Origin of the sequence: Pseudomonas sp. UBA4617 (genome assembly GCF_002386445.1) — a bacterium.
Lineage (GTDB): Bacteria > Pseudomonadota > Gammaproteobacteria > Pseudomonadales > Pseudomonadaceae > Aquipseudomonas.
In genome coordinates this window covers 1-114,331 of sequence record NZ_DGIR01000046.1, presented here as the reverse complement: position 1 = coordinate 114,331, position 114,331 = coordinate 1, and the positions used below count along the sequence as shown (strand labels likewise).

At 60.6% G+C, this 114,331-nt stretch carries 110 protein-coding genes (1 of these 110 cut by a window edge); 49 read left to right on the top strand and 61 right to left on the bottom strand.

The window, feature by feature from the left end:
• On the bottom strand, positions 1-199 hold the start of the coding sequence (gene rph / locus B4L76_RS20670; RefSeq protein WP_296235004.1) for a ribonuclease PH. Its footprint begins 524 nt before the window's first position; only the first 199 of its 723 coding nucleotides appear in the window; the start codon lies at positions 197-199; the stop codon falls past the left edge of the window.
• Between the two features lie 226 nt (positions 200-425).
• Here rph and B4L76_RS20665 point away from each other — a divergent pair, with 226 nt between their 5' ends.
• Together B4L76_RS20665 and gmk are read left to right on the top strand one after the other, a co-directional pair.
• Positions 426-1,289: a YicC/YloC family endoribonuclease gene (locus B4L76_RS20665; RefSeq protein ID WP_296235003.1), complete on the top strand. Its 864-nt coding sequence runs from the start codon at positions 426-428 to the stop codon at positions 1,287-1,289.
• 13 nt (positions 1,290-1,302) lie between these two features.
• Positions 1,303-1,923: a guanylate kinase gene (gene gmk, locus B4L76_RS20660; protein WP_296235002.1), complete on the top strand. Its 621-nt coding sequence runs from the start codon at positions 1,303-1,305 to the stop codon at positions 1,921-1,923.
• Between the two features lie 72 nt (positions 1,924-1,995).
• Here the strand turns inward: gmk and B4L76_RS20655 are convergent, their stop codons facing one another.
• The 3 genes from B4L76_RS20655 to B4L76_RS20645 all read right to left on the bottom strand — a co-directional run bounded on the left by B4L76_RS20655 (position 1,996) and on the right by B4L76_RS20645 (position 5,772).
• The gene (locus B4L76_RS20655; RefSeq protein ID WP_296235001.1) at positions 1,996-3,537 is read right to left on the bottom strand and encodes an APC family permease; all 1,542 of its coding nucleotides are present in this window, start codon (positions 3,535-3,537) and stop codon (positions 1,996-1,998) included.
• Positions 3,538-3,650: 113 nt separating this feature from the next.
• Entirely contained in the window at positions 3,651-4,424 is a 774-nt protein-coding gene (locus B4L76_RS20650) for a gamma-glutamyl-gamma-aminobutyrate hydrolase family protein (RefSeq protein WP_296235000.1), read from the bottom strand.
• A gap of 4 nt (positions 4,425-4,428) precedes the next feature.
• On the bottom strand, positions 4,429-5,772 hold the full coding sequence (locus B4L76_RS20645) for a glutamine synthetase family protein (RefSeq protein ID WP_414707248.1): 1,344 nt from the start codon (positions 5,770-5,772) through the stop codon (positions 4,429-4,431).
• A 240-nt stretch (positions 5,773-6,012) separates the two neighbouring features.
• Between B4L76_RS20645 and B4L76_RS20640 the strand changes: the two genes are divergently transcribed.
• The 5 genes from B4L76_RS20640 to B4L76_RS20620 all read left to right on the top strand — a co-directional run bounded on the left by B4L76_RS20640 (position 6,013) and on the right by B4L76_RS20620 (position 10,705).
• The gene (locus tag B4L76_RS20640; RefSeq protein ID WP_296234998.1) at positions 6,013-6,885 is read left to right on the top strand and encodes a LysR family transcriptional regulator; all 873 of its coding nucleotides are present in this window, start codon (positions 6,013-6,015) and stop codon (positions 6,883-6,885) included.
• A gap of 193 nt (positions 6,886-7,078) precedes the next feature.
• A complete protein-coding gene (gene rpoZ, locus B4L76_RS20635) occupies positions 7,079-7,342 on the top strand; it encodes a DNA-directed RNA polymerase subunit omega (protein ID WP_003253383.1) in 264 nt (87 codons plus the stop codon).
• Positions 7,343-7,401: 59 nt separating this feature from the next.
• A complete protein-coding gene (spoT, locus tag B4L76_RS20630) occupies positions 7,402-9,510 on the top strand; it encodes a bifunctional GTP diphosphokinase/guanosine-3',5'-bis pyrophosphate 3'-pyrophosphohydrolase (RefSeq protein WP_170033812.1) in 2,109 nt (702 codons plus the stop codon).
• A 23-nt stretch (positions 9,511-9,533) separates the two neighbouring features.
• Positions 9,534-9,914: a RidA family protein gene (locus B4L76_RS20625; protein WP_085621514.1), complete on the top strand. Its 381-nt coding sequence runs from the start codon at positions 9,534-9,536 to the stop codon at positions 9,912-9,914.
• A gap of 59 nt (positions 9,915-9,973) precedes the next feature.
• Positions 9,974-10,705 carry a hypothetical protein gene (locus tag B4L76_RS20620; protein WP_296234997.1) on the top strand — a complete coding sequence of 244 codons (732 nt, stop codon included), beginning with the start codon at positions 9,974-9,976 and terminating at the stop codon, positions 10,703-10,705.
• Between the two features lie 89 nt (positions 10,706-10,794).
• Here the strand turns inward: B4L76_RS20620 and B4L76_RS20615 are convergent, their stop codons facing one another.
• Positions 10,795-11,652: an SDR family oxidoreductase gene (locus tag B4L76_RS20615; protein ID WP_296234996.1), complete on the bottom strand. Its 858-nt coding sequence runs from the start codon at positions 11,650-11,652 to the stop codon at positions 10,795-10,797.
• Between the two features lie 190 nt (positions 11,653-11,842).
• Between B4L76_RS20615 and exbB the strand changes: the two genes are divergently transcribed.
• From exbB to B4L76_RS20585, 6 genes are all read left to right on the top strand, one after another.
• Positions 11,843-12,805, top strand: coding sequence for a tonB-system energizer ExbB (exbB, locus tag B4L76_RS20610; protein ID WP_296234995.1), 963 nt, complete (start codon positions 11,843-11,845; stop codon positions 12,803-12,805).
• Between the two features lie 3 nt (positions 12,806-12,808).
• Entirely contained in the window at positions 12,809-13,237 is a 429-nt protein-coding gene (gene exbD / locus B4L76_RS20605) for a TonB system transport protein ExbD (RefSeq protein WP_296234994.1), read from the top strand.
• A complete protein-coding gene (locus B4L76_RS20600) occupies positions 13,234-13,971 on the top strand; it encodes an energy transducer TonB (RefSeq protein WP_296234993.1) in 738 nt (245 codons plus the stop codon). Before exbD ends, B4L76_RS20600 begins: the two co-directional genes overlap by 4 nt.
• 94 nt (positions 13,972-14,065) lie before the next feature.
• Complete coding sequence (locus tag B4L76_RS20595) at positions 14,066-14,992, top strand: hydrogen peroxide-inducible genes activator (RefSeq protein WP_296234992.1); 927 nt, start codon at positions 14,066-14,068, stop codon at positions 14,990-14,992.
• Between the two features lie 3 nt (positions 14,993-14,995).
• Complete coding sequence (recG, locus tag B4L76_RS20590; protein ID WP_296234991.1) at positions 14,996-17,074, top strand: ATP-dependent DNA helicase RecG; 2,079 nt, start codon at positions 14,996-14,998, stop codon at positions 17,072-17,074.
• A 78-nt stretch (positions 17,075-17,152) separates the two neighbouring features.
• A complete protein-coding gene (locus B4L76_RS20585; RefSeq protein WP_296234990.1) occupies positions 17,153-18,556 on the top strand; it encodes an aminoacyl-tRNA deacylase and HDOD domain-containing protein in 1,404 nt (467 codons plus the stop codon).
• Here the strand turns inward: B4L76_RS20585 and B4L76_RS20580 are convergent.
• The 4 genes from B4L76_RS20580 to B4L76_RS20565 form a co-directional block, all read right to left on the bottom strand.
• A complete protein-coding gene (locus B4L76_RS20580; protein WP_296234989.1) occupies positions 18,553-18,963 on the bottom strand; it encodes an SCP2 sterol-binding domain-containing protein in 411 nt (136 codons plus the stop codon). The genes B4L76_RS20585 and B4L76_RS20580 overlap by 4 nt on opposite strands.
• Positions 18,964-19,110: 147 nt before the next feature.
• Positions 19,111-19,410, bottom strand: coding sequence for an HU family DNA-binding protein (locus B4L76_RS20575; RefSeq protein WP_054894882.1), 300 nt, complete (start codon positions 19,408-19,410; stop codon positions 19,111-19,113).
• A 187-nt stretch (positions 19,411-19,597) separates the two neighbouring features.
• Complete coding sequence (locus tag B4L76_RS20570) at positions 19,598-20,746, bottom strand: NAD(P)/FAD-dependent oxidoreductase (RefSeq protein WP_296234988.1); 1,149 nt, start codon at positions 20,744-20,746, stop codon at positions 19,598-19,600.
• A gap of 16 nt (positions 20,747-20,762) precedes the next feature.
• On the bottom strand, positions 20,763-20,930 hold the full coding sequence (locus B4L76_RS20565) for a rubredoxin (protein ID WP_003253349.1): 168 nt from the start codon (positions 20,928-20,930) through the stop codon (positions 20,763-20,765).
• Positions 20,931-21,156: 226 nt separating this feature from the next.
• Here B4L76_RS20565 and B4L76_RS20560 point away from each other — a divergent pair, with 226 nt between their 5' ends.
• The gene (locus B4L76_RS20560; RefSeq protein ID WP_296234987.1) at positions 21,157-21,714 is read left to right on the top strand and encodes a chorismate--pyruvate lyase family protein; all 558 of its coding nucleotides are present in this window, start codon (positions 21,157-21,159) and stop codon (positions 21,712-21,714) included.
• Positions 21,714-22,604, top strand: coding sequence for a 4-hydroxybenzoate octaprenyltransferase (ubiA, locus tag B4L76_RS20555; RefSeq protein WP_296234986.1), 891 nt, complete (start codon positions 21,714-21,716; stop codon positions 22,602-22,604). The genes B4L76_RS20560 and ubiA overlap by 1 nt, the downstream gene beginning before the upstream one ends.
• 33 nt (positions 22,605-22,637) lie before the next feature.
• Here ubiA and B4L76_RS20550 read toward each other — a convergent pair whose 3' ends face one another.
• A complete protein-coding gene (locus B4L76_RS20550; protein ID WP_296234985.1) occupies positions 22,638-23,009 on the bottom strand; it encodes a hypothetical protein in 372 nt (123 codons plus the stop codon).
• A 171-nt stretch (positions 23,010-23,180) separates the two neighbouring features.
• Between B4L76_RS20550 and phoB the strand changes: the two genes are divergently transcribed.
• The 3 genes from phoB (at position 23,181) to B4L76_RS20535 (ending at position 26,740) form a co-directional block, all read left to right on the top strand.
• Positions 23,181-23,870, top strand: a complete 690-nt coding sequence (gene phoB, locus B4L76_RS20545) for a phosphate regulon transcriptional regulator PhoB (protein WP_003253341.1) — start codon at positions 23,181-23,183, stop codon at positions 23,868-23,870.
• Positions 23,871-23,918: 48 nt separating this feature from the next.
• Entirely contained in the window at positions 23,919-25,226 is a 1,308-nt protein-coding gene (phoR, locus tag B4L76_RS20540) for a phosphate regulon sensor histidine kinase PhoR (RefSeq protein ID WP_296234984.1), read from the top strand.
• Between the two features lie 173 nt (positions 25,227-25,399).
• A complete protein-coding gene (locus B4L76_RS20535) occupies positions 25,400-26,740 on the top strand; it encodes a hemolysin family protein (RefSeq protein WP_296234983.1) in 1,341 nt (446 codons plus the stop codon).
• 33 nt (positions 26,741-26,773) lie between these two features.
• Here the strand turns inward: B4L76_RS20535 and B4L76_RS20530 are convergent, their stop codons facing one another.
• The 8 genes from B4L76_RS20530 to B4L76_RS20495 form a co-directional block, all read right to left on the bottom strand.
• Complete coding sequence (locus B4L76_RS20530) at positions 26,774-27,670, bottom strand: M23 family metallopeptidase (protein ID WP_296234982.1); 897 nt, start codon at positions 27,668-27,670, stop codon at positions 26,774-26,776.
• Positions 27,671-27,834: 164 nt separating this feature from the next.
• Positions 27,835-28,731, bottom strand: coding sequence for a response regulator (locus B4L76_RS20525; RefSeq protein ID WP_296234981.1), 897 nt, complete (start codon positions 28,729-28,731; stop codon positions 27,835-27,837).
• 164 nt (positions 28,732-28,895) lie between these two features.
• On the bottom strand, positions 28,896-29,666 hold the full coding sequence (gene phoU, locus B4L76_RS20520; protein WP_225779785.1) for a phosphate signaling complex protein PhoU: 771 nt from the start codon (positions 29,664-29,666) through the stop codon (positions 28,896-28,898).
• A gap of 63 nt (positions 29,667-29,729) precedes the next feature.
• The gene (gene pstB / locus B4L76_RS20515) at positions 29,730-30,563 is read right to left on the bottom strand and encodes a phosphate ABC transporter ATP-binding protein PstB (RefSeq protein ID WP_084855420.1); all 834 of its coding nucleotides are present in this window, start codon (positions 30,561-30,563) and stop codon (positions 29,730-29,732) included.
• A gap of 72 nt (positions 30,564-30,635) precedes the next feature.
• Positions 30,636-32,252 carry a phosphate ABC transporter permease PstA gene (gene pstA, locus B4L76_RS20510; RefSeq protein ID WP_296235037.1) on the bottom strand — a complete coding sequence of 539 codons (1,617 nt, stop codon included), beginning with the start codon at positions 32,250-32,252 and terminating at the stop codon, positions 30,636-30,638.
• Between the two features lie 71 nt (positions 32,253-32,323).
• Positions 32,324-34,612 (bottom strand): ABC transporter permease subunit, encoded by a 2,289-nt coding sequence (locus B4L76_RS20505; RefSeq protein ID WP_296234980.1) that lies wholly within the window; start codon positions 34,610-34,612, stop codon positions 32,324-32,326.
• Positions 34,613-34,751: 139 nt separating this feature from the next.
• Positions 34,752-35,750: a phosphate ABC transporter substrate-binding protein PstS gene (locus tag B4L76_RS20500; protein ID WP_296234979.1), complete on the bottom strand. Its 999-nt coding sequence runs from the start codon at positions 35,748-35,750 to the stop codon at positions 34,752-34,754.
• Between the two features lie 238 nt (positions 35,751-35,988).
• Complete coding sequence (locus tag B4L76_RS20495) at positions 35,989-37,278, bottom strand: MFS transporter (RefSeq protein ID WP_296234978.1); 1,290 nt, start codon at positions 37,276-37,278, stop codon at positions 35,989-35,991.
• A 361-nt stretch (positions 37,279-37,639) separates the two neighbouring features.
• Here B4L76_RS20495 and B4L76_RS20490 point away from each other — a divergent pair, with 361 nt between their 5' ends.
• Together B4L76_RS20490 and B4L76_RS20485 are read left to right on the top strand one after the other, a co-directional pair.
• Positions 37,640-38,038 (top strand): acyl-CoA thioesterase, encoded by a 399-nt coding sequence (locus tag B4L76_RS20490; protein ID WP_003253317.1) that lies wholly within the window; start codon positions 37,640-37,642, stop codon positions 38,036-38,038.
• Between the two features lie 71 nt (positions 38,039-38,109).
• Positions 38,110-39,006: a D-hexose-6-phosphate mutarotase gene (locus B4L76_RS20485; protein ID WP_296234977.1), complete on the top strand. Its 897-nt coding sequence runs from the start codon at positions 38,110-38,112 to the stop codon at positions 39,004-39,006.
• An 89-nt stretch (positions 39,007-39,095) separates the two neighbouring features.
• Here the strand turns inward: B4L76_RS20485 and B4L76_RS20480 are convergent, their stop codons facing one another.
• From B4L76_RS20480 to B4L76_RS20460, 5 genes are all read right to left on the bottom strand, one after another.
• Positions 39,096-39,629 (bottom strand): DUF3299 domain-containing protein, encoded by a 534-nt coding sequence (locus B4L76_RS20480; RefSeq protein ID WP_296234976.1) that lies wholly within the window; start codon positions 39,627-39,629, stop codon positions 39,096-39,098.
• Between the two features lie 48 nt (positions 39,630-39,677).
• Positions 39,678-39,923: a GlsB/YeaQ/YmgE family stress response membrane protein gene (locus tag B4L76_RS20475; RefSeq protein ID WP_003253308.1), complete on the bottom strand. Its 246-nt coding sequence runs from the start codon at positions 39,921-39,923 to the stop codon at positions 39,678-39,680.
• Between the two features lie 97 nt (positions 39,924-40,020).
• Positions 40,021-41,103: a 5-(carboxyamino)imidazole ribonucleotide synthase gene (locus B4L76_RS20470; RefSeq protein WP_296234975.1), complete on the bottom strand. Its 1,083-nt coding sequence runs from the start codon at positions 41,101-41,103 to the stop codon at positions 40,021-40,023.
• Between the two features lie 10 nt (positions 41,104-41,113).
• Positions 41,114-41,605 carry a 5-(carboxyamino)imidazole ribonucleotide mutase gene (purE, locus tag B4L76_RS20465; RefSeq protein WP_170033866.1) on the bottom strand — a complete coding sequence of 164 codons (492 nt, stop codon included), beginning with the start codon at positions 41,603-41,605 and terminating at the stop codon, positions 41,114-41,116.
• Between the two features lie 171 nt (positions 41,606-41,776).
• A complete protein-coding gene (locus B4L76_RS20460) occupies positions 41,777-42,709 on the bottom strand; it encodes a LysR substrate-binding domain-containing protein (protein ID WP_296234974.1) in 933 nt (310 codons plus the stop codon).
• A gap of 182 nt (positions 42,710-42,891) precedes the next feature.
• On the opposite strand from B4L76_RS20460, the gene aspA reads away from it, so the two are divergent.
• The 4 genes from aspA (at position 42,892) to B4L76_RS20440 (ending at position 47,790) form a co-directional block, all read left to right on the top strand.
• A complete protein-coding gene (gene aspA / locus B4L76_RS20455) occupies positions 42,892-44,316 on the top strand; it encodes an aspartate ammonia-lyase (protein ID WP_003260072.1) in 1,425 nt (474 codons plus the stop codon).
• Between the two features lie 181 nt (positions 44,317-44,497).
• Positions 44,498-45,490, top strand: coding sequence for an AraC family transcriptional regulator (locus tag B4L76_RS20450; RefSeq protein ID WP_296234973.1), 993 nt, complete (start codon positions 44,498-44,500; stop codon positions 45,488-45,490).
• Between the two features lie 152 nt (positions 45,491-45,642).
• Positions 45,643-46,686: a histone deacetylase family protein gene (locus tag B4L76_RS20445; RefSeq protein WP_296234972.1), complete on the top strand. Its 1,044-nt coding sequence runs from the start codon at positions 45,643-45,645 to the stop codon at positions 46,684-46,686.
• A complete protein-coding gene (locus B4L76_RS20440) occupies positions 46,687-47,790 on the top strand; it encodes a polyamine ABC transporter substrate-binding protein (protein WP_296234971.1) in 1,104 nt (367 codons plus the stop codon).
• 79 nt (positions 47,791-47,869) lie between these two features.
• Here B4L76_RS20440 and B4L76_RS20435 read toward each other — a convergent pair whose 3' ends face one another.
• On the bottom strand, positions 47,870-49,408 hold the full coding sequence (locus B4L76_RS20435; protein ID WP_296234970.1) for a PLP-dependent aminotransferase family protein: 1,539 nt from the start codon (positions 49,406-49,408) through the stop codon (positions 47,870-47,872).
• An 89-nt stretch (positions 49,409-49,497) separates the two neighbouring features.
• Between B4L76_RS20435 and B4L76_RS20430 the strand changes: the two genes are divergently transcribed.
• Genes B4L76_RS20430 through B4L76_RS20420 form a run of 3 tightly spaced genes read left to right on the top strand, consistent with a single transcriptional unit; the run spans position 49,498 to position 51,264 of the window.
• Positions 49,498-50,127, top strand: a complete 630-nt coding sequence (locus B4L76_RS20430; RefSeq protein WP_296234969.1) for an FMN-binding negative transcriptional regulator — start codon at positions 49,498-49,500, stop codon at positions 50,125-50,127.
• An 11-nt stretch (positions 50,128-50,138) separates the two neighbouring features.
• The gene (locus B4L76_RS20425) at positions 50,139-50,585 is read left to right on the top strand and encodes a GNAT family N-acetyltransferase (RefSeq protein WP_296234968.1); all 447 of its coding nucleotides are present in this window, start codon (positions 50,139-50,141) and stop codon (positions 50,583-50,585) included.
• A 7-nt stretch (positions 50,586-50,592) separates the two neighbouring features.
• On the top strand, positions 50,593-51,264 hold the full coding sequence (locus B4L76_RS20420; RefSeq protein WP_296234967.1) for a GNAT family N-acetyltransferase: 672 nt from the start codon (positions 50,593-50,595) through the stop codon (positions 51,262-51,264).
• 122 nt (positions 51,265-51,386) lie between these two features.
• Here B4L76_RS20420 and oadA read toward each other — a convergent pair whose 3' ends face one another.
• Together oadA and B4L76_RS20410 are read right to left on the bottom strand one after the other, a co-directional pair.
• Complete coding sequence (gene oadA / locus B4L76_RS20415; protein WP_296234966.1) at positions 51,387-53,195, bottom strand: sodium-extruding oxaloacetate decarboxylase subunit alpha; 1,809 nt, start codon at positions 53,193-53,195, stop codon at positions 51,387-51,389.
• A gap of 12 nt (positions 53,196-53,207) precedes the next feature.
• Positions 53,208-54,623, bottom strand: coding sequence for an acetyl-CoA carboxylase biotin carboxylase subunit (locus tag B4L76_RS20410; RefSeq protein ID WP_016712746.1), 1,416 nt, complete (start codon positions 54,621-54,623; stop codon positions 53,208-53,210).
• 189 nt (positions 54,624-54,812) lie between these two features.
• Between B4L76_RS20410 and B4L76_RS20405 the strand changes: the two genes are divergently transcribed.
• A complete protein-coding gene (locus tag B4L76_RS20405; RefSeq protein ID WP_296234965.1) occupies positions 54,813-55,775 on the top strand; it encodes a LysR family transcriptional regulator in 963 nt (320 codons plus the stop codon).
• Here B4L76_RS20405 and B4L76_RS20400 read toward each other — a convergent pair.
• Both B4L76_RS20400 and hexR read right to left on the bottom strand, forming a co-directional pair.
• A complete protein-coding gene (locus B4L76_RS20400) occupies positions 55,717-55,935 on the bottom strand; it encodes a PA3496 family putative envelope integrity protein (RefSeq protein ID WP_296234964.1) in 219 nt (72 codons plus the stop codon). The genes B4L76_RS20405 and B4L76_RS20400 overlap by 59 nt on opposite strands.
• 148 nt (positions 55,936-56,083) lie before the next feature.
• Positions 56,084-56,950, bottom strand: coding sequence for a transcriptional regulator HexR (gene hexR, locus B4L76_RS20395; protein WP_296234963.1), 867 nt, complete (start codon positions 56,948-56,950; stop codon positions 56,084-56,086).
• 103 nt (positions 56,951-57,053) lie between these two features.
• On the opposite strand from hexR, the gene zwf reads away from it, so the two are divergent.
• The 5 genes from zwf (at position 57,054) to B4L76_RS20370 (ending at position 62,739) form a co-directional block, all read left to right on the top strand.
• Entirely contained in the window at positions 57,054-58,496 is a 1,443-nt protein-coding gene (gene zwf, locus B4L76_RS20390) for a glucose-6-phosphate dehydrogenase (RefSeq protein ID WP_296234962.1), read from the top strand.
• A gap of 80 nt (positions 58,497-58,576) precedes the next feature.
• Entirely contained in the window at positions 58,577-58,891 is a 315-nt protein-coding gene (locus B4L76_RS20385) for a hypothetical protein (RefSeq protein ID WP_296234961.1), read from the top strand.
• Between the two features lie 130 nt (positions 58,892-59,021).
• Entirely contained in the window at positions 59,022-61,208 is a 2,187-nt protein-coding gene (gene uvrD, locus B4L76_RS20380; RefSeq protein WP_296234960.1) for a DNA helicase II, read from the top strand.
• A gap of 147 nt (positions 61,209-61,355) precedes the next feature.
• Positions 61,356-62,219, top strand: coding sequence for a Tim44 domain-containing protein (locus tag B4L76_RS20375; protein ID WP_296234959.1), 864 nt, complete (start codon positions 61,356-61,358; stop codon positions 62,217-62,219).
• Positions 62,220-62,331: 112 nt separating this feature from the next.
• The gene (locus B4L76_RS20370) at positions 62,332-62,739 is read left to right on the top strand and encodes an SMI1/KNR4 family protein (RefSeq protein WP_296234958.1); all 408 of its coding nucleotides are present in this window, start codon (positions 62,332-62,334) and stop codon (positions 62,737-62,739) included.
• 137 nt (positions 62,740-62,876) lie between these two features.
• Here B4L76_RS20370 and B4L76_RS20365 read toward each other — a convergent pair whose 3' ends face one another.
• A complete protein-coding gene (locus B4L76_RS20365; protein WP_296234957.1) occupies positions 62,877-64,637 on the bottom strand; it encodes a cation:proton antiporter in 1,761 nt (586 codons plus the stop codon).
• A 271-nt stretch (positions 64,638-64,908) separates the two neighbouring features.
• Here B4L76_RS20365 and B4L76_RS20360 point away from each other — a divergent pair, with 271 nt between their 5' ends.
• Positions 64,909-65,394, top strand: coding sequence for an acyl-CoA thioesterase (locus B4L76_RS20360; RefSeq protein ID WP_009683536.1), 486 nt, complete (start codon positions 64,909-64,911; stop codon positions 65,392-65,394).
• Here B4L76_RS20360 and pdxY read toward each other — a convergent pair.
• On the bottom strand, positions 65,391-66,263 hold the full coding sequence (gene pdxY / locus B4L76_RS20355; RefSeq protein ID WP_296234956.1) for a pyridoxal kinase PdxY: 873 nt from the start codon (positions 66,261-66,263) through the stop codon (positions 65,391-65,393). The two genes, B4L76_RS20360 and pdxY, sit on opposite strands and share 4 nt — an antisense overlap.
• Before the next feature lie 121 nt (positions 66,264-66,384).
• On the opposite strand from pdxY, the gene B4L76_RS20350 reads away from it, so the two are divergent.
• Positions 66,385-66,777 carry a DUF3301 domain-containing protein gene (locus tag B4L76_RS20350; RefSeq protein WP_296234955.1) on the top strand — a complete coding sequence of 131 codons (393 nt, stop codon included), beginning with the start codon at positions 66,385-66,387 and terminating at the stop codon, positions 66,775-66,777.
• On the opposite strand, the gene B4L76_RS20345 is transcribed toward B4L76_RS20350, so the two are convergent.
• Genes B4L76_RS20345 through zigA form a run of 3 tightly spaced genes read right to left on the bottom strand, consistent with a single transcriptional unit; the run spans position 66,778 to position 69,617 of the window.
• A complete protein-coding gene (locus B4L76_RS20345) occupies positions 66,778-67,746 on the bottom strand; it encodes a CobW family GTP-binding protein (protein ID WP_296234954.1) in 969 nt (322 codons plus the stop codon).
• Between the two features lie 39 nt (positions 67,747-67,785).
• The gene (locus B4L76_RS20340) at positions 67,786-68,412 is read right to left on the bottom strand and encodes a DUF1826 domain-containing protein (RefSeq protein WP_296234953.1); all 627 of its coding nucleotides are present in this window, start codon (positions 68,410-68,412) and stop codon (positions 67,786-67,788) included.
• Entirely contained in the window at positions 68,409-69,617 is a 1,209-nt protein-coding gene (zigA, locus tag B4L76_RS20335; RefSeq protein WP_296234952.1) for a zinc metallochaperone GTPase ZigA, read from the bottom strand. The genes B4L76_RS20340 and zigA overlap by 4 nt, the downstream gene beginning before the upstream one ends.
• Before the next feature lie 109 nt (positions 69,618-69,726).
• Between zigA and B4L76_RS20330 the strand changes: the two genes are divergently transcribed.
• Both B4L76_RS20330 and folE2 read left to right on the top strand, forming a co-directional pair.
• A complete protein-coding gene (locus B4L76_RS20330; RefSeq protein ID WP_414707240.1) occupies positions 69,727-70,113 on the top strand; it encodes a glutamine synthetase in 387 nt (128 codons plus the stop codon).
• Between the two features lie 23 nt (positions 70,114-70,136).
• On the top strand, positions 70,137-71,042 hold the full coding sequence (folE2, locus tag B4L76_RS20325) for a GTP cyclohydrolase FolE2 (RefSeq protein ID WP_296234950.1): 906 nt from the start codon (positions 70,137-70,139) through the stop codon (positions 71,040-71,042).
• Here the strand turns inward: folE2 and B4L76_RS20320 are convergent.
• Positions 71,026-71,553 (bottom strand): DUF3617 domain-containing protein, encoded by a 528-nt coding sequence (locus B4L76_RS20320; protein WP_296234949.1) that lies wholly within the window; start codon positions 71,551-71,553, stop codon positions 71,026-71,028. The genes folE2 and B4L76_RS20320 overlap by 17 nt on opposite strands.
• 132 nt (positions 71,554-71,685) lie before the next feature.
• Here B4L76_RS20320 and cls point away from each other — a divergent pair, with 132 nt between their 5' ends.
• A complete protein-coding gene (cls, locus tag B4L76_RS20315) occupies positions 71,686-73,125 on the top strand; it encodes a cardiolipin synthase (RefSeq protein WP_296234948.1) in 1,440 nt (479 codons plus the stop codon).
• A gap of 122 nt (positions 73,126-73,247) precedes the next feature.
• Here the strand turns inward: cls and cfaB are convergent, their stop codons facing one another.
• Positions 73,248-74,432, bottom strand: coding sequence for a C17 cyclopropane fatty acid synthase CfaB (gene cfaB / locus B4L76_RS20310; RefSeq protein WP_296234947.1), 1,185 nt, complete (start codon positions 74,430-74,432; stop codon positions 73,248-73,250).
• Positions 74,433-74,639: 207 nt separating this feature from the next.
• Here cfaB and lpdA point away from each other — a divergent pair, with 207 nt between their 5' ends.
• Positions 74,640-76,040 carry a dihydrolipoyl dehydrogenase gene (gene lpdA / locus B4L76_RS20305; protein ID WP_296234946.1) on the top strand — a complete coding sequence of 467 codons (1,401 nt, stop codon included), beginning with the start codon at positions 74,640-74,642 and terminating at the stop codon, positions 76,038-76,040.
• Positions 76,041-76,349: 309 nt separating this feature from the next.
• Here the strand turns inward: lpdA and glmS are convergent, their stop codons facing one another.
• The 21 genes from glmS to rpmH all read right to left on the bottom strand — a co-directional run bounded on the left by glmS (position 76,350) and on the right by rpmH (position 96,675).
• Positions 76,350-78,185, bottom strand: coding sequence for a glutamine--fructose-6-phosphate transaminase (isomerizing) (gene glmS, locus B4L76_RS20300; RefSeq protein WP_296234945.1), 1,836 nt, complete (start codon positions 78,183-78,185; stop codon positions 76,350-76,352).
• A gap of 3 nt (positions 78,186-78,188) precedes the next feature.
• A complete protein-coding gene (locus B4L76_RS20295; protein WP_296234944.1) occupies positions 78,189-78,965 on the bottom strand; it encodes a DeoR/GlpR family DNA-binding transcription regulator in 777 nt (258 codons plus the stop codon).
• A gap of 195 nt (positions 78,966-79,160) precedes the next feature.
• Positions 79,161-80,528, bottom strand: a complete 1,368-nt coding sequence (gene glmU, locus B4L76_RS20290; RefSeq protein WP_296234943.1) for a bifunctional UDP-N-acetylglucosamine diphosphorylase/glucosamine-1-phosphate N-acetyltransferase GlmU — start codon at positions 80,526-80,528, stop codon at positions 79,161-79,163.
• Positions 80,529-80,641: 113 nt separating this feature from the next.
• Positions 80,642-81,067 (bottom strand): F0F1 ATP synthase subunit epsilon, encoded by a 426-nt coding sequence (locus B4L76_RS20285; RefSeq protein WP_023383131.1) that lies wholly within the window; start codon positions 81,065-81,067, stop codon positions 80,642-80,644.
• Between the two features lie 44 nt (positions 81,068-81,111).
• Positions 81,112-82,488, bottom strand: a complete 1,377-nt coding sequence (atpD, locus tag B4L76_RS20280; protein ID WP_170033980.1) for a F0F1 ATP synthase subunit beta — start codon at positions 82,486-82,488, stop codon at positions 81,112-81,114.
• A gap of 27 nt (positions 82,489-82,515) precedes the next feature.
• Positions 82,516-83,376, bottom strand: a complete 861-nt coding sequence (gene atpG / locus B4L76_RS20275; protein ID WP_186671701.1) for a F0F1 ATP synthase subunit gamma — start codon at positions 83,374-83,376, stop codon at positions 82,516-82,518.
• A 48-nt stretch (positions 83,377-83,424) separates the two neighbouring features.
• Positions 83,425-84,969 (bottom strand): F0F1 ATP synthase subunit alpha, encoded by a 1,545-nt coding sequence (atpA, locus tag B4L76_RS20270; protein WP_186671700.1) that lies wholly within the window; start codon positions 84,967-84,969, stop codon positions 83,425-83,427.
• Positions 84,970-84,990: 21 nt separating this feature from the next.
• Positions 84,991-85,527 (bottom strand): F0F1 ATP synthase subunit delta, encoded by a 537-nt coding sequence (locus B4L76_RS20265; protein WP_043214190.1) that lies wholly within the window; start codon positions 85,525-85,527, stop codon positions 84,991-84,993.
• 12 nt (positions 85,528-85,539) lie between these two features.
• Positions 85,540-86,010, bottom strand: coding sequence for a F0F1 ATP synthase subunit B (locus tag B4L76_RS20260; protein ID WP_023383136.1), 471 nt, complete (start codon positions 86,008-86,010; stop codon positions 85,540-85,542).
• Positions 86,011-86,067: 57 nt separating this feature from the next.
• Positions 86,068-86,325 (bottom strand): F0F1 ATP synthase subunit C, encoded by a 258-nt coding sequence (atpE, locus tag B4L76_RS20255; RefSeq protein ID WP_003097235.1) that lies wholly within the window; start codon positions 86,323-86,325, stop codon positions 86,068-86,070.
• A gap of 144 nt (positions 86,326-86,469) precedes the next feature.
• Entirely contained in the window at positions 86,470-87,339 is an 870-nt protein-coding gene (atpB, locus tag B4L76_RS20250; RefSeq protein ID WP_225779822.1) for a F0F1 ATP synthase subunit A, read from the bottom strand.
• A gap of 16 nt (positions 87,340-87,355) precedes the next feature.
• Entirely contained in the window at positions 87,356-87,763 is a 408-nt protein-coding gene (locus tag B4L76_RS20245; protein ID WP_008092225.1) for a F0F1 ATP synthase subunit I, read from the bottom strand.
• A 148-nt stretch (positions 87,764-87,911) separates the two neighbouring features.
• Positions 87,912-88,784: a ParB/RepB/Spo0J family partition protein gene (locus tag B4L76_RS20240; RefSeq protein ID WP_296234942.1), complete on the bottom strand. Its 873-nt coding sequence runs from the start codon at positions 88,782-88,784 to the stop codon at positions 87,912-87,914.
• Between the two features lie 9 nt (positions 88,785-88,793).
• A complete protein-coding gene (locus tag B4L76_RS20235) occupies positions 88,794-89,585 on the bottom strand; it encodes a ParA family protein (protein ID WP_060499722.1) in 792 nt (263 codons plus the stop codon).
• Positions 89,586-89,603: 18 nt separating this feature from the next.
• Positions 89,604-90,254, bottom strand: a complete 651-nt coding sequence (rsmG, locus tag B4L76_RS20230) for a 16S rRNA (guanine(527)-N(7))-methyltransferase RsmG (protein ID WP_296234941.1) — start codon at positions 90,252-90,254, stop codon at positions 89,604-89,606.
• Positions 90,251-92,143 carry a tRNA uridine-5-carboxymethylaminomethyl(34) synthesis enzyme MnmG gene (gene mnmG, locus B4L76_RS20225; protein WP_296234940.1) on the bottom strand — a complete coding sequence of 631 codons (1,893 nt, stop codon included), beginning with the start codon at positions 92,141-92,143 and terminating at the stop codon, positions 90,251-90,253. The genes rsmG and mnmG overlap by 4 nt, the downstream gene beginning before the upstream one ends.
• A 597-nt stretch (positions 92,144-92,740) precedes the next feature.
• Complete coding sequence (gene mnmE / locus B4L76_RS20220; protein ID WP_296234939.1) at positions 92,741-94,111, bottom strand: tRNA uridine-5-carboxymethylaminomethyl(34) synthesis GTPase MnmE; 1,371 nt, start codon at positions 94,109-94,111, stop codon at positions 92,741-92,743.
• 88 nt (positions 94,112-94,199) lie between these two features.
• Positions 94,200-95,882: a membrane protein insertase YidC gene (gene yidC / locus B4L76_RS20215; protein WP_296234938.1), complete on the bottom strand. Its 1,683-nt coding sequence runs from the start codon at positions 95,880-95,882 to the stop codon at positions 94,200-94,202.
• Positions 95,883-95,884: 2 nt separating this feature from the next.
• Positions 95,885-96,130: a membrane protein insertion efficiency factor YidD gene (yidD, locus tag B4L76_RS20210; RefSeq protein ID WP_015268406.1), complete on the bottom strand. Its 246-nt coding sequence runs from the start codon at positions 96,128-96,130 to the stop codon at positions 95,885-95,887.
• Entirely contained in the window at positions 96,123-96,527 is a 405-nt protein-coding gene (gene rnpA, locus B4L76_RS20205; RefSeq protein ID WP_296235036.1) for a ribonuclease P protein component, read from the bottom strand. Before rnpA ends, yidD begins: the two co-directional genes overlap by 8 nt.
• A 13-nt stretch (positions 96,528-96,540) precedes the next feature.
• Entirely contained in the window at positions 96,541-96,675 is a 135-nt protein-coding gene (gene rpmH / locus B4L76_RS20200) for a 50S ribosomal protein L34 (RefSeq protein ID WP_003253163.1), read from the bottom strand.
• Positions 96,676-97,270: 595 nt separating this feature from the next.
• Between rpmH and dnaA the strand changes: the two genes are divergently transcribed.
• From dnaA to B4L76_RS20150, 10 genes are all read left to right on the top strand, one after another.
• The gene (dnaA, locus tag B4L76_RS20195) at positions 97,271-98,797 is read left to right on the top strand and encodes a chromosomal replication initiator protein DnaA (RefSeq protein ID WP_296234937.1); all 1,527 of its coding nucleotides are present in this window, start codon (positions 97,271-97,273) and stop codon (positions 98,795-98,797) included.
• Between the two features lie 40 nt (positions 98,798-98,837).
• The gene (dnaN, locus tag B4L76_RS20190; protein ID WP_296234936.1) at positions 98,838-99,941 is read left to right on the top strand and encodes a DNA polymerase III subunit beta; all 1,104 of its coding nucleotides are present in this window, start codon (positions 98,838-98,840) and stop codon (positions 99,939-99,941) included.
• A gap of 15 nt (positions 99,942-99,956) precedes the next feature.
• Positions 99,957-101,060, top strand: a complete 1,104-nt coding sequence (gene recF / locus B4L76_RS20185) for a DNA replication/repair protein RecF (RefSeq protein ID WP_296234935.1) — start codon at positions 99,957-99,959, stop codon at positions 101,058-101,060.
• 4 nt (positions 101,061-101,064) lie between these two features.
• Positions 101,065-103,485, top strand: a complete 2,421-nt coding sequence (gene gyrB, locus B4L76_RS20180) for a DNA topoisomerase (ATP-hydrolyzing) subunit B (protein WP_186671682.1) — start codon at positions 101,065-101,067, stop codon at positions 103,483-103,485.
• 836 nt (positions 103,486-104,321) lie between these two features.
• Positions 104,322-104,960, top strand: coding sequence for a TnsA endonuclease N-terminal domain-containing protein (locus tag B4L76_RS20175; RefSeq protein ID WP_011953077.1), 639 nt, complete (start codon positions 104,322-104,324; stop codon positions 104,958-104,960).
• Positions 104,941-106,899 (top strand): DDE-type integrase/transposase/recombinase, encoded by a 1,959-nt coding sequence (locus tag B4L76_RS20170; protein WP_011953078.1) that lies wholly within the window; start codon positions 104,941-104,943, stop codon positions 106,897-106,899. The genes B4L76_RS20175 and B4L76_RS20170 overlap by 20 nt, the downstream gene beginning before the upstream one ends.
• Entirely contained in the window at positions 106,896-107,855 is a 960-nt protein-coding gene (locus B4L76_RS20165) for a TniB family NTP-binding protein (RefSeq protein WP_010951429.1), read from the top strand. Before B4L76_RS20170 ends, B4L76_RS20165 begins: the two co-directional genes overlap by 4 nt.
• Positions 107,856-107,930: 75 nt before the next feature.
• Positions 107,931-109,847 carry a TniQ family protein gene (locus B4L76_RS20160; RefSeq protein WP_010951430.1) on the top strand — a complete coding sequence of 639 codons (1,917 nt, stop codon included), beginning with the start codon at positions 107,931-107,933 and terminating at the stop codon, positions 109,845-109,847.
• A 56-nt stretch (positions 109,848-109,903) separates the two neighbouring features.
• Positions 109,904-110,263, top strand: coding sequence for a histone-like nucleoid-structuring protein, MvaT/MvaU family (locus B4L76_RS20155; protein WP_010951431.1), 360 nt, complete (start codon positions 109,904-109,906; stop codon positions 110,261-110,263).
• 371 nt (positions 110,264-110,634) lie between these two features.
• A complete protein-coding gene (locus B4L76_RS20150; protein ID WP_011953079.1) occupies positions 110,635-110,967 on the top strand; it encodes a DUF2790 domain-containing protein in 333 nt (110 codons plus the stop codon).
• 97 nt (positions 110,968-111,064) lie between these two features.
• On the opposite strand, the gene B4L76_RS20145 is transcribed toward B4L76_RS20150, so the two are convergent.
• The 5 genes from B4L76_RS20145 to B4L76_RS20125 all read right to left on the bottom strand — a co-directional run.
• Positions 111,065-111,520, bottom strand: a complete 456-nt coding sequence (locus B4L76_RS20145) for a DUF411 domain-containing protein (RefSeq protein WP_011953080.1) — start codon at positions 111,518-111,520, stop codon at positions 111,065-111,067.
• Positions 111,510-112,289 carry a c-type cytochrome gene (locus B4L76_RS20140; RefSeq protein ID WP_011953081.1) on the bottom strand — a complete coding sequence of 260 codons (780 nt, stop codon included), beginning with the start codon at positions 112,287-112,289 and terminating at the stop codon, positions 111,510-111,512. The genes B4L76_RS20145 and B4L76_RS20140 overlap by 11 nt, the downstream gene beginning before the upstream one ends.
• A gap of 9 nt (positions 112,290-112,298) precedes the next feature.
• On the bottom strand, positions 112,299-113,414 hold the full coding sequence (locus B4L76_RS20135) for a copper resistance protein B (RefSeq protein ID WP_011953082.1): 1,116 nt from the start codon (positions 113,412-113,414) through the stop codon (positions 112,299-112,301).
• Positions 113,404-113,727 carry a hypothetical protein gene (locus B4L76_RS20130; RefSeq protein ID WP_012269845.1) on the bottom strand — a complete coding sequence of 108 codons (324 nt, stop codon included), beginning with the start codon at positions 113,725-113,727 and terminating at the stop codon, positions 113,404-113,406. Before B4L76_RS20130 ends, B4L76_RS20135 begins: the two co-directional genes overlap by 11 nt.
• 14 nt (positions 113,728-113,741) lie before the next feature.
• Positions 113,742-114,331 (bottom strand): multicopper oxidase domain-containing protein (locus B4L76_RS20125; protein WP_155741839.1); only part of this gene is annotated, 590 nt, incomplete at its 5' end.

Genomic DNA, 114,331 nt, shown 5'->3' with positions numbered 1-114,331 from the left:
GCATGCCGTACTCGGCGGTCAGCCAGCCCTGGCCCTGGCCCTTGAGGAAGCGTGGGACACCGTTTTCCACGCTGACCGTGCAGATGACCTTGGTGTCACCGAACTCGACCAGTACCGACCCTTCGGCGTGCTTGGTGTAGTTGCGGGTGATGCGGATCGAGCGGAGCTGATCGGCGGCGCGACCACTTGGACGTTTCATCTGGGATACCTGTACTGGGACTTTGAATCTGCCGAGCATTATAGAGCCCATGGCCCGGGGAGGACATGCCTATTGTCGTGCGCAGCGCTCTCCGTCGCCTTTTCCGACTGCCACAGCTGGCCCTCGGTAACATGGTGGATTGGGCGCCAAGACGCCACTGCGCTACAATCCTGCACCTTGCAGCCGAGAGGCTCCCACCGTTCATTCATCTACGCGAGGTACTCCCATGGTGCACAGCATGACCGCTTTTGCTCGTGTCGAGCGCGCCGGCAGCCAGGGCACCCTGGTCTGGGAGCTGCGCTCGGTCAACCACCGTTACCTGGAGCCGCACCTGCGCCTGCCCGAAGCCCTGCGCGACCTTGAAGGCGGCGTGCGTGAAGGCCTGCGCCAGGGCCTGTCGCGGGGCAAGGTAGAATGTACCTTGCGCCTCAACGAAGACAGCAATGGCAAACCGCTGAAGGTCGACCGCGAACGCGCCGCGCAACTGGTCGCCGCCGCCGAGGAGGTGGCCGGCCTGATCAAGCAACCGGCACCGCTGAACCCGCTGGAAGTGTTGTCGTGGCCGGGCGTGCTGGTGGCCGACGCCAGCGACCCGCAAGCCCTTAATGCCGAAGCCATGGCCCTCTTCGACGAGGCGCTGGTCGAGCTCAAGGCCGGGCGCCAGCGTGAAGGCCAGGAGCTGGCCCGGCTGATCAACGAACGCCTGGACCAGATGGCCAGTGAGGTCACCACCCTGCGCGCCCTGGTACCGCAGATGCTGGCAGCACAGCGGCAGAAGATCCTCGACCGCTTTGGCGACATTCAGGCCGAACTTGATCCGCAGCGCCTGGAGCAGGAACTGGTGCTGCTGGCCCAGAAAAGCGACGTGGCCGAAGAGCTCGACCGCCTGAGCACCCACGTTACCGAGGTGCGTCGGGTACTCAAGGGTGGCGGCGCCGCCGGCCGGCGCCTGGACTTCCTGATGCAGGAACTCAACCGCGAGGCCAACACCCTCGGCTCCAAGGCCTTCGACCCACGCAGCACGCAAGCGGCGGTCAACCTGAAGGTATTGATCGAACAGATGCGTGAACAAGTACAGAACATCGAGTAAGGCCACCCCGACCATGAACCACAGCAGCGGCACCCTCTACATCGTTTCGGCCCCTTCGGGCGCCGGCAAGACCAGCCTGGTCACCGCCCTGACCAAGGACGACCCGCAGATCCGCGTCTCGGTCTCGCACACCACCCGTGCCATGCGCCCGGGCGAGCAGCACGGGGTGAACTATCACTTCGTCGTTCACGAGGAATTCAAGGCCCTGATCGCGCAAGGCGACTTCCTTGAGCACGCCGAGGTGTTCGGCAACTTCTACGGCACCTCGCGCAGTGCGCTGCAGCAAACGCTGGACCAGGGTTACGACCTGATCCTGGAAATCGACTGGCAAGGCGCCCAGCAGGTACGCAAGCTGATGCCGCAGGCGTTGTCGGTATTCATCCTGCCGCCGAGCCAGCAGGCCTTGCGCCAGCGCCTGGACGGTCGCGGGCAGGACAGTGAAGAGATCATTGCCGGGCGCATGAAGGAAGCGGTCAGCGAGATGGTGCACTACGACGAATATGATTACGTGATCATCAACGATGATTTCGACGTAGCGCTGGAGGATCTGAAGGCAGTGTTCCGCTCCAATCGCCTGCTGCTGAAGAAACAGCAACAGCGCAACAGCGGGCTGCTCAAAGAGCTGCTCTCCTGACAGACCGCGCGGGGCTGCTTTGTAGCCCAATCGCCGGCTTGCCGGCGATTGGGCCGTAACGCGGCTCTTTGCTTATTCCTGCAGTGGCAAGGTAGCCTGCTGACGCAGGGTAGCCCCGAGGAAATACGCCGGTGCGCGCATGCGCGACAGCATCATCAGCCCGATGCCGAGCACCGAAATGATCGCGGCGATCACGAATACCAACCCCAGTCCGCCCACATGCGAGCCACTGCCGAAGTCTGGCGAAGCGCTGTCGATGGCGGTACGCACGAAGATCACCGACAGTATCACCCCACCCACCAACGGGCACAGGCCACGCATGATGAAGTGGCGCAGGCTGTCGAACAGACTGTCGCGGAAATACCAGACGCAGGCAAATGCGGTCAGCGAATAATAGAAGCAGATCATCATGCCCAGGGCGGTAATGGTATCCGCCAGCACGTTCTCGCTCAGGGTACGCATGGTCACGTAGAACAGGCCCGCAGCCAGGCCGGCGCAGATCGTGGCGTAGCGCGGGGTTTGCGAGCGCGGGCAGACGCTGGCGAACTTTTGCGGCACCGCACCGTAGTAGCCCATGGCCAACAGCGTGCGCGCGGGCGCTACGAAGGTCGACTGCAGCGAGGCTGCGGTACTGGCCAGCACGGCAATGGACATCAGGATCGCCAGTGGCCCCATGACCGGCCCGGCCAGGTGAGCGAACACGTTTTCCTGAATGCGCGGGTTGTTCAGGCCCAGGCCAGACTCGCTGATCCCGGCAAACTGAAGGGTGGCGATCGCAGTGAACAGGTACAGGCCGAGAATCAACATCACCGTCCAGGTGGCCGCTTTGCCTGGCACCTCTTCACTGCCAACCGACTCTTCGCTGACGGTCAGGCAGGTGTCCCACCCCCAAAAGATGAAGATCGACAGCGACAGCCCGGCGGCGAAGGCCGAGAACGACTCGACACCGAACGGGTTGAACCAGGCGAAATCGAATTCCAGCGGCGGCGGCGCGGTGACACCGTCGAAGGCGGCAAAGGCAAAGCCGATCAGCACCACCAACTGCAGCGCCACCAAGCCGTATTGCACGGTCATGGTGGTGGCGATGCCCCGACAGCAGATCCACACCGCCAGGGCAATGAACACGCAACAGGTCACCACGTTGATCAACAGATTGTCGGCCAGTGCCGCCAGCTCGTGGTGGCCGGTGATCTGGCCGAGGAACAGGTAGAAGAAGTCGACGGCCACGCCCGCCAGGTTCGACAGCACGATAGTGGTGGCGACTACTAACCCCCAACCTCCGATCCAGCCGATCATCGGGCCGAAGGCACGCGCCGACCAGGTAAATGATGTACCGCTGTCCGGCTCGGCCGAGTTCAGCTCGCGGTAGCCGAGGGCGACCAGCAGCATCGGCAGGAAGCCGACGATGAACACCGCTGGCAGGTGGGCACCGACCTCGCGCACGGTGGGGCCAAGTGCGCCGGTCAGGGTATAGACCGGGGCGATGGTCGAAATGCCCAGTACCACGCTGGCCAGCAAGCCCAGCCGGCCTTTGGCCAGGCCTTTGCTGCGCTGGGTATTGCCCGCGTCGGTCGCCACGTCGGGTGGGCGGCCGGCTTCTGTGTAATCGCTCATGAGTATTTGCCGTATATTTTGGAATTGTTTTCACTGGCCTTGCGCACAAGGCCCGCTTTCACTCATTGAAAGCTTGCTGCCGGGAACCAGTCATCCGAGACCTTCGGGTAACGTCAGAATGCCTTCTGCCGTGCGCCCTCCCGTGCTGCGTAGGCAATGCAAGCCTCGCGAAACGCCTGGAACAGACGCAGCGAGACCGGGTTTTCGGTAAATCGCCATTCCGGGTGCCATTGCACGCCAAGGACAAAGCCCGGCGCCGCAGGCATGGATACCGCTTCGATCAGGCCATCCGGGGCCCGTGCCTCGACGCGCAGGCCAGGGGCCAGGCGGTCGATGCCCTGGCTGTGCAGCGAGTTGACCTCGAACTGCGCAGCCAGGCCCAGGCGCTCGAACAACCCACCAGGCTCGATGCCGACGGGGTGGCGAGGGCCATATTGCACTTCCAGAGCTGCGTCCTCGGGTTCGCGGTGGTCCTGGTAACCGGGCAGCTCCTGCACGCGTTGGTGCAGGCTGCCACCCAGGGCCACGTTCAATTCCTGAAAACCACGACAGATGCAGAACACCGGCACCCCGGCAGCGATGGCCGCCTGCAGCAGTGGCAGGGTCAGGCGATCGCGTGCCAGATCGTGCCGGGTACCGACCGCGCTGGGGGCGCCATTGTAATGATGTGGTTCGATATTTGAAGGCGAGCCGGTAAAGACGATGCCGTCCAGACGGGCCAGCAGCGCCTGCGTGTCGCTGCCACCGTCACGCGCCGGCAGGATCAGCGGCAGGCCAGCAAAGCCGGCCGCCTCGACATACTTGTTGCCCACCGTGTGCGACGGGTTCTTCCCCACCTGCTGGCGGCAGGCGCTGACACCGATCAAGGGGACCGCATTTGCGCTCATGGGCTTACACCGTGTGCAGGTACCAGTTGTACTCGAGGTCGGAGATCGACACTTCGAATTCGGCCAGTTCGCTTTCCTTGCAGGCCACGAAGATATCGATGTAGTCCGGGCTGATGTATTGGTTGAGCACTTCGCTGTCATCCAGCGCGCGCAGGGCGTCGCGCAGGTTGTTCGGCAGGCTCTGCTCCAGCTGCTCGTAGGAGTTGCCTTCGATCGGCTGACCCGGCTCAACCTGGTTGGTCAGGCCGTGGTGTACACCGGCGAGGATCGCCGCGAGCATCAGGTAGGGGTTGGCGTCAGCTCCGGCCACGCGGTGCTCGAGGCGGACATTGTCGCTGCTGTCGGTGGGCACGCGCACGGCCACGGTGCGGTTGTCCAGGCCCCAGCTTGGCGCATTGGGTACGTAGAACTGCGCGCCGAAACGGCGGTAGGAGTTGATGTTCGGGCAGAGGAAGGCCATCGACGCCGGCATGGTCTCCAGCACGCCGCCGATGGCATGGCGCAGGGCAGCGCTTTGCAGCGGGTCATCGCTGGCAAAGATGTTCTTGCCGGTCTTCTTGTCCAGCAACGAAATGTGCACGTGCAGGCCGTTGCCGGCCTGGCCCGGGTAGGGCTTGGCCATGAAGGTGGTGTCCATTTCATGGTCGTAGGCCACGTTCTTGATCAGGCGCTTGAGCAGGATCGCGTAGTCGCAGGCCTTCAGCGGATCAGCCACATGGTGCAGGTTGACTTCGAACTGCGCCGGGGCGCTTTCCTTGACGATGGCGTCGGCGGGCAGGCCTTGTTCCTTGGCTGCTTCGAGCATGTCCTGCAGGCAGTCGGCGTATTCGTCGAGGTCGTCGATCAGGTACACCTGGGTCGACTGCGGACGCTTGCCCGAAATAGGCGAGCGCGGCGGCTGCGGGCGACCGTTGAGGTTGTCCTGATCGATCAGGTAGAACTCCAGCTCGAACGCGGCGCAGATATCCAGGCCCAGGTCGTCGAACCGGCTCACCACCTGGCGCAGCACCTCGCGCGGGTCGGCGAAGAATGGTTCGCCTTCGAGCTCGTGCATGGTCATCAGCAGCTGGGCGGTCGGGCGCTTCTGCCAGGGCTCGTTGGAGAGGGTGCCAGGGATCGGGTAGCAGATGCGGTCGGCATCGCCGATATCCAGGCCAAGCCCGGTGCTCTCGACGGTGGAGCCGTTGATATCCAGGGCAAACAGCGACGCGGGCAGGTTGATACCCTTCTCGTACACCTTGTGCAGGCTGGCCCGCTCGATGCGCTTGCCACGTACCACGCCGTTCATGTCGGAAATCAGCAGGTCGACGTACTGCGTATCCGGATGGGCCTGGAGGAAGTCACTCATCTCGCTGGAAGAACTGGCGCACGGGGTTACCGACGTCATGGCTGTACATCCTATGATTTGCTGCGGCGATGTGGGGATACGGCTGGCGCCTCAGGGGCGACGATGGTTGCAGCTGTTGTTCTTTTCACTTTCCCATCGTGGGGATTGGTTACCGGGCGCATTGATTCCCGGGGGCCGTTTCACTATAAAATGGCCAAAACGCAACAGACATTGGCAATCCGGCAAGCAGAGCGTGCACCAATGCAATATCAGATTACCCATGCCGACCTTTCCCTGGTCCTGGCGCTGGAACGTGGTCGCTCACTGGCCAAGGCTGCCGAGCTGCTAAAGGTCGATGTCTCGACAGTGTTCCGCTCGATCCGCCGGCTGGAGTCGGCGCTGGGCACGGCCCTGTTCGTCAAGAGCCGCAAGGGCTACCTGCCGACCGACACTGCCCAGGCCCTGGCCGAGCAGGCCGAACGCGCCGAGCAGGCGCTGGAGGCGGCGCGTATTGCCATGACCAGTGGCGAGCAGGTGGTGAGTGGTACGGTACGGCTGACTTGCACCGAAGCGGTGATGCACAGCCTGCTGCTGCCGGCGCTGGCCGAGTTCATGCCCAACTACCCGGCGCTGTCGCTGGAAATGGGCACGTCCAACACCTTCGCCAACCTCAGCCGGCGCGATGCCGACATTGCCCTGCGCCTGACCAACACGCCGCCGGAGCACCTGGTCGGGCGCAATCTGGGATCTACTTCCTATGTGGTCTGCGGCCAGCCGCAGTGGCGCGAGCGCCTGGCCGAATCGCCGGCCGGCGTGCCATGGATCGCCCCGGACGATTCGATGCAGGACCACCCCACGGTGGTGTGGCGCAACCAGCAGCACCCGGGGTTGAGCCCACGCTATCAGTGCAGCGGCATGTCGACCATCGCCCAGCTGGTCACGGCCGGGTTGGGCGTTGCGGCGTTGCCGGATTACATGGTGCATGCACTGCCCGGGGTGGATGCGTTGAGCGGACCGCTGCCTGGCTGCGATACCCAGCTGTGGCTGCTGACCCGGCCGGACTGCCGGGCGTTGCGCTCGGTCCAGACCCTGTTCGAGGAGCTGACCCCGCGGTTGCGTGACGCGATGCTCTGAGGGTATCGTCAGGGTCATGCATCCAGGGTGTCTGTCCTGGCCCTTTCGCGGCTGAAGCCGCTTCCACAAGGGGGGTGGGGATGACCACGCGGCAAAACAGCGCTTCCCTATTGGCTGGTGATTTTTTAAACTATCGAGTCCGCCTGCCCATTATCGGGCTGCACGCCCACCGCAATTGCTACTGAGGAAGACCATGGCCCGCGTAACTGTTGAAGACTGCCTGGAACACGTGGATAACCGCTTTGAGCTGGTCATGCTCTCGACCAAGCGCGCTCGCCAGCTGGCGACCGGCGGCAAAGAGCCACGCGTTGCGTGGGAAAACGACAAGCCGACCGTTGTTGCCCTGCGTGAAATCGCCGAAGGCATCGTCACCAACGAATTCATCGCCGCAGAAGAGATCGTCACCGAGGATCCGGTGTTCGCCGCGTTCGAGGACGAGAACAACGAGGCTGTCTGATTGATGCCTGGTCGACGTCGCACGGCGCAAGGCCCTCTTCCTCGGCAGGAGGTGAACCCATGCCGGGTATAGAAGCTTTGGCCGAACGGCTGTCGACCTACCTTGGCCCCGAACAGGTCAACCTGGTCCGGCGTGCCTATTTCTATGCCGAACAGGCTCACGACGGGCAGCGCCGCCGTAGCGGCGAGCCCTACGTGACCCATCCGCTGGCCGTGGCCAGCATCCTCGCCGACATGCACATGGACCATCAGAGCCTGATGGCCGCCATGCTGCACGATGTGATCGAAGACACTGGCATCGCCAAGGAAGCGCTCAGCCAGCAATTCGGCGAGACCGTGGCCGAACTGGTCGATGGCGTCAGCAAGCTGACCCAGATGAACTTCGAGACCAAGGCCGAGGCGCAAGCCGAAAACTTCCAGAAGATGGCCATGGCCATGGCCCGCGATATCCGCGTGATCCTGGTCAAGCTGGCCGACCGCCTGCACAACATGCGCACCCTGGAAGTGCTGTCGGGCGAAAAGCGCCGGCGCATCGCCAAGGAAACCCTCGAAATCTACGCCCCCATCGCCAACCGCCTGGGCATGCACACCGTGCGCGTGGAATTCGAGGACCTCGGTTTCAAGGCCATGCACCCGATGCGCTCGTCGCTGATTCACCGGGCGGTGAAAAGCGCGCGCGGCAACCGTAAGGAGATCGTCGCCAAGATCGAGCACTCGCTGGCCAATTGCCTGGCCGCCGACGGCATCGAAGGCGAGGTCAGTGGCCGGCAGAAACACCTCTATGGCATCTACAAGAAGATGCGCGGCAAGCGTCGCGCCTTCAACGAGATCATGGATGTGTATGCCTTCCGCATCGTCGTCGACAAGGTCGACACCTGTTACCGCGTGCTGGGCGCCGTGCACAACCTGTACAAGCCGCTGCCCGGTCGCTTCAAGGATTACATCGCGATTCCCAAGGCCAACGGCTACCAGTCGTTGCACACCACGCTGTTCGGCATGCACGGCGTGCCCATCGAAATCCAGATCCGCACGCGCGAAATGGAAGAGATGGCCAACAACGGTATCGCCGCACATTGGCTGTACAAGTCCAACGACGACGAGCAGCCCAAGGGCAGCCACGCGCGTGCGCGCCAGTGGGTCAAGGGCATCCTCGAACTGCAGCAACGCGCCGGCAACTCGCTGGAGTTCATCGAGAGCGTGAAGATCGACCTGTTCCCGGACGAGGTCTACGTGTTCACGCCCAAGGGCCGCATCATGGAGCTGCCCAAAGGCTCCACGGCCGTCGACTTCGCCTACGCGGTGCACACCGACGTCGGCAACAGTTGCATCGCCTGCCGCATCAACCGCCGCCTGGCACCGTTGTCCGAACCGCTGCAAAGCGGCTCGACGGTGGAAATCGTCAGCGCCCCGGGCGCACGGCCAAACCCGGCCTGGCTCAACTTCGTGGTCACCGGCAAAGCGCGCACGCACATTCGTCACGCGCTCAAGCAGCAGCGCCGCTCCGAGTCCATCAGCCTGGGCGAACGCCTGCTGAACAAGGTGCTTACCGGCTTCGACAGCAGCCTGGAAAGCATCCCTCAGGAGCACATCCAGGCGATTCTCGCCGAGTACCGCCTGGAGCTGATCGAAGACCTGCTGGAAGACATTGGCCTGGGTAACCGCATGGCCTACGTGGTCGCACGCCGCCTGCTGTCGGCGGAAGGCGAACAACTGCCGGCGCCGGAAGGCCCGCTGGCAATCCGCGGTACCGAAGGCCTGGTGCTGAGCTATGCCAAGTGCTGCACGCCGATCCCGGGCGACCCGATCGTCGGCCACCTGTCCGCTGGCAAGGGCATGGTCGTGCACCTGGAAAATTGCCGCAACATCAGTGAAATCCGCCACAACCCGGAGAAGTGCGTACAGCTCTCCTGGGCCAAGGACATCACGGGTGAGTTCAATGTCGAGCTGCGTGTCGAACTGGAGCATCAGCGCGGCCTGATCGCGCTGCTGGCCAGCAGCGTCAACGCCGCCGACGGCAACATCGAGAAAATCAGCATGGACGAACGCGACGGCCGTATCAGCGTGGTCCAACTGGTGGTCAGCGTGCACGACCGTGTGCACCTGGCGCGTGTGATCAAGAAGCTGCGTACCCTGACCGGTGTGGTCCGCATAACCCGCATGCGTACGTAGTCCGCCAACCGCAAGGAGTCATCATGAGCAAGACCGTCATCAACAGCGACAAGGCCCCTGCCGCCATCGGCACCTACTCGCAGGCGATCAAGGCCGGCAATACCGTGTACATGTCGGGCCAGATCCCGCTGGACCCGAAGACCATGGAACTGGTCGACGGCTTCGAAGCCCAGACCGTGCAGGTCTTCGAGAACCTCAAGGCCGTGGCTGAAGCCGCTGGCGGCTCGTTCAAGGACATCGTCAAGCTGAACATCTTCCTCACCGACCTGAGCCACTTTGCCAAGGTCAACGAGGTAATGGGCCGCTACTTCGAGCAGCCGTACCCGGCCCGCGCTGCCATCGGCGTTGCCGCGCTACCAAAAGGCGCCCAGGTTGAAATGGACGCCATCCTGGTCATCGAATGATGCCCCGGTGACGGGCGCCCCTGCCCGTCACCCTCCCTTCCTTTGCAAGGTTACCCGTCATGCGTCAAGCATTGCCTCTCGCGCTGGCAGCCCTGCTTCTGGGCGGCTGCGCAAGCCACAAACCCGAAGACTTCAACGGTACCTGGATCAACCAGGATGCCATCAACGCGGCCGTCAAGAGCGGCAGCCTGCGCCAGGCGCTCAGTGAGCACGGCCCGGTGTTCGAGTGGAAGCTCGACGTCGCCAGCCAGCAGGCCAGCTACAGCAATGGTTTCGAGGCGGCTGACGGCCAACTGAGGGCCAACGACAAGCAATGGCAGGCCAGTTTCCAGGGCGGCCAGACCGAACAGCTGTCGCTCGATGGCGACGAATTGCAGGCCATCGATCAGAACGGCGGCAAGCAGACCTTCGTGCGCGCCAAGGCGCCAGCAGCAGCCAGCGCGCCACTGGGTAGCAGCTTCGAGAAGGCGTTGTACCAGGCTTACCTGGGCGGCACCTGGAAGATCGTCGACGGCCAGGGCAAAGGTGCCAGCGTGCGCTTCAGCGATACCGGCAACGTCACTGGCCTGCCGGGGCCAGACCGCTTCGCCCTGTGCCTGGCGGGAGATTGCGCCACCATGGGTGGCAGCAATGACAGCCTGTGGCTGGAACGCAACCAGCGTGGCGCACCCTTCATCCTCAAGCGCGATGGCGACAAGCTGGAGATCTTCCAGGCGGTGAACCGTGCGCAGCCCGACGAAATGCCCGTGTTGGCGGCCGGCAAGCGCCAGTGGCTGCTGGAGCAGGACTGAGCCCCTTTAGCGGGCCTGTCGGTGTAGCCTTGTGTCGCGCCCCATCGCGACACAACGCCGTTCCTACAGGTACCGCTCGCGCCTGAGGACTAGTTTCTTCCCGCCAGGATAGCTGCGTAGCCCTCCCTGTAACTCGGATACACCGGCGCCCAGCCCAGCGCCCGCACCCGCGCATTACTGCAGCGCTTGCTGCCGGTACGCCGCACCCGCTGTTCATCGGACCACTCGGTAACCCCCATGTAATCACGCAGCCAGGCCACCACATCGGCCAGCGGCGCGGGGTCGTCGTCGACCCCGATGTAACAGTCGTCCAGCGCCCTGCCATCGGCATCGGCCTGCAGCAGAAAAGCCAGCAGGCTGGCGGCATCCTCGGCATGAATGCGGTTGCCATAAAGCGGCGGCTCTGCGGCCACGCGGTAACCTTGGCGCACCTGGCTGAGCAACCATTCCCGGCCGGGGCCGTAAATACCGGTCAAACGCACCACACTCGCCGGAATGCCGCTGGCCAAGGCAAGCCGTTCAGCTTCCAGCATCACCTGCCCGGAATAACCTTCAGGCTCGGTGGCTGCATGCTCGTCAATCCATTCCCCGCCCTTTTGCGCATAAACGCTGCTGCTGGAGACGAACAACAGGCGCCGTGGGCGCTGGCCGCGTTCGGCCAGCCAGGCCAGTACATGGCGCAGCCCCTCGACATAGGCTGCCTGGTAACCGGCCTCGTCGTGCTGGCTGGCCGCTACGCAATACACCAGGTAGTCCGGCGCGCGCTGCGGCCAGGCGTGCGGAATGGATGGCTCGGCCAAGTCTGCAGCCACCGGTACAACACCCGCCGGCAGTTGCCCGACCGAGCGACGCAGGCCGCTGACCTGCCAGCCGCGCGCCAGCATCTGCCGGGCAAGACGCCCGCCTACATCACCACAACCAACAACCATCACGGAAAGGTCTGACATCTCTGAACTCCCTAGACCAACTGATCAACCTGGCCACGCTACCCGACGGGCGACTAGACCATAGGCGAAAAAAGCAACAAGATTACTTTTGTTAACAAGAATTACTTGCAATAATGGCGGCAAAATTGTTCTCGGCCTACCTCGAGGCCTTGGAGAACGCTCACTTTTTTCTTCATCAGGTCCGGCCAGCATGACACGTATTCAACCTTCCGCTTCGCCAACCCCGTCGCGCGCCTGGCGCGCCATCGCCGCGCTGACGCTCAGCCTGGTGCTGGCCCCGGTGGCCATGGCCGATGAGCCAACCGCCAGCCCCGCCGCGCCTGCTGCCGCCAGCGCACCCGCTGCTCCAGCCGCAACGCCGACGACCGACACCCCTACCGCCACTCCGGCTCAAGCCTCGAGCGCGGCAGACCCGAGCGTCGAGGCCCTGGTTGAAGACACCTCGCTGGGCATGGCCCACGACCTGTCCCCATGGGGCATGTACAAGAACGCCGATGTGGTGGTGAAGGCGGTCATGATCGGCCTGGCCATCGCCTCCATCATCACCTGGACCATCTGGATTGCCAAAGGCTTCGAGCTGCTGGGCGCCAAGCGGCGCCTGCGTGGTGAAATCGCCCTGCTGAAAAAATCCGCCAGCCTGAAAGAGGCCAGCGATCATTCCAACAAGGAAGGCACCTTGGCTCATACCCTGGTCCAGGACGCGCTGGAAGAGATGCGCCTGTCGGCCAATGCCCGGGAAAAGGAAGGCATCAAGGAACGTGTCAGCTTCCGCCTGGAGCGCCTGGTACACGCCAGCGGTCGCACCATGAGCAGCGGCACCGGGGTGCTCGCCACCATCGGTTCCACCGCGCCATTCGTCGGCCTGTTCGGTACCGTATGGGGCATCATGAACAGCTTCATCGGCATCGCCAAGACCCAGACCACCAACCTGGCGGTAGTCGCCCCCGGTATTGCCGAAGCCCTGCTGGCCACCGCCCTGGGTCTGGTCGCGGCAATCCCGGCCGTAGTCATCTACAACGTCTTCGCCCGCTCCATCGCCGGCTACAAGGCCCAGGTGTCCGACGCCTCCGCCCAGGTGCTGCTGCTGGTCAGCCGTGACCTGGACCACCAGGGCAGCGAGCGCGCCGCCCCGCACATGGTGAAAGTGGGGTAAGCCATGGGCCTGCATCTCAACGAAGGTGGCGACGACCTCGTCGAAAACCACGAAATCAACGTTACGCCCTTCATCGACGTGATGCTGGTGCTGCTGATCATTTTCATGGTCGCAGCCCCGCTCGCCACGGTCGACATCAAGGTCGACCTGCCGGCCTCGACTGCCAAACCGGCGCCGCGGCCGGAAAAGCCGGTGTTCGTCAGCGTCAAGGCCGACCAGAAGCTCTACGTCGGTGACGACCAGGTCCCTGCCCCCGGCCAGCTTGGCCCGATGCTCGACGCCAAGACCAAGGGCGACAAGGAAACCACCATCTTCTTCCAGGCCGACAAAGGCGTGGATTACGGTGACCTGATGGAAGTGATGAACAGCATGCGTGCGGCCGGCTATTTGAAAGTCGGTCTGGTAGGTCTAGAGACGGCAGCCAAGAAATGACGAAGACGCGCTCGAACATGGCGCGCTACGGTGGCAGCCTGGCGATCGTGCTGGGTGTGCACGTGGTCGCCGTGCTGCTGACGCTCAACTGGTCGGTGCCCCAGGCCATCGAGCTGCCCCCGGCAGCCATGATGGTCGAACTGGCGCCGTTGCCGGAGCCTGCGCCACCACCACCCCCGAAAGCAGCGCCGCAGCCGCCGGCACCGGTCGAAGAGCCTCCGCTGCCGAAGCTCGCTGAGGCCCCTAAACCGAAGATCGCCATCCCCAAGCCGCCCAAGCCGAAGGCCAAGCCGCAACCGCAGCCGCCCAAGCCCGAGAAAAAGCCTGAGCCGCCGAAGGAAGCCCCGCCGACCGAACAGACGGTGGACGCACCGCCCAGCAACACGCCGCCGCAAAAGTCCGCGGCGCCGGCACCGAGCATTGCGTCCAACAGCAAAGCCCTGCCAACCTGGCAGAGCGACCTGCTGCGCCACCTGGGCAAGTACAAGCGTTACCCGGAAGACGCACGCCGTCGCGGCTTGCAAGGCATCAACCGCCTGCGCTTCGTGGTCGACGCCGAAGGCAAGGTGCTGTCGTATTCCATGGTCGGTGGCTCAGGCAGTGCCGCCCTGGACCGGGCGACCCTGGAGATGATCCGTCGCGCCGGCACGGTACCCAAGCCGCCACCCGAGTTGCTGAACAACGGCACGATCGAAGTCGTGGCGCCGTTCGTCTACTCGCTGGACCGCCGCTGAGGCTTTTGTTTCTGTCACAAATCGGCAAGTCTGATAACGTGCGTCTATCGATTGCAGCCGCTATGCTGGGCTCGCAACTTCATGGACGCACGTTATGACCCTCACAGAATTACGCTACATCGTCACACTCGCCCAGGAACAGCATTTCGGCCATGCAGCCGAACGCTGTCATGTGAGCCAGCCGACCCTGTCGGTCGGGGTGAAAAAGCTCGAGGACGAGCTTGGCGTGCTGATCTTCGAGCGCAGCAAGAGCGCGGTACGCCTGACCCCGGTCGGCGAAAGCATCGTCGCCCAGGCGCAGAAGGTGCTGGAACAGGCCCAGGGTATTCGCGAACTCGCCCAGGCCGGGAAGAACCAGCTGACTGCCCCGCTCAAGGTCGGCGCCATCTACACCGTCGGCCCGTACCTGTTCCCACACCTGATTCCGCAGCTGCACCGGGTAGCGCCGCAGATGCCGCTGTACATCGAAGAGAACTTCACCCACGTCCTGCGCGAAAAGCTGCGCAACGGCGAGCTGGACGCAGTGATCATCGCCCTGCCGTTCAACGAAGCCGACGTGCTGACCCTGCCGCTGTACGATGAGCCATTCTGCGCCCTGATGCCGGCCGATCACCCGTGGACAGCGAAAAAGACCATCGACACCGCCATGCTCAACGACAAGAGCCTGCTGCTGCTCGGTGAAGGCCACTGCTTCCGCGACCAGGTGCTGGAAGCCTGCCCGACCTTGAACAAGGGCGGCGAAGGGGCCAGGCACACCACGGTCGAGTCCAGCTCGCTGGAAACCATCCGCCACATGGTGGCCTCAGGCCTTGGCGTGTCGATCCTGCCCCTGTCGGCAGTGCACAGCCACCATTACGCCCCCGGTGTCATCGAGGTCCGCCCGCTGACCGCACCGGCGCCATTCCGTACCGTGGCCATTGCCTGGCGCGCCAGCTTCCCGCGGCCGAAGGCCATCGAGATCCTCGCCGACTCGATCCGCCTCTGCTCGGTCGCCAAAGCCCCTGTGGAACAACCGGCCTGAGTCATGAGTGAGCTGTCGAAGGTCCCGGTCACGGTACTCAAGGGGGTTGGCGAGGCCATGGCCGAGAAACTCGCCAAGGTCGGCCTGGAAAACCTCCAGGACGTGCTGTTTCACCTACCCCTGCGTTATCAGGACCGCACCCGCGTGGTGCCGATCGGCCAGCTCCGCCCCGGCCAGGACGCAGTGATCGAGGGCGTGGTCAGCGGCGCTGACGTGACCATGGGCAAACGCCGCAGCCTGGTGGTGCGCCTGGGCGACGGCAGCGGTGTGCTGAGCCTGCGCTTCTATCATTTCAGTAACGCGCAGAAGGAAGGCCTCAAGCGCGGCACCCACCTGCGTTGTTACGGCGAAGCCCGCCCCGGTGCCTCGGGCCTGGAAATCTACCACCCGGAATACCGCGCGTTGAACGGCGATGAGCCGCCCCCCCCGGTGGAGCAGACCCTGACGCCGATCTACCCGTCCACTGAAGGCCTTACCCAGCAACGCCTGCGTCTGCTGTGCCAACAGAGCCTGGCCATGCTCGGCCCACGCAGCCTGCCTGACTGGCTGCCCGAAGAGCTGGCCCGCGACTACCAGCTGGCACCGCTGGACGATGCTATCCGCTACCTGCACAACCCGCCGGCCGATGCTGATCTCGACGAGCTTGCCGAAGGCCAGCACTGGGCCCAGCACCGCCTGGCTTTCGAAGAGCTGCTGACCCACCAGCTGTCGCAGCAACGCCTGCGTGAAAGCCTGCGCAGCCTGCGCGCGCCGGTATTGCCCAAGGCCCAGCGCCTGCAGGCGCAATACCTGGCCAACCTTGGCTTTCAGCCAACCGGCGCGCAGCAGCGGGTGGCCAACGAAATTGCCTATGATCTCAGCCAGCACGAGCCAATGATGCGCCTGGTTCAGGGTGATGTCGGTGCCGGCAAGACCGTGGTCGCCGCCCTCGCCGCGCTGCAGGCGCTGGAAGCCGGTTACCAGGTGGCGCTGATGGCACCCACCGAGATTCTCGCCGAACAGCACTACCTGACCTTCAAGCGCTGGCTCGAGCCGCTGGGCATCGAAGTGGCCTGGCTGGCCGGCAAGCTCAAGGGCAAGGCCCGGGCCGCCGCCCTGGAGCAGATCGCCAACGGTGCACCGATGGTGGTCGGCACCCACGCGCTGTTCCAGGAAGAGGTGAAATTCAAGCACCTGGCCCTGGCGATCATCGACGAGCAGCACCGGTTTGGCGTGCAGCAACGCCTGGCCCTGCGCAAGAAGGGCGTAGCTGGCGAGCTATGTCCGCACCAGTTGATCATGACCGCCACACCGATTCCGCGGACCCTGGCCATGAGTGCCTATGCCGACCTGGACACTTCGGTGCTCGACGAACTGCCGCCCGGGCGTACCCCGGTGAATACCGTACTGGTGGCCGACAGCCGCCGCTTCGAAGTGGTCGAACGGGTACGCGCCGCCTGCGCCGAAGGGCGCCAGGCCTATTGGGTGTGCACGCTGATCGAAGAATCCGAAGAATTGACCTGCCAGGCTGCCGAAAGCACCTACGAGGAGCTGGGCAGCGCCCTGGGCGAGCTGCGCGTGGGGCTGATCCATGGGCGCATGAAACCGGCGGAAAAGGCCGAGGTCATGGCCGAGTTCAAGGCCGGCAACCTGCAGTTGCTGGTTGCAACCACCGTCATCGAGGTCGGCGTGGACGTGCCCAACGCCAGCCTGATGATCATCGAGAACCCCGAGCGCCTGGGCCTGGCCCAGTTGCACCAGCTGCGTGGCCGGGTTGGCCGGGGCAGCGCCGTCAGCCATTGCGTGCTGCTGTACCACCCGCCGCTGTCGCAGATCGGTCGCGAGCGCCTGGGCATCATGCGGGAAACCAACGACGGCTTCATCATCGCCGAGAAGGACTTGGAGCTACGCGGTCCGGGCGAGATGCTCGGTACCCGCCAGACCGGTCTGTTACAGTTCAAGGTCGCCGACCTGATGCGCGATGCCGATCTGTTGCCGGCAGTGCGTGACGCGGCCCAGGCCCTGCTTGCACGCTGGCCGGACCATGTCAGCCCACTGCTGGACCGCTGGCTGCGCCACGGCCAGCAATATGGCCAAGTGTGACGACGGTTCCATAATGGATCCAGATTTTTCCCAAGGCTGGTTATACTTCGCGTTTAACGGAATCAGTGGATACGGACCATGACTGAAGTCGCCCTGGATACCGCAACCCCACATGCACCCTCGGTCATCAGGCTGCTGCTCGACAAGCTCGGCGTGGCCTACAGCGAGGTCGTGGAGCACCCGCAACTGCCGGCGGCGTCAAGGGTACAGGCCGTGCTGCTCGACGACGAGATCGGTGCCCTGCTGGTGCTGTTCCCGCAGAGCCAGCTGCTGGACCTCAACCGCCTGGCTGAGCTGACCGGGCGCCAGCTTACTGCGGTGTCGGTGGCGCGCCTGAAGCAGATGCTCGACAAGCACAACCTCAAGGCCCTGCCGGGCATTCCGGCCTTGACCAGTTCGCCGTGCCAGTATGAAAAGAGCCTGCTCGACGCCGAACGCGTGTATATCCAGTCCGGCGAAACCGGGCTGTTGCTGGAAATCGAGCGCGCGTACTTCAAGCGCATGCTGGTAAAGGCCAGCGCCAGCAGCTTCGGCCTCAAGGTCGAGGACATCAGCCCCAATCTCGACCGCCCGCATGACGACACCCGGGAAATCAGCCAGGCAGTGCAGGCTTTCACCGCCAGACGCATTCAGAAGCGCCTGGAGGAAACCATCGAGATCCCGCCTCTGGCCGACACCGCGCAAAAGATCATCAAACTGCGGGTAGACCCCAACGCCAGCATTGACGATATCACCGGCGTGGTCGAAACCGACCCGGCGCTGGCGGCGCAGGTGGTCAGCTGGGCGGCATCGCCCTACTACGGCTCGACGCACAAGATTCGCTCGGTGGAAGATGCCATCGTGCGCGTACTGGGCTTCGACCTGGTGATCAACCTGGCCCTGGGCCTGGCGCTGGGCAAGACCCTGAGCCTGCCGAAAGACCACCCGCAACAGGCCACGCCGTACTGGCAGCAGTCAATCTACACCGCTGCGGTCATCGATGGCCTGACCCGTGCCATGCCGCGCACTGAGCGCCCAGAGGCTGGCCTGACCTACCTGGCCGGGCTGCTGCACAATTTTGGCTACCTGCTGCTGGCGCATGTGTTTCCACCGCACTTTTCGCTGATCTGCCGGCACCTGGAGGTCAACCCGCACCTGTGCCACACCTATGTGGAACAGCACCTGCTGGGTATCAGCCGCGAACAGATCGGTGCCTGGCTGATGAAACTGTGGGACATGCCGGAGGAGCTGTCAGCCGCGCTGCGTTTCCAGAACGACCCGGCCTATGACGGCGAATATTCGGCGTTCCCCAACCTGGTATGCCTGACCACCCGCCTGCTGCGCGCGCGGGGAATTGGCACGGGGCCGCAGGAGGAAATTCCCGAGGAACTGCTGGAGCGCCTGGGGATTACCCGCGACAAGGCCGAGGAAGTCGTGAACAAGGTGCTCGAGGCCGAGAACCTGTTGCGTGAACTGGCTTCGCAGTTCCAAGCACCGCATTAAGAACCTGGGGCCGCTTTGCGGTCCCCATTGTTTCGGCCCTGCTTCTTCGGCTTCAGGTACTTCATCAACCCCTGGAACCACATCACCAACGCCGGGTTGCCCTTGATCTGGATGTGCTTGTCCTGAATCCCCTGCATGAATGCCAGCTGCTTGTTACGCGCCTGCATCGTGGCAAAACCGTAGGCGGCGTCCTTGAAGGCAATGGCGAAGGCCGGCTGCGGGTGGGCACCGCCCTTGCTGCTGATGCGCTCGTTGTTGACGATGAAGTGCCGGGCGACCTTGCCATCCAGGGTCTGCATCTGGAACACCAGGTCCTTGCCCTTGAGCTGCTGCTGGAATGCCGGGTTGTTACGGCTGGCCCTGGTCATCAACCATCCCATGGCCCAGAGAAGAAAGCGGAACTTCATCAACGCGCCTCGATTTAAACGTGACTAAAGCGCGCATTCTATCCTTTTTCAGAGCTTTTTATGCAGGTACGAAACATTTTGCCTGCAGAATGCATAACGGGCGCCTTGCGGCGCCCGTCTGGCTGGGACTGAAAAGTCAGCGCACGATCATTTGCCTTTCTTGGCCGGTTTGGCAGGCACGTTGACGCTGTCCCGCAGGTTCTTGCCTGGCTTGAAGGCAACGGTATTGCTGGCCTTGATCTTGACCGGTTGGCCGGTTTGCGGGTTCTTGCCGGTACGCGCGCCACGATGACGTTTTTCGAAGGTGCCGAAGCCGACCAGGGTCACGGTGTCCTTGTCCAAGGCACCGGTGATGCTGTCGAGAATCGCATTCAACACCTGATTGGCCTTTTCCTTGGTCAGATCGGCCTTTTCGGCGATGACGGCGGCGAGTTCTGGTTTGCGCATAGTGAAGCCTCTTTGACGGAATTCTTGTTGTTATGCCGTGCTGCCTCTGGGAGCAGCGCTCAAGGCACCGCAGGCTCTAATCTGCGGCAGACGGGACTGAGGATGGCACGTGCACGGGGGCCGCGCCAGTATCTGGGCGGCCATTGTGCAGGCAACAACAGGATAAATCCGACAGAACGCCAGCTATTTACGCCATTACAGCCGGTAACTGGCGATTCAACGCCAGCTTGTCCATGACTGCTGATCCGGTCAGGGCATAGCCCAGCAGCTTGCCGTCGGCATCGAAGCAGAGCACTTTGAGGTCGCTGCCCTGCCCCTCGAGCTGCCAGGTGCCTTCGTGGCCCTGGGGTGGCGGCGAGACTACGAGTGGGCAGGCCGGGGTTTTTACCGTGACCGGCATCGGCCCGTAGGCGACCGTTGTTGGCTTACCGGCCAGGGTTTGTGCCAGCGCCCGGGCACAGCTCATCAGTGGCATGACATACAGCAGGTTGATGCCATCGACCTCGGCACAATCGCCAAGGGCGAAGATATTGGCGTGGGAGGTGCGCAACTGGCGGTCCACGCTGATCCCGCGGTTGGTTCGCAGGCCGGCGGCGGCAGCCAGGTCGGTGCGCGGGCGCAGGCCGATGGCCGAGACCACCAGGTCGCAGGCGATCACGCAGCCATCAGACAGGTGGGCTTCCAGGCCCTGGCCGACCTTTTCCAGACGAGCCAGCACCGGGCCCAGGTGGAAGCGGACACCCAAGCCTTCCAGCCCGGCCTGCACGGCTGCGGCCGCTGCCGGGTGCAGCAAGGTCGGCATGACTTGCTCGCACGGTGCCACCACATCGACCTGGAAGCCGCCTAGGCTCAGGTCGTTGGCAAATTCACAGCCGATCAGGCCGGCACCGAGGATCAGCACTCGCTGCTTGCCAGAGGCTGCGGCGCGAAAACGCGCGTAGTCTTCCAGGTCATTGATCGGAAACACCTGTTCGCCGCCATCACCCTCGATCGGTACCTGTACCGTCTGCGCACCCACAGCCAGCACCAGGTCGCGGTATTCCACCGCCTCCTCACCGATCCACAGCCGCTTGTGGCCAGGGTCGATGCCGCTGATACGGGTATGGGTACGGATTTCGGCATTCAGTTGTTCGGCCATGGCACCCGGTTCGGCCATGCACAAGCCATCCGCATCCTTCTGCTTGGCGAAGCCGGTGGAGAGCATGGGCTTGGAGTAGGAGCGACCGTCATCGGCAGTGATCAGCAGCAACTGGGTCTGTGTATCGAGCTTGCGAAACTCACGGGCCAGGTTGTAGCCCGCCAGGCCGGTACCGATGATTACTACAGGGGACGTCATGTCGTGCTTTCCTTGATTAGCCGATGGAGATCATTTCAAAGTCGCTCTTGCCGACACCACAGTCGGGACAAAGCCAGTCTTCCGGTACATCTTCCCAGCGGGTGCCAGGGGCGATGCCGTCGTCGGGCCAGCCTTCGGCCTCGTCGTAGATCAGGCCGCAGACAATACATTGCCACTTTTTCATCAGGTCTCTTTCCTCGGTTCGGGCTGGAGCTTGGTGTTGGCTGCTGAGCGCCTCTTCGTGGCTGAAGCCGCTCCTACAGCGACCGCGTAGCCTGTGGGGACGGGTTCACCGGCGAAGAACCAGCGCAATTCGTGGTGGCTTTGTATCGGCCCCGCCAGCAGTATGCAAGCAGTCGGGGCAATCATGCTAAGCTCGCCGCCTCTCTGGTTGTAACAAGCAGACCGACGTGTCGTACGAATCCCCGCAAGCAGCCGCTGTCGCGTGGCTGCCGTATTCACAGCTGGCGACCGGCATCGACCAGCCCACCCTGGATTGGCTGTTCGACGAGGGCTCCCTCACCCGCCGCCTGACCCGCCTGTCCGACGATCACTTCACTGTCACGCCGCTGTTCGAGGGCTGGCAACCGCTGCGCGATGACGAATGCGAGGCCCTGGGCATCGCCGCAGGGGCAGAAGGCTGGGTGCGCGAGGTGTACCTGCGTGGCCATGAGCAACCTTGGGTGTTCGCCCGCAGCGTCGCCAGCCGCAGCGCCCTAGAGCGTGGCGGGCTGGACCTGGAAACCCTGGGCAGTCGTTCGCTGGGCGAGCTGCTGTTCTGCGACCAGGCATTCATCCGCCACCCCATCGAGGTGTGCAGTTATCCGCAGGCCTGGCTACCAGGCGAAGCCGCCCATGCCGCGCTGTGGGGCCGCCGCTCACGCTTCGAACGTGGCGGCCTGGAGCTGCTGGTGGCGGAAGTGTTCCTGCCAGCCCTGTGGCAAGCGGCCAAGGAGGAAAACCGCTGATGTACCTGCACCTGCTCAAGTCGCTCAATCGCCTGCACCCGCGGGCCTGGGACTTTGTCCAGCTCAGCCGCATGGACCGGCCGATCGGGATCTACCTGCTGCTGTGGCCAACCTTGTCGGCGGTCTGGATTGCCGGGAACGGTTCGCCAACCCTGGCCAACGTGCTGATTTTCGGCCTCGGTGTGGTGCTGATGCGCGCTGCAGGCTGCTGCATCAACGACTTTGCCGACCGCAAGGTGGACGGCCACGTCAAACGCACCGCCGACCGTCCCCTGGCCAGTGGCCGGGTCCGTCCGCGCGAGGCGCTGGCGCTGTTCGCTATCCTGGTCGGAGTCAGCTTCCTGCTGGTGCTGTGTACCAACAGCCGCACAGTGTGGCTATCGTTCGGCGCGGTGGCGCTGGCGTTCTGCTACCCATTCATGAAGCGCTACACCTACTACCCGCAGGTGGTGCTCGGGGCGGCCTATTCCTGGGGCATTCCCATGGCCTTTACCGCAGCGGGTGGTGAACTGCCAGCCAGTGCCTGGCTGTTGTACATCGCCAATCTGCTGTGGACGGTAGGTTACGACACCTACTACGCCATGGTCGACCGGGATGACGATTTGAAGATTGGCGTGAAATCGACCGCGATACTGTTCGGCGACGCCGACCGCACAATCATCCTGACCTTGCAGCTGCTTTCGCTGGGCTGCCTGTTGCTGGCGGGTAACCGTTTCGAACTGGGCGGCTGGTTCCATCTGGGCCTGCTGGGCGCGGCGGCGTGCTTTGCCTGGGAGTACTGGTCGACCCGCAAGCTGGACCGGGAGTCATGCTTCAAGGCGTTCCTGCACAACCATTGGGCGGGGATGCTGGTGTTTATCGCAGTGGTGCTGGATTACGCGTTGCGCTGAGGAATGTGGGGCTGCTGTGCAGCCCCGACAATTTCAGGGCTTGGCGACGTGCCAGACGTCCTTCATGCCGTCACCGGTCATATCCCCGGTCTTCTTGTCCTTGATGAAGGTGTACAGCGGCTTGCCGTCATAGGCCCACTGCTTGGCGCCGTCATCGCGCATCACCACGCTCCACTTGCCCTTGGCCGGTTCGTCATTGGCCTTGACCATCAAGGGCGGCCAGTTCTTGGCACATTCGCCATTGCACATCGACTTGCCGCCCGCATCCTTGTCGAAGGTGTACAGGGTCATGCCGGCATGGTCGACCAACATGCCGTCCTTCTCCATCGCATGCTCGGCACAGGCCACCCCCGGTAGCGCCAGCGCAGTGAAAAGGGCCATCCAGCTCAGCGTTTGTCGTGTCATTGGATTCACCATTGTTTCGGGGGATTGGGTTCGGAATGCCGCAAAAGCGGCTCTTTCAAGCCTAGTTCAGTCATGGAATGTCGCCAGAATGGCCAACGGCCTGTCACACAGCTGCAATAATTCCGTTATCTAATGCGGGCCAAGACATCGTATCCAGGAGAGGTTTTGAGCATGGTTGGCAGGAACATACTGATCGTCGACGACGAAGCGCCTATTCGCGAGATGATCGCCGTTGCCCTGGAAATGGCCGGCTATGACTGCCTGGAAGCAGAAAACTCCCAACAGGCCCATGCGATCATCGTCGACCGCAAACCGGACCTGATCCTGCTCGACTGGATGCTGCCAGGCACCTCCGGCATCGAGTTGGCCCGCCGCCTCAAGCGCGACGAGCTGACCGGCGACATTCCGATCATCATGCTCACCGCCAAGGGTGAAGAGGACAACAAGATCCAGGGCCTGGAGGTGGGCGCCGACGACTACATCACCAAACCGTTCTCGCCACGTGAACTGGTTGCCCGCCTGAAAGCCGTGCTGCGCCGCACCGGCCCCAGCGACAGCGAGGCACCGATCGAGGTCGGCGGCCTGCTGCTGGACCCGATCAGCCACCGCGTGACCATCGACGGCAAGCCGGCCGAGATGGGCCCCACCGAATACCGCCTGCTGCAGTTTTTCATGACCCACCAGGAGCGCGCCTACACCCGTGGCCAGTTGCTGGACCAGGTGTGGGGTGGCAACGTCTATGTCGAAGAGCGCACCGTCGACGTACACATCCGCCGCCTGCGCAAGGCGTTGGGTGAGGCCTACGAAAATCTGGTACAAACCGTCCGGGGCACCGGCTACCGCTTCTCGACCAAGAGCTGATCGAGTTCAAAAGCGCCAAGCTGCATGTAGTTGTACAAGGACCGTCAATTGAACCAGAACTGGCACGCCACCCTGATTCGCCACCTGCTGCTGCTGATTACCGTCTGCCTGATCGGCGGGCTGGTCAGCGGCTACTATGGCTGGAGCCTGGCCATCGGCCTGGCGCTCTACCTGGGCTGGACCCTCAAGCAACTGTTACGCCTGCACGACTGGCTGCGCAACCACCAACCCGATGAAGCACCGCCCGATGGCTACGGCCTGTGGGGCGAGGTGTTCGACAGCATCTATCACCTGCAACGCCGCGACCAGCGCGTGCGCGGCCGCCTGCAGGCGGTGATCGACCGGGTACAGGAGTCCACCGCCGCGCTGCGTGACGCGGTGATCATGCTCGACAGCGACAGCAACCTGGAATGGTGGAACCGCGCCGCCGAAACCTTGCTGGGCTTCAAGACCCCACAGGACGGTGGCCAGCAGGTCACCAACCTGGTGCGCCACCCGCGCTTCAAGGAATACTTCGAGGCGGAGAACTACCTCGAACCGCTGGAAATCCCGTCGCCAATCAACGACCGCATGCGCTTGCAGCTGCACATCACGCGCTATGGCAACAACGAACACCTGATGCTGGTGCGTGACGTCACCCGCATCCACCAGCTGGAACAGATGCGCAAGGACTTCGTCGCCAACGTGTCCCACGAGCTGCGCACACCGCTGACGGTAATCACCGGTTACCTGGAGACCCTGCTCGACAACGTCGAAGACGTGAACCCGCGCTGGAACCGTGCCCTGCAGCAGATGAGCCAGCAGGGGTCACGCATGCAGACCCTGCTCAACGACCTGCTGCTGCTGGCCAAGCTGGAGGCCACCGACTACCCGTCGGACAACCAGCCGGTGGCGGTCGATGCCTTGCTCGCGGCGATCAAGAATGACGCCCAGGCCCTGTCCGGGCCGCGCAACCAGCGCATCAGCCTTGAAGCCGCACCCGGGGTGAAGCTCAAGGGCAGCGAATCGGAGCTGCGCAGTGCCTTCTCCAACCTGGTATTCAACGCGGTGAAGTATACCCAGGACGAGGGCAGCATCCGTATTCGCTGGTGGGCCGACGCCCAGGGCGCGCACCTGTCGGTGCAGGACACTGGGGTAGGGATCGATGCCAAGCACCTGCCGCGCCTGACCGAACGCTTCTACCGGGTCGACTCCAGCCGCGCATCGAATACCGGCGGCACCGGGCTGGGGCTGGCGATCGTCAAGCATGTGTTGATGCGCCACCGCGGCCGGCTGGAGATCAGCAGCGTGCCGGGGCACGGCAGCACCTTTACCTGTCATTTTGCACCGGCACAATTGGCTAACCCGAAGGGCTGATATCGTCGCTGCAGCGCAGCCCTTGGCGGGCACGCCCGTTCCTGCAGCGGCCCTGATAAGACCACCACCCTTTGCTTTTGCCGCCCCAGCCGCTACATTGGACCCCCTGTGCCAGCCAGAGCTGGCACTTTTTTTCTCTCTATCCCAAAGACGGAACCCGTAAAAACTCCATCATGGACCCTTCCCCTGGTTTCAGCCTCACCTCGTTATTCGCCGACTTCGGCATGATCATCTTTGCCCTGCTGCTGGTGCTGCTCAACGGTTTCTTCGTTGCCGCCGAATTCGCCATGGTCAAGCTGCGGGCCACCCGCGTCGAGTCCATCGCCGAGCTGCATGGCTGGCGCGGCAACATCCTGCGCAAGGTACACAACCAGCTTGACGCCTACCTGTCGGCCTGCCAGCTCGGCATTACCCTCGCCTCCCTTGGCCTGGGTTGGGTCGGCGAGCCCGCCTTCGCCCACTTGCTGGAACCTTTGCTGGCCTACCTGGGCGTCGACACGCCCGAGCTGGTCAAGGCCATCTCGTTCTTCGTCGCGTTCTTCGTCATCTCGTACCTGCACATCGTGGTCGGCGAACTGGCGCCCAAGTCCTGGGCAATCCGCAAGCCCGAGCTGCTGTCACTGTGGACCGCCGTGCCGCTGTACCTGTTCTACTGGGCAATGTACCCGGCCATCTACCTGCTCAATGCCAGCGCCAACACCATCCTGCGCATTGCCGGCCAGGGTGAACCCGGCCCGCATCACGAGCACCACTACAGCCGTGAAGAACTGAAGCTGATCCTGCACTCCAGCCGTGGCCAGGACCCCAGCGACCAGGGCATGCGCGTGCTGGCCTCGGCTGTGGAAATGGGCGAGCTGGAGGTGGTCGACTGGGCCAACTCGCGCGAGGACATGGTCAGCATCGATGCCCATGCGCCGCTGAAGCAGATACTGGCGCTGGTGCGTCGCCACAAGTTCAGCCGCTACCCGGTGTACGACGCCGAGCGCGAGGAATTCACCGGCCTGCTGCACATCAAGGACTTGCTGCTGGAGCTGGCAGAACTGGAGCACCTGCCCGAAACCATCGACCTGGACGACCTCGCCAGGCCACTGGAGCGTGTGTCGCGGCACATGCCGCTGGCGCAGTTGCTGGAGCAGTTCCGCAAGGGCGGCGCGCATTTCGTGCTGGTGGAAGAGGCCGATGGCAAGGTGATTGGTTACCTGACCATGGAAGACGTGCTGGAAGTGCTGGTCGGCGACATCCAGGACGAGCACCGCAAGGCCGAGCGCGGCATTCTCGCCTACCAGCCGGGCAAGCTGCTGGTTCGCGGCGACACGCCGCTGTTCAAGGTCGAGCGCCTGCTGGGTGTCGACCTTGACCACATCGAGGCTGAGACCCTGGCCGGGCTGGTGTATGAGACGCTCAAGCGCGTGCCTGAAGAAGAGGAAGTGCTGGAGGTCGAAGGGCTGCGCATCATCATCAAGAAGATGAAAGGGCCGAAGATCGTGCTGGCCAAGGTGCTCAAGCTGGATTAGTGCCCATGGGCCTGCGAGGCAGGCCCGGCAGTCTCAAGGGTTGCCCGCAGTGAAGTCGGGTAACCCGTTGATCGGCCTGTCGAACTGATAGGGTATCGATTCAAGCGCCAGCCCCACATTGCGCTGCACCACGAAGTGCAGGTGCGGCCCGGTACTGTTGCCAGTATTGCCGGACTTGGCCAGCATCTGCCCCTGTCGCACCCGCTGCCCCTCCGCTACGATCACCGAGCCACGCATCAGATGCAGGTACACACCCATGGTGCCGTCCGGGTGCAGAATCCGCACGAAATTGCCCGACGGGTTCGGCCCGCGCCCGTTCTGGCGGTTTTCCGTCTTCACCACTACACCTTCCCGCGCGGCAATGATGGGGGTGCCTTCGGGCATGGCGATGTCCATGGCATAGCGCCCTTTCGGCCCGAAATGGCTGACTCGGCCATTGGGGCCCTGGGTCACACGGAACGGTCCGCCGACCCAAGGGAAGGCATAGCGAAAGCTCTTCGGCCGCTTGCCCGGCGCGCCCATGGCCTGCAGCAAGGTCGAGCGGTAATTCAGCAACATCCCGGGCCGCCCCCTGAGCACGCTGAGCATCTGCGTGGTATGCGGCGGCAACACCCGGCGCACGATACGCGGCGCATTACCGCCTTGCGCGTTCACCAGGTTGTCCAGCCGCAACTCCACTTCTACCGGCACATGCAGCTGGTTGCGGGCCGAGAAGCTGACGCCACCGTCGAAGGTTATCGCATTCAGCTGCACCTGGCCTTCGTGCATCTCGACCATGGGCTCGCGCTGTACCAAGGGTCTGGCACCAGGACCAGGCCGGTCGGTATAGGAAGTTACACGGCCATCATCGGTGATCGTGTAGATCGTCATGCCTTGGCTCGACACCGAAGCCATGAGCATTGCACAGAACAGCAGCAGGCGGGCGGGCATGATGGTGGCTTTTTGACAGTTATGGTCTGTCGAAGACTAGCAGCCGGTTTTACGGCGGGTATTGCAGTTGGTCGGATGGCCCAGGGGTCCTTTTACAGGAGCGGCCTTGCAGCTCTCGCGCGATCCAGGGCCGCACCTACAGAGAGGGCGGCCTGGAACTGGGGTCAGGCGCCGGGGGTAAAGTGCTTTTGGGCAGTTCCACGAGCAATCAGGCGCGACAGATAGTCGAGCTTCTGCGCATCCTGGTCGACGAACTTGAACGTCAATTGCAGCCAGTCACTGTCGGGCTTGGGCTCCAGTGCCACCACGGCATGCAGGTAACCGTTCAGACGCGCGACTTCGGCGTTCTCACCCTGCTCCAGGTTCAGCACGGCGCCTTCCAGCACCTGCGGCAGCGTTTCGCCACGGCGAACCACCAGCAAGGCCTCTTTCAGGCTCAACGCCTTGATCACGCAAGCCTGCATGCCACTGGCCAGGCGTAACTGGCCCTGGCCACGGCCGGTCGGCAGTGGCGCAGCGGCGGCAGGGGCACTGACCGATGGCCTGGCAGGTGCCGGTGCCGCTGCCGATGCGGTGACTTTTGCCACTTCTGGTTTGCCGCCAGTCAAGGCACTCAGCGAATCGTTGGCGAACGCCGAGTTGATGCGCGCCGGGCCGCTGGACATCAGGCCATCGAGCTTGCCGATCTTGGTCAGGGCCTTTTTCACCTTGGTCAGCAATTGCTCGTTGGTGAACGGCTTGCCGACGAAATCGGACACGCCGGCCTGGATCGCCTGGATGACGTTTTCCTTGTCGCCACGGCTGGTCACCATGATGAACTGCAGGTTTTTCAGCTCAGGCTGCTGACGGCACCAGGTGAGCAGTTCCAGGCCGGACATTTCCGGCATCTCCCAGTCGCACAGGACCAGGTCGAACGCTTCCTTGCCCAGCATCGCCATTGCCTTGCGACCGTTGACGGCATCGTCGATGGTCATGCCCGGGAAGGCGTTGCGCAGGCATTTGCGGACCAGGTCGCGGATGAACGGGGCGTCATCCACAACCAGCACATTCACTTTACTCATCGATACTCCTTCTGAATCCCGGCTAGCCTACCGCCGAATAATGGCCATTCGCTACAACCTGGTCACGCCGGGACTTCTTCATATCGTTCGCGGGTGCCTGCCGGCTCCTCGACCGCAAACGAAAACGCCCGGCCAAGGCCGGGCGTCGATGCTCGGGAGCAACCTTACTTATCGTCAGGTTCAGCCGGAACATTAGCTTTTTCGCCATCTTCGAGCGCGGTGCCCTGCACTTCCGCGGTCATGCGCTTGAGGCCCATGTGGCGTACATCGGTGCCGCGCACCAGGTAGATCACCAGCTCTGAGATGTTGCGCGCGTGGTCGCCGATCCGCTCCAGCGAACGCAACACCCAGATCACACTGAGCACCCGCGAGATCGAGCGCGGGTCTTCCATCATGTAGGTCACCAGCTCGCGCAGGGCGGTCTTGTATTCGCGGTCGATGGTCTTGTCGTACTGGGCCACCGACAGCGCCAGGTCGGCGTCGAAACGGGCAAAGGCGTCCAGCGCGTCGCGGACCATGTTACGCACCTGGTCGCCGATGTGGCGCACCTCGACGTAGCCGCGCGGTGACTCGCCTTCCTCGCATAGCTGGATGGCGCGGCGGGCGATCTTGGTCGACTCGTCACCAATACGCTCCAGGTCGATCACCGACTTGGAGATGCTGATGATCAGGCGCAGGTCGGACGCTGCCGGCTGACGACGGGCCAGGATGCGCAGGCACTCCTCGTCGATGTTGCGCTCCATCTGGTTGATCTGCTCGTCGACTTCGCGCACTTGCTGAGCCAGGCCGGAGTCGGCCTCGATCAGCGCGGTGACCGCGTCGTTGACCTGTTTCTCGACCAGCCCGCCCATGGCCAGCAGGTGGCTGCGCACCTCTTCGAGCTCGGCGTTGAACTGCTGGGAAATGTGATGGGTAAGGCTTTCTTTGTTGATCATCATTCGCTCCGCGAAGAAGCTCAAAGCTTCCAGTAATCGTCTGGTTCCTGTGCCGCAGGGCTGCTAGCCGTAGCGACCGGTGATGTAGTCTTCGGTCTGCTTCTTCGCCGGGTTGGTGAACAGGGTGTCGGTATCGCCGAACTCGACCAGCTTGCCCATGTACATGAACGCGGTGTAGTCGGACACCCGCGCCGCCTGTTGCATGTTGTGGGTCACGATGACGATGGTGTACTTGGATTTCAATTCGTAGATCAGTTCCTCGACTTTCAGGGTCGAGATCGGATCCAGCGCCGAGCACGGTTCGTCGAGCAACAGCACTTCCGGCTCCACGGCGATGGTACGGGCGATGACCAGACGCTGCTGCTGGCCGCCCGACAGGCCCAGGGCCGAGTCGTGCAGGCGGTCCTTGACCTCGTCCCACAGGGCCGCGCCCTTGAGCGCCCACTCGACCGCTTCGTCGAGCACGCGCTTCTTGTTGATGCCCTGGATACGCAGGCCGTAGACCACGTTCTCGTAGATGGTCTTGGGGAACGGGTTGGGCTTCTGGAACACCATGCCGACACGGCGGCGCAGCTCGGCCACGTCTTCGCCCTTGCGGTAGATGTTGTGGCCGTACAGGTTGATGGCGCCTTCCACGCGGCAGCCGTCAACCAGGTCGTTCATGCGGTTGAAGGTGCGCAGCAGAGTCGACTTGCCGCAGCCGGACGGGCCGATGAAAGCGGTCACGCGCTGCTTGGGAATGTTCATCTGCACGTCGAACAGTGCTTGCTTGTCGCCATAGAACAGGCTCAAGCCCGGTACTTCGATGGCCACGGTTTCTTCAGCCAGGCGCAGGCTTTGCTTGTCGCGACCCAGGGCAGACATGTCGATGCCGTGGGCGTGGGATTCTTGCTGCATGGTCAACTCCATACGCTAACAATTCGTTTCAAAGGGCCGCGCCACTTCGGCGCGGCACGCTTGCGATCAGGATTAGCTGTCGAGGGCTTTGTACTTCTCGCGCAAATGGTTGCGGATCCACACGGCCGAGAGGTTGAGGGCCGCGATCACCAGCACCAGCAGCAGCGCCGTGGCGTACACCAGTGGCCGCGCGGCTTCGACGTTGGGGCTCTGGAAGCCGACGTCATAGATGTGGAAGCCCAGGTGCATGATCTTCTGGTCCAGGTGCAGGTACGGGTAGTTCCCGTCCACCGGCAGCGACGGTGCCAGCTTGACCACGCCCACCAGCATCAGCGGCGCCACTTCACCGGCGGCGCGGGCCACGGCCAGGATCATGCCGGTCATCATGGCCGGGCTGGCCATGGGCAGGACGATCTTCCACAGGGTCTCGGCCTTGGTCGCACCCAGGGCCAGCGAGCCCTCGCGCACGGTGCGCGGAATGCGCGCCAGGCCTTCCTCGGTGGCCACGATCACCACCGGCACTGCCAGCAGCGCCAAGGTCAGCGAAGCCCACAGCAGGCCCGGGGTACCCAGGGTGGGTGCCGGCAGCGCCTCGGGGAAGAAAAGACGGTCGATCGAGCCACCCAGCACGTAGACGAAGAAACCCAGGCCGAACACCCCGTAGACGATCGCCGGCACACCGGCCAGATTGTTCACCGCGATGCGGATCAGCCGGGTTACCGGGCCCTGCCTGGCGTATTCACGCAGGTAGACAGCCGCCAGCACACCAAACGGGGTAACGATGACTGCCATGATCAAGGTCATCATCACGGTACCGAAGATGGCCGGGAAGATACCGCCCTCGGTGTTGGCTTCACGCGGGTCATCGCTGAGGAACTCCCAGACCTTGGTGAAATAGCTGCCCAGCTTGGTGAAACCTGACATGGCGTTCGGCTGGATCGCATGCACCACCTTGCTCAGGTTGATTTCCACTTCACGGCCATTGGCATCACGGGCCACCAGGCTGTCACGGGCGAAGTCCTGGTGCAGGCCGGTCAGGCGCTCCTCGATGGCCTTGTAGCGGCTGTTCAGCTCGGCGCGGTCGGCGTCCAGGTCAGCCTGAGCGGCGGCATCCAGCTTGCCGTCCAGCTCCAGCTTGCGCGCTTGCAGGCGCAGGCGCTCGAGGCCATGGTTGATGGCGCCGATATCTTTCTTCTCCAGGCTTTGCAGCTCGCTGCTCAGTTGACTGGCGCGTTTGAGGCGGGCCTGCAGCTCGTTCCAGGCCGCGGGCCCCTCGGCGACCACGCGGCCTTGTTCCTTGACGCTGACCAGGTAGCCATAGAAGTTGCCCCACTCGCGGCGCTCCAGCGCCATCAGGTCGGCTGGGTGCTGTTCATCGACCAGCCACTCGCCGACCACCCAGGTGAAGTCGCTGCCGTTGAGGTCGCGGTTACCGACCTTGATCAGTTCCCTGGTCATGAACTCCGGGCCCTGATCAGGCACCGGCAGGCCGGCGCCCTTCAGGCGCGCCCGGGATACTTCCTCCTTCTGCACCACTTCGCCGATGACGACGTGATCGGCCTGGCCCGGCACCTTGTAGGTGGCCTGGACAAGATCGGCCGGCCAGAAGTGGCCCAGGCCGCGCACGGCGATCACCGCGAGCAGGCCGACGGTCATGATCACCGCCATGGCCACCGCGCCGCCGCTCATCCAGACGCCCGGGGCGCCACTCTTGAACCAGCCTTTGAGGGAATCCTTTTTCACGGATCGCTACCTTTCTATCAAAGCGACGAGTATTTCTTGCGCAGACGCTGGCGAATCAGCTCGGCCAAGGTGTTCATGATGAACGTGAACATCAACAGCACCAGCGCGGCCAGGAACAGCACGCGATAGTGGCTGCCGCCGACTTCCGATTCCGGCATTTCCACGGCCACGTTGGCGGCCAGGGTACGCATGCCCTCGAACAGGTTCAGCTCCATCACCGGGGTGTTGCCGGTGGCCATCAACACGATCATGGTCTCACCCACCGCCCGGCCCATACCGATCATCAACGCCGAGAAGATACCCGGGCTGGCGGTGAGGATGACCACACGGGTCAGGGTCTGCCAGGGCGTGGCACCGAGCGCCAGGGAGCCCAGAGTCAGGCTGCGCGGCACGCTGAACACTGCATCTTCGGCGATGGAGTAGATGTTCGGGATAACCGCAAAGCCCATGGCAATCCCCACCACCAGGGCGTTGCGCTGGTCATAGGTGATACCCAGGTCGTTGGTGATCCACAGGCGCATGTCCCCGCCGAAGAACCAGGTTTCCAGGAGCGGGCTCATGTACAAGGCGAACCAGCCGATCACCAGGATTACAGGAATCAGGATGGCCGCTTCCCAGCCGTCCGGAATGCGCAGGCGGATCGACTCGGGCAGCCGGCTCCAGGCGAAACCTGCTGCCAAAATGCCGATCGGCATGATCACGAACAGGCTGAACACGCCCGGCAGGTGGCCTTCCAGGTAGGGCGCGAGGAACAGGCCGGCGAAGAAACCGAGGATCACTGTTGGCATCGCTTCCATCAGTTCGATCACCGGCTTGACCTTGCGGCGCATGCCCGGGGCCATGAAGTAAGCGGTGTAAATGGCGGCGGCAATCGCCAGCGGGGCCGCCAGCACCATGGCGTAGAACGCCGCCTTGAGGGTACCGAAGGTCAGCGGCGACAGGCTCAGCTTGGGCTCGAAGTCAGTGTTCGAAGCAGTCGACTGCCAGACGTACTTCGGCTCGTCATAGTTCTCGTACCAGACCTTGCCCCACAGCGCGCTGAAGGAAATTTCCGGATGCGGGTTGCGCAGGCTCAGCGGCAGCAGCTTGCCGCCCTCTTCGATGATGATGCGGTTGGCACGTGGCGACAGGGCCAGGATGCCCGCGCCTTCGGCAGCCTGCTCGACCAGCAGGGTACGGTGCGCGGTGCTGTGGAACACGCCCAGTTTGCCCTCGGCATCCAGGGCGATGAAGCCCTTGCGGCGCTCTTCGGCGTCGATCTGCACGATCGGGGCCTTGCCCAGCTGGAAGCTGCGAATCTGCTTGAAGCGCGATTCGCCATCCGGGTCACGGGCCATGAACCACTGGGTCAATCCACCTTTGGAGTCGCCCATGATCAGCGAGATGCCGCCGACCAGCTGGGCCGTGGCGGTGATCTCGGTGTCCGCACTTTCAGACAGCTTGTAACGGCCGTTTAGGCTCTTGTCGCGCAAGCTGAAGACATCGGCAGTGGCGCGGCCGTTGATCACGTACAGCCAGTGCTGACGCGGGTCGATGAAGATGTTTTTCACCGCTTCGGTCATCTGCGGCAGTTCGATGCGGTTCTGTTCGGTAGTGACCTCGCCGGTCATCATGTTTTCGCTGCGGGTCAGCTCGACCACCTGCAGGTGCGCGCCGGTGGAACCGGCCAGCACCAGGGCATCACCATTGACGTTGACGCTGACATGTTCCAGCGCGCGGCCCTGGTCATCGAGCACGACCGGTTGCTCGCCGTACGGGTAGTCGATGCCGGGGTCGATGGTTTTCTTGTTGTCTGGGTAGGTAACCTTGTAGCTGTGCTGGAACACCAGGGCCTGACCATTGGACAAGCCCAACACCACCAGCGGGCTTCCCGGCTGGTCGGCACTGATCGAGGTGACCTGCGTACCTGCCGGCAGCGGCAGGGTGATCTGCTTGAGCGCGTTACCGGTCTTGGTATCGAAGAACAGTGCCTGGCCCTTGTCCGAAACGCGCATACCCACCAGGTTCTGCTCTTCAAGCGCGATCATCAGCGGCTTGCCGGCATCCTGTTGCAGCCAGGTCGGCTCCAGGGCCTTCTTGCTGGTCAGCTCGGCGCCCTGGAACAGCGGCAGCACCACATAGGCCAGGTAGAAGAAGATCAAGGTGATTGCCGCCAGTACGGCAAGCCCGCCCACCAGTACATACCAGCGGGTCAGGCGGTCCTTGAGTGCGCGCATGCGGCGCTTGCGTTGCAACTCCGGCGTATTGAAGTCAATCCGCTCGGGCTGGGTATTTTGGGTCATGGTGGAGTTGGCCAGATCATTCATGCGCACACCGTAGCGATCCCGTATGACAAAAACATTACAAAGTAGTGACGCACGAAAGCCCGCCGCACAGTAAGCCTGGCTTCGGGCTGAGGAATCGTGGAAGAGGCCGGCTATTGACGCCGGCCTCCGCCTCAGTCAGTTACTTTTTTGCGACGTTATCCGAATGGGACAGGCCCAGGTCAGCCAGGGTCTTGTCGACGACCTTGGCCGGCAGCGGGATGTAGCCATCCTTCACCACCACCTGCTGGCCAGCTTGCGACAGCACCAGCTTGACGAACTCGGCCTCCAGCGGAGCCAGCGGTTTGTTCGGCGCCTTGTTGACGTACACGTACAGGAAGCGCGACAGCGGGTAGCTGCCGTTCAGGGCGTTGGCTTCGTTATCTTCGACGAACTCGCCGCCCTGTTTCTTGGCAAGGGCAACAGTCTTGACGCTGGCGGTCTTGTAGCCAATGCCCGAGTAGCCGATGCCGTTCAGCGAGGAGCTGATCGACTGCACGACCGAAGCCGAACCAGGCTGTTCGTTGACGTTAGGCTTGAAGTCGCCTTTGCACAGGGCTTCTTCCTTGAAGTAGCCATAGGTGCCGGATACCGAGTTGCGGCCGAACAGCTGGATTGGCTTGTTGGCCAGGTCGCCGGTCACGCCCAGGTCACCCCAGGTCTTGACGTCGGCCTTGCCACCGCACAGGCGGGTGGAGGAGAAGATAGCGTCGACCTGGGCCATGGTCAGGCCTTTGATAGGGTTGTCCTTGTGCACGAACACGGCCAGGGCATCGACGGCAACCGGGATGGCGGTCGGTTTGTAGCCGTACTTCTGCTCGAAGGCCTGCAGCTCGACATCCTTCATCTTGCGGCTCATCGGGCCGAGGTTGGCGGTGCCTTCGGTCAGCGCGGGTGGCGCGGTGGAGGAGCCGGCCGCCTGGATCTGGATGTTTACGTTCGGGTATTCCTTCTTGTAGGCCTCGGCCCACAGAGTCATCAGGTTCGCGAGGGTGTCGGAACCTACGCTGGAGAGGTTGCCCGAAACACCGGTGGTCTTGGTGTAGGTCGGGATTGCAGGATCGACAGCGGCCACCGCGTTGGCGGTTGCAACGCCAGCGGCGGCAAAGGTGAGGGCCGCCATCAAACGCTTCAGTTTCATGCCTTGCTCCTAGCAGGAATAGGGGGTGTTGGATGGAACGGGCCCAAGTATCTGCAGGCCGCATGAATACGATATGACTTGAATGTGACAATTGGATGAAATGCCATCACCCATCAGTTGACTGGCAACACGTGTCTCGCGATGGGCTGCGCAGCAGCTCCAGAAATAGCAACCACGGCACAGATTGCCGGGGGGTTGCTGCGCAGCCCATCGTGCACAATGCCGCTCCTGCAAAAGGTCAGCGCTTGTTGGCGAGCAGGTAAAGGCCCACCACCAGGCCAACGGCACACAACCCCGCTACATAGTAGGCAGGCGCCATCGGGCTCACTTTCAACAACGCAGTCACCACCATCGGCGTCAACCCGCCAAAGATCGCGTAGGCCACGTTGTACGAGAACGACAGCCCGCTGAACCGCACCACCGCTGGAAATGCCTTGACCATCACATAGGGCACTGCACCAATGACACCCACGCACAATCCGGTCACCGCATACAGCGGGAACAGCAGCTCAGGCCGCGTCGGCAGGCTGTGGTAGAAGGTCCAGGAACTCACCAGCAGCAGCAGGCTACCGATCACGAACACCCGGCCCGCGCCAAAGCGGTCGGCCAGGCTGCCAGCGCCGATGCAGCCGAAGCTGAGCAGCACGATCGCCAGGCTGTTGGCCTTGAGAGAGTCGGCCGGGCTAATGTGATAGATGCTCTGCAGCAACGCCGGGGTCATCAGGATGACCACCACGATGCCGGCAGACAGCATCCAGGTCAGCAGCATCGACAGCACGATCGGGCCACGATGATCACGCAGCACGGCACGCAGCGGCAGCTCCTCGGCCAGGGCCTTGCGCTGCTGCATCTCGGCAAATACCGGGGTTTCGTGCAACCAGCGGCGCAGGTACACCGAGAACAGCCCGAACACACCGCCCAGCAGGAACGGAATACGCCAGGCATAATCGGCCACTTCGTCCGCGCTGTAGACGCTGTTGATCAGCGTTGCCACCAGCGAGCCAAGCAAGATACCCGCAGTCAGGCCGGCCGTGAGAGTACCGCAGGCGTAGCCGGTGTTGCGCGCCGGCACGTGCTCCGACACGAACACCCATGCACCCGGAACCTCGCCACCGATTGCCGCGCCCTGGATCACCCGCATCAGCAGCAGCAGGATCGGCGCCCACAGGCCGATCTGTGCGTAAGTCGGCAACAGGCCCATGATCAGTGTCGGCAACGCCATCATGAAGATGCTCAGGGTGAACATCTTCTTGCGCCCGAGCAGGTCGCCGAAATGGGCCATGATGATGCCTCCCAGCGGTCGCGCCAGGTAGCCGGCGGCGAAGATCCCGAAGGTTTGCATCAGGCGCAGCCATTCGGGCATGTCGGCGGGGAAGAACAACTTGCCGACGACAGTGGCGAAGAACACGAAGATGATGAAGTCGTAGAACTCCAGCGCGCCGCCCAGCGCGGACAGTGAAAGGGTCTTGTAGTCACTGCGGGTCAGTGGCCGCGAGGGCTGCTCGATACTGCTCGGCACGGAAGTCATCGCTGATTGTTCTCTTTGTAGGGCACGCAGGCCGCGTGGCACGCGGCTTCTGGATTGGTGACAGAGGAAGATAGCAAATTGCCGAGCTGCGCCGAAAGCGATACAAAATCCATACACATATTCATGAATGCGCGGTCGTCGCTGGCCAATATGCTCTATATACTGCCGATTCGTAGGAAAAGGTTGCTCCTAACGTGGGATGTTGTGCGAAAACGCCGGTCATTACTGTCAGGCGGTTTCGCAGAGTTTCCCTACGGCCGCCCAGTGAAACGAAATCGGCGTAGTATGTGTCAAGCTGAATCGTTTACCCGGCCTTTGCGCCACACCAACGAAAAGCGTCACGGGTCAGAGGCCCCATCGCATGATTGAGCTCGAACAAGAAGATCCTATCCCGCAGGGCGACCTGGCCTTGCAGATCACTGCACTCCCGCGCGAGACCAACGGGTTTGGCGATATCTTTGGCGGCTGGTTGGTCGCCCAGATGGACCTGGCCGGTACCGCCATGGCCAGCCGTGTCGCCGGAGGCCGCGTGGCCACTGTAGCCATCGACCGCATGGCTTTCCTGGTGCCAGTGGCCGTTGGCGCACAGTTGTCTTTCTATACCCAGACCTTGGAAATTGGCCGCAGCTCGATCCAGATGATGGTTGAAGTGTGGAGCGACGACCCGTTGTCCAGCGAATGGCGCAAGGTTACCGAAGCGGTGTTTGTCTTCGTCGCCATCGACGGCAGTGGCCGTACCCGCTCCGTACCTCGTCGCTGAGCCTCGGCGGCGGTAAACTCATTGCATGTGCCCGGGTCCAAGGCCCACTGGCAATCAATGAGATGAACACAATGGCTTCCTTCCAGGTCGTAACCGAGCAACATGGCGAACTCAACTGCTGGCGCATCAGCAGCAACCACGCTGAACTCCTGATCGCCCAGCAAGGTGCGCAGATCCTCAGCTACCAGTGCGTTGGCCAGCCACCACTGCTGTGGCTGAGCGACCAGGCCATCTTCCGCCAGGGCAAATCGGTACGCGCCGGGGTGCCGGTGTGCTGGCCGTGGTTCGGCAACCTGCAGCGCAACCCACAGGCCGTGCAGGCCATGTACCACGGTGAACAGCCCCCCGCCCACGGCTTGGCGCGGACCCGTGACTGGCAATTGTTGGGCATCGAAGAGGCGGGCGACGGGCTGCGTATCGAGTTCGAGCTGCCCGAAGCGCAGGGCAACCTGGCCGACTGGCCCCACGACGTAGAGCTGAAGTTGCTGGTGGAACTGGGGGTTGATCTGAAGCTGAGCCTTACCAGCCGCAACATGGGCAACACGCCGGTCATCCTCAGCCAGGCCCTGCACAGTTACTTTGCGGTCAGCGATGTACGGCAGGTGCGGGTGGAGGGTGTCGAAGGGCTGGGCTACATCGAGACCCTGGCCGACTGGCAGCAGCGCCAGCAACACGGCGCGCTGGCGTTCGCCGGTGAAACTGACCGGATATACCTCGCCACCCCGCCGCAACTGAGCATTGTCGACCCGCACTGGAACCGGCGGATTACCCTGACCAGCAGCGGGTCACGTTCGGCGGTGATCTGGAACCCCTGGACCGAGCGGGCCAAGGAGTTGCCGGACATGGCCGATGATGGCTGGCAGCGGATGCTGTGCATCGAGACGGCGAATGTGTGGGATGACCTGGTGGAATTGAAACCAGGGGCAACTCATTCGCTTGGCCTGGTGGTAGCTAGCGAAGCGCTTTGATCTGCAGCACTTGGGACCGCTGCGCGGTCCTTTCGCCACACGGGGCCGCTCCTGCAAGGTGTCAGGTGCGCCCTTGTGTTTTCAAGGCATCAGAGGTCGGCATCCTCCACCACCCTCACCTTCTGTGCATCCAGCGCATAGGCCGCATCGGCCAGGTCGTTGCTGACCTTTTCCACCTTCAGCGTGCCGCTGACCCACAGCGGTGTGTAGATGTCGTCAATCTTCAGGCCTTTCGGGTAGCGCACCAGCACCAGCTGGTTCGGCGGCGGTGGCGGCACATGGATGCAGGCGCCCGGGTATGGCACCAGGAAGAACAACGTACTATTGCCCTTGGCGTCACTTTCCAGCGGCACTGGGTAGCCGCCCAGACGGATGTCCTTGCCGTTCATGGCTGCCACTGTCCTGGTCGAGTACATAACCGCGGGCAGGCCCTTGCTCTGCTTCAAGCCGCCCTTGGCGGTAAAGGTACCCATGGCTTCCGGCGAATTGTGGTCGATCTCGGGCATCTGCTCGAGCGCCTTCTGGTCCGACTTGGGCATCAGCTCAAGCCAGTCGGTTTCCGGCAGTTCGGCATGGGCCAGGGCGCTGGCCAACAGTAAGGGGGCGAGGAAAAAGGCACGCATGAAAATGCTCGGCAACTCGAAGGAATTGCCGGGCATTCTAACCAGTATTCAGCGTTTCTTGATGAATCCGTAGATCACCAGCAGGACGACCGCACCCACCAGTGCGCCAAGGAAGCCTGCAGCCTGCCCGGCCTGGTAGATGCCCAGCGCCTGGCCACCATAGGTTGCCAGCAGGGAGCCGGCGATACCCAGCAGGATGGTCATGATCCAGCCCATGCTGTCGTCGCCCGGCTTGATGAAGCGAGCCAGCAGGCCGACGATGAGGCCGATGAAGATGGTTCCAATGATGCCCATGGCGATCCCTCTGCAGTGAAGAATGGAACAAGCCAAAGCCTAGACAGCGCTTCGGCTTGTTGCCATTTCAGAGGGTATGTGGCGGGTAGAAGTTCGATCAGTTGCCGATCAGGGCTTCTACTTCGGCAATCTTGCGCTTCAGGGTAGCCATGTCGTGGCAACGCAGGGTGGCGTGGCCGACCTTGCGCCCGGCCTTGAATGCCTTGCCGTAGTGGTGCAGATGGCAATCGTCAATGGCGATCACCTTGTCCACAGCCGGCACTTCACCGATGAAGTTGAGCATCGCGCTTTCGCCCACCTTGGCAGTCGAACCCAGTGGCAGGCCGGCGACGGCACGCAGGTGGTTCTCGAACTGGCTGCACTCGGCGCCTTCGATGGTCCAGTGCCCGGAGTTGTGCACGCGCGGGGCGATTTCGTTGGCCTTCAGGCCGCCGTCGACTTCGAAGAACTCGAAGGCCAGCACGCCGACATAGTCGAGTTGCTTGAGCACGCGGCCCACGTAGTCTTCGGCCAGGGCCTGCAGTGGGTGCGCCTGGCTGGCAACCGACAGACGCAGGATGCCGCTTTCATGGGTGTTGTGCACCAGCGGGTAGAAACGGGTTTCACCATCACGGGCACGCACGGCTACCAGCGAAACTTCGCCGGTGAACGGGACGAAGCCTTCCAGCAAGCACGGCACGCTGCCCAGCTCGGCAAAGGTACCGACCACGTCCTCAGGCGTGCGCAGTACCTTCTGGCCCTTGCCGTCGTAACCCAAGGTACGGGTTTTCAGCACGGCCGGCAGGCCGATGCTGGCCACCGCGGCGTCCAGGTCTGCCTGCGAGAGAATGTCAGCGAAGGCCGGGGTGGGGATACCCAGGTCGCGGAACATGCTTTTCTCGAACAGGCGGTCGCGGGCGATGCGCAGCGCCTCGGCACTGGGGTAAACCGGCACGAACTGCGAAAGAAAGGCCACGGTTTCGGCCGGCACGCTTTCGAACTCGAAGGTGACCAGGTCGACTTCGTCGGCCAGTTGGCGCAGGTGGTCCTGGTCACCGTAGTCGGCGCGCAGATGCTCGCCCAATGGCGCGGCGCAGGCGTCCGGGGCCGGGTCGAGGAAGGCGAAATTCATGCCCAGCGGGGTACCCGCCAGGGCCAGCATGCGGCCCAGCTGGCCGCCACCAATTACACCGATCTTCATGGGTAAAGCCTCAAGCCTGGCGCGGGTCTGGGTTGTCCAGTACGGTCTCGGTCTGCTCCGTGCGGAACTGCTTGAGCGCCGTATGGTACTGCGGGTATTTGGCACCGAGGATGCTGGCCGACAGCAGCGCAGCGTTGACTGCACCTGCACGGCCGATGGCAAGGGTGGCAACCGGGACGCCAGCAGGCATCTGCACGATCGACAGCAGCGAATCGACACCCGACAGCATCGACGATTGCACCGGCACGCCCAGCACCGGCAGGTGGGTCTTGGCCGCACACATGCCTGGCAGGTGGGCAGCGCCACCGGCACCGGCGATGATCACCTCGATGCCCCGCCCTTCGGCCTCTTCGGCGTACTGGAACAGCAAGTCCGGGGTGCGGTGGGCGGAAACCACCTTCACTTCGTAGGGAATGCCGAGTTTTTCCAGCATATCGGCGGTGTGGCTAAGGGTGGACCAATCGGACTTGGAGCCCATGATCACGCCAACCAGTGCACTCATCGTCGAGCCTCTTCGCTTGTGCGCCCTTGGGCGCGTCAAAAAACAACAAGCCACGCGGGACGGCCGGCGTGGCTTGTTTGCTGATCAGGACCGGACACATCCGGTCGAAAGGCCGCGCAGTATACCGTAAGGAGGTGCGTTTAAGGCACCCCGGCGACCAACTGTAGGCCCTTATTTTTCGGGGCTTTGACTGACTTTCGAGTCAACCACTGCAGCCCCCTCGAGCTTGCGCCACAGCAGCCTTACGTTGGCCTTGCGTACCAGGGCGCAGCGATACAGGCGGATTTCCAGCGGCACATGCCACTGGCTGCCGCCGCAGATTGCCAGTTCACCCCGTTCGAGCTCGCCGCGCATCGACAGGCGCGGTACCCAGGCGATACCCATGCCCTCCAGCGCCATGCTCTTGAGGCTGTCGGCCATGGCGGTTTCATAGACGGTGGTATAACGCAGGTTGCGCTGGCGCAGCAGCAAGTTGACCGAGCGACCGAGGAATGCGCCAGCGGTATAGGCCAGCAAGGGTACGCTGCCCTCGCCTTCAAGATCGAACAAAGGCTTGCCATCGGCATCTACGGCGCACACCGGCAACATTTCGGTGGTGCCCATGTGCAGCGACGGGAAGATTTCGGCGTCCATCTGCAGTGCCGCATCCGGGTCATAGAAGGCCAGCATCAGGTCGCAGCCGCCTTCGCGCAAGGCATGCACGGCATCGCCCACGTTGGTCGCAACCAGGCGCGTGGCGATGTTCAAGCCGTCATTGCGCAGCTGGGCCACCCAACGCGGGAAAAAGCCCGAAGCCAGGGAGTGTGCAGCAGCCACCTGCACCACCTCGCCTTGCCCGCCCTCAAGATGATGCAAATGGCGAAGAATTTCGCTCAACTGATCGACAACCGTACGTGCCGTGACCAGAAACAGCTGGCCAGCTTCGGTCAGTTCTATCGGAGTGCGGGAACGGTTCACCAACTGCAGGCCCAACGCCGCTTCCAGGCTACGGATGCGCCGGCTGAACGCGGGTTGGGTAACGAAACGCCGCTCTGCCGCCTGGGAAAAACTGCGGGTAGCCGCCAACGCGCTGAAGTCTTCCAGCCATTTGCTTTCCAGGTTCACGAAGCACATCTCCTGGCATGCACCAAAATGGAACACGCTCGAATATCAATTGGCGTCACATGAAACACTATGCCGTTTGTGCATAGGTTAGCGTGCAACAGCATTTGCCGCAAAATCGCCTTCAGGCCTAGGATTGGCGCCATTCCGGCATGTGCCGGGTCAAAATCGAGATGATACCCATCATGTCCTCCGCTGCATCGTTCCGCGTCGAAAAAGATCTGCTTGGTACCCTTGAAGTCCCTGCCGATGCCTACTACGGCATCCAGACCCTGCGCGCTGCCAACAACTTCCACCTCTCCGGTGTTCCGCTGTCGCACTACCCGAAGCTGGTCGTGGCCCTGGCCATGGTCAAGCAGGCCGCTGCCGACGCCAACCGTGAGCTGGGTCACCTGAGCGATGCCAAGCACGCTGCCATTACCGCAGCCTGCGCCCGCCTGATCAAAGGCGACTACCACGACCAGTTCGTGGTCGACATGATCCAGGGCGGTGCTGGTACTTCCACCAACATGAACGCGAACGAAGTCATTGCCAACGTCGCGCTGGAGGCCATGGGCCACCAGAAGGGTGAATATCAGTACCTGCACCCGAACAACGACGTGAACATGGCGCAGTCGACCAACGACGCCTACCCGACGGCCATCCGTCTGGGCCTGCTGCTGGGCCACGACGCCCTGCTGGCCAGCCTCGACAGCCTGATCCAGGCCTTCGCTGCCAAAGGTAAAGAGTTCGACCACGTACTGAAGATGGGCCGTACCCAGCTGCAGGACGCCGTGCCGATGACCCTGGGCCAGGAATTCCGCGCCTTCGCCACCACCATGACCGAAGACCTGCAGCGCCTGCGTTCGCTGGCGCCGGAACTGCTGACCGAAATCAACCTGGGCGGTACCGCCATCGGCACCGGCATCAACGCCGACCCGGGTTACCAGGCCCTGGCCGTACAACGCCTGGCTGCCATCAGCGGCCAACCGCTGGTACCGGCTGCCGACCTGATCGAAGCTACCTCCGACATGGGCGCCTTCGTGCTGTTCTCCGGCATGCTCAAGCGTACCGCCGTCAAGCTGTCGAAGATCTGCAACGACCTGCGCCTGCTGTCCAGCGGCCCGCGCACCGGCATCAACGAGATCAACCTGCCGGCGCGTCAGCCAGGCAGCTCGATCATGCCAGGCAAGGTCAACCCGGTTATTCCGGAAGCGGTCAACCAGGTGGCCTTCGCCATCATGGGCAACGACCTGGCGCTGACCGTCGCCGCTGAAGGTGGCCAACTGCAGCTGAACGTGATGGAACCGCTGATCGCCTACAAGATCTTCGACTCGATCCGCCTGCTCCAGCGCGCCATGGACATGCTGCGCGAGCACTGCATCGTCGGCATCACTGCCAACGAACAGCGCTGCCGTGAACTGGTCGAACACTCGATCGGCCTGGTCACCGCCCTGAACCCGTACATCGGCTACGAAAACGCCACCCGTATCGCCCGCGTTGCCCTGGAAACTGGCCGTGGTGTGCTGGAACTGGTGCGCGAGGAGAAGCTGCTGGACGATGCGATGCTCGACGACATCCTGCGTCCGGAAAACATGATCGCTCCCCGTCTGGTTCCGCTGAAGGCGTAACCAGGACGCTGTAAACAGTCTCACCAGGTCGAGGGACTAGACACCTCTCAACCTTTACAGGGCCCGAGCCTATGCTTCGGGCCTTTTTTTTGCCTACGCATTCCGGGTTCCTGCGCAGCCCCCGGGATATCGGCACACAACTTGCTCCAAAATGCGTCCCAGGCCAACGGGATGACCCAGCATGCTGCACAGCCACCTGACTACCCTCAACGCGGTTTCGCTGATCCTCAACGTTTTCCAGGCAGACGGTTGCGAGGCAGCGGCGCTGTTGGCCGGCAGCGGTATCGGCCCGGCGGACCTGGGGCATGCCGATGCGCGCATCACCACCCAGCAGGAACTTCAGGTATGCGCCAACGCCGTTGCCCGGCGCGAGGACATCGGCCTGGAACTGGGCCGGCGCATGCATGTGTCGTGCTACGGCATGCTCGGTTACGCCCTGCTCTCCAGTGCCACTTTGGGTGACGCCTTGCGCCTGGCGTTGCAGTATCCGGCACTGCTGGGAACAGTTTTCAAGCTGCGTTTGCTCGACGACGGCCAGCGGGTCTGGTTCAGCGCCAGCGAGTGCCATGACAGCCCGGCACTGAACGCCTTCAATGCCGAGTTCTGCCTGGTGTCGCTGAAGGTGATCTGCGACGACTTGCTCGGCCGCCCACTGCCGCTGCTGGGCGCCCGCTTCGAACACCCTCGGCCCGGCTATCACATGCTCTATGCCGGTGCGTTCCAGTGCCCGGTCGGGTTCGACGCCGAGGACAATGCCTTTGCTTTCGAACGTCGCTGGCTGGACATGCCGTTGCCGCTGGCCGACCCGATTACCCACAAGGCGATGAGCGAACGTTGCCGGCGCCTGAACCTGGAATTCACTGGCCGCCAAGCCTGGCTGGGGCGGATTCGCCAGCTGCTGGCACAGCAACTGGACGCAGCACCCGGGCTGGAGGGCCTGGCGCGGCAGATGAACTGTTCATCGCGCACCCTGCGTCGGCATTTGCAAGCCTTGGGCAGCAGTTATCAACAACTGCTGGATGAGCTGAGGTTCGAGCGGGCCAAGCAGCTGCTGGCTGAGCAACAGATGCCGATCTACCGGATTGCCGAGGCGCTGGGGTTCAGCGAAACCGCCAGTTTCCGACATGCCTTCCAACGCTGGAGTGGCGTCGCACCCAGCCATTTCCGCGGCTGACCTGTAGCGGGCAGGCCCGCGAAAAAACCCGCCCCGAAAAACCTGGCCGACCACCTTGGCCATATCGATCCCCTTTTGGCCGTTTGTGTCGTTCTCCCCACTGGCTTCGCCCTTGAAAATGGGTCCACGCCAGTGTCCAAGGGAGAACAACAATGCTGACGATCTATTCCGATGACCACCGCCTGCACCATGGCCGCTGCGAGCTGATAGACGGTAAGCTGATGCCCTGCTTCGAAATGCCGTCGCGCGCCGACCACGTGCTCGAACAGGTTAAAAAGCGCAACCTTGGCGACATCCAGAGCCCTACCGACTTCGGTCGCGCGCCGATTCTGCGTATCCACAGCGCCGCCTACCTGGATTTCTTCGAAGGCGCCTGGGCGCGCTGGGCGGCACTGGGCCAGGAAGGTGACCTGCTGCCCTTTACCTGGCCCGCCCGCACCCTGCGCCAGAAAAAGCCCAGCGGCCTGCACGGTGAGCTGGGCTACTACAGCTTCGATGCCGGGGCACCGATCACCGCCGGTACCTGGCAGGCTGCCTACAGCGCCGCCCAGGTGGCCCTCACCGCCCAGGCCGCCATCCAGCAGGGCGCCCATTCGGCCTTTGCCCTGTGCCGCCCGCCAGGGCACCACGCCGCCGGTGAAGTCATGGGTGGCTATTGCTACCTGAACAACGCCGCCATCGCCGCCCAGGCGTTCCTCGACCAGGGTCGGCACAAAGTCGCCATCCTTGACGTCGACTACCACCATGGCAATGGCACCCAGGACATCTTCTACCACCGCGGTGATGTGTTCTTCGCTTCGATCCATGGTGACCCGCAGGACGAATTCCCGTTCTTCCTCGGCTATGCCGACGAAACCGGCGAGGGTGCCGGAGCAGGCTGCAACATCAACTATCCACTGCCCGCTGGCAGCGACTGGGCTGCCTGGAGCGCTGCCCTGGAGGACGCGTGCCAACGCATCGCCGCCTATGACGCCGACGTACTGGTGATCTCGCTGGGCGTTGACACCTTCAAGGACGACCCGATCTCGCAGTTCAAACTGGATAGCCCGGACTACCTGGAGATGGGCAAGCGCATCGGGCAGCTCGGCAAGCCGACCCTGTTCGTGATGGAGGGCGGCTACGCTGTGGAGGAAATCGGTATCAACGCGGTCAATGTGCTGGAAGGCTTCCAGCGCAGCCAAACAGGAGCCCGGTAAATGGTCCGACTCAAGCGTCTGCTCGCCCCGTTCATCGCCGCCACGCTGTTCACCGGCGCCCTGCAGGCCCAGGCGGAACAGCGCACCCTGCGGGTCTACAACTGGTTCGACTACATCACCCCGCAAACCCTCACCGAGTACCATAAGGACAGCGGTGTAAAGCTGATCTATGACATCTTCGACACCAACGAGGCTCTGGAAGCCAAGCTGCTCACCGGTAACTCCGGGTATGACGTGGTGGTGCCGTCCAACGTGTTCCTCGCCAAGCAGATCGAAGCAGGGGTATTCCAGCCACTGGACCGCAGCAAGCTACCGAACTGGCAACACCTGGACCCGTCCCTTATGAAGCTGATCGAAGCCAACGACCCGGGCAACAAGTTTGCCGTACCCTACATGTACGGTACCGTGCTGATCGGCTTCAACCCGGCCAAGGTCAAAGCTGCGCTGGGCGACGACGCGCCAGTCGACAGCTGGGACCTGATCTTCAAGGAAGAGAACATCGCCAAGCTCAAGCAGTGTGGCGTGGCGCTGCTCGACTCGCCGTCGGAGATCCTGCCACTGGCCCTGCAGCACCTGGGCCTGCCGCCTAACAGCGACAAGCCGGCCGACTACAAGCAGGCCGAGGCACTGATGTTGAAAATCCGCCCCTACATCACCTATTTCCACTCCTCGAAATACATGGCGGACATAGCCAACGGTGACATCTGCGTGGCGGTAGGCTACAGCGGCAGCTTCTCCCAGGCCGCCAACCGCGCCCGCGATGCAAAGAATGGCGTGGTGGTAGATATGCGTCTGCCCAAGGAGGGTGCGCCAATCTGGTTCGACATGCTGGCAATTCCGAAGAATGCAGCCAACCCGGAGGATGCGCATGCATTCATCAACTACCTGCTGCGGCCCGAGGTGATTGCGCCGATCAGCGATTTTGTCGGCTACCCGAACCCCAACAAGGATGCCACCGACAAGGTGAACCCGGCGATTCGCAACAACCCCAACCTCTATCCGACGGCGGAGGCGATGACCAAGCTGTATACCCTCACGCCTTTGGCGCGTGATGCCGAGCGGGCACGCACCAGGGCCTGGACGCGGATCAAGTCCGGAACCTGAGTCGCACGCTTCGCGGCAAGCCCTCTCCCCACAGGCATAGCGCTGGCCCAAGGTGCGGTGCAGAGCCTGTGGAGAGGGTTTATCCGCGAAGCAGTCGCCAAGCCTTGCGTAATTTCAGCAAAGCCTCGGCAATCTCACCCTCCGGCACCGCCGCGAACCCGAGCACCAATCCTGCCCGCTTATCCACAGGCTCGGCGCTGTTCGCGAGCCAGAAATTACTCAGCGGGGTCATCTCCACCCCCACTCCCTCAGCCTTGGCCACCAGCTCTTGCTCCAGGACAAAGTTATCCACATTCACCTTGACGTGAAGCCCTGCCGCCACTTCCGGCATGCTGCCTAACCCCGGAATATCCACCGGCCAACCGGCCTTGAGCACGTTGCGTCGGCTCAAGGCCGCCTTGCGCATGCGCCGGATATGCCGCTGGAAGTGCCCCCGCGCCATGAATTCAGCCATCACGCACTGGCTACTGACTTCCGAGTGCCGCATCGCCAGCGCCCTACCCTGGCTGAACGCCTGCACCAGCGACGGCGGCAGCACCAGGTAGCCAAGGCGCAATGCCGGGAAAGCGATCTTGCCGAAGGTACCGACATACAGCACCCGCCCGGTGCGGTCGAGCGAGGCCAGCGGGGCCAAGGGCGCGCCGCTATAGCGATACTCTCCGTCATAATCGTCTTCGATGATCCAGCCGCCACTGCGCTCGGCCCAGGCCAGCAGTTCCAGGCGCCGCGCCAAGCTCATGGTCACCCCGGTCGGGTACTGGTGCGCCGGGGTGACGTAGGCAAGCCGGCAGTCCGTCAGTTGCCCGAGCCGCTGGCAATCCATGCCGTCCTCGTCCACCGGCACACCATGCAACCTGCCACCGGCCAGCGCGAAAGCATGCCCGGCCGCACGATAACCCGGGTTTTCCACAGCCACGCCATCTCCCGGCTGCAACAACAACTGTGCACAAAGGCTGATGGCCTGCTGCGCTCCACTGGTGATCACAATTTGTTCAGCGGCACAGCTGAGCCCACGCGAGCTACGCAGGTAGGCGGCGATCAGTTCGCGCAGCAGCGGCTCGCCAGCCGGGTCGCCGTAACCCAACTGCGCGGGGTCTGGATTACGCCAGAAGCCCGCCTGGAGCTTGGCCCAGACGTCGAAAGGGAACAAATCGAAAGCTGGAACGCCGAGCCGAAACGCTCGTGGTGCGCCTGTCCTCGGCCGCGACAAATGGTGGCTTTCGAGCCGCTGCAACGGTCCGCTGGAAAATACCTGGCTGTATATATCCTCAGTGCCGCATTCAGAAAATGTGGATAACTCTGTTGATAAACCACGGGATAACCCTGTGGGCAAGTGTGTGGATAGTTTTGGAAGCTGGGTGACATAAGTGCCGTCACCGACCCGGCTTTCGATGAAGCCCTCGGCATACAGTTGATCATAGGCCCGCACCACGCTGTTGCGTGACAGCGCCAGCATGCCAGCCAGGTCGCGGGTAGCAGGCAGCCGCGTGCCGCTGCGCAAACGCCCGTCCAGAATTCGTCCACGCAATGCCTGGTACAACTGCTGACTGAGCCCACGGCGTCGATCCAGCGCAATCCCGGCAGGGTCGAAAGGCAACACAAGGGACTGCTCGTTCATGACATTGGACCTATGAAAACAGTAGTCAATGGCTCTTACCCGGAACCAATAGCCTGCCTAGGATGGAACCATTGCACAAGGAAACCGGCATGTACAACAGCAAACCCCACCAGGAACACGACCTCGGTCGCCTGCACCAGCACATGCACGAAACCCGCCTGGCCGTATTGGTCAGCCACGGCGAGCACGGCCTGCTGGCGACTCACCTGCCGGTACTGATCGATACCAGCGAAGGCGAGTTCGGCACGGTCTATGCCCACCTGGCTCGGGCCAACCAGCAGTGGCAGGACCTGGCGCAAGGTGCCGAGGCCCTGCTGGTGTTTCCCGGTGCCGATGCCTATGTCAGCCCCAGCTATTATCCGAGCAAAGCTGACAACCCGAGGGTCGTGCCGACCTGGAACTACCTGGCCGTGCATGCCTATGGCACCGCCGAAGTGCTCCACGATGGTCCCGCGCTGCTGGCTATCGTAAGCAGCCTGACCGAACGTCACGAACAAGGCCGCAGCGAACCGTGGAAAGTCACTGACGCCCCGGCAGAGTATATCGATGGCATGCTCCGTGCGATTGTCGGCGTCCGCTTGCCCATCGCTCGCCTGCAAGGCGCGCGCAAGCTCAGCCAGAACCGCTCGGAGCAGGACATTGCCGGGGTGCGTGAAGGCCTGAACGCCAGCCCTGATTACCTGGATAACCAACTCGCGGCGCACATGCGCCCACTCTGAAGGAATAGCCCATGTCCAGCGTCACCCTGCGTCCTGTCACTGCCCAGGACCATGCTGCCTGGCTTGCCTTGTGGCAGGCCTATCTGCACTTCTATGAAACGGAACTGGCCGATGAGGTCAGCCTCAGTACCTGGCAACGCCTGCTCGACCCGAACGAACCGACTTGTTCAGCGCTGGCCTGGGTCGATGGCCAGGCAGTGGGCATGGTCAACTACATCTACCATCGCACCAACTGGAGTGTCGCGAACTCATGCTACCTGCAAGACCTGTACGTGGGCAGCAAGCAACGTGGCCTGGGCATCGGTCGCCAGCTGATCGAACACGTCTACGCAGCGGCCAAGGCCGCCGGCTGCAGCAAGGTCCACTGGCTGACCCACGAGACCAACGCCACCGCCATCAGCCTGTACCAGCAGGTTGCCGAGCGATCCGGCTTCATCCAGTTCCGCAAAGGGTTGTAAGCCAGCCATGACTGACACATTGAACTGGAAGCCCGCCGCCACGCCCAAGGCCGACGCCATCGATGGCCGTTTCATCCGCCTGGAAAAGCTCGACCCGGCGCGCCATGGCGATGATCTTTGGGAAGCGCTGCAAGGCCCGGCGGCTGACCGCGCATTGTGGGACTACCTGCCCTATGGCCCGTTTGCCGAACGTGGCGCCTTCGACCGTTGGCTGGAAGGCCATGCCGCCGGTCGCGACCCACTGTGCTACACGGTCATCGACCGCCTTGGTGGGCAGGCCCAGGGCATTCTCAGCCTGATGTCGATCGTGCCCGAGCATGGCCGCATCGAAATCGGCCACGTCGCCTTCGGCGCCGCCATGCAGCGCACCCCCAAGGGCACCGAGGCCGTGTACCTGCTGGGCAAGCTGGCCTTTGCACTGGGCAACCGCCGGCTGGAATGGAAGTGCAACAACGCCAACGCCCGTTCCAAGCGTGCGGCAGAGCGGTTTGGGTTTGTCTACGAAGGAGTGTTCCGCAAACATTTGGTGGTGAAGAACCACAACCGCGATACCGCCTGGTATTCGATTACCGATGACGAGTGGCCAACAGTCGCTGCCGGGTTCGAGCGCTGGTTGAGTGAGGAAAACCAGCAGCCGACAGGCCAGGTCGAGACCCTTGAGGCATGTCGCAAGAGCTGAGGGCGGTTTTGCAGCAGCCGGCCTCTTCCGGGTGAACCCGCTCCCAGAGAGGCCGGTCGAGCCCACACGAAAAAAAGGGGAGCATCCGCTCCCCAGAGGTTAACCGCTTGTAGATAAAGGCTTCAGCCTTCGATCTCGATCAGGATCTCGCCCGGCGTCACGCGGTCGCCCTTGGCCACGTGAATAGCCACGACCTTGCCAGCGATAGCCGCCTGCACTTCAGTTTCCATCTTCATGGCTTCGGTGATCAGCACGGCCTGGCCGACCTTGACCATGTCGCCTTCCTTGACCAGCACATCCACGATGTTGCCTGGCATGGTGGTGCTGACGTGGCCCGGAGCGCTGGCCTGCTTGCGCTTGCTGCTGCCGCTGCCGACGAATTCGTTGAGCGGCTCGAACACCACCTCTTCCGGCATGCCGTCGATCGACAGGTAGAAGTGACGCTTGCCTTCTGCCTTCACGCCTACCCCTGTGATGTCGACGCGGTAGGTTTCGCCGTGCACGTCGATGACGAACTCGGTCGGCACACCTTCGCCGCTATGAGACGCTACTGCACCCGCCTCGGGAATTGGCAGCAGAACTTCAGGCGTCAGGGTGCCAGCTTCGCGTTCCTCGAGGAACTTGCGGCCAATGTCCGGGAACATGGCAAAAGTCAGCACATCTTCTTCACAACGCGCCAGGGCACCGATGTCAGCACGCAGCTTGGCCATTTCCGGCTTCAGCAGGTCGGCCGGGCGTACGTCGATCACCTCCTCGCTGCCGATCGCCTGGCGACGCAGTTGTTCGTTGACCACACCCGGGGCCTTGCCATAGCCGCCTTGCAGGTACAGCTTCACCTCGTTGGTGATGGTCTTGTAACGCTCGCCAGCCAGCACGTTGAAGAACGCCTGGGTACCGACGATCTGCGAGGTCGGGGTCACCAGCGGCGGGAAGCCGAGGTCTTCACGCACACGCGGGATCTCTGCCAGCACTTCGTTCATGCGGTTGAGCGCGCCTTGCTCCTTGAGCTGGTTGGCCAGGTTGGAAATCATGCCGCCCGGTACCTGGTTGACCTGTACGCGGGTATCCACGGCGGTGAACTCGCTCTCGAACTGGTGGTACTTCTTGCGTACCGCGTAGAAGTACAGGCCGATTTCCTGCAGCAATTCCAGATCCAGGCCGGTGTCGAACTCGCTGCCCTTGAGCGCGGCAACCATCGACTCGGTGCCCGGGTGGCTGGTGCCCCAGGCAAAGCTGGAGATGGCGGTGTCGATGTGGTCGGCGCCGTTTTCCACGGCCTTCAGCTGACACATCGCGGCCAGGCCGGCAGTGTCGTGGGAGTGGATGAACACCGGCAGCGACTGCTCGGCCTTCAGCGCCTTGACCAGTTCGCCGGTGGCGTACGGGGTCAACAGGCCGGCCATGTCCTTGATCGCCACCGAGTCGCAACCCATGGCTTCCATCTGCTTGGCCTGGTTGACGAAGGCTTCGATGGTGTGCACCGGGCTGGTGGTGTAGGCGATGGTGCCTTGGGCGTGCTTGCCGGCAGCCTTGACCGCTTCGATGGCCACGCGCAGGTTACGTACGTCGTTCATGGCGTCGAAGATGCGGAACACGTCGATGCCGTTGACCGCGGCCTTGGCGACGAAGGTCTTGACCACATCGTCGCTGTAGTGGCGGTAGCCCAGCAGGTTCTGGCCGCGCAGCAGCATTTGCAGGCGCGTGTTGGGCAGCGCTGCACGCAGCTTGCGCAGGCGCTCCCACGGGTCTTCCTTGAGGAAGCGCACGCAGGCGTCGAAGGTGGCACCGCCCCAGACTTCCAGCGACCAGTAGCCGACCTTGTCGAGCTTGTCGCAGATCGGCAGCATGTCTTCGGTACGCATGCGGGTGGCCAGCAGGGACTGGTGGGCGTCGCGCAGGATCGTGTCGGTTACGTGAATTTTCTTGGACATTATGGGAGTTCCTCACAGGCCTGCGTGGGCGGCGATGGCGGCGGCGATGGCCAGGGCCAGCTCTTCGGGTTTGCGCTTGATCGAGTAGTTGGTCAGTTCGGGGTGGCTTTCGACGAAGCTGGTATTGAACTGGCCGCTACGGAATTCGGGATTGCGCAGGATTTCCTGATAGTACGCGGCGGTGGTCTTCACCCCTTGCACGCGCATGTCGTCCAAGGCCCGCAGCCCGCGGTCCATGGCTTCTTCCCAGGTCAATGCCCAGACCACCAGCTTCAGGCACATGGAGTCGTAGAACGGTGGAATGGTGTAGCCGGTATAGATCGCCGTGTCGGTACGCACGCCAGGACCACCGGGGGCGTAGTAACGGGTGATCTTGCCGAAGCTGGGCAGGAAGTTGTTTTTCGGGTCTTCGGCGTTGATCCGGAACTGCAGCGCATAGCCGCGGTGCTGGATGTCTTCCTGCTTGACCGACAGCGGCAGGCCCGAGGCAATGCGGATCTGCTCACGGACGATATCGATACCGGTGATTTCCTCGGTGATGGTGTGCTCCACCTGCACCCGGGTGTTCATTTCCATGAAGTACACCTCGCCATCGGCGAGCAGGAACTCCACGGTACCAGCGTTCTCGTAGTTCACCGCCTTGGCGGCACGTACCGCGAGATCACCGATGTAGGCACGCTGCTCGGGGGTGAGCTGCGGGCTTGGAGCGATTTCGATGAGCTTCTGGTTACGGCGCTGGATCGAGCAGTCGCGCTCGAACAGGTGCACCACGTTGCCGAAGCTGTCACCGAGGATCTGCGCCTCGATGTGCTTGGGGTTGACGATGCACTTTTCCAGGAATACTTCAGCCGAGCCAAAGGCCTTGGTGGCCTCGGAGATGACGCGGGGGAAGTTCTGTTCCAGTTCTTCGCGGCTGTTGCAACGGCGGATACCACGCCCACCACCGCCAGAGGTAGCCTTGAGCATGACCGGGTAACCGATGCGGTCACCTTCGCTCAAGGCTTCATGAATGTCGGCAACGTTACCTTCGGTGCCCGGCGTCACCGGCACACCGGCAGCGATCATGGTACGGCGTGCTTCGGTCTTGTCGCCCATGCGGCGAATGACATCGGCGGCCGGGCCAATGAACTTGATCCCGCGTTCAGCGCAGATCTCTGCCAGCTCGGCGTTTTCCGACAGGAAACCGTAGCCCGGGTGCAAGGCATCACAGCCGGTTTCCACAGCCAGGTTGACCAGCTTGCGCGGGTTCAGGTAGCCGGCCAGCGGCTCGGCACCGATGCTGTGGGCTTCGTCGGCGCGCTTGACGTGCAACGCATGCCGGTCGGCGTCGGAATAGATCGCCACCGAGCGAATGCCCATCTCGGCGCAGGCGCGCACGATCCGAACTGCAATTTCACCTCGGTTGGCGATCAGGATTTTTTTTATCACTGGAGTCTTCCCAAAGCCGTAGGAACAGTCGAGCCGGTTCTACCGGTCGGCGCGTGACCAGGCGTAGCTGGCCAGTCGCACATTCACCCTAGCGCTGTAGGTTGATAAACAAAAATCAATATTTGTTAGAGGCTGTATAAGCAAAAGCTTATAGTGCGGTAACAAGGTTTTGCCAAAGGGCCGAAGAAAATGCGTAAGTCATTGATGCGTATGACGTTACGTCAACTGCAGATCTTCAACGAGGTGTGCGATTTGCGCTCGTACAGCCGCGCTGCGGAAGAGATGGCGCTGACACAACCCGCCGTTAGTCTGCAGATCCGCCAGCTGGAAGAGCTGATCGGTCAGCCACTGTTCGAGTACGTGGGCAAGAAGCTCTACCTGACCGAAGCTGCCGAAGCCCTGCAACGCGCCAGCCGCGATATCTTCGGCCGCCTGGAGAGCCTGGACATGCAATTGTCGGACATGCAGGGCTCACTCCAGGGGCAGCTGAAGCTGGCGATCGAGTCCAGTGCCAAGTATTTCGTGCCACACCTGTTCGCCGCCTTCAAGCAGCGCCACCCGGAGGTCAACCTGACCCTGACGGTGGTCAACCGGGCCCAGGCCATCCGCCGCCTTTCGGACAACCGCGACGACCTGATCATCATGTCCATGGTGCCACAGGACATGGGCCTGGAGTTTCTGCCGTTCCTCAACAACCCGATCATCGCGGTGGCCCCGCCCGAACACCCGTTGTGCAAGCTGGAACAGCTACGCCTGCAGGACCTTGAGCCTCATACCCTGCTGGTTCGGGAACAAGGTTCAGGTACGCGCAAAGCTTGCGAGGAGTACTTCAAGGACAAGCGCGTGCACTTTACCCAGACCCTGGAAGTTGCCTCGGCCGATGCCCAGCGTGAATGCGTGATCGCAGGCCTGGGTATTGCCCTGCTCACCCGCCACGCAGTCAACCTTGAACTGGCTACCGGTGTGTTGCAGGAGCTGCCGGTGGAGGAGCTGCCGCTGTACCGCAGCTGGTGCGTGGTGCAGTCCAAGGCCAAACGGCAGTCACCGGTCGCCTTGGCATTCCTGGCGTTCATCCGCGGCGAACGTGCGCTGATCAGCGGCCTGGTTGAGCGCTTTTCGGGGAAGTTGCCGCAGACGCCTGCCACACCGTGAGGTCCTGCAACTCGGGGTAGTCCACGAGGTCGCGCAGCAGTTGACGTTGGTCGCAATAGCTTTCGATCGCGCGACGGTATTCCATGCGGCGCTGATCCTTTTCCTGCTGCTTGCGAGCCTTGGCGCTGGGTTGGTAAGTACCGTCGTAGTCACGAGCCATTGCCTGTCTCCCAGATAGGATGCGAGGACTTCAGACTGGCCTTGGTGGTTTACGGTTTAGCGTTGAAACGGTGACAAAATGGTGAATTTGCCCAGCCTGTACCGGCCTCTCACGGGCTTGACCGCGAAGAGGCCGGTACAGGAAGTATTCAGTCGTCGGTAGCCTTGATCGACTTGGGCGACAGACGCAGGCTGCGCAAGCTGCGCTTCACGCTCTTCAGGTGGTTGACCAGGCTCGGCCCGCGCGCCATGGCCACGCCCATGGCCAACACGTCGATCACCACAAGGTGGGCGATACGCGAGGTCAGCGGCGTGTAGATTTCTGTGTCTTCATGCACGTCGATCGCCAGGTTGACCGTTGACAGCTCGGCCAGTGGCGTCTGGCTGGGGCACAGGGTGATCAGGTTGGCGCCGCTCTCGCGCACCAGATTGGCGGTAATCAGCAGGTCCTTGGAGCGGCCCGACTGGGAAATGCACACCGCCACATCACCTGGCTTGAGGGTCACCGCCGACATCGCCTGCATGTGCGGGTCGGAATAGGCTGCCGCGCTGAGCAGCAGGCGGAAGAACTTGTGCTGGGCATCGGCCGCCACCGCGCCGGAAGCGCCAAAGCCATAGAACTCCACACGCTGCGCCTGTGCCATTGCGGTTACTGCCCGCTGCAGCGCCTGGGGGTCGAGGTGCTCACGCACTTCCATCAAGGTATGCAAGGTGGTGTCGAAGATCTTCAGGCTGTAGTCGGCTACCGAGTCGTCTTCATGGATGGCGAACTGACCGAAACTGGCCCCGGCGGCCAGGCTTTGTGCCAGTTTCAGTTTCAGGTCCTGGAAACCCGAGCAACCGATGGCGCGGCAGAAGCGCACGATGGTCGGTTCACTGATCCCTACGCTGTGCGCCAGGTCGGCCATGGAGCTGTGCATGACCGCAGCCGGGTCGAGTAGCACATGGTCGGCTACCTTGAGTTCCGATTTGCGCAGCAGGTGGCGCGATTGGGCGATATGTTGCAACAGATTCACAGGCTGGACTCGGTTATGATCGGCTGGCCGGGTTGTAGCTTTCTTGTAGTTATACTACATGGACGCCAACCCGCCCAGTTAAACGAACGTGGAGAGTGGTGGTTTGACTATTCCTTGCGACATTCTGGTTTTCGGCGGCACTGGCGATCTGGCCCTGCACAAATTGCTTCCGGCGCTCTACCACCTGTTTCGCGAGGCCCGTCTGAACAATGCCGTGCGGATCATCGCGCTGGCGCGACGCAATTTGCCACGTAACGAATATCTCAAGCTCGTCGAGCGTCATTGCCGGGCACAGATTGCCCGCAACGACTTCGATGAAGATGTCTGGCGACGGTTTTCCGCGCGGGTCGACTATTTTCCCATGGACGCTTCGCAAAGCGCCGATTTCGGCCGCCTGGCGCGCTACCTGGGTGAGCCCGGCGGCTTGACGCGGATTTTCTACCTGGCCACTGCTCCCAACCTGTTCGTGCCCATCGCCAATCACCTGCGTAACGCAGGCCTGGTCGACACCGAAGCACGCATCGTGCTGGAAAAGCCCATCGGCCACTCGCTGCAATCAGCCACCGCCATCAACGAAGCAATTGGCGCGGTGCTGGAGGAAAACCAGGTATTTCGCATCGATCATTACCTGGGCAAGGAAACCGTGCAGAACCTGATGGCCTTGCGCTTTGCCAATGCACTGCTGGAACCCGTGTGGCGCAATAGCCAGGTCGACCACGTGCAGATCAGCGTTTGCGAGACCTTGGGGGTAGAGAACCGCGGTGCCTACTATGACCGCGCCGGAGCGATCCGCGACATGTTGCAGAACCATCTGCTGCAGTTGCTGTGTCTGGTGGCCATGGAGCCACCCGCGCAGTTCGAGGCTGAAGCGGTGCGTGACGAAAAGGTGAAGATCCTTCGCGCTCTCAAGCCCATCACCGGCCAGGACGTGCAAGACAAGACCGTACGCGGCCAATATGGCGCCGGGCGCATCGGCGGCCAGGAAGTACCGGCCTATTATTTCGAAAAGGATGTCGACAACGACAGCGATACCGAAACCTTTGTCGCTATCGAGGCGCACATCGACAATTGGCGTTGGGCAGGTGTGCCCTTCTACCTGCGCACCGGCAAACGCATGGCACGACGCTCGTCGCAGATCGTGATCCAGTTCAAGCCAGTGCCACACGAGCTGTTCATGGGTGGCCAGGTCAACCAGTTGCTGATCCAGTTGCAACCGGACGAACGCATCAGCCTGCGCATGATGACCAAGAGCCCCGGCAAGGGCATGCGCCTGGAACCTGTGGACCTGGATCTGAACCTGGCCCAGGTATTCAGCCAGACCCGCCGCTGGGAGGCCTACGAGCGCCTGCTGCTGGATGTGCTGGAGGGCGACTCGACACTGTTCATGCGCCGCGACGAAGTGGAAGCGGCCTGGGCGTGGATCGACCCGATCATCAAGGGTTGCGAAGAACACTTCCAGGCGCCGCGACCGTACCCGGCAGGCACTAACGGGCCGGAGCAGGCCAACAGCCTGCTTGCCAGGCAGGGCAGGCATTGGCATAGCTGAAGCCTTGCCCGGCTCCTGTGGAGAAAGGAAGGGATGACAGTGGCGCCGACGCTACTTTCAACCCACTACAGGAGCAGACAATGTCCAATATCGCCAACCTCGTCGCAATCAATGACACCGTCAACGGCGAGCAGGTCTTCAGCGTCCATGGCACCGTTATGGTCGCCTCCCCGGCTATCGAGCCGGTGCTGGTCGAACCCAGGATACGCCACCGGGGTGGCTGGGAGGTGCTGGAGCTTCAGCTGCTGGACAGCGGCGCGATTGCCCCGCAAGTGCTGACAGAAAAAACCGTGACGTTCGAACGCGCGGGTGGCACCCGCTGGAAAATGCTGGAAATCACTCACGCCGGTTCCCAGCAGCGCTGTGAAATACGCACCCTTGAGATGAACGACTGAACCCTGGTTGAGCGCGCCGCCCGAGTGGCGGCCTGGCGCCTGCCATCAGGTCGATGAACGGCCGCTGGCAAGGTGAATATTTATACAGTAGAGGTTTGCCCGTTCCCGTGCCGCGCCCTAGAATGGCCCGATGCACACAGACGACCTCTCCCTCCTGCTGAATTCCCTCAACGATGCCCAACGCCAGGCCGTAGCGGCCACGCTCGGGCGTCAACTGGTGCTTGCCGGCGCCGGTTCCGGTAAAACCCGCGTGCTGGTGCACCGCATCGCCTGGCTGATCCAGGTGGAGCAGGCATCGCCGCACTCGATCCTGTCGGTGACCTTCACCAACAAGGCTGCGGCGGAAATGCGCCAGCGGATCGAGCAACTGCTGGGGATCAACCCGGCAGGCATGTGGGTCGGCACCTTCCACGGCCTGGCCCACCGCCTGTTGCGGGCACATTGGCAGGAGGCGCGGCTGGTACAGAATTTCCAGATCCTCGACAGCGACGACCAGCAGCGCCTGATCAAGCGAGTGATGCGCGAGCTGGGTCTGGATGAACAGAAATGGCCGGCACGCCAGGCCCAGTGGTTTATCAACGGGCAGAAGGACGAGGGTCTTCGACCACAGCATATCCAGGCCGGCGGCGACCTGTTCCTGTCGACCATGCGCGACGTCTACAGCGCCTACGAACTGGCCTGCGAGCGCGCCGGGGTCATCGACTTCTCCGAGCTGCTGCTGCGCGCCCTGGACCTGTGGCGTGACCACCCTGGCCTGCTGGAACATTACCAGCGGCGCTTCCGCCACGTGCTGGTGGATGAGTTCCAGGACACCAACGCCGTGCAGTATGCCTGGCTGCGCCTGTTGGCGCGCGGTGGTGACAGCCTGATGGCAGTCGGCGATGACGACCAGTCGATCTACGGCTGGCGCGGGGCCAAGATCGAGAACATTCATCAATACACTGCCGACTTCCCTGACGCCGAAATGATCCGCCTGGAGCAGAACTACCGCTCCACCGGCGGCATCCTCAAGGCCGCCAACGCGCTGATTGCCAACAACAGCGGGCGCCTGGGCAAGGAACTGTGGACCGACATGGGCGAAGGCGAACCGCTGACCCTGTACGCGGCCTACAACGAGCACGACGAGGCGCGCTACGTGGTGGAAACCATCGAGAGCCTGGTCAAGCAGGGCAATGCGCGCAACGAAATTGCCATTCTGTACCGCTCCAACGCCCAGTCGCGGGTGCTGGAAGAAGCCTTGCTGCGCGAGCGTATCCCCTACCGCATCTACGGTGGCCAACGCTTCTTCGAGCGCGCCGAGATCAAGAACGCCATGGCCTACCTGCGCCTGATCGAAGGCCGTGGCAACGATGCCGCCCTTGAACGGGTGATCAATGTACCGCCACGCGGGATTGGCGAGAAAACCGTCGAAGCCATCCGCGAGCATGCCCGCCACGCCCAGCTGTCGATGTGGGAGGCCATGTGCCAACTGCTGGCAGCGAAGGCGCTGAAAGGCCGCGCGGCCAGTGCCCTGGGTGCGTTCATCGAGTTGATCGAGGGGTTGGCGGCCAAGGTTGTGGACATGCCGCTGCATACCATGACCCAGACCACCATCGAGCAGTCCGGGCTGATCATCTACCACCAGGAGGAAAAAGGTGAGAAGGGCCAGGCACGGGTAGAAAACCTTGAAGAACTGGTCAGCGCGGCGCGCAACTTCGAGTCCACCGAAGAAGACGCCGACCTCTCGCCATTGTCTGCATTCCTCGGCCACGCCTCGCTCGAGGCTGGCGATGCCCAGGCCGACGAGCACGAAGACAGCATCCAGCTGATGACCTTGCACAGCGCCAAGGGCCTGGAGTTCCCCTATGTATTCCTGGTGGGCATGGAAGAAGGCCTGTTCCCGCACAAGATGAGCCTGGAAGAGCCCGGCCGTCTGGAAGAGGAACGCCGCCTGGCCTACGTCGGCATCACCCGTGCCATGCGCCAGCTGGTCATGACCTATGCCGAAACGCGCCGGCTGTATGGCAGCGAAACCTACAACAAGGTGTCACGATTCGTACGTGAAATTCCGACGGGTCTGGTTCAGGAAGTGCGCCTGTCCAACAGTGTCAGCCGCCCGTTCGGCGGGGCCAAGGCTACTACCAACAGCAACCTGTTCGCCAATGCCAGCATCCCGCAGACAACATTCAACCTGGGCCAACGCGTGCAGCATGCGGTGTTTGGCGAAGGCGTGATCCTGAATTTCGAAGGCTCCGGCGCACAGGCACGGGTGCAGGTGAATTTCGCCGAAGGCAGCAAGTGGCTGATGCTGGGCTATGCCAAGCTCGAAGCCATCTGAAACCTGCGCCGGCCCTTGTAGGAGCGGCCAGCGCTGCCAGCTTGGTAATAGTCAGGCAAAAGCTAGAAACATTATGTCGCTGGTCATGTGCTCGGGAACCTGTGCACCATGACGCGCGTGCAATCCACAACAGGGGATATCCCATTTATGCAACGTTTTCTTAGCATCGCTCTGGCGCTCTGCGTCGGCCTGACGCTGAGCCTGGATGCCAACGCCAAGCGTTTCGGCGGCGGCAAGAGCTCGGGCTCCGCGCCTATCCACCAGACCCGTCAAGCCACGCCAACCACGCCAACTGCGCCTGCTGCCGCGCCGACCGCACCTGGCCGCGCCGCACCGGCCGCCAGCGGTGCTTCGCGCTGGCTGGGCCCACTGGCCGGCCTCGCCGCCGGTGGTCTGCTGGCCTCCATGTTCATGGGCGACGGTTTCGAAGGTTTCCAGATCCTGGACTTCCTGATCGTGGCGCTCATCGCCTTCCTGGTATTCCGCTTCATCGCCGCGCGCCGCCGTCAACAGCAGCCGCAAATGGCCATGCCAGGCCACGCACCAATGCAGCGTGAGGTCCACGCCCAACCTGCCCAGCCTTCGATCTTCGGTGGTTCGGCCGCACCTGCAGCCGCAGCTGCGCCGGTCATCAACGCTCCGGCGTGGTTCAACGAGCAAAGCTTCCTGGCCGCCGCCCGCAACCACTTCCAGGCGCTGCAGCAACACTGGGACGCCAACGAAATGGACAAGATCGCCGAGTTCGTTACCCCGCAAATGCTCGAATTCCTCAAGCGCGAGCGGGCTGACCTGGGTGACGGTTTCCAGTCCACCTACATCGAAAACCTCGATGTGCAACTGGACGGCGTCGACGACCGTGCCGACCGCACCGACGCTACCTTGACCTTCCGTGGCGTGTCGAAGACCTCGCGCTTCGACCAGGGCGAGGTGTTCAGCGAAAGCTGGCACATGGTCCGCGCCCAGGGCGAAAACCAGCCTTGGCTGGTGGCCGGTATCCGTCAAAACGGCTAACTGCTGCATGCTGTACCAAAACCCCGGGCTTCCCCGGGGTTTTTGCTTTTGCCAGACTGGGCTACTAGGGTATAACGCGCAGCGTTGTCATCTAGGTCAGAGGAAGTGAACCGTGGAAGAAGTGATCGAACAACTCCGTGAAGCCAATGAGCCAGTGCCGGTGCCACTTGAGCTTCCCGACGAGGACCTGCTGGTCGAAATCGAAGAAGAGCTGTTCATCAACATTCCGTTCGTGTTCAAGGAGTTTCTGCTGACCGTCAGCGATGTGGTGTACGGCTCGCTGGAGCCGGTGACCGTCACCGACCCGCAGTCGCATACCTACCTGCCGGATGTTGCCGCCAATGCCTGGGATGCCGGCGTGCCACGCGACCTTATCCCACTGTGCCAGGACGGCGATAATTACTACTGCGTCGAAGAAGACGGCACCGTGGTGCTGTGGGACGCAGAAGAGGAGATGGTCGGCGAGGACAGCTGGGAGTCGGTGTGGCACTGGGCGCGGGATGTCTGGCTGGAAAGCTGACCACCAGCGCTTCGGCAAATTAGTAGCCCAGTGCCATTAATGCAGTTAACATCGCCAGGCTTCCTGCGCCTGGCGACATCGCTACCGCTCCATCCCCTCGGACGACGGTGAAATCTGGCGCAGAAAGCGTTGCCGGTTCAATGCGAATTCTCGTGGCTATTCTCCAGCGTCTCCAGCAAGGCAATCTGCATCCGGGTGTGCACCCGGATAAACCATCGCCACAGCAACGCCACCACTGACGCCGCCACTACGGCAATTACCAGCAGCAGTTCGCTGGTCGGCAGAATGCTTGCCGACAGCGCTGACAACAGCAGGAAGATAACCAGCAGCGACAGCAGCGGAATCACCTCGGCAACCACACGGCGCACGCGCTGGGTATGCCGCCCGGCCATCTCTGGTTTTACACTCATCTCCGCCAGCACCATCGATAGCGCTTTGAGCTTGCGATAGGCAGCAATCAGGAACGGCAGCGACAGCAGCAAGGCTGCGCCCCAGATCAATGCCTTCTGCTGGCTGGCATCGCTGACCCACTCACTGAGCCAGTCACCGATATGCCCAGCGAAATAGCCACCACTGAAAAATATCGCGATCACCAGCGCCAGGTTGACCGCCACCTGCAACAGGATGCGCCGGATCATTGCCGCCAGCATGGCGCCTTCCCCCTGGGGCTGGATGCTGCGCAACCATTCGCCGTACAACGACAGCACCCGCGCCAGTCGGCTGGGCACGGCCTTGCCGAGCTTGTGCGACAGCGGGTCGGCCGCGCGGATCAGGTACGGTGTCAACAGCGTGGTAATTGCCGATACAGCCACAGCCACCGGGTAGAGGAAGTCGCTGGTCACCTGCAATGTCATGCCAAGTGCGGCGATGATGAAGGAAAATTCGCCAATCTGCGAAAGCCCCATGCCGACCCGCAGTGACGTGCGCCCGTCATTTCCGGCGATGAATGCGCCCATGCCACACGACAGCATCTTGCCCAGGACCACCGCCAGGGTAATCACCACGATCGGCCATGCGTAGTCCACGAGCACCTGGGGGTCGATCATCAGGCCGATGGCGACGAAGAAAATGGCGCTGAACAGGTCGCGCACCGGTTCGATCAAGCGCTCGATCTTCAGCAACTGGCGCGACTCCGCCATTATCGCGCCAATCAGGAAGGCGCCCAGCACCATGCTGTATTCGAGCTTCACCACCAGCAGACAGAAGCCGAAGCACAGGCCTAGCACGGTAATAAGCAACATCTCGTCGCTCTCGAACCTGGCCACATAGGCCAGCAGCCGCGGCACCAACAGGATGCCGATGACCAGCGCGACGATCATGAACAGCGACAGCTTGCCAACGGTGGAGAAAACCTCGCCCGAACTGACCGTACCGCTGACGGCGATACCGGACAGCAGGGCAATGATGCCGATGCCGAGAATATCCTCGACGATCAGTACACCGAAGATTAGCTGGGCGAAGCGCTCGTTCTTCATCTTCAGGTCGTTCAGTGCCTTGACGATGATGGTGGTCGAAGAAATCGCCAAAATGGCACCGAGGAACAACGAGTCCATGGTGGTCCAGCCAAACCAGCGGCCAATCTCGAAACCGATCCAGATCATCAGCACGATTTCCAGAAACGCCGCGATGAAGGCAGTGGCACCGACCTTGAACAGCTTGCGCAAACTGAATTCCAGCCCCAGGCAGAACATCAGGAAGATCACACCCAGTTCGGCAAGCGTCTTGATGGTGTCTTCATCGTGTATCAGGCCAAACGGCGGCGTGTGCGGGCCAATGATGAAGCCGGCGACGATATAGCCCAGCACGACGGGTTGCCTGAATCGATGAAAAAGAATGGTGACCATGCCAGCGACCAGCATGATCACAGCCAGGTCCTGGATGAAGCTGATGGCATGCATGGCGCGATCCTTCTTCTCGTCTGTTTTTCCCCATGTTGCATGGGCTTCGTCAGGTTAACATCGCACCCTGCCGCAAAAAGGCGATGCAATATGAAGAAACAGATCGGCAGGAAAGGCGCCGCCAGTGGCATGATCAGCGTGACGATGGAACGTCAGCCAACGTCCCGTATCAGGAAGGTCAATTCCAAGAGGGGAAACAGAAGTGTCTTCAGATGATCATCCCCAACGACCCCATTCGCCCGATTCAGCGCAACCTCACCGTGAGCACACTATGGAACCTGGAAACGCCCAGCTGAGCATGACCGTCCTGATGACCCCGGATATGGCCAACTTTTCTGGCAACGTACATGGCGGCACCCTGCTCAAGTACCTCGACGAAGTGGCCTACGCGTGCGCAAGCCGCTATGCCGGCAGCTATGTGGTTACCCTCTCGGTCGACCAGGTGATTTTCCGCGAGCCGGTACACGTGGGGGAACTGGTGACCTTCCTGGCGTCGGTCAACTACACCGGCAACACCTCGATGGAGGTGGGCATCAAGGTGGTCACCGAGAATATCCGCGAACGCTCGGTGCGCCATTCCAACAGCTGCTTCTTCACCATGGTCGCAGTCGACGACAACCGTCGCCCGGTACCGGTGCCACCCCGCCAGCCGCAGAGCAGCGAGGAAAAGCGTCGCTTCCTGCAGGGCCAGCAACGCCGGCAGATCCGCCAGGAACTGGAAAAGCGCTATCAGGACCTGAAAACCGACGCCATCTAAAGCGCCAGCGGCTGTGCCTCGAAGCGCACCCGTGGGTGCGCGATGCGGTCCTGGGCCCGCACCAGCTGCAATTCGTAGCTGGCGCAGGCCTGGGTTTCCAGCAGCACTTCGTGCACGGCGGCAGCGGTGTATTCGAACGCCTGTACCCAACTGTCACCGAGCAGCACGCGTGCCAGGAACAGGCCTGATGTCAGGTCCCCGACGCCCACCGGCTGCCGCGGGAACGCCAACAGCGGGCGGCGCAGGTGCCAACTGTGCTCGGCAGTCACCAGCAGCATTTCGAACTGATCCTCGGCACGCCCGGGGTAGGCCAGGTGCTTGACCAGCACCACCTGCGGCCCGCGCTGCAGCAGGCTGCGCGCCATGCGCAGACAGTCATCCAGTGACTGCGCACGGTGCCCGCAGAAACTGTCCAGTTCCAGCTGGTTGGGGCACAGTATGTCAGCTGTGGCGACCGCCTCGGCGAGCAGGAACTCGCTGACTTCCGCCGGCACGATACAGCCCTTTTCCGGGTGCCCCATGACCGGGTCGCACAAGTACAGAGCCTTTGGGTTCACCGCCTTGATCCGCGCGACACCAGCCAGAATCGCCCGGCCTTGCTCGGCACTGCCCAGATACCCTGACAGCACCGCATCGCAGTGGCCCAGCTCGCCAATGTTGGAAATGCCTTCCACCAACGCAGGAATTTGCGCCGGAGCAAGCACTTCACCTGCCCACTGGCCATACTGTGTGTGATTGGAAAATTGCACCGTATTGAGCGGCCAGACATTGACCCCGATACGCTGCATGGGAAACACCGCCGCGCTGTTTCCGGCGTGGCCGAATACCACGTGGGACTGGGTGGCGAGCAGGTGTGGGGTACGTTTCATGCGGAAGATTTCCAAAGCTGTTTCAAGGAATTGTGCGCAGCGCAGTATGGACTCGATTGCCACCTGTACGACAGGCCAGGGACGCAGTTAAGCTGGATCGACCTGTTTGGAGCAGATGTAAATGTTGACCCTGGAAAACCTCTTCGTCCTGATGCTGGTAGCTACGGCAGGCGCCTGGCTGTGGCACAACCACGGTTTGCGTGAAAAAGCCCTGGAGCGGGTCAAACAGCACTGCGCCAAGCTCGACCTCGAGTTGCTCGACGATGCCGTCGCGCTCAAGCGCATCACCCTTGTTCGGGATGCCAATGGCCGCAAACGCCTGGCGCGTGTCTATGCCTTCGAGTTCACGGTTACCGGCGAGCAACGTCATCCCGGTACCATAACCCAGTTCGGCGCCCACAGCGTGCAGATCGAACTGGCGCCCTACCCGTTCGAAATCAAGACCCCGCCACGCGCCGACAACGTCATCGAGATGCAGCAATGGCGTCAGGAGCACAACCGTTGGCGCAACTGATCAGCTAACGCGGCATTCGCTTAAACCGGCTTGCAACGCGGATTGCGACTGTGGCTGGTCGAAAATCAGCTCGATGCGGGTATCCCGGCGCCAATCGCTGGGCTGCCAGATGGGCATGTCGCCGTCGAGGGCATTGAATGATTGCCAGCCTTCCACACTGTGGATAACGCCTTTCGCACGCCGCCATGGCCAAGCTCGCAGGAACGCCAGCAGGCGTTGTGGATAAAACTGTTGGTCGGGATGCCAGCGCCAGCCGATGCTCCAGCCTCCCTCGCCCTGCTGGGCGAGGCAGATCGGTTGGTTCGGAGCTGCCCAAAGAGCCGGGGGAACAGCAACAGTGTCGAGCATGCGATTATCCACAAGCGCAGAGGCGGCCTTGGCGCCGGCTACCATCGGAAGGTCGGACACTGGCAACTTTCCATCGATGGTCCAGAACACGTTCTTTTCAGAAAACCTGTTGGTGATAGATGCCTTGTTACCCTCATCCACCGACTCGGCCTTGTTGAAAACAACATGCTTCGAAGCATCGAGCGCCTGCTGTTGAGCACCCGGCAGCCGCTCGTTGCGAGCCATCGCCTGTGCATCCACGACCATCAACAACGGCTGTACTGCGAGCACCCCAGCCCATGGAGCCTGTTGCAACTGAACAAGCAGCTGCAGTGGATGACCCAGCCCGGATGGCTCTATGAACAGCCGGTCAGGCCGGGACTTGCGCAGCAGCCGGCCCAAGCCGACCTGAAACGGCATGCCATTGACGCAGCACAGACAGCCACCTGCGACCTCGCCAATGGCGACCCCGTCCTCGTCACGGTTGAGCAAGGCCGCATCAAGACCAACCAGGCCGAACTCGTTGATCAGCACTGCCCAGCGCTCATGAGCCGGGCGCTGGGCCAACAGATGGCGGATCAGGGTGGTCTTGCCCGCACCGAGCGGGCCGGCAATCACATGGGTAGGAATATTCTGCAGCATGGGGGACTTCAGGCGATGGTGATGCCTCACTATGCGCCGTCAGGCCAGCCAGTCAAGGCTGAGCAGCAGCCGCCCCTGCTGCCCCGGCGGCGAACGATGCATCAAGCCAGCGCCTTCGTTGCCCTGCCACTTCTCGCCCTTGAGCAGCGCTACGTCGCCTGCTTGCAGATGCTGGATGTTATCCACAGGAGGCTGGGCTGTGCGTAAATCCACGCCCTTACTCGCCTGCAGGGGCAACCATTCGGTACCCGGCCCAGCGTAAGTGGTAAGCAAGCGCAGCGGCACGTTATCCACATGGAAGCGTGGGCACATGGGCTCTGCCAGTATCCGTAAACGCAATCCGACCCGCCGTGCGCCAACCAGGCAGGTATAGGCCGCGACCAGCCAGGTCACATCGGCAACGAATGCTTCATAGCCGTGCAGATCCGCTGTTTCCCGCAACAGCTCGGTCAATACCGGCCTGTGCCGCTCGTCGACGTCTATTACGCGTTGGTCTGCCAGAGGCCGGCCAAGGCTGACGGCCAGAGCGGCAAAGTCCTCCAGTTGCGCAGGCAAGCGTCGACGCCATACAGCCAGGTTGACACCATCATGCAGCACGTCGGTCAGCACCTGTGGTGTGTCACCAAATGCCTGAAAGATATCCACAGATTTGCGTACGGCGATCACGCTGCGACCTCCTCCTGCCAGGGTCCGAACGGATCAGGCAGGCGCAACCAGCCCATGGGACCCAGTGCCATCTCCTCGTCGGTCAACAGGCATGCATCGAGTGCTGTGGATAATTCCGCGAAATCGATATTCTGCCCGATGAACACCAGCTCCTGGCGGCAGTCACCGCTGTCGGCAGTCCAGTGTTCAAGGATAGCAGCGGTGTTATCCGCATCCTGCGGCCAATGCTCGCGCGGAACGAAGCGCCACCAGCGGCCGGCCAGGCCATGTCGCATCATGCCACCCGCCTGCGACCAGCTCCCGGCCTCCTGGAACTTGCTGGCCAACCAGAAAAAGCCTTTTGAACGTAGCAGCCGGCCATTACTCCAGGGCGTGTGGATAAAATCGAAAAAGCGCTGTGGATGAAGCGGCCGCCGAGCCTGCCAGGTGGTGGCCGCGATACCGTACTCTTCAGTTTCAGGGACATGTTCACCGCGTAGTTCCTGCAACCAGCCAGGAGCCTGGGCGGCCTGGTCGAAGTCGAACAGGCCGGTATCGAGGATACGCGCCAGCGGGACCTCGCCCATGACCATCGGTATGATCTGCGCACGCGCGTTAAGGCTACGCAGGATGGCCATGAGCTCTTCGCGCTGGTGCTGGCTGATCAGGTCGATCTTGCTCAGCAACAACACATCGGCGAACTCGACCTGCTCGATCAGCAGATCGCTGATCGAACGCTCGTCTTCATCACCCAGGGTTTCGCCGCGGCTGGCCAGGCTGTCGGCTGCCTGGTAATCACGCATGAAGTTCAGCCCATCGACCACAGTGACCATGGTGTCCAGCCGCGCCATGTCGGAAAGGCTGCGGCCCTGTTCGTCGCGAAAGGTAAAGGTCTCGGCCACTGGCAGCGGCTCGGAGATCCCAGTGGATTCGATCAGCAAGTAGTCGAACCGACCTTCTTCAGCCAGCCGTGCCACTTCCTCGAGCAAGTCTTCACGCAACGTACAGCAGATACAGCCATTGCTCATCTCCACCAGCTTTTCTTCAGCACGGTTGAGGCTGACATTGCGCTGTACCTCGCTGGCGTCGATGTTGATTTCGCTCATGTCATTGACAATGACCGCGACCCGCAGGTTATCGCGGTTGCGCAGCACATGGTTGAGCAATGTGCTCTTGCCGGCGCCAAGGAAGCCGGACAGCACGGTAACAGGGAGACGATTGAACATGGCAAAACCTCTTCAGGCGAAGCGCATTCAAAACGATGCATTGCACAATGTTATAAAGTAACAATACAATTTCGCCAAGCCGTTCTCGACGAACATGTGCTGATAAAGGATGGAAATGAATCCGCTACGCGCCTCGATGCTGCTATTGCTCGCGCTGCCCACCTCGCTGCTCGCCATGCCACAGGGCGGCTCGTTGGTGCTCTGTACCCGCAGCGCGACACTGCTCGCCTGTCAGGATGGCAAGGGCAGTTTCTATAGCGTCCGCAGCGAAAACAGCGTCTTTTACCTTCGGGGTTACGACTTCAACAGCCGCCGTCTCTGGGCACAGACCAACAGCCGCTACGGCACATTGACCTTTTTTACCGGCCTGGCCAGTGATGGTGAAGCCTGGGTGGGTTACAGCCGACGCATCGGCTGGACCACCGTTAACCGCGTTTCCAGTTCCAGTGGGCAACGCTTCAACCTGCATTGCAGCTTGATTGCCGGCTGCCGTTGAAACTCTATTATTTGGAATGCCAGATGACTCAGCTCAAGCTCCCCGACATTGCGACCCAGACCCAGGACTATGCCTTGCCATTGGACTGGGTGGGGATGTGCGGGATCGCCTTGCCGGTCCACTTCGACGCACGCCAAACGGCGGCTACCGTTGATGCTGGCGTAAGCCTGGTGGACGGCAGCTCACGTGGTATCCATATGTCACGGCTATACCTTGCCCTGCAAGCCTTGGAACACCAGCCGCTTACAACGCTCACCATTCGCCAGCTACTGTCTGATTTCCTCGACAGCCATGAAGGACTGTCTGCAGCGGCCTATCTGCGTCTGCGCTTCGAGCATCTGCTGAAAAGGCGTGCTCTGGTCAGCCCTGTGCACGGCTGGAAAACCTATCCTGTATCGATCGATGCAAGGATCGAAAAAGGAATGTTCCACGTGGAACTATCTGTTTCCATTCCCTACTCTTCGACCTGCCCATGCTCGGCTGCGCTTTCACGGCAGCTGATCCAGCATCAGTTCCAGGCGGACTTCCCCGCCGCGCAGGTCGACAAGGCTGCGGTGTTACGGTGGCTTGGCAGCGCCGAGGGCATCGTCGCGACACCCCACAGCCAACGCAGTAGCGCGCACATTCAGGTGAGGTTACGCAGCAGTCAGCAGCATCTGCCAATCACCGAACTGATCGATCGCATGGAAGCGAGCCTGGCGACAGCGGTACAGACCGCGGTCAAGCGTGCCGATGAACAAGCGTTCGCCTTGGCCAATGGCCAGAACCTTATGTTCTGTGAAGACGCTGCTCGGCGTTTGCATAAGGCGTTGCGACAAGTTGAATGGAGCACAGCCTTCAAACTGCGAGTGGAACATGCAGAAAGCCTGCATGCCCACGATGCTGTCGCTTCCAGCCAGTGGCAGTGGGATATCAGCTACGCGGCTTGACCGAACCGCAGTCATTCCCCAACCACACGGCACGGGTATTCATACTGCCTTGCTGTTGCACACCCGAAGCGTTGAACGTGCCGTTCACTTGTGTAGTGAACTCGCGGTCGCTTAGGAACGTCGCCTGACCAGTGCCCTGTGCACGCGGGCAGCTGAACTGGAACTTCCACACATTGCCGGTGCGGTCGGTAATCTTCTGGGTACAACCGGACTTAGGGTCCTGCAACGGAATGTCATTGGTGGCTACTTGCTCCGGGGTCAGGCAAGAACGCACCCCCTTACCGCCGACAGTGACACCTTGCTTAGCCAGCACGCCTTCCATCATCGCGCGCTGTTCCGGCGGCAGGTTCTTCAACTGGCCGAGCATGAATTCCATATCAGGTAACGGCTTGCCATCGACCTGCATGTTGCTGGTGGTCAGCTCCCACAAACCTGGCTGCAGCATTTGCGCATGCACCAGCGGGCTGCTCATAGCTAGGGCCAAAGCCAACAGTGGCAGACGAATCTTCATGGACGAACGCTCCTGGGGAAAGCCGGCCAACCGGGCCGGGCTGAGCCTTAGACGCCAAATCCACCTGCAGGTTGCAAGGCAGAGCGGGAACGTGTTCTGTTACTCAATGTATACTCGGCAAGCAGGATGCATATGGATTACCACAGCCCCTACTTCTTCGGTTATCTACTCGGCCTGATTCACCTGCTGGGTATCGTCGCAGCACTTCATGCACTATTCACCGTGCGCACTGCCCAAGGTGCAATTGCCTGGGCCATGCCATTGTTCTTCATTCCCTACCTCACCTTGATTCCCTACCTGGTTTTCGGTGCACGCTCGTTCTATGCCTACATCAAGGCCAGGCGCCAAGCCAACCAGGAAATGCACGTTGCCATGGCCAACCTGAACTGGCGGCCCTGGGTAGAAGAGGCTCTCACCGCCCGCGAGTCGGAAAGCTACGCAGCCTTGCGTGCCATGCCCAAGCTTGGCCGCATGCCTTGCCTGGCGAACAACCAGGTGAAGCTGCTGATCGACGGGAAAGCAACGTTCGATGCCATCTTCACTGCCATCGAAAATGCCCGCGATGTGGTGCTGGTCCAGTTCTTCATCATCCATGACGACAGCCTCGGTAAGGCGCTGCAGCAACTGCTGCTGCGCAAGGCTGCCGAAGGCGTGCAGATATTCGTCCTGTACGACCGGGTCGGCAGCCACGCCCTGCCGGCAAGCTACAGTCAGGTCTTGCGTGAAGGTGGTGTGCAGATCCATGCCTTTGCCACTCGCCGAGGCTGGTTCAACCGCTTCCAGGTAAACTTTCGCAACCACCGCAAGATCGTGGTGGTGGATGGCCTGCTTGGTTTCGTCGGTGGCCATAACGTGGGCGATGAATACCTGGGCGCACGCCCGCAGCTCTCGCCCTGGCGCGATACCCATGTCCAGATCACCGGGCCGGTGTTGGCGTGCCTGCAAGAGTCATTCGCCGAGGATTGGTATTGGGCCACGCGCCAGTTGCCTCCACTGATCCTGCCGGACGCCTACCCGGACGACGGCGTGCTCTGTCAGGCCTTGGCAAGTGGTCCGGCAGACCCACAGGAAACCTGCTCGTTGTTCTTCATCGAAGCGATTCATTCAGCCACCCGGCGAGTGTGGATCACCAGCCCGTACTTCATCCCCGACGAAGCGGTATTCGCCGCGTTGCGCCTGGCGGTACTGCGCGGGGTCGATGTACGCGTGTTGATACCGTCACGCCCCGATCACCGCATCGTCTATGCCGCGTCCAGCCTGTTTGCCTTCGAAGCGGTGCGTGCCGGGGTGCGCATGTTCCGCTACCAACCCGGCTTCCTGCACCAGAAGGTGGTGCTGGTGGATGACGAGATCAGCGCGATCGGCAGCGCCAACCTCGACAACCGCTCGTTCCGCCTGAACTTCGAAATAACTCTGTTGACGGTAGACCGCAGCTTCGCCGACCAGGTCGAGACCATGTTGATCAATGACTTTGAACAGGCCCGGGAAATAACCGCGGAGGACAGCCGTGACACCCATCGGCTACAGCAACTGGGGATGCGGATAGCCCGGCTGATTTCGCCGATCCTGTAAGGAGTGGACGCAATTTCTGCTGCGCGTCACGAGCCTTGCGGGAACGGGTATACGCGTAAATACGCCGGTACAATCACTGGCGCTTTCACGAGTAAACCCGCCCCACGGTGAAGCAGGCAAAGTCAGCGATAAAGGTCTTCACGCGTCCAGGGCAGGTCGTGATGCCCATCGGCGTATGGCTTCACTGCCAGAATCTGGTGCAGGTTGATCCAGCCCTTTTCGAAGGCGTAGGCACACCCGGCCAGGTACAGGCGCCAGATGCGCAAAGTCTTCTCAGGCACCAGGTCCGCGGCCTTGTGCAGCTGGTTTTCCAGGTTCTCGCTCCAGTGGTGCAGGGTCTTGGCGTAGTGCAGACGCAAGCTTTCCACGTCCACCACTTCCAATCCCGCTTCACAAATGCTGGCACTGATCATCGACAGGTGCGGCAGTTCGCCATGAGGGAACACGTAGCGGTCGATGAAGTCGCCAGCACCACGCCCGACCGGGCGGCCATCGACGTGCTTGGCGGTGATGCCGTGGTTCATCACCAGGCCGCCTTCCTTCACGGCACCGAACAGCTTATTGCAATACAGCGCCAGGTTGGCGTGGCCCACATGCTCGAACATGCCAACGCTGACCACCTTGTCGAAGCGGCCGTCCTGCGGCAGGTCACGGTAGTCAAGGATCTTCAGTTCCACCTTGCCGTCGAGGTCTTCTGCCTTGACACGCTCCTGGCCGAGCTTCAGCTGCTCCTTGCTCAAGGTGATGCCGAACACCTTGGCGCCATACTCACGGGCAGCGAAACGCGCCAGCCCACCCCAGCCACAGCCAACGTCGAGCAGATAGTCGCCGGCGTCCAGGCGCAACTTGCGACACAAGTGATCGAACTTGTCCTGCTGCGCCTGATCGAGCGTGTTGTCCGGCTCGCGGAAATAGGCGCACGAGTAGGCCATGTCCTGATCCAGCCACAACTGGTAGAACGCGTTGGAAACGTCATAGTGGTAGGAAATGGCTTCGGCGTCAGTGCTCTTGTCGTGGGCTTGCCGTTGCGGTGGCGCCTGATCCTCCTCGGTCAGCAGCGCTTCGCTCAGCTCATCGCACACGCGTATGGCTTCACCGATATCCCCTTCCAGCTCCAGCTTGCCCTCGACGAATGCCGTGCCCAGCTGGTCCATGCTTGGGTGGCTCAACTGGCTGATCAGCTGTGGCTCCTTGACCAGGATTGTGACCTGCGGGCTGGGCCCCAGATCGAACTGGTTACCGTCCCACAGTTTCAGCCGCAGCGGCAGATGCAGGCTCTGCAGTGCCGGTGGAAGTTGCGCAAGCATGAACGACCCTCCTGTCCGTATTTGGCCACGACGCCTTAAATTTCGAACGTCGCCGGAACAGAGTAGTTCATTCGTGGGATGTTTCCTTTATACGAGACCATGGTCTAGAACCAGCTGATCTTACCTAGCCTGCAGATTGTATACAATTCGCACGTCTCAGCTTACCCTTGTGCCCCTAGCCCACTTCTTCATCCTGGAGTTGAACCTATGAAATCCTATGACGTGGTGATCATTGGCGGCGGCCCTGGCGGCTACAACGCAGCCATCCGTGCCGGCCAACTAGGCCTGAGCGTTGCCTGCGTGGAAGGCCGCTCGACCCTCGGCGGCACCTGCCTGAACGTCGGTTGCATGCCTTCCAAGGCATTGCTGCATGCGTCCGAGCTCTACGAAGCCGCCAGCGGTGGCGAATTTGCTCACCTCGGTATCGAGGTAAAACCTAACCTCAACCTCGGCCAGATGATGAAGCAGAAGGACGAGAGCGTGACCGGCCTGACCAAGGGCATCGAGTACCTGTTTCGCAAGAACAAGGTTGACTGGATCAAGGGCTGGGGTCGCCTGGATGGCATTGGCAAGGTCGTGGTCAAGGCCGAGGACGGCAGCGAAACTGCATTACAGGCCAAGGACATCGTGATTGCCACTGGCTCCGAGCCGACACCGTTGCCAGGCGTGACCATTGACAACCAGCGCATCATCGACTCGACCGGCGCACTGTCGCTGCCACAGGTACCCAAGCACCTGATAGTCATCGGTGCCGGCGTCATCGGCCTAGAGCTGGGTTCGGTATGGCGACGCTTGGGCAGCCAGGTAACGGTCATCGAATACCTCGACCGCATCTGCCCGGGCACCGACGAAGAAACCGCCAAGACCCTGCAGAAGGCACTGGCCAAGCAAGGCATGGTGTTCAAGTTGGGCAGCAAGGTGACCCAGGCCAACGCCAGCGCAGAAGGCGTCAGCCTGACCCTGGAGCCCGCCGCTGGCGGCAACGCAGAAACGCTGCAGGCCGACTACGTACTGGTTGCCATCGGCCGCCGTCCCTATACCCAAGGGCTGAACCTGGAAAGCGTGGGCCTGGCAACCGACCAGCGCGGCATGCTCGGCAACGACAACCACCGCACGTCCGTGCCGGGCATCTGGGTCATTGGCGACGTCACTTCTGGCCCGATGCTGGCGCACAAGGCCGAAGACGAAGCGGTGGCCTGCATCGAACGCATCGCCGGCAAGCCCCATGAGGTCAACTACAACCTTATCCCGGGTGTGATCTACACGCGCCCGGAGCTGGCCAGCGTGGGCAAGACCGAAGAGCAACTCAAGGCCGAAGGCCGTGCCTACAAGGTCGGCAAGTTCCCCTTCACTGCAAACAGCCGTGCCAAGATCAACCATGAGACCGAAGGTTTCGCCAAGGTCATCGCTGATGCCCAGACCGATGAAGTGCTGGGGGTTCACCTGGTCGGCCCAAGTGTCAGCGAGATGATTGGTGAGTTCTGCGTGGCCATGGAATTCTCGGCCTCGGCAGAGGACATCGCCCTCACCTGCCACCCCCACCCGACCCGCTCCGAGGCCTTGCGCCAGGCAGCGATGAATGTGGATGGCATGGCGATGCAGATCTGAGGCTGGGCTGCGAGGGGCTGCATTGCGGCCCTTTCACGACCCGAGGCTGCTATGGCCCTGCATTGGCCTGAGCGGCGTTGTGCTTGGAATGTTGTTGGGCGGTGTTCCGTCAGCAGGAGTGCATTGCCAGTGCCTTCCAGTTGCATCGCCAGAAGACACCGGGGTGTTTGGGGCTAAATCGAGGAGCAGACCTAAGAATCCTTGATTCAAGGACCGAGAGGACTCTGTTTCTGCTACCGCAGTCCAGCCCGAAAGCTGGACTTGGGCTAGCCGGTGCAACCACAGCATTGATCGCCCCCGGCTTGCGCCTTACTCGACCGTAACCGACTTCGCCAGATTCCGCGGCTGGTCCACGTCAGTGCCCTTGAGCACTGCAACGTAGTACGACAACAACTGCAGCGGAATGGTGTAGAGAATCGGTGCCAAGGCGTCCGCAATGTGCGGCACCTTGATCACGTGGGTACCTTCGCCGTTGGTCATGCCAGCCTGTTCGTCGGCGAACACCACCAGCTCACCACCACGCGCACGCACTTCCTGCAGGTTGGATTTGAGCTTTTCCAGCAGTTCATTGTTCGGCGCCACGGTGACCACGGGCATGTCATTGTCCACCAGGGCCAGCGGGCCGTGCTTCAGTTCGCCAGCCGGGTAAGCTTCAGCATGGATGTAGGAGATTTCCTTGAGCTTGAGCGCACCTTCCATTGCTACCGGGTATTGCGCACCGCGGCCGAGGAACAAGGTGTGGTGCTTGTCGGCGAACAGTTCGGCGATTTTCTCGACGGTTGCATCCATGGCCAAGGCTTCACCCAGGCGTGCCGGCAGGCGACGCAGCTCCTCTACCAGCCCGGCTTCGACCCCGGCTTCCAGGGTACCTCGCACTTGGCCCAGGGCCAAGGTCAGCAGCATCAGCGATACCAGCTGGGTGGTGAAGGCTTTGGTCGAGGCCACGCCGATTTCCGGGCCAGCCAGGGTAAGCAGGGTCAGGTCCGACTCACGCACCAGCGAGCTGATGCCCACGTTGCAGATTGCCAGGCTGCCGAGGAAGCCCAGCTCCTTGGCGTTACGCAGCGCGGCCAGGGTATCGGCGGTTTCCCCAGACTGCGAAATGGAGACGAACAGCGTGTCTGGCTGCACCACTACCTTGCGGTAGCGGAACTCGCTGGCCACTTCAACCTGGCACGGGATGCCGGCCAGGCTTTCCAGCCAGTAACGGGCGACCATGCCAGCATGATAGCTGGTGCCGCAGGCAACGATCTGCACGTTGCGCACCTTGGCGAACAGTTCAGCAGCCTGCGGGCCGAAGGCCTGGACCATCACGCTGTCCTTGCCCAGGCGGCCTTCCAGGGTACGCTGCACCACGCTTGGCTGCTCGTGAATTTCCTTGAGCATGAAGTGACGGTAGGTTCCCTTGTCGGCGGCTTCGGCACCTTCGTGGTACTGCACGGTTTCGCGCTGGACCTTGTGGCCGTCCTGGTCCCAGATGGAAACCTGATCACGGCGAATTTCGGCGATGTCGCCCTCTTCCAGGTACATGAAGCGGTCGGTGACCTGGCGCAGGGCCAGCTGGTCGGAGGCAAGGAAGTTCTCACCCAGGCCCAGGCCGATGACCAGCGGGCTGCCGCTGCGGGCCGCTACCAGGCGGTCAGGCTGGCTGGCACTGATCAGCGCCAGGCCGTAGGCACCATGCAGGCGCTTCACAGCGGCCTTCAGCGCATCGGTCAGGTCCGGGGTGGTCTTCAGGGTATGGTGGATCAAGTGGACGATGACTTCGGTATCGGTCTGCGAAGTGAAGACATAGCCAAGGCCCTTCAGCTCTTCGCGCAGTTCTTCATGGTTCTCGATGATGCCGTTGTGCACCACGGCCACTTCATTGTTCGAGAAGTGCGGGTGGGCATTGCCCTCGGTGGGCGCACCGTGGGTGGCCCAGCGGGTGTGGGCGATGCCCAGCTGGCCAGACAGCGGTTCGGCAGCAACCGCGGCCTCCAGTTCGCTGACCTTGCCGATACGGCGGCGGCGCTGCAATTCACCACTCGAAGTGAGCACGGCCAGGCCGGCGCTGTCGTACCCGCGGTACTCAAGACGCTTGAGGCCTTCGATCAGGATGGCTGTGATGTTGCGCTCGGCTACGGCACCAACGATTCCACACATGGTTTATTGCTCCTGGCTGATCGCGGCGCAGATCAGGTTGATGCCGCGGGCTTGAATTTGTTCGCGTGCCGCTGCGGGCAGGCGCTCGTCAGTAATAAGGGTGTGTACGCTGCCCCAGGGCAGCTCGAGGTTGGGGATCTTGCGCCCCACTTTGTCCGACTCGACCATCACGATCACTTCACGGGCAACTTCGGCCATGACCCGGCTCAGCCCGAGCAACTCGTTGAACGTGGTGGTGCCACGGCCGAGATCGATGCCGTCGGCACCGATGAACAGCTGGTCGAAATCGTAGGAACGCAATACCTGCTCGGCCACCTGGCCCTGGAACGATTCGGAATGAGGGTCCCAGGTTCCGCCCGTCATCAACAGCACCGGTTCGTGTTCGAGGTCGCAGATGGCACGTGCAACGTTCAGCGAATTGGTCATCACCACCAGGCCAGGCTGGCGCCCCAGTTCGGGAATCATGGCTGCGGTGGTGCTGCCGCTGTCGATGATGATCCGCGCATGTTCGCGAATGCGCCCGACGGCGGCACGTGCTATCGCCCTTTTATAGGAAGACACAGGCTGGGCGGGTTCACCGAGCAGCTCTTGCGGCACCGGAACTGCGCCACCGTAGCGGCGTAGCAGCAGACCATTGGTCTCGAGGGCGGCGAGGTCCTTGCGAATGGTAACTTCCGAGGTGGCGAAACGCTTGGCCAACGCGTCAACACTCACCTCGCCCTGCTCGCAGAGCAACGCCAGAATGTTGTGCCTGCGCTGTGGAGTGTTTCGTTTCGACATGAGCGCTTAAGTTTCGGTTCGAAAGATAATGAAGGCAATCAAAACCTAAGACGGACGATTCGTCAAGCTGTGGATAAAGCTCAGGGACAAATGGGCACCCAGTTGGAACGACATTCTTCAGAAAGGGTGCACTGCTAATAAAAAAACCGACTTATTCACATAAGTCGGCTTTCGATCAAAACAGCTGTGTATAACTCAACTTTTCTTGATCTTCTCTGGTCGCTTCCAGCCCGCGATGTTGCGCTGGCGCGCCCGGGCCACCGCCAGGTCGCCAGCTTCAACGGTCTGGGTGATGGTCGAACCGGCTGCAGTGGTAGCACCCGTCTGGATATCCACTGGCGCGACCAGCGAGTTGTTCGAGCCGATGAAGACGTCTTCGCCCATCACGGTCTTGAACTTGTTGGCCCCATCGTAGTTGCAGGTGATAGTGCCGGCACCAATGTTGGTACGCGCGCCGATTTCGGCATCACCCAGATAGGTCAGGTGCCCGGCCTTGGCTCCTTCGCCCAAATGGGCGTTTTTCAGTTCGACGAAGTTACCCACATGGGCCTTGGCGTCCAGCACGCTGCCCGGGCGCAGGCGGGCGAACGGGCCGGCGTCGCTGCCCTCGCCCATCACGGCGCCTTCAAGGTGGCTGTTGGCCTTGACCACTGCGCCTTTGCGCAGGGTCGTATTCTTGATCACGCAGTTCGGGCCGATCTGTACGTCATCCTCGATGACGACCTTGCCTTCGAGAATCACGTTGATGTCGATCAGCACGTCGCGGCCGACGGTCACTTCACCGCGGACATCGAAGCGTGCCGGGTCGCGCAGGGTCACCCCTTGGGCCATCAAGCGACGGCCTTCGCGCAACTGGTAGTGACGTTCCAGCTCGGACAGCTGGCGGCGGTCATTGGCGCCTTGCACTTCCATCGGGTCGTGCGGCTGTTCGGTAGCCACCACCAGGCCATCGGCCACTGCCATGGCAATGACATCGGTCAGGTAGTACTCGCCCTGGGCATTGTTGTTCGACAGACGCCCCATCCAGTCCGCCAGCCGGGCGGCCGGCAGGGCCAGAATGCCAGTGTTGCCTTCCTTGATCGCTTTCTGCGCATCGTTGGCGTCCTTGTGCTCAACGATAGCGGTCACCTTGCCGTGCTCGTCCCGCACAATACGGCCATAACCGGTCGGATCTTCCAGAGTGACCGTGAGCAGGCCCAGTTGCTGGGGATTGGCCTTGGCCAGCAGCCGCTGCAGCGTTTCCACCTCGATCAGAGGCACGTCGCCATATAGCACCAGCACGGTGTCGGCAGTCAGGGCCGGCAATGCCTGGGCAACCGCATGACCGGTGCCCAGCTGCTTGTCCTGCATGACGAAATCAAGATCGTCAGCGGCCAGGCGCTCGCGTACCAGCTCGGCTCCATGGCCAATGACCACGTGGATACCTTGCGGCTGAAGCTGACGCGCAGTGTGGATAACATGGCCGAGCATGGAATTGCCGGCTACCGGGTGCAGCACCTTGGGCAGCGCCGAGCGCATGCGGGTGCCTTGGCCGGCAGCGAGAATAACGATATCGAGTGACATTACTGGCTACCAATCCTGGGCGGTCAGTGGAATGACCGGTTTTATGGTTTACAAAAAAGAAAAAGGGTAGCCGATGGCTACCCTTGTTCTCAATCTACATGAAGCCTGCGGAATTAACCGCCGAACTTCTTGCGGATCTGCTGGACGGTACGCAGCTGAGCTGCGGCCTCGGCCAGACGTGCGGATGCGGCACTGTAGTCGAAATCCGCGCCTTTCTCATGCAGGGCCTTCTCAGCTGCCTTGACGGCATCCTGAGCGGAGGCTTCGTCCAGGTCGGCTGCACGTTGCACGGTATCGGCGAGTACCTTGACCATGTTCGGCTGCACTTCCAGGAAGCCACCGGAGATGTAGAACACCTCGCGCTCGCCGCCCTGCTTGGTCAGCGTGATCGGACCTGGCTTCAGATTGGTGATCAGCGGCGCATGGCCTGGAGCGATACCCAGATCGCCCAGGTTGCCGTGCGCAACCACCATCTCGACCAGACCAGAGAAGATTTCTCCTTCCGCGCTGACGATATCGCAATGGACTGTCATAGCCATCTGCTTGCCTCAACCTGATTAGCGCCCCTTTCGGGGCGCCGGGATTACAGTTTCTTGGCTTTCTCGATCGCTTCGTCGATGCTGCCGACCATGTAGAACGCTTGTTCTGGCAGGTGGTCGTAGTCACCTTTGAGGATGCCGCTGAAGCCAGCGATGGTGTCTTTCAGGGAAACGTACTTGCCTGGCGAACCGGTGAAGACTTCGGCCACGAAGAACGGCTGCGACAGGAAGCGCTGGATCTTACGAGCGCGGGCTACCAATTGCTTGTCGGCTTCGGACAGTTCGTCCATACCCAGGATCGCAATGATGTCCTTCAGCTCTTTGTAGCGCTGCAGAACATACTGAACCTGGCGGGCAGTTTCGTAGTGCTCGTTGCCGATCACGTTCGGGTCCAGCTGGCGCGAAGTCGAGTCCAGTGGGTCGACCGCCGGGTAGATACCCAGGGAAGCGATGTCACGGGACAGAACGACGGTGGCGTCCAGGTGGGCGAAGGTGGTGGCTGGCGACGGGTCGGTCAGGTCGTCCGCAGGTACGTATACGGCCTGGATCGAGGTGATCGAACCTTCTTTGGTCGAAGTGATACGCTCTTGCAGAACGCCCATCTCTTCGGCCAGGGTCGGCTGGTAACCTACTGCGGAAGGCATACGGCCCAGCAGTGCGGATACTTCGGTACCGGCCAGCGTGTAACGGTAGATGTTGTCGACGAACAGCAGAACGTCGTTACCTTCGTCACGGAACTTCTCAGCCATGGTCAGGCCGGTCAGCGCTACGCGCAGACGGTTTCCTGGTGGCTCGTTCATCTGACCGTAGACCAGTGCTACTTTGTCGAGAACGTTGGAGTCCTTCATCTCGTGGTAGAAGTCGTTACCCTCACGAGTACGCTCACCCACACCGGCGAACACGGAATAACCGCTGTGCTCGATGGCGATGTTACGGATCAGTTCCATCATGTTGACGGTCTTGCCAACACCGGCACCACCGAACAGACCAACCTTACCACCCTTGGCGAACGGGCAAACCAGGTCGATAACCTTGATGCCGGTTTCCAGCAGGTCGTTGCCGCCTGCCTGGTCAGCGAAGGAAGGTGCCTTCTGGTGAATACCACGACGCTCTTCTTCGCCGATCGGGCCGGCTTCGTCGATCGGGTTGCCCAGAACGTCCATGATGCGGCCCAGGGTGGCCTTACCAACAGGAACGGAGATGGCAGCGCCGGTGTCGACGACATCCAGACCGCGCTTCAGGCCTTCGGTCGAGCCCATTGCAATGGTACGAACCACGCCGTCGCCCAGCTGCTGCTGAACTTCCAGGGTGGTGTCCGCGCCTTGTACTTTCAGCGCGTTGTAAACACTCGGCACGACGTCACGTGGGAATTCCACGTCGATGACGGCGCCGATGATTTGAACGATACGTCCGCTACTCATAGCTGGATCCTCTGAATATGTGAACCGTTAAACCGCGGCAGCGCCGCCGACGATTTCCGAGATCTCCTGGGTGATCGCAGCCTGACGCGCCTTGTTGTAGATCAGCTGGAGTTCGCTGATCAAATCACCGGCGTTGTCTGTGGCGTTCTTCATGGCGATCATCCGGGCCGCTTGTTCAGCAGCGTTGTTCTCGACCACCGCCTGGTACACCTGCGACTCCACGTAACGCACCATCAAGCCGTCCAGCAGCTCTTTTGCGTCGGGTTCGTACAGGTAGTCCCAGTGATGCTTGAGATCCTGATCCGGGGTTGCCACCAACGGTACCAATTGCTCGACCGTCGGTTTTTGGGTCATGGTGTTGATGAACTTGTTCGAAACCACCGAGAGGCGATCGATGCGGCCGTCCAGGTAGGCGTCCAGCATCACTTTGACGGAGCCGATCAGATCGTTGATCGATGGCTCTTCGCCCAAGTGGCTGATCGCGGCTACGACGTTGCCGCCAAAGTTGCGGAAGAATGCCGCACCCTTGCTGCCGATCACGCACAGGTCGATTTCAACGCCCTGTTCGCGGTTTTCGTTCATGTCCTTGACCAGGGCCTTGAACAGGTTGGTGTTCAAGCCACCGCACAGACCACGGTCACTGCTCACCACGATATAACCGGCGCGCTTTACAGGGCGCTCGATCATGAACGGGTGGCGGTATTCCGGGTTGGCGTTGGCCAGATGACCGATCACCTGGCGGATACGCTCCGCGTAGGGACGGCTAGCAGCCATGCGCAGTTGTGCCTTGCGCATTTTGCTGACCGCCACTTTTTCCATGGCGCTGGTAATTTTTTGCGTGCTTTTGATGCTCGCAATCTTACTGCGAATCTCTTTTGCGCCTGCCATGTATCACCTATCAGGTTAGCAAGCGGGGGCCAGGGCCCCCGCTGCGGCTTACCAGGTCTGGGTGGCCTTGAACTTCTCGATACCAGCTTTCATGCCAGCATCGATTTCGTCATTGAAGTCACCCTTCACGTTGATCTTGGCCATCAGTTCGGCGTGATCACGGTTGAAGTAGGCGATCAGAGCTTGCTCGAAGCTGCCGACCTTGGAGACTTCTACGTCGGTCAGGAAGCCACGCTCAGCGGCGTACAGCGACAGGGCCATGTCCGCGATGGACATTGGCGCGTACTGCTTCTGCTTCATCAGCTCGGTAACGCGCTGACCATGCTCCAGCTGCTTGCGGGTCGCTTCGTCCAGATCAGAAGCGAACTGGGCGAATGCAGCCAGTTCACGGTACTGAGCCAGAGCGGTACGGATACCACCGGACAGCTTCTTGATGATCTTGGTCTGAGCGGCACCACCTACGCGGGATACCGAAACACCAGCGTTAACTGCAGGACGGATGCCCGAGTTGAACATGGCCGATTCCAGGAAGATCTGACCGTCGGTGATGGAAATCACGTTGGTCGGAACGAACGCGGAAACGTCGCCAGCCTGGGTTTCGATGATCGGCAGGGCGGTCAGGGAACCGGTCTTGCCAGTGACTGCGCCGTTGGTGAACTTCTCGACGTATTCTTCCGAAACGCGCGATGCACGCTCCAGCAGACGGGAGTGGAGATAGAACACGTCACCTGGGTAGGCTTCACGTCCTGGCGGACGGCGCAGCAGCAGGGAGATCTGACGGTAGGCAACAGCCTGCTTGGACAGGTCATCGTATACGATCAGGGCGTCTTCACCGCGGTCACGGAAGTATTCGCCCATGGTGCAGCCGGCGTAAGGCGCCAGGAACTGCAGCGCGGCCGATTCCGAGGCGCTGGCGGCAACAACGATGGTGTTGGCCAGGGCGCCGGCTTCTTCCAGCTTGCGCACAACGTTGGCAATGGTCGACTGCTTCTGGCCTACGGCCACGTATACGCAGAAGATGCCGCTGTTTTTCTGGTTGATGATCGCGTCGACCGCCATGGCAGTCTTACCGATCTGACGGTCACCGATGATCAGCTCGCGCTGGCCACGGCCAACCGGGATCATGGCGTCAACCGACTTGTAGCCAGTCTGTACAGGCTGGTCTACCGACTTACGCCAGATCACACCCGGAGCGACCTTTTCGACCGCGTCGGTTTCGGTGGTGGCCAGAGGACCTTTGCCATCGATCGGGTTACCCAGAGCGTCGACGACGCGGCCCAGCAGGCCTTTGCCGACCGGAACTTCCAGGATGCGACCGGTGCACTTGGCGCTCATGCCCTCGGCGAGGGAGGTGTACGCACCCAGTACCACCGCACCAACGGAGTCTTGCTCCAGGTTCAGTGCCATACCGTATACGCCGCCCGGGAACTCGATCATTTCGCCGTACATAGCGTCGGCCAGACCGTGGATCCGTACGATACCGTCGGAAACGCTTACGACGGTACCTTCGTTACGGGCTTGGGAGCCGACATCGAGCTTCTCGATGCGACCCTTGATGATTTCACTAATTTCGGAAGGATTGAGTTGCTGCATTGCTCTGCTGCCCCTTCAAACTCAAGATTTCAATGCTTCGGCCAGTTTCGCGATCTTGCCGCGAACCGAGCCATCGATTACCAGGTCGCCGGCGCGGATGACGACGCCGCCGATCAGGCTGGCATCCTCCGACGCGTGCAGGCGCACTTCCCGGCTGAGCCGTGCACTGAGAACCTTGGCGAGTTTGTCTTGCTGTTCTTGGTTCAACGCAAAAGCACTGGTGACTTCCACGTCCACGGATTTCTCTTGCTCGGCCTTGTACAGGTCGAACAGGGCGGCAATCTCCGGCAGGAGCAGGAGACGGTCGTTTTCCGCGGCAACATGAATGAAATTCTGTGCCTGTGCATCGAACTTGTCACCGCACACTTCAATGAATGCGGCGGCCTTTTCTGCGCTTGTCAGTCGCGGGGCCTTGAGCAGGCGCTGCATGGTGTCGTCTTCCGACACCGCAGCAGCCAGGCCGAGCATGGCTGACCAATTGGCCAGTTGCTGATGGGCCTGGGCATGCTCAAAGGCAGCCTTAGCGTAAGGTCGGGCCAACGTGGTCAGTTCTGCCATGATCGCCCTCGCTTAAATTTCAGCGGCCAGTTTGTTAACCAGCTCCGCATGCGCGTTTTGATCGATTGTGGCGCCAAGGATCTTTTCAGCACCGCCAACAGCCAGGGCACCCACTTGGGCACGCAGGGCGTCTTTGACGCTGTTCAGTTCCTGTTCGATCTCGGCTTGAGCCTGAGCCTTCACACGGTCAGCTTCGACGCGAGCCTGTTCACGGGCCTCCTCGACAAGCTGAGCAGCGCGTTTCTTGCTTTGCTCAATGATTTCGGCTGCCTGTGCCTTTGCTTCACGCAGTTGCTGACCCGCTTTCTCTTGGGCCAGCTCCAGGTCGCGAGCTGCGCGGTTGGCAGCGTCCAAGCCGTCGGCAATCTTCTTTTGGCGCTCTTGCAGGGCAGTGATGACCGGAGGCCATACATACTTCATGCAGAAGAGTACAAAAATCAGAAAAGCAACGGATTGGCCAATCAGGGTTGCATTAATGTTCACGCCAACACCTCGCTCGGTCTTTGTCCATCACACCAATCAACTCGTGGAAACGAGTGATTAGCCGGCGATCTGACCAACGAAGGGGTTCGCGAAGGTGAAGAACAGAGCGATACCAACACCGATCATGGTTACGGCGTCGAGCAGACCGGCAACGATGAACATTTTGACCTGCAGCATCGGAACCATCTCAGGCTGACGAGCAGCGCCTTCCAGGAACTTGCCGCCCAGCAGGCCGAAACCAATGGCGGTACCCAGAGCACCCAGGCCGATCAGCAGAGCAACAGCGATAGCGGTCAGACCAACTACAGTTTCCATCTTTCCTCCCGACTTTTACGTCGTATTGGTTAGGTTTTTAGTTTGAAGCGGTAAAACAAATCGTTTGGTACAGCATGCCCTTGCGGACTTTTTAAGCCCTCCCCCCAAACGAGCGGGGAAGGCTATCAGACACGCCAGGCGGTCTTAATGGTTATCTTCGTGAGCCATCGACAGGTAGACGATGGTAAGCATCATGAAGATGAAGGCTTGCAGGGTGATGATCAGGATGTGGAACACAGCCCACGCCCACTGCAGCACCACACCCAGGCCGCTGAGCCACAGGATGCCGGCGCCGAACATCACGGCGATCAGGATGAACACCAGTTCGCCGGCGTACATGTTGCCGAACAGACGCAGTGCCAGCGAGATCGGCTTGGCGATCAGGGTGACGAATTCCAGCAGGAAGTTGACCGGAATCAGCAGGATCTGCACGAAGATGTTCTTGCTGCCGAACGGGTGCAGGGTCAGCTCACCGATGAAGCCACCCAGGCCCTTGACCTTGATGCTGTAGAAGATGATCAGGGCGAACACGCAGAAGGCCATGGCCAGGGTCGCGTTCGGGTCGGTGGTCGACACGGCGCGGAACGGGATGTGCGGATCACCGGAGATCAGGATGGCCAGCTGAGGAATCCAGTCGACCGGTACCAGGTCGATGGCGTTCATCAGGAACACCCAGACGAAAATGGTCAGCGCCAGCGGGGCGATTACCGGGCTACGGCCGTGGAAGGAGTCCTTCACGCTGCCGTTGACGAAATCCACCAGCACTTCAACGAAGTTCTGCAAGCCGCCAGGTTGGCCGGAAGTCGCCTTCCGGGCCGCCATGCGGAAGATGAACAGGAAGATCAGACCCAGCGCGACGGACCAACCCAGGGTGTCCAGGTGGAACGCCCAGAAGCCCATTGCCTTGGCTTCTGCAGCCGAATGGGCGAAGCCCCAGCTGCCGTCTGGTAGTTGACCGTAGGTCAGGTTCTGCAAGTGGTGCTGGATATAGCCCGAAGCGGTTTCTGCTGCCATGGTTGCCTCAAACGCCCTAAGGTCTCGAAAGTCTTTTATTCATCAGCAGGGGCGCGAACCAGCTGACCAAAAGGGTCAGCACGAAGACGCCGAATACTGCTAACGGCGCCAATGGTTTCACTCCTGCGAAGGTCAGTGCAAAAAGCACTGCCGTCAAAATCATCTTGCCTGCCTCGCCAGCGTAAAACGACTTGACGATGGCTTGTGCCGCCCGTGCTCCGCTGAAGCGAAAAGCCTTCCAGGCGAAATACACATTGGGTAGCCAGGCAATCAAGCCTCCGCAAAGGCCTGAATATCCACTGACCGCCCCTTTCCACTGCCACAACACCAAGGTTGCCAGCAGCAGTACGACAAATTGAGCCAGCAGTACCGGAAAAACCGCCCAGCGATGGAAAGGCAGGCGGTTTGGCGTGCGGATTTCCATCACAACTGCTCCTCGGAAGTCGACCAACAAGTCAGCTATGACTTGGCATAATTTGTGCCGACAAAATGCGCGCAGAGTATAGGGGTGGATTAACCCCTATTCAACTCTTCGTAGTGATTTCCGGTTGCACGCTACAACAGGAATTGTTTCAGCGGATGTGAGCAAGCACGCCTTGCAACTCGTCAAGCGAGTTGTAGCGAATAACCAGCTGGCCTTTGCCCTTGTTGCCATGGCGAATCTGCACCGCCGAGCCCAGGCGCTCTGCGAGACGCTGTTCAAGGCGCGCGATATCCGGATCAGGTTTGCTCGGTTCGACCGGATCAGGCTTGTCGCTGAGCCACTGACGAACCAGTGCCTCGGTTTGGCGCACGGTGAGGCCACGTGCGACAACATGACGCGCCCCCTCTTCCTGACGATGTTCTTCCAACCCGAGCAGTGCACGTGCGTGGCCCATCTCCAGGTCACCATGGGCAAGCATGGTCTTGATCGCATCAGGCAGGGTGATCAGGCGCAGCAGGTTGGCCACGGTTACCCGCGACTTGCCCACGGCGTCGGCCACCTGTTGCTGAGTGAGCTCGAACTCCTGCTGCAGGCGCTGCAGTGCCAGGGCTTCCTCCAGCGGGTTGAGGTCTTCACGCTGGATATTCTCGATCAGCGCCATGGCGATGGCAGCTTCGTCGGGCACCTCGCGGACCATGGCCGGAATCTTGTCCAGCCCAGCCTGCTGGGTAGCACGCCAGCGACGCTCACCGGCGATGATCTCGTAGCGGTCGTCACCAATCGGGCGCACCACGATCGGCTGCATCACGCCATGGTTGCGAATCGAATGCGCAAGCTCTTCCAGCGCCTCAGGGTCCATGTCCCGGCGCGGCTGGTACTTGCCACGCTGGATCAGCTCGACGGGCAGGTTTTGCAGTTCTTTCTGGTCGACCTTCACAGCCTGCTCTTCGAGCGCGCTGACGGAAGGACCACTGAGCAGTGCATCCAACCCACGTCCGAGACCCCGTTTCTTGACGGCCATACGGATTCCTTAAGTTGTTTGTGCAGTGCGGGATTGACGGCGTTGGCGGCGGACCAGTTCCCCGGCCAGGGCCAGATAGGCCAGCGCGCCGCGAGATTGCTTGTCGTAGGCCAGGGCCGGCATGCCGAAGCTGGGGGCTTCGGCCAGGCGAATGTTGCGCGGAATGACCGTGTCGTAAAGCTGCGGTCCAAAGTGTTCCTTCAGCTGCGCCGAGACATCGTTGTTCAGGCTCAGACGCGGGTCGTACATGGTCCGCAACAGACCTTCGATCTTCAGTTCGGGGTTCAACCGGGCAGCAATGCGCTTGATGTTATCCACAAGGTCGCTGAGACCTTCCAGCGCATAGTATTCGCATTGCATCGGGATGATCACGCCATCCGAGGCGACCAAGGCGTTGAGCGTCAGCATCGACAACGACGGCGGGCAGTCGATGAGGATGTAGTCGTAATTGTCGCGGATAGGCGCCAGGGCGTTGCGCAGGCGGCTTTCCTTGACCTGCATTTCCAGAAGCACCACTTCGGCGGCGGTCAGGTCACGGTTTGCCGGCAACAACTGGAAACCACCGTGTTCGGAGTAATGCATGGCCTGGGCCAGGTCGCATTCCCCGATCAACAGGTCGTAGACCGAGTGCTCGAGCTCGTGCTTGTCCACACCGCTGCCCATGGTGGCGTTGCCTTGCGGATCGAGGTCGATCAGCAGCACACGACGCTTGGTTGCGGCCAGCGAGGCAGCGAGATTGATACAGGTGGTGGTCTTGCCTACACCACCTTTCTGGTTCGCGATTGCGAATACCTTAGCCATTGTTGCGTGTGTTCCCAGTCATGCCTTGCGGCGCAGTATCAGCAGATGGCGCTGGCCCTGGCAACCCGGAACGGTCAGGGCCTGCTCGCTTTCCACTGTGAAGTCTGCGGGCAATGCTACCAGTTCATCGGCAGGATGCAGCCCCTTCATTGCAAGCCATTGCGTCCCGGTGTCGCCCAGGTGGCGGGTCCAGTTGGTGAAGTTCTCCATGCTGCTGAACGCGCGGGAAATGATCCCGTCAAACAGTGGTGCCGGCTGGAAGGCCTCGACCCGGCTGTGGATAACCGTGAGGTTGTCCAGCTTGAGTTCCATTTTCACCTGGGTCAGAAAGCGCGTCTTCTTGCCATTGGCATCCAGCACCGTCACCCGTTTGTGTGGATGCAGGATAGCCAACGGAATGCCAGGCATACCGCCGCCACTGCCGACATCCAGCCAGTTGTCACGTTCGCTGTGGATAAACGGCATGACGCTGAGGCTATCGAGCAGATGACGCGACACCATTTCGTCAGGATCGCGGACGGCGGTCAGATTGTAGGCTTTGTTCCATTTGATCAACAGGGCCAGGTAGCCGAGCAGTTTTGCATGATGCTCGGCACTCAGCTCGACACCGAGCTGGCGCGCACCTGTGGACAACTCTTCAGCGTGTTGCGGGGTGACCAGGGAACTCAAGCGCTTTGCTCCAATTCGCGGCCAGCGCCGCGTTTCTTCAAGTGAATCAGCAACAGGGAGATCGCTGCCGGGGTTACCCCAGGGATACGCGACGCCTGGCCCAGGGTTTCCGGACGGGTCTGGCCCAGCTTGCCCTGGATTTCCTTGGACAGGCCGGAAATGCTCGAGTAATCGATATCCACAGGCAGGCGCGTGTCTTCGCTGGCACGCAGGCGAGCGATTTCATCCTGTTGGCGATCGATATAGCCGGCGTACTTGGTGCGGATCTCGACCTGTTCGGCGACCTGTGGATCGATCGCTTCACCGCCAGTCGCCTCGATCAGCCCGGCGTAGTCGATTTCCGGGCGGGCCAGCAGGTTGAGCAGACTGTATTCGTGGCTGAGTGGGGTACCGAACTTATCCACAATGGCCTGGCCTTGTTCGGTATTTGGCCGTACCCAGGTCGATTTCAGGCGTTGTTCCTCACGCTCGATGCCGTCGCGCTTGGCGCAGAAGGCGGCCCAGCGCTGGTCGTCGATCAGGCCAAGTTCACGGCCCTTTTCGGTCAGACGCAAGTCGGCGTTGTCCTCACGCAGGATCAAGCGGTACTCGGCACGTGATGTGAACATGCGGTACGGCTCCTGGGTACCCAGGGTGATCAGGTCGTCGACCAGTACACCGATGTAGGCCTCGTCGCGACGCGGGCACCAGCTTTCACGGCCCTGCGCCCGCAGGGCGGCGTTGGTACCGGCCAGCAGGCCCTGGGCGCCGGCTTCTTCGTAACCGGTGGTGCCGTTGATCTGGCCAGCGAAGAACAGGCCGCCGATGACTTTGGTCTCGAGGCTGTACTTGAGGTCACGCGGGTCGAAGTAGTCGTACTCGATGGCATAGCCTGGGCGCACGATGTGGGCGTTTTCCATGCCGCGGATCGAACGCACCAGTTCCAGCTGCACGTCGAACGGCAGCGAAGTGGAAATACCGTTGGGGTACAGCTCATGGGTGGTCAGGCCTTCCGGCTCGATGAACACCTGGTGGCTTTCCTTGTCGGCGAAGCGGTGGATCTTGTCTTCGATCGACGGGCAGTAGCGCGGGCCGACCCCTTCGATCACACCCGAGTACATCGGCGAACGGTCGAGGTTCGAGGCAATGATCTCGTGGGTGCGGGCATTGGTATGGGTAATCCAGCAGCTCACCTGGCGCGGATGCATTTCGGCATTGCCCATGAACGACATCACCGGGATCGGCGTATCGCCCGGCTGTTCGGTCATGACCGAGAAGTCCACCGAACGGCCGTCGATGCGTGGCGGAGTACCGGTTTTCAGGCGGCCAACGCGCAGCGGTAGTTCACGCATCCGGTGGGCCAGGGCGATCGAAGGCGGATCACCGGCGCGACCGCCGGAATGGTTCTGCAGGCCTATGTGGATAAGACCGCCGAGGAAGGTACCGGTGGTCAGTACCACCGAGTCGGCGAAGAAACGCAGGCCCATCTGGGTAACAACGCCTTTGACCTGATCCTGTTCGACGATCAGGTCGTCGCAGGATTGCTGGAATATCCACAGGTTTGGCTGGTTTTCCAGGATTTCACGTACCACTGCCTTGTAGATGGCGCGGTCGGCCTGTGCACGGGTAGCGCGTACGGCCGGGCCCTTGCGGTTGTTCAGGACACGGAACTGGATGCCGCTCTTGTCGGTGGCCAACGCCATGGCGCCACCGAGCGCATCGATCTCTTTGACCAGATGGCTTTTGCCAATACCGCCAATGGCGGGGTTGCAGCTCATGTGACCGAGGGTTTCCACGTTATGGGTCAGCAGCAGGGTTTTCACACCCATGCGTGCTGACGCAAGCGCAGCCTCGGTACCGGCATGGCCGCCGCCGATGACGATCACTTCAAAACGGGAAGGGAAATCCACCACGCACCTCGTGCCTGTTTTTGCGAATAGAGAAGGTAAGCCGACAAGTATAGGGACTTAACCCCCTTTAAAGAAACCGTCTGAGCAAATTTTGACCAGTCTGTGGATGAGTGGCAGACAACAGAAATCAAAGAGGAGAAATTTAAAAAAGCTTTGTTTTTATGTTTATTCTTATGCACAGCCCTATCTGTGGATAAACGGCTACGGGCCTTTATTCACACAGCATAGAGAGAAATTAAACCCTGTGGCTGGAGCGCCCTGAGGGCTATGGATAACGTGATTTAGCCTGTGGATTAAAAGGCAGTTTACCCACAGGCGGGTTTGTCCTCAGAAAAACAGCCTGCTTATCAACGGAGCTGAAGGGGAGTTTTCCACAGGGCTCCTGAGTGAGTATTCCGGGCTGGGTGTGGGAAAATCGAGGAGGTAGCGGCCAGCTCCGGACAGGGTGAAAGCGGGCGAACCAGCAACAACATCGTTACAGCCGCGGAAAAGCCAGACTTGGCGAGCTCTTCTTCGCCGGCATTGCCCGCTCCTGTAAATTCAGGCAAAAAAAAACCGCTCCCGAAGGAGCGGCTCTTGGCCTAGCCTGGCTGTGGATTACTTGCCGATGCAGAAGCTGGAGAAGATCCGCCCAAGCAGGTCGTCCGAACTGAATGCCCCGGTTATCTCGCCCAAGGCCTGCTGCGCCTGACGCAGGTCTTCTGCCAGCAGCTCACCTGCACCCGCCAGGGTCAGCTGGGCATGGCCATGCTCCAGATGCTCGCTGGCCTGGCGCAGGGCCTCCAGATGGCGCCTACGCGCGCTGAAACCACTTTCGGCGGTCTGCTCATAGCCCATGCAGGCCTTCAGGTGATCACGCAACAGTTGCAACCCTGCGTCGTCGCCTTTGGCGCTGAGGGTTATCGTCACATGGCCGTCATCGCATTGTTCCAGCGCTACCCGCTCACCACTCAGGTCGGCCTTGTTGCGGATCAGCGTGACCTTGGTTGGGTCTGGCCGCTGGTCGAGGAATTCTGGCCACAGTGCGAAAGGATCGCTGGCTTCGGGTGCGGTCGAGTCCACCACCAGCAGAACTCGGTCGGCCTCGCCAATGGCTTTCAGTGCGCGTTCCACACCGATCTTTTCCACATGGTCGTCGGTGTCGCGCAGACCAGCGGTATCGACAACATGCAGCGGCATGCCATCGATGTGGATATGTTCGCGCAGGATGTCCCGGGTGGTACCGGCGATATCGGTGACAATCGCAGCTTCCCGCCCGGCCAGTTGGTTTAGCAGGCTCGATTTACCGGCATTCGGTCGCCCAGCGATGACTACGGTCATGCCGTCACGCAACAAGGCGCCCTGCCCGGCTTCGCGCTGCACTGTGGACAACTCCTGACGTACCGCATCGAGCATCGACAGGACGTGGCCATCGGCCAGGAAGTCGATCTCCTCCTCAGGGAAGTCGATCGCCGCCTCGACGTAAATACGCAGGGCAATCAACGCTTCGGTCAGGGCATGCACACGCTTAGAGAATTCCCCCTGCAGTGAACGCAGGGCATTGCGTGCCGCCTGGCTTGAGCTGGCCTCGATCAGGTCAGCGATGGCTTCGGCCTGGGCCAGGTCGAGTTTGTCGTTGAGGAACGCGCGCTCGCTGAATTCGCCCGGACGGGCCAAGCGGCAGCCAACTTGTACACAGCGCTGCAGCAACATGTCCAGGACCACCGGGCCACCGTGGCCCTGCAGTTCGAGCACATCTTCACCGGTGAACGAATTCGGTCCGGGGAAGAACAGGGCGATCCCTTCGTCCAGCACCATCCCTTCCTCGTCGCGGAACGGGCCATAGTGCGCATGGCGCGGGGTCAGCGTACGGCCGGTTATCAGCTGCCCGGCCTTGGCAGCCAGAGGTCCGGACAACCTGACAATACCGACACCGCCGCGGCCCTGGGCGGTGGCGATGGCGGCGATGGTTTCACGCACAATGTTCATGCTCGAAAGCCTCTACGACAAAAACGACAGATAGCAAAAACGCCCCACTAGGGGGCGTTTTTTATTCACAGGCTAGCGCAGTAGCCCGTCAAGCAGCAGCTTTTTTGGCGGCTGCTTCGATGCTGCGGGTGATGTACCACTGCTGCGCGATCGACAGGCAGTTGTTCACAACCCAGTACAGCACCAGACCGGCCGGGAACCACAGGAAGAAGAAGGTGAAAATGATCGGCATCATTTTCATCACCTTGGCCTGCATCGGATCCGGTGGAGTCGGATTCAGGCGCTGCTGGATGAACATGGTGGCGCCCATGATGATCGGCAGGATGAAGAACGGATCCTTGATCGACAGGTCGGTAATCCACAGCATCCACGGCGCCTGGCGCATTTCCACGCTTTCCAGCAGTACCCAGTACAGGGCCAGGAATACCGGCATCTGTACCAGGATCGGCAGGCAGCCGCCCAGCGGGTTGATTTTCTCTTTCTTGTACAGCTCCATCATCGCCTGGGACATCTTCTGGCGGTCATCACCGAAGCGTTCCTTGAGCGCGGCAAGTTTCGGCGCAACAGCACGCATGCGCGCCATCGAACGGTAGCTGGCAGCCGACAGCGGGAAGAACAGGCCCTTGATGAGCATGGTCAGGACGATAATCGACCAGCCCCAGTTACCCAACAGGCTGTGGATATGTTGCAGCAGCCAGAAGATCGGCTGGGCAATGAACCACAGGAAGCCATAGTCGACGGTCAGTTCCAGGCCTGGGGACAACTCTTTCAGCTTGGCCTGGATCTTCGGGCCGGCGTACAGCATGGCGCTGGTTTCGACCTTGCCGCCAGCAGGCACGCTGATAGCCGGGCCGGTGTAGCCGATGATGTAGTTGCCTTGGCTGTCCTTGCGGGTCTGAACAACGTTGCTGTCCGACTTGGCCGGAATCCAGGCGGTCACGAAGTAATGCTGCAGCCAGGCGACCCAGCCGCCGGACACATTTTCTTTCAAACTACCTTTGTCGATGTCCTTCATCGAGACCTTTTTGTAAGGCTCGGAAGCAGTCCACAGGGCTGCACCCAGGTAGGTCGCGGTGCCAGTGGCAGTACTTGAAGACGGATCAGAGCTGGCATCACGCTTGAGCTGGGCAAACATGTTGCCGCTCCAGGCCTGGCCGCTCTGGTTGTCGATCAGGTAGCTCACGGTCAGGTCATACTCGCCACGCTTGAAGCTGAAGCGCTTGATGTAGTTGACGCCGTTGTCGCTGAACTTCAGGTCGACCACCAGTTGGTCCTGGCCATCAGCCAGCTGGTAGCCCTTCTGCTCGGTCGCGTACAGCGGGCGGCCGGCTGGGCGGGCGTCCGGGCCGTTGACACCGGTCAAGCCGCTTTGTGCCAGGTAGACACGCTCGCCACCGTTATCGAACAGCTGGAACGGAATTTCCGGGTGGTCCTGACGACGTGGAAACTTCGGCAGATTCAGCTGGACGATGTCACCACCGACCGGATCGATAGCCAGGTCCAGGACATCGGTCTTGACCCGGATCAGGTCCTTGCTAACCGCGACCGGCGCCAGTTCGGCAGCGGTGGTTTCGGCGTTGGCGCTCGGCACATCGGCGCTGGCGCCGGCATTACCGGCCGGTACGCCGTCCGGCAGCCCCGGGGCAACAGTGCTGGCAGCAGTATTCTGAGTCGGCAGGGCAGCCTGGCCGTAGTCCTGGTTCCACTTGAGGACCATGACGTAGGACACGATTGCCAGGGCGACGATCAGGATCGTGCGTTTAATATCCATGATTACTCGGCTATCGAAGAAGTTCGGGAGGAAGGAGCGGGAGGAACGGGATCGAAACCGCCGTCGTTCCACGGATGACAACGCCCCAGGCGACGAACGGCTAGCCACCCACCACGCCAGAGGCCGTGGTTTTCAATGGCTTCATAAGCGTAACAGGAGCAACTGGGGAAAAAACGACAGTGATTGGCCATCAGAGGACTAATGGCGTAACGGTAAAACTGGATCGGAACGAGGGCCAGTTTACGCATCTTGGCTGTCTACCCCTGCGGAATCGGCGGTTACTGCTGGAGTGGGCCGGCTGCGCGCCAGGCGTTTCCAGAGCTTGCCAAAGTGTTGGTGCAATTCCGGGTTTTCTATCTCACCCAATCCCTTGCGCGCGACGATCACTATGTCCAGCCCGGCAAGCAAATGCTGGTGTAGACGAAAGGAATCGCGCATCAAGCGCTTGAGGCGGTTGCGTTGAACGGCGAGCTTGACGCTCTTCTTTCCGATCACCAGGCCCAGGCGTGGGTGATCGAGGCCGTTCTCGCGAGCAAGGATAAGCAGGTTTTTCCCTGGAACCTTGCCGGTTGGGGAGTCGAAGACCGCTTTGAAATGCCGGGGAATAAGCAGTCGCTTTTCCCGACTGAAGTCCTGACTCACCACCTGTGCCGAAAAATCAAATGGCCAGACGCTTACGGCCTTTGGCACGACGACGCGACAGAACAGCGCGGCCGTTCTTGGTAGCCATACGGGCACGGAAGCCGTGGGTGCGCGCGCGCTTGATGGTGCTTGGTTGGAAAGTACGTTTCATGGCGTGTTACCTGGTTTGTCGACGACGGGCCGGGATGGCCCCCTTTTTAAGAGACCGGCGATTCTAGAGAAAGCAGGCCCATAGGTCAATTTCCAACCAGCCTTTCCATATTGAGCGTGTGATGGACGGTGACCTGCCCAGGCATCCTTGAGGAGTGCTTGATCGGACACCGGCATTGGGGACAACATGAAAAAAAGAAGAGACATATAAAAAGCTTTTCTAAAGAACTTATAGATCTTAGATGAATGCTCATCTGTGGATAACCGCGTTTGGCCCCGTATATTCGGGCTATGCAGCGATTCACAACCGTGTTTTCAACCGGTGCTGCGCCTGTTTTGATCGTGAGTGCAAGCTGTGGATGAAAAGCCACATTATCCACAGGTGAGTTATCAACAGGGCCGACCTCAGGGTTGTGCATAGCCCTCAAGGCAGCTTATCCACAGGGCTTATTCACAGCGAGGAAAAGCCTTTCTGGTCGATAAATGGCTGTTTTGTCATGGCTCGGAACGTGTCCACATGTGGATAACTGAACGCTCGACCGGTACAATGGCGGTTTGTTTTTGCCTCATCCGGCTTTCAAACTCAGGGGAAATCCGTGTCAGTGGAACTTTGGCAGCAGTGCGTGGAGCTTCTGCGCGATGAACTGCCTGCCCAGCAATTCAACACCTGGATCCGTCCGCTACAGGTCGAAGCCGAAGGCGACGAGTTGCGCGTCTATGCGCCTAACCGTTTCGTTCTCGATTGGGTCAATGAAAAGTACCTGGGGCGCTTGCTCGAGCTGTTAGGTGAAAACGGCAGTGGCATTGCGCCTGCCCTTTCCTTATTGATTGGTAGCCGTCGTAGCTCGGCACCGCGTGCTGCGCCCAATGCGCCAGTCAGTGCCGCCGTGGCCGCTTCGTTGGCCAATACCCAGGCACAGAAGGCGGTGCCGGCGGCAGTCGAGCCGGTCGCAGTAGCAGCCGCTGAGCCTGCGCTGGTCGATGAATTGGCCGAGCCGTCCCTGCGTGACAGTTTTGATGCCATGGCCGAGCCGGCTGCAGCATCGACCGGCAGCACCCGGACCGAACAACGTACCGTGCAGGTTGAAGGTGCGCTCAAGCACACCAGTTACCTGAACCGCACCTTTACCTTCGACACGTTCGTGGAAGGCAAGTCCAACCAGCTGGCACGAGCGGCCGCCTGGCAGGTGGCCGATAACCCCAAGCATGGCTATAACCCGCTCTTCCTTTATGGGGGCGTTGGCCTGGGTAAGACCCACCTCATGCATGCTGTGGGTAACCACCTGCTGAAAAAGAACCCGAACGCCAAGGTCGTGTACCTGCATTCGGAGCGTTTCGTCGCGGATATGGTCAAGGCACTGCAGCTCAACGCCATAAACGAATTCAAGCGCTTCTATCGTTCGGTGGATGCGTTGCTGATCGACGATATCCAGTTCTTCGCCCGGAAGGAGCGCTCGCAGGAAGAGTTTTTCCACACCTTCAACGCCCTGCTAGAGGGCGGTCAGCAGGTCATTCTTACCTCCGACCGCTATCCCAAGGAGATCGAGGGCCTGGAAGAACGCTTGAAGTCGCGCTTTGGCTGGGGGCTGACGGTGGCAGTCGAGCCACCCGAGCTGGAAACCCGCGTGGCGATCCTGATGAAGAAAGCCGACCAGGCCAAGGTCGAGCTGCCGCATGATGCCGCCTTCTTCATTGCCCAGCGTATCCGCTCCAACGTACGTGAGCTGGAAGGCGCATTGAAGCGGGTGATCGCTCACTCGCACTTCATGGGCCGCGATATCACCATCGAGCTGATCCGTGAGTCGCTGAAGGACTTGTTGGCGCTGCAGGACAAACTGGTCAGTGTGGATAACATTCAACGTACCGTCGCCGAGTACTACAAGATCAAGATCTCCGATCTGTTGTCCAAGCGGCGTTCGCGATCTGTTGCGCGGCCGCGTCAGGTGGCCATGGCGCTGTCCAAAGAGCTGACCAACCACAGTCTGCCCGAAATCGGCGACATGTTCGGTGGTCGCGACCATACGACCGTGCTGCACGCCTGCCGCAAGATCAATGAACTTAAGGAATCCGACGCGGACATCCGCGAGGACTACAAGAACCTGCTGCGGACGCTGACGACCTGATGGCCGTCTGCGCAGCTAATTGAAGGCAAGGGACTAGACCATGCATTTCACCATTCAACGCGAAGCCCTGTTGAAACCCCTGCAACTGGTCGCCGGTGTCGTCGAGCGCCGTCAGACCTTGCCGGTGCTGTCCAACGTATTGCTGGTCGTGCAAGGCCAGCAACTGTCGTTGACCGGTACCGACCTGGAAGTCGAACTGGTAGGCCGCGTGCAACTGGAAGAGCCAGCCGAGCCTGGCGAAATCACTGTTCCGGCTCGCAAGCTGATGGACATCTGCAAAAGCCTGCCAAACGACGCCCTGATCGATATCAAGGTTGACGAGCAGAAACTGTTGGTCAAGGCCGGCCGCAGCCGCTTTACCCTGTCGACCCTGCCAGCCAACGACTTCCCGACCGTTGAAGAAGGCCCGGGCTCGCTGACCTGCAACCTGGAACAGAGCAAGCTGCGGCGCCTGATCGAACGCACCAGCTTTGCCATGGCTCAGCAGGATGTGCGCTATTACCTCAATGGCATGCTGCTGGAAGTGTCCCGCAACACCCTGCGCGCGGTTTCGACCGACGGACACCGCCTCGCGCTGTGCTCCATGAGTGCGCCGATCGAGCAGGATGAGCGTCATCAAGTGATCGTCCCGCGTAAAGGTATCCTCGAACTGGCGCGCCTGCTCACTGACCCGGAAGGCATGGTCAGCATCGTTCTGGGCCAGCACCACATCCGCGCCACCACCGGCGAATTCACCTTCACCTCCAAGCTGGTGGACGGCAAATTCCCGGACTACGAGCGGGTTCTGCCAAAAGGTGGTGACAAGATTGTTGTTGGCGACCGCCAGGCGCTGCGTGAAGCGTTCAGCCGTACTGCAATTCTTTCCAACGAAAAGTATCGCGGTATTCGGCTGCAGTTGGCTGCTGGTCAGCTGAAAATCCAGGCCAACAACCCTGAGCAGGAAGAAGCTGAAGAAGAAATCAGCGTGGACTACGACGGCAGCTCGCTGGAGATCGGCTTCAACGTCAGCTACCTGCTGGATGTGCTGGGCGTAATGACTACCGAGCAAGTTCGTCTGATCTTGTCCGACTCCAACAGCAGTGCACTGCTGCAGGAAGCGGGTAACGACGATTCTTCCTACGTTGTCATGCCGATGCGCCTGTAACCCGTAGCAGGCGAAATGTCCCTTCGACGTATCATGGTCACCGCGGTGCGCAACTTGCACCCGGTGACACTCTTACCCTCCCCCCGCATCAACATCCTTTACGGCGCCAACGGCAGCGGCAAGACTAGCGTGCTTGAAGCTGTGTATCTGCTTGGGCTGGCGCGGTCTTTCCGCAGCACGCGCCTGAACCCGGTCATCCAGTACGAACAAGCTGCATGCACCGTGTTTGGTGAAGTGCAGTTGGCCGAAGGTGGCAGCAGCAACCTTGGTGTATCTCGGGAACGGCAAGGGGAGTTCACTATTCGCATCGATGGGCAGAATGCGCGTAGCGCAGCGCAGCTGGCTGAATTGCTGCCGCTACAGCTTATCAACCCGGACAGCTTCCGCCTCTTGGAAGGTGCACCCAAAATTCGTCGCCAGTTCCTGGATTGGGGAGTGTTCCACGTGGAACCACGTTTCCTGCCAGCCTGGCAGCGGCTGCAGAAGGCACTGCGGCAGCGGAACTCATGGTTGCGTCATGGTACACTTGACCCAGCTTCGCAAGCCGCCTGGGATCGGGAATTATGCCTGGCCAGCGCGGAAATAGATGAATACCGTCGCAACTACATCAAGGCCTTGAAGCCCGTCTTCGAGCGAACCCTGAGCGAATTGGTCGAGCTGGACGGGTTGACCCTGAGCTACTACCGAGGCTGGGATAAGGACCGGGAACTGCAAGAAGTACTCGCCTCCTCTCTCCTTCGCGATCAGCAGATGGGCCATACCCAGGCCGGTCCGCAGCGCGCTGATCTGCGTCTTCGTCTGGCTGCCAACAATGCAGCCGACATTCTGTCGCGTGGTCAGCAAAAGCTGGTGGTCTGCGCTTTGCGCATTGCCCAAGGCCATCTTGTCAGCCAGGCTCGCCGCGGCCACTGTATTTATCTTGTTGATGACTTGCCGTCCGAACTGGACGACCAGCATCGCCGCGCGTTATGCCGCTTGCTGGAAGAATTACGCTGCCAAGTGTTTATCACTTGTGTAGATCACGAATTACTGAGGGAAGGCTGGCAGACGGAAACGCCAGTTGCTTTGTTCCACGTGGAACAAGGCCGTATCACCCAGACCCACGACCATCGGGAGTGAAGGCATGAGCGAAAATCAAACGTACGACTCCTCCAGCATCAAGGTGCTGAAAGGTTTGGATGCCGTACGCAAGCGTCCCGGCATGTACATTGGCGACACCGATGATGGTAGCGGCCTGCACCACATGGTCTTCGAGGTGGTCGACAACTCCATCGACGAAGCCCTCGCCGGTCACTGCGATGACATCACCGTCATTATCCACCCGGACGAATCCATCAGTGTGCGCGACAACGGTCGCGGCATTCCGGTCGACGTGCACAAAGAAGAAGGCGTATCCGCAGCCGAGGTCATCATGACCGTACTGCACGCCGGCGGTAAGTTCGACGACAACTCCTATAAGGTTTCCGGCGGTCTCCACGGTGTAGGTGTTTCCGTGGTCAATGCCCTGTCTGAAAAACTGGTATTGACCGTTCGCCGTAGCGGCAAGATCTGGGAACAGACCTACGTCCATGGGGTTCCCCAAGCGCCGATGGCGGTGGTTGGTGACAGCGAAACCACGGGTACCCACATCCACTTCAAGCCGTCGGCCGAAACCTTCAAGAACATTCACTTCAGCTGGGATATCCTGGCCAAGCGTATCCGTGAGTTGTCGTTCCTAAACTCGGGCGTGGGCATCCTGCTGAAAGATGAGCGCAGCGGCAAGGAAGAGTTCTTCAAGTACGAAGGCGGCCTGCGTGCTTTCGTCGAATACCTGAACACCAACAAGACCCCGGTTAACTCGCAGGTGTTCCACTTCAATGTCCAGCGCGATGATGGCGTAGGCGTGGAAGTTGCCCTGCAGTGGAATGACAGCTTCAACGAAAACCTGCTGTGCTTCACCAACAACATTCCGCAACGTGACGGTGGTACGCACCTGGTGGGCTTCCGTTCCTCTCTGACGCGTAGCCTTAACAGCTACATCGAGCAGGAAGGCCTGGCCAAGAAGAACAAGGTGGCAACCACTGGCGATGACGCCCGTGAGGGCCTGACCGCGATCATCTCGGTGAAGGTACCGGATCCGAAGTTCAGCTCGCAGACCAAGGACAAGCTGGTCTCCTCGGAGGTTAAAACCGCCGTGGAACAGGAGATGAACAAGTACTTCGCCGATTTCCTCCTGGAAAACCCGAACGAGGCCAAGGCTGTCGTTGGAAAGATGATCGACGCTGCCCGTGCCCGTGAAGCCGCCCGTAAAGCTCGCGAAATGACTCGCCGCAAAGGCGCGCTGGATATCGCCGGCCTGCCGGGCAAGCTGGCGGACTGCCAGGAGAAGGACCCTGCACTCTCCGAGCTGTACCTGGTGGAGGGTGACTCTGCAGGTGGTTCGGCCAAGCAAGGCCGCAACCGTCGTACCCAGGCGATCCTGCCGTTGAAGGGCAAGATCCTCAACGTCGAGAAAGCGCGCTTTGACAAGATGATCTCGTCCCAGGAAGTGGGCACGCTGATCACTGCACTGGGTTGTGGTATTGGCCGCGAAGAGTACAACATCGACAAGCTGCGTTATCACAACATCATCATCATGACCGATGCTGACGTTGACGGTTCGCACATCCGTACCCTGCTGCTGACCTTCTTCTTCCGTCAATTGCCGGAGCTGGTCGAGCGTGGCTATATCTACATTGCCCAGCCGCCGCTGTACAAAGTGAAGAAGGGTAAGCAAGAGCAGTACATCAAGGACGACGAGGCCATGGAAGAGTACATGACCCAGTCGGCCCTCGAAGATGCCAGCCTGCACCTCGACGAGTCGGCGCCAGCGGTTTCTGGTGTACAGCTGGAAGCGTTGGTCAACGAATTCCGTAGCGTCATGAAAACCCTCAAGCGTCTGTCACGCTTGTACCCGGAAGAGCTGACTGAGCACTTCATCTACTTGCCAGAGGTAACGCTGGAGCAGTTGGGTGACCATGCGGTGATGCAAGCCTGGCTGGCCCAGTTCCAGGAGCGTCTAAGCAACAGTCAGAAGTCTGGCCTGGTCTACAAAGCCAGCCTGCGTGAAGACAAGGAACGCAATGTATGGCTGCCAGAGGTGGAAATCACCTCTCACGGCTTGGCCAGCTATGTCACCTTCAACCGCGACTTCTTCGGCAGCAATGACTACCGGACCGTGGTCAACATCGGTGCCAAGTTGTCGAGCTTGTTGGGTGAAGGCGCCTACGTGCAGCGTGGTGAGCGCCGCAAAGCGATCGTTGAGTTCAAGGAAGGCCTGGACTGGCTGATGAACGAGACCACCAAGCGCCACACCATCCAGCGATACAAAGGGCTGGGTGAGATGAACCCGGACCAGCTTTGGGAAACCACCATGGATCCGGCTGTTCGTCGCATGCTCAAGGTGACCATCGAAGACGCCATCGCTGCCGACCAGATCTTCAACACCCTGATGGGCGATGCGGTCGAGCCGCGTCGTGACTTCATTGAAAGCAACGCGTTGTCGGTATCGAACCTGGACTTCTGATCAGGTGTAGGTTCACAGAAAAGCTGCACGCTTTCACAAATAGATGACCGGCCGGGCTTCAACCATGGCCCCTGTCGGTCACCATCAAGCCCGCCTTCGCGGGCTTTTTTTTGCCTGGAATTCCTGCCGGGGCGCCCTACTCCGCTCATTGGAAAATGATGCAGATGGGGGGATTTGAGGAAGTGATTTGATGGGGCGCTGGAAGTGCTGAGAGGGTCGGCGGGCGGATCTGAGCAGCAGAGAGATTGAGAGGACTTTAAAACTAATATTTGAACACCTTAATAGTTAATTAAGCGTACGTGTTAAGTATTAATTTGAACAATTTAGTATGGAAATGGAATTTGGTGGAAGTTGCCATTTTGGATTTTTTGTAGATTTCGAAGGGATGTTGGAATAAGATCTATGACCAACTTTTCCGCTTTGCACTGAAGATTTTCAGCCAAATCAGCTGTTTGAAGCGAGAGCTTCAGACCTGATCCAAATTGCTCCAGCGATCACGAAGTGGCCGTTTAGAAATAAAGAGAGCAAGCCGATTGCTTTAGATTCTGATCAGTCATGAGAGTCATGACCAATGAGAGAAAAGGAGACCTGAAAATGTAGAAAAACGCGATCAATCCCGAGAGGACTGACCGCGCTTAGCGAAGCAGACTTGCGTCCTCAGAACCCGCAATGTCTGCTTTTTCGAAGCGACTGTCAATCCTCTCCCATTTTTTCGACCTTAGCGAGGTTACTCGACGGCACAGTGTTGCCTGTCGAAAGGCCTCACTTCGCCCGCCCTGCGCCTTGATTTTTTGGCGCAGCGTCGGCGCTCGTTTCGAGATTTTCGGAGGTGTTTCATGACAGTACGAAAGGTGGTCACGCGGCGGTCCAACCATTACCGCGGCTACTTCCCATCGCTCAAAAATAAAAAGCCTGTGCCCTGGGAGTCCCAGCTCGAAGGCGCTCTTTTTCGGCTTCTTGAGCTGTCTCCTGCGGTCATCGGCTACGTCCCGCAGCCCAGTGAGGAACGTGTTCCATCGCTCCAGGGCTACTTCAAATATTACCCAGACGTACAGGTTTTCCTCGCGGATGGGCGCGAGTGGTGGTTTGAAGTGAAGCCTCACGACCGACTGAAGATTGCCAGCGTCAGGCAGCGACTGGATGCCGCTGAGCGCTACTTCAACGCCACTGCCCGTAACTTTTCGGTGATCACTGAAAAGTTAATTGAAGCTGAACCCCTGGCTACCAATCTTAGAAGGCTGATGTATCACCGGCGCGGTCCAGAGCTTTCGCATCAGGCGTTGGAGGAGGTAATGGCGACCTTCAACGAATGGCCGCCTATGACCGTTGCAGATCTGCTCTACGTGGTTGGTGAGGGGAAAGCCTGGCGCTTGTTAGGCCTTGGGGTGGTGGGCATTGACCTTGATAGGTCAATTGACACTGACTCCCCGGTCTTCCTGCAAGGGGGGCACCGTCATGCAAACCTTTTCCCTTAGGGTGAAATTGGTCGTCATCGTTCGTGGCGTACTGATGGTGCTTGAGAAGAGGCTTATTGACCGGAAGCTGCTCTTTTTCGATGAGCTTGGTGAGCCCACGAAGCTATCCGAGAAGGAGTTCTATGAGGCCTACGAGAAGCGCGAGATCGAGATCTCCGCTGATCAGCCATACCTTGGGAGGGTTCCGTATGTGCGGAACGTCCCTCCAGATATTTCATGCTTCCCCAAAAAACATGGAGATGAGGCATTGCGTCGACGCAAGTATCTGGACGACCTAACTAAGCGCGGTAAATACAAGCTACCGGGTGACGAAGACATGATCAAGAAGCTTAGAGATATCGCCAAAAAGATTGGGGATGCGTGCGCACCCTCGGTTTCCACTATTCGACGTTGGGCAGCCAAATACATTGGCCAGAACGTAGTAAAGCTTATCCCTCAGCATGCCAAAAAGGGTCGGGCTGCCGCGATACAGGGAGAGCTCGAAGTTATTCTTGAAGGGGTGATTAATAAAACCTACCTGCAGGATACGATTCCAGCGGTCAGCGTGGTCGTTTCAGAATTCGAGGATCAGATAAAAGAGAGGAACAAAAGTCGTTTGCCTTCGGATCAGCTCAAGATCCCAAGCGGAATGACTGTCCGAAGGTACATCGCCAAGCTGGATCCGTACCTTGTGGATAAGGAGAGGCTCGGAAAACACGCAGCAGACAAGAAGCACCGTGTTGCGGCGGGTGTCCTACGTGTCCATGAGATTTTGGAACGTTGGGAAATTGATCACACCTTGTTGGACGTCCAGCTTGTGGATGAAACCTCGGGGCTGTGCATTGGGCGCCCCTATCTGACGATCGTCCTCGACCGCTTCTCTCGAATGGTGATGGGATATTTGCTCCACCTGTCGGCGCCAAATACGGAAACCGTGCTTCGTGTGATCGAACGCTCAATCCGTCCAAAAGCCGAATTGCTGAAGCGCTTTCCGAAAGTGAGAAATGAATGGTGGGCACGTGGGCTGCCGGCTCGAATAGTCCCAGACAACGCAGCGGAATTTCACGCGGGCGATCTCATCATGGGATTCAACGAGTTGGGTATCGAGATCATGTATCCCGCTTCAAGGGCCCCTCAAAGGAAAGGTGCCGTCGAACGCTTTTTCAGCACACAGAACCTGGGGCTTATCCACAACCTCCCGGGTACCACCTTCTCGAATATCCAGCAGCGTGGCGATTACGACTCGGAGAAGAATGCATGTTTCACGCTCCCTCAATTGGAGGCGGTGGTAGTGAAATGGATCGTCGATGGTTACCACCAGACTCCTCATCGGGGGCTGGACAACAGAACACCGGCTCAAGTCTGGGGGACTAGCGAGGCGAACCATGTCATCAGCCTTCCCGTCGACCTGGACTCGTTGGAGTGCATTCTGGCCAAGCGGGCCTCGGTGAAGGTTCACCATTACGGCATCGAGGTTGCCAAAGTGGGCTACCACTCTACGGAACTTGCTGAGCTCCGTATGCGTTTGGCAGACGGAGAAAAGGTAAACGTCCGCTATCGAGACGAAGCCGGGCACGTTTGGGTTCACGACCGCTTCAGAAACTTGTTCTTCAAAGTGCCCGCCAAAGATGAGCGAATGGCCGGTAAGAGCAGGGAGGTGTGGAAGGCTGCCGAGAAAGCGCTGCGAGAAAAATATAATGAGCAGCCTAGCTTCGAGGCTACGCACAGGTGCTACCAGGAAATTATGGAAGATGCAGACGAGGCCCGCCGTTCGCAGACGCTCAGAAAACGACGCGCAGCTGCCATAGCGAAAATCGACAAGGAGGGTCGAGTGACCGAAAGCACGCCTCCACCCAAGGTACTCGCTGAAGTGGAATGGACCGGTGACTCTATTCCTAACATTCCGCCAGCAGCCTTCAAGGTCTCGGTTCGTCGCCCTGCTGGGAGTTCTAAGCCATGAACGCCATCAATCTGTACGAATGCTACGAGCATGGTGAATACAGCTTTACGCTCCGCGATCGTTTTATTCACAGCCCTCAAGTCGAGCGAGCGTTGACGCGACTAGGCGATATCCACGGCGATAGTCGGCGTACCAGAGCAAGTAAAGGGTTGCTGATCCAAGGTCCAAGCGGAGTGGGCAAGAGCACATTGGTCAAGGAGTACATTCGGTCATTGGAGGAATTGGAGAGCCATGACCCACAGAAGCGGACAGTTCTGTTCGTCGAGATGCCTTCGTCTCCAACCAAAAAGAACCTGGCAGCAGCCATTTTGGCAGAGCTGAAGGATCCCTTCGCAGAGGCACGAGGACATTCGGCAGAGGTTAAATTTGCGCGAGTAGTCCTGCTGCTGAAGAACCTTGGCGTGGAGATGTTGGTCCTCGATGAGGCGCAGCACCTGGTCGATTATCGTCGTAATGGTGCGTATGAGGCAGCAGACTGGATCAAGAGTCTGATGAATGAAACCAGTATCGCGTTTGTTCTGATTGGGCTGAAGCGCACCGAAAATCTCCTGCTAGCAAACGAGCAACTGCGACGCAGGTTTTCGGCCACGGTGGCATACGATCGCTTCACCTTCTCCGCTAATACGTCTCTTCATTTCGTGATGTTGTTGCAGGCAATCGAGGGCGAACTGCCTGTTCAAACCATCAGTTTTGTAGAGCCAGCGATGATTAAACGCTTCTACCTGGCTTCCTATGGATTGATCGACTACCTCATCAAGATTGTGGACAGGGCTGTTTGGCTGGTTCAAGTCCAGGACCTTGTCGGGATTGAACTTCCTGTGCTGGCCCAGGCTTTTGAAGACGAGGTTTGGAGCTACGCCACCGAGGATCGAAACCCCTTCAGTGCGAGCTTCAATTTCCAGCCTCTGTTCGGGAAGCGGGAGCCGTTTGAGACGTTCGAAGAGAGCAGTACCTGACGGCCAAGGGCCGGGCTTATCGGCCCGGCTCTACTCCCCTGATTTTTATGTCTTCGATTTCATGGATGTGTAGGAATGTTTGGTCTTTTAATCAACCCACGACCACACCAAGACGAAAGTCTTTTGGGGTACCTGCAGCGCCTGGCGAAAGCCAACGGATTACCCAGAAAGGAACTGCTCACCGCCTTTGCACGAGCCGACGAGACCGATGTTGCGGACTGGCTGCAGATGATGGAAGGACCACTGAGCTGGCCTGCGGTATCTGCTGAGTTTCGTGATCCAAGGCCCAAGGGGGTCAAGTTATGGACGACTCATCACGCTCGTTACTGTCCGATCTGTTTGGGCGAAGCCGGTTATTGGAGAGAAAGCTGGGGCTTGACCCTGGTTACGACGTGTTCTGTCCACGGCACTGAACTCCACGGGCGGTGCCCCAACTGTCTGAAGGAAACCGATCCAAGCGCAATGAGTGCGAATAGTTGCCAAGCGTGTGGCACCTCATTGAGTGGGACCAATTTTGAGATCGCGCCGGCGAGTGATACGGCCGCCTGGCTCACCTCTGGCTTTGAAGATAGGTTTTACGCCGACTCGTTGCCAGCTGACGCGGGATTGGCGGCCCTCACCTACGAACAGTTTCACGAGTTGTCATCGCGTCTCGCTGTCAGAAGTTTGCCTACGGAAAGAACCCAGCCGCTGAAGGTTGCTGATTCGGGTTCGCTAGAGATATCGCGGCTTATGGCAAACGCGGCGGGCGTGGTTCTCATGAACTGGCCTCTCGCATTCAGAGAACTGCTGAGTGGCCTCAAGGCAGTCCATTCCGATAACGAACATTGGACGCTCAGCAGATCGTTCGGCCCGATATACCACGACATCCACCGTGATCTGGATGACTCTTGTTTTGACTTTCTTCGTCGAGAGTTCGAATCATTTCTGCAGCATGCGTGGGAAGCACCGTTAGCGAAGCGAAATCGCAATTTGAGTGAGGAGACGATTGAGAGACATCGTTGGGTGTCGTTCGATTCTGCTGCTGAAGCTTGTGGTCTCGGGGTATCAGTCATAAAACGCCTTCATCAGGAGGGACAAATCGCCTATCGGGAGAAGGTCCATGAAGATCGAGTCTTTACGGTCGTGGACCTGGATCATTTGAAGGCAATCTCGCAGCATCTCCAGGGCGTGGCTGATATGAAAGAAACCTCGACTTTGCTAAGCCTCTGTCGCAATCGGGTTAGGCAGCTGCTAGCTGGTGGTACCCTCCAGTTCTTTGGTGGAGAACCGCGCCCAGGCGAAAGGTGGCTGATTGACTGCCGCTCGATCAACGAATTGATTGATGAGAAGCTGCCTACCAGCTCTGACCAGAGCCTGGTGTCGATCAACTACTTGGCCAAGCATTCTCTGCCCAAGGGGGGTGGGTTGGTCGAGTTGGTTCAGGCAATACGTGCAGGTGAACTTCGCGCTTACGGCCCAGCTGAGAATGGCTCGGTTGCGGTAGGGGCGTGGTTACTCAAGCCGCAAGATTTTGCAGCGTGGCAACAAGCCCGAGCTGAGAACAAGAGTCCGGTCTTTCCCGGCCTGTCGGTAGTCAAGGCTGCTGCGCTGTTAGGCGTCAAAGAACAATGCGCATACGCGTTCGTTCGACTGGGTCTGCTATGGAGCACTGCTGTCGAACGAGGCCGGCGTACGCAATTGATGGTTAAGCCTCAAGCCATCGACAGATTCAGGCGTGGCTATATCTTGGGACCGGAGATTGCGGTGTATTTGGGGAAGTCGACCAGGGAGGCGTTCAAGCACCTTTGGGAGGCCAGGTTTCGCCCCGTTGCGGGGCCATCCATTCCAAACGCGGCTTGCCGGCAGTACGTTTGGGTAAGAAGCAAAAAGCTGATCGATTACCTCGCAAGTGAAGCCGCCCAGATCGACGATCCTGAAGCCATCACGTTTTTATCCACACCGATCGCTCAGCCTCGTGATTGCCGATTCAGGCATGTGGGATCAAGATAGTTAGCACGCTTTCTTTCTTGATTGCTAAAATCATCGAACCCATTTTGGAGAATCTTATGTCCCGTCTCGCTGAATTCCGCCTGCTCGAACAACAGCTCGCAGCCCAACTGGCGGAGCTGGAAGCGCTGAAAAATGACTCTGCCCTGAAGCAGGAAATGGAATTTGAAACGAAGCTGCGCAGTTTGCTCAACGAGTATGGCTACGGCCTGCGCCAAGTGGTGCTGATCCTCGATCCGCAAGCGGTGGCTTCCACTGATATGGCCCCAAAAACCTCTCGGAAACCACGCGAAGTGAAGGTCTACAAGAATCCACACAGCGGAGAGGTTGTTGAGACCAAGGGTGGTAATCAGCGTACGCTTAAGGCCTGGAAAAACGAGTATGGCGCTGAGGTAGTCGAGTCTTGGCTCGCCAATTGATTGCACTGCAGGCGGCTTCTGGCACGAGATGAATCGTGGTGCGCCCCGAATGCAAATTCCCATTCTGGGGCGTGACGAAATTTTCTGCGGGTGGTGGATTTAGAGAATTAAAACTGTCGCTAGAGGGTCCCGTCTTTCGCGGCCTGCAGCCATTTGGAGAGGAAACGCAAAACTGTCGCAATCACCCAAAACGCCGGTTCAGACTGATTCGCTAGAGAATTAAAACTGTCGCAGCCTGAAACGACGCGGCTTTCACGTGTATTCAGAGCCATCATTATCGATAGCCTGCTTACAAACATGTAATTCCTGGATCACGTGGATGACAGCTCCCAGTCGGTAAGCTTCACTCATGTCTTCATGGAGTAACAGAAATGAACACCGCTAAAAGCATTGCCGCCCTCATGCTCGTAATCGCCTCCTCATCCGCTTTAGCTGAAGGAGGATCTGATCGCTTACACGGAAAGATGATTCAGGCAAATGAGCAAGCAATGCGTGCCTACGCCGCTGCCAATGGAAAAAAACCACCTGAAGTGATCCATTATCGCTACGGAATGAAACTGGATGTGGCGAGAGTTATCAGTATGACTTCGCTCAAAGGTAGCTGCGACGTGATGCCGACACAGATGAATTACGAGGACTCAACAGGTGAGTTGAAAATCCTCGAATATCGCTCTGCTGGAATTAACTGTAGAGGTCAAAACTGACCGAAGGGACAGGGTAAGTCTTGGAGTAAGCTGACCACGACCAGCGCTGCAGCTGGTCGGCTGGCCGGCAGAAGCCCTTCCCCCGGGGCATCTTGCATTACGTGTCAGGATAACTGGCAACTACTTGATCGTCCCCACTCTTGGTGAGGCCGATGACTTGATAGGCGTGTTTCATGCCATCAACCTCCATACCTGGTGAGCCAGCGGGCATGCCAGGTACCGCGACGCCTGCCAGGTCGTTGCGCTTTATGAGCTCCTGCACCTGGGCTGCGGGGACGTGACCTTCCACAAACTTGCCATCGATAACCGCGGTGTGACACGAAGCCAGCCTCGGAGCTACTCCTAGCTCTTGCTTCACCGCCCTCATGTCCGTTTCAACGTGGTCGACGACCTTGAAGCCGTTTGCCTCCAAGTGCGCTATCCATTTCTTACAGCAACCGCAATTAGCGTCCCGGTGCACATCGATAGTCAGGGGCTCCGCAGCAAAGGCGGCTGAGGCGATTAGAAGTGACGCTGCGGTACTTAAACCGAGGAAGCGGCGCTTACTTGTCATGAGTGTGCTCCTTCCCGTCTTTGTGCACATGGGTTTTGGGAGTAGAACCTGTGTGGTGGTCCGAGTGCGCCTCGCCGGACTCGTGTTCACCGTGGTGCTCCGCTACTGATGAAGACTCCGAATGCGAACTGCCATGATCATGACTTTCCTCAGCCACGCCGTTTGCTGCGGAATCATCATGATTTCCATGACCTGATTTCGCACCACCGTGTTGGCCTTCATGGTTATGCATATCGCTTTCGCCACCGCCATGTTGGTGACCACCACTGGAAGCGACCATCATCTGGTACTGCTCAGCATTGAGTTGCGGTAGCTGGTCCAGGAACGCGACGATTCCCCAGATGTACTGGTCGTCCATGCTCTTACCCCAGGCTGGCATGCCTGTCGCTTTGATACCGTGCTTGATGGTCCAAAACGCAGCAGCAGGGTCACCGCTTACACCTATCTCGGTGAGGTTTGGTGGGGATGGGTATAGGGCTTGGCTGAGTTCAGTTTTCTCCACCCCTGGCGCGAGGTGGCAACCGATACACATGGCGTTGTAGTTGCCTGCCCCTGCTTGGATGAGAGCAGGATCTTTAAGGTTTGGCACCTCAATGTCGCTTGCTCGGACTTCAATCGAGCGATCCCGCGCCATGGCCAAAAACGCATGCACAGCGGGGAAGTGTGGGTCGTCCGCACCAACGTTCACGAGACCGAAGTAAGCAGCACCTAGCACTGCTGCGCTAGTAACAGCACCTGCCGCCACCAGCGTTGTAATTGTTTTTTTCATGTTGAGTTCTCAAAACCACATCCGAATACCGGCCACAAAACGAGCTTCGTCCACGTCCCCGCCTTCATCCCGAATGAAATCGGCGGTTTTGCCGTAGGAACGGCTCCAGGTGACACCTATGTATGGCGCGAACTGGCGAACAATCTCGTACCGTAACCGCAGCCCGACTTCGGTGTTTGCCAGGCCAGAGCCGACGCCGCGTTCCGGGTCGTTCTTGCCATAAAAGTTGGCCTCAGCGGTTGGCTGAAGAATTAAACGATTGGTTAGCAAGATGTCGTACTCGCCCTCCAGACGGGCAGCGGTTTGACCGTTCTCGCCGATAAAGGCGGTGGCTTCAGCTTCGAAGTCATACAGGGCCAGGCCCTGAATACCGAACGCAGCCCAGGTCTGCGGATCCTCCGGTTTGAAATCCTGCCGGACGCCGGCGACAACATCCCACCACGGGCTTACCGAGCGGCCATAGAGGAGCTGCAGCTCAGCATCTTCAGTCACACCATTGGTTCGTTCACCTTCCGAGCGAATCCAGAGCCTATTGATATCGCCGCCCACCCAGCCGGATGCATCCCAAGCAAGCGTGCTACCTTCATCGGCATCTTGGTATTCCAGTTGGTCTAGCAAGAAAAAGCTGTTGAACCCGCTGTCATCCATTTTGTGCCCGTCAAGCGGGGGGAAGGCAGCCTGCCGGTCGGCATCAGTCAGCACCGGGATTGGCGTACGGCTGGTCGGGGTCGGCGAATCAGCGTTCCCGTTTCCCATCGTGGAATGACCCATCGCGCCATGATCCATGCCTTCCATGGACCCGTGATCCATGCCTTTCATGCTTCCATGGTCCATCTTGCTGTGGTCCATCGAGGCGGGTTTCGCTTTGGGCTGGCCATGGCCCATTTTGCTGTGATCAACGGGTGCAGGTTGCGTGGGTTGCTTGCTCGCGCCCATCTGGCTGTGGTCCATGCCCGGCATCGCAGCCTGTGATGAGGCGTGGTCCATCTGCATGGCACCGTGGCCCATTGCCGAGTGGTCCATTCCGGAATGATCCATTTCAGCGGCGAAGCTGGGCGAAACGCCCAGCACACCTAAAGAAACGGCGAATGCCAGCAGCGATGGTCGTGCAACGCTATTGGCCATTTTTCCCTGCCTTAGCTTTGTCGCTGCCATGCGATTCCATCATTTTGCTGTGATCCATTCCTTCCATGGAACCATGATCCATGCCCTCCATAGAGCCATGATCCATGCCTTTCATGGAGCCGTGATCCATGCCTTCATGGTTCATGCCCTGGGCTTGCTTGCTCTTCGAGCCGTTCGATTGCGCCGCGTTGGACGACTTTTGAGAGTGCTGATCATGGTTGTCACTGGACCAGGAAGACGGGGCGTACACCGCGAGCAGGCCAACCATCGCGGCAGAGAGGAAAAAGGCGCTTCGTTTCATTGGTTTGCTCATCTCGTATCTCCAGTTCATTCGTCCACGCGGACTTCTCGGAACATGCCCATCTCCATGTGGTACATGAGGTGACAGTGATAGGCCCAGCGCCCGAGTGCATCTGCGGTTACGCGATAGCTTCGTTTCGAGCCAGGCGGCATATCGATCGTGTGTTTTCGCACCATGAAATTGCCGTCCTCATCCTCCAGGTCACTCCACATGCCGTGCAGATGGATGGGGTGAGTCATCATGGTGTCGTTGACCAAGGTAATACGCAGGCGCTCGCCGTACTTGAGCCGCAGCGGCTCTGCGTCAGAAAACTTGATCCCATCGAAGGACCAAGCGAACTTTTCCATATGCCCGGTAAGGTGCAGTTCGATTGTCCGGCCAGGTTCCCGGCCGTCAGGGTCGATGAAGGTGCTACGCAAATCCGAATACGTGAGAACCCGACGCCCGTTATCGCGAAGCCCGATCCCCGGATCGCTCAGCTTTGGCGTAGGGGTCATGGTCTGCATATCGACCAGAGGGTTGTTTGTTTCGGAGGCGGGATGGTTCTGCATGGCACCGCTGGCGGCCATATTGCTTTGGTCCATACCGGTCATGTTGCCGTGGTCCATGCCAGCCA

Coding starts and splice junctions, on each gene's coding strand:
- recF (WP_296234935.1), top strand. CDS start 99,957: ATGTCCCTTCGACGTATCATGGTCACCGCGGTGCGCAACTTGCACCCG.
- B4L76_RS20135 (WP_011953082.1), bottom strand. CDS start 113,414: ATGGCCAATAGCGTTGCACGACCATCGCTGCTGGCATTCGCCGTTTCT.
- B4L76_RS20485 (WP_296234977.1), top strand. CDS start 38,110: ATGGCTTCCTTCCAGGTCGTAACCGAGCAACATGGCGAACTCAACTGC.
- B4L76_RS20175 (WP_011953077.1), top strand. CDS start 104,322: ATGACAGTACGAAAGGTGGTCACGCGGCGGTCCAACCATTACCGCGGC.
- B4L76_RS20150 (WP_011953079.1), top strand. CDS start 110,635: ATGAACACCGCTAAAAGCATTGCCGCCCTCATGCTCGTAATCGCCTCC.
- aspA (WP_003260072.1), top strand. CDS start 42,892: ATGTCCTCCGCTGCATCGTTCCGCGTCGAAAAAGATCTGCTTGGTACC.
- B4L76_RS20565 (WP_003253349.1), bottom strand. CDS start 20,930: ATGAAAAAGTGGCAATGTATTGTCTGCGGCCTGATCTACGACGAGGCC.
- B4L76_RS20420 (WP_296234967.1), top strand. CDS start 50,593: ATGACTGACACATTGAACTGGAAGCCCGCCGCCACGCCCAAGGCCGAC.
- B4L76_RS20240 (WP_296234942.1), bottom strand. CDS start 88,784: ATGGCCGTCAAGAAACGGGGTCTCGGACGTGGGTTGGATGCACTGCTC.
- B4L76_RS20625 (WP_085621514.1), top strand. CDS start 9,534: ATGAGCAAGACCGTCATCAACAGCGACAAGGCCCCTGCCGCCATCGGC.
- B4L76_RS20645 (WP_414707248.1), bottom strand. CDS start 5,772: ATGAGTGACTTCCTCCAGGCCCATCCGGATACGCAGTACGTCGACCTG.
- B4L76_RS20450 (WP_296234973.1), top strand. CDS start 44,498: ATGCTGCACAGCCACCTGACTACCCTCAACGCGGTTTCGCTGATCCTC.
- glmS (WP_296234945.1), bottom strand. CDS start 78,185: ATGTGTGGAATCGTTGGTGCCGTAGCCGAGCGCAACATCACAGCCATC.
- atpA (WP_186671700.1), bottom strand. CDS start 84,969: ATGCAGCAACTCAATCCTTCCGAAATTAGTGAAATCATCAAGGGTCGC.
- exbB (WP_296234995.1), top strand. CDS start 11,843: ATGACACGTATTCAACCTTCCGCTTCGCCAACCCCGTCGCGCGCCTGG.
- B4L76_RS20295 (WP_296234944.1), bottom strand. CDS start 78,965: ATGTCGAAACGAAACACTCCACAGCGCAGGCACAACATTCTGGCGTTG.
- B4L76_RS20650 (WP_296235000.1), bottom strand. CDS start 4,424: ATGAGCGCAAATGCGGTCCCCTTGATCGGTGTCAGCGCCTGCCGCCAG.
- B4L76_RS20245 (WP_008092225.1), bottom strand. CDS start 87,763: ATGGAAATCCGCACGCCAAACCGCCTGCCTTTCCATCGCTGGGCGGTT.
- recG (WP_296234991.1), top strand. CDS start 14,996: ATGAGTGAGCTGTCGAAGGTCCCGGTCACGGTACTCAAGGGGGTTGGC.
- B4L76_RS20600 (WP_296234993.1), top strand. CDS start 13,234: ATGACGAAGACGCGCTCGAACATGGCGCGCTACGGTGGCAGCCTGGCG.
- gmk (WP_296235002.1), top strand. CDS start 1,303: ATGAACCACAGCAGCGGCACCCTCTACATCGTTTCGGCCCCTTCGGGC.
- oadA (WP_296234966.1), bottom strand. CDS start 53,195: ATGTCCAAGAAAATTCACGTAACCGACACGATCCTGCGCGACGCCCAC.
- atpB (WP_225779822.1), bottom strand. CDS start 87,339: ATGGCAGCAGAAACCGCTTCGGGCTATATCCAGCACCACTTGCAGAAC.
- B4L76_RS20435 (WP_296234970.1), bottom strand. CDS start 49,408: ATGAACGAGCAGTCCCTTGTGTTGCCTTTCGACCCTGCCGGGATTGCG.
- B4L76_RS20145 (WP_011953080.1), bottom strand. CDS start 111,520: ATGACAAGTAAGCGCCGCTTCCTCGGTTTAAGTACCGCAGCGTCACTT.
- B4L76_RS20570 (WP_296234988.1), bottom strand. CDS start 20,746: ATGACGTCCCCTGTAGTAATCATCGGTACCGGCCTGGCGGGCTACAAC.
- pstA (WP_296235037.1), bottom strand. CDS start 32,252: ATGAGCGGCGGCGCGGTGGCCATGGCGGTGATCATGACCGTCGGCCTG.
- B4L76_RS20595 (WP_296234992.1), top strand. CDS start 14,066: ATGACCCTCACAGAATTACGCTACATCGTCACACTCGCCCAGGAACAG.
- B4L76_RS20285 (WP_023383131.1), bottom strand. CDS start 81,067: ATGGCTATGACAGTCCATTGCGATATCGTCAGCGCGGAAGGAGAAATC.
- B4L76_RS20360 (WP_009683536.1), top strand. CDS start 64,909: ATGGAACCTGGAAACGCCCAGCTGAGCATGACCGTCCTGATGACCCCG.
- B4L76_RS20525 (WP_296234981.1), bottom strand. CDS start 28,731: ATGAGTAAAGTGAATGTGCTGGTTGTGGATGACGCCCCGTTCATCCGC.
- atpD (WP_170033980.1), bottom strand. CDS start 82,488: ATGAGTAGCGGACGTATCGTTCAAATCATCGGCGCCGTCATCGACGTG.
- yidC (WP_296234938.1), bottom strand. CDS start 95,882: ATGGATATTAAACGCACGATCCTGATCGTCGCCCTGGCAATCGTGTCC.
- B4L76_RS20320 (WP_296234949.1), bottom strand. CDS start 71,553: ATGAAGATTCGTCTGCCACTGTTGGCTTTGGCCCTAGCTATGAGCAGC.
- B4L76_RS20640 (WP_296234998.1), top strand. CDS start 6,013: ATGCAATATCAGATTACCCATGCCGACCTTTCCCTGGTCCTGGCGCTG.
- B4L76_RS20470 (WP_296234975.1), bottom strand. CDS start 41,103: ATGAAGATCGGTGTAATTGGTGGCGGCCAGCTGGGCCGCATGCTGGCC.
- cfaB (WP_296234947.1), bottom strand. CDS start 74,432: ATGCTTGCGCAACTTCCACCGGCACTGCAGAGCCTGCATCTGCCGCTG.
- B4L76_RS20165 (WP_010951429.1), top strand. CDS start 106,896: ATGAACGCCATCAATCTGTACGAATGCTACGAGCATGGTGAATACAGC.
- B4L76_RS20235 (WP_060499722.1), bottom strand. CDS start 89,585: ATGGCTAAGGTATTCGCAATCGCGAACCAGAAAGGTGGTGTAGGCAAG.
- mnmE (WP_296234939.1), bottom strand. CDS start 94,111: ATGAACATTGTGCGTGAAACCATCGCCGCCATCGCCACCGCCCAGGGC.
- phoB (WP_003253341.1), top strand. CDS start 23,181: ATGGTTGGCAGGAACATACTGATCGTCGACGACGAAGCGCCTATTCGC.
- B4L76_RS20550 (WP_296234985.1), bottom strand. CDS start 23,009: ATGACACGACAAACGCTGAGCTGGATGGCCCTTTTCACTGCGCTGGCG.
- pdxY (WP_296234956.1), bottom strand. CDS start 66,263: ATGAAACGTACCCCACACCTGCTCGCCACCCAGTCCCACGTGGTATTC.
- B4L76_RS20580 (WP_296234989.1), bottom strand. CDS start 18,963: ATGAAGTTCCGCTTTCTTCTCTGGGCCATGGGATGGTTGATGACCAGG.
- pstB (WP_084855420.1), bottom strand. CDS start 30,563: ATGCAGCAAGAATCCCACGCCCACGGCATCGACATGTCTGCCCTGGGT.
- B4L76_RS20475 (WP_003253308.1), bottom strand. CDS start 39,923: ATGGGCATCATTGGAACCATCTTCATCGGCCTCATCGTCGGCCTGCTG.
- B4L76_RS20495 (WP_296234978.1), bottom strand. CDS start 37,278: ATGACTTCCGTGCCGAGCAGTATCGAGCAGCCCTCGCGGCCACTGACC.
- B4L76_RS20265 (WP_043214190.1), bottom strand. CDS start 85,527: ATGGCAGAACTGACCACGTTGGCCCGACCTTACGCTAAGGCTGCCTTT.
- purE (WP_170033866.1), bottom strand. CDS start 41,605: ATGAGTGCACTGGTTGGCGTGATCATGGGCTCCAAGTCCGATTGGTCC.
- gyrB (WP_186671682.1), top strand. CDS start 101,065: ATGAGCGAAAATCAAACGTACGACTCCTCCAGCATCAAGGTGCTGAAA.
- yidD (WP_015268406.1), bottom strand. CDS start 96,130: ATGCGTAAACTGGCCCTCGTTCCGATCCAGTTTTACCGTTACGCCATT.
- B4L76_RS20665 (WP_296235003.1), top strand. CDS start 426: ATGGTGCACAGCATGACCGCTTTTGCTCGTGTCGAGCGCGCCGGCAGC.
- B4L76_RS20585 (WP_296234990.1), top strand. CDS start 17,153: ATGACTGAAGTCGCCCTGGATACCGCAACCCCACATGCACCCTCGGTC.
- B4L76_RS20490 (WP_003253317.1), top strand. CDS start 37,640: ATGATTGAGCTCGAACAAGAAGATCCTATCCCGCAGGGCGACCTGGCC.
- glmU (WP_296234943.1), bottom strand. CDS start 80,528: ATGTCACTCGATATCGTTATTCTCGCTGCCGGCCAAGGCACCCGCATG.
- B4L76_RS20535 (WP_296234983.1), top strand. CDS start 25,400: ATGGACCCTTCCCCTGGTTTCAGCCTCACCTCGTTATTCGCCGACTTC.
- B4L76_RS20160 (WP_010951430.1), top strand. CDS start 107,931: ATGTTTGGTCTTTTAATCAACCCACGACCACACCAAGACGAAAGTCTT.
- spoT (WP_170033812.1), top strand. CDS start 7,402: ATGCCGGGTATAGAAGCTTTGGCCGAACGGCTGTCGACCTACCTTGGC.
- cls (WP_296234948.1), top strand. CDS start 71,686: ATGGATTACCACAGCCCCTACTTCTTCGGTTATCTACTCGGCCTGATT.
- B4L76_RS20440 (WP_296234971.1), top strand. CDS start 46,687: ATGGTCCGACTCAAGCGTCTGCTCGCCCCGTTCATCGCCGCCACGCTG.
- B4L76_RS20350 (WP_296234955.1), top strand. CDS start 66,385: ATGTTGACCCTGGAAAACCTCTTCGTCCTGATGCTGGTAGCTACGGCA.
- ubiA (WP_296234986.1), top strand. CDS start 21,714: ATGTACCTGCACCTGCTCAAGTCGCTCAATCGCCTGCACCCGCGGGCC.
- B4L76_RS20480 (WP_296234976.1), bottom strand. CDS start 39,629: ATGCGTGCCTTTTTCCTCGCCCCCTTACTGTTGGCCAGCGCCCTGGCC.
- exbD (WP_296234994.1), top strand. CDS start 12,809: ATGGGCCTGCATCTCAACGAAGGTGGCGACGACCTCGTCGAAAACCAC.
- B4L76_RS20400 (WP_296234964.1), bottom strand. CDS start 55,935: ATGGCTCGTGACTACGACGGTACTTACCAACCCAGCGCCAAGGCTCGC.
- uvrD (WP_296234960.1), top strand. CDS start 59,022: ATGCACACAGACGACCTCTCCCTCCTGCTGAATTCCCTCAACGATGCC.
- B4L76_RS20505 (WP_296234980.1), bottom strand. CDS start 34,612: ATGAATGATCTGGCCAACTCCACCATGACCCAAAATACCCAGCCCGAG.
- zigA (WP_296234952.1), bottom strand. CDS start 69,617: ATGTTCAATCGTCTCCCTGTTACCGTGCTGTCCGGCTTCCTTGGCGCC.
- rpoZ (WP_003253383.1), top strand. CDS start 7,079: ATGGCCCGCGTAACTGTTGAAGACTGCCTGGAACACGTGGATAACCGC.
- B4L76_RS20425 (WP_296234968.1), top strand. CDS start 50,139: ATGTCCAGCGTCACCCTGCGTCCTGTCACTGCCCAGGACCATGCTGCC.
- B4L76_RS20575 (WP_054894882.1), bottom strand. CDS start 19,410: ATGCGCAAACCAGAACTCGCCGCCGTCATCGCCGAAAAGGCCGATCTG.
- B4L76_RS20375 (WP_296234959.1), top strand. CDS start 61,356: ATGCAACGTTTTCTTAGCATCGCTCTGGCGCTCTGCGTCGGCCTGACG.
- B4L76_RS20365 (WP_296234957.1), bottom strand. CDS start 64,637: ATGCATGCCATCAGCTTCATCCAGGACCTGGCTGTGATCATGCTGGTC.
- dnaN (WP_296234936.1), top strand. CDS start 98,838: ATGCATTTCACCATTCAACGCGAAGCCCTGTTGAAACCCCTGCAACTG.
- B4L76_RS20130 (WP_012269845.1), bottom strand. CDS start 113,727: ATGAGCAAACCAATGAAACGAAGCGCCTTTTTCCTCTCTGCCGCGATG.
- B4L76_RS20330 (WP_414707240.1), top strand. CDS start 69,727: ATGGAAATGAATCCGCTACGCGCCTCGATGCTGCTATTGCTCGCGCTG.
- B4L76_RS20140 (WP_011953081.1), bottom strand. CDS start 112,289: ATGAAAAAAACAATTACAACGCTGGTGGCGGCAGGTGCTGTTACTAGC.
- B4L76_RS20430 (WP_296234969.1), top strand. CDS start 49,498: ATGTACAACAGCAAACCCCACCAGGAACACGACCTCGGTCGCCTGCAC.
- B4L76_RS20345 (WP_296234954.1), bottom strand. CDS start 67,746: ATGCTGCAGAATATTCCTACCCATGTGATTGCCGGCCCGCTCGGTGCG.
- B4L76_RS20385 (WP_296234961.1), top strand. CDS start 58,577: ATGTCCAATATCGCCAACCTCGTCGCAATCAATGACACCGTCAACGGC.
- atpG (WP_186671701.1), bottom strand. CDS start 83,376: ATGGCAGGCGCAAAAGAGATTCGCAGTAAGATTGCGAGCATCAAAAGC.
- B4L76_RS20170 (WP_011953078.1), top strand. CDS start 104,941: ATGCAAACCTTTTCCCTTAGGGTGAAATTGGTCGTCATCGTTCGTGGC.
- lpdA (WP_296234946.1), top strand. CDS start 74,640: ATGAAATCCTATGACGTGGTGATCATTGGCGGCGGCCCTGGCGGCTAC.
- B4L76_RS20500 (WP_296234979.1), bottom strand. CDS start 35,750: ATGAAACTGAAGCGTTTGATGGCGGCCCTCACCTTTGCCGCCGCTGGC.
- phoU (WP_225779785.1), bottom strand. CDS start 29,666: ATGATCAACAAAGAAAGCCTTACCCATCACATTTCCCAGCAGTTCAAC.
- B4L76_RS20445 (WP_296234972.1), top strand. CDS start 45,643: ATGCTGACGATCTATTCCGATGACCACCGCCTGCACCATGGCCGCTGC.
- B4L76_RS20620 (WP_296234997.1), top strand. CDS start 9,974: ATGCGTCAAGCATTGCCTCTCGCGCTGGCAGCCCTGCTTCTGGGCGGC.
- rpmH (WP_003253163.1), bottom strand. CDS start 96,675: ATGAAACGTACTTTCCAACCAAGCACCATCAAGCGCGCGCGCACCCAC.
- B4L76_RS20530 (WP_296234982.1), bottom strand. CDS start 27,670: ATGCCCGCCCGCCTGCTGCTGTTCTGTGCAATGCTCATGGCTTCGGTG.
- B4L76_RS20405 (WP_296234965.1), top strand. CDS start 54,813: ATGCGTAAGTCATTGATGCGTATGACGTTACGTCAACTGCAGATCTTC.
- atpE (WP_003097235.1), bottom strand. CDS start 86,325: ATGGAAACTGTAGTTGGTCTGACCGCTATCGCTGTTGCTCTGCTGATC.
- B4L76_RS20655 (WP_296235001.1), bottom strand. CDS start 3,537: ATGAGCGATTACACAGAAGCCGGCCGCCCACCCGACGTGGCGACCGAC.
- B4L76_RS20155 (WP_010951431.1), top strand. CDS start 109,904: ATGTCCCGTCTCGCTGAATTCCGCCTGCTCGAACAACAGCTCGCAGCC.
- folE2 (WP_296234950.1), top strand. CDS start 70,137: ATGACTCAGCTCAAGCTCCCCGACATTGCGACCCAGACCCAGGACTAT.
- B4L76_RS20615 (WP_296234996.1), bottom strand. CDS start 11,652: ATGTCAGACCTTTCCGTGATGGTTGTTGGTTGTGGTGATGTAGGCGGG.